The organism is Streptomyces sp. NPDC050145 (assembly GCF_044460245.1).
In the GTDB taxonomy this organism is placed as follows: Bacteria; Actinomycetota; Actinomycetes; order Streptomycetales; family Streptomycetaceae; genus Streptomyces.
Map to the genome: position 1 here is coordinate 1 of NZ_JBITJS010000022.1, position 111,008 is coordinate 111,008.

Consider the following 111,008-nt stretch of genomic DNA (forward strand, 5'->3'; position numbering starts at 1 on the left):
GTTCCCCGCGCCCCTGAAATGCAGACCCTTCGGGTCGCATTTCCCCGATGAGGCGCAGCCTCATCAGGGGCGCGGGGAACTGCGCGACCAGCCACGACGAGTGCCGCACCCGGCGACGAACCCCCAACCCGTAACGGCGTAGACCCGCGGAGCGACCCGCCCCGCTAACGTGGGTCAGATGAGCCCGAACGCGCAGACCCCGGCGACCACCAGTCCCCGCTCCCTCGCGGAGGCGCTGCGCGCCGGGACGGACGAGGACCTGGCCCGCCTGCTGCGCGCCCGCCCCGACCTCCTCGGCCCGGTGCCGAACGACCTGACCCAGCTCGCGACCCGCGCAGGGACCCGCGCCTCCGTCATCCGCGCCCTGGACCGTCTCGACCGCTTCACGCAGCAGGTCGCCCAGGCCCTGGCGATCGCCCCGGACCCGGCCCCGTACACCGCCCTGCACGCCCTCCTCCCCGGCGACGACGCCTCCGCCGCGCTGCCCGGCGCCTTGGCGACCCTGCGCGAACAGGCCCTGGTGTGGGGCGGCGACGACCAGCTCCGTCTGGTCCGCACCGCCCGCGAACTGCTCGCGCCGAGCGCCCAGCACCCCTCCCCGACCGGCCTCGGCCCGACCGTCGCGGAGGCCACCTCGGGCATGTCGCCGACCCGCTTGCAGGAGATCGTGGCGACGGCCGGTCTGCCGTCCACCCACGACCCGGTGTCGGCGGTCGCGGCGCTGACGGAGCTGTTCACGGCGCAGGACCGGATGGGCGCCCTGCTGGACGAGGCCCCGGCCGAGTCCGTCGACGTACTGAACCGGCTGGTGTGGGGCCCGCCGTACGGGCAGGTCACGGCACGACCGGCCGCGCATCTGCGCTGGCTGCTGGACCGGGGGCTGCTGCTGCCGACGAGCCCCGGCACGGTCGTGCTGCCGCGCGAGGCGGCGCTGCACCTGCGCGGCGGCCGGGCGCACCGGGTCCTCGAGCCGCTGCCGCCTGAGGTCGCGGCGAAGGCGACGCACCGTCCACAGGTTGTGGACGCGACGGCGGCCGCCGAGGCGTACACGGCGCTCGCGACGGTCGAGGAGCTGCTGAAGGACTGGGACGAGGGCGGCCCGGCGGTGCTGCGCGCGGGCGGCCTGAGCGTGCGGGACCTCAAGCGCACGGCGGCGGCGCTGGACACGTCGGAGCAGACCACCGCGTTCTGGGTCGAACTGGCCTACGCGGCGGGCCTGGTGGCGTCCGACGGCGAGGCCGACGAGCGGTACGCGGCGACGCCCGCGCTGGACGAGTGGCTGGAGCTGCCGCCGGCGGAGCGCTGGGTGCCGCTCGCGGCGGCCTGGCTGACGGCGACCCGTACGGCGGGCCTGGTCGGCGGCCGGGACGGCAAGGACCGCACGCTGTCGGCCCTGGGCCCGCACCTGGACCGTTCGGCGGCGCCGGAGGTCCGCCACCGCGTCCTGACCCTGCTCGCGGACCTGCCGCAGGGCGCGGCCCCCGACCCGGAGTCGGTCGTCGCCCGCCTCGCCTGGGAGCGCCCCTCCCCCGGCGCCCTGGAGCTGCGCGGCAACCTGGTCCGCTGGACCCTCGCCGAGGCCGAGCTCCTCGGCATCACCGGCCGCGGCGCCCTCTCGACCCATGCCCGCGCCCTGCTCACCCGCGAGCCGGCGGACGGCCCGGGCCACACCCCGCTCACCCCCGCCGAGGCCGCCGTCACCTCCGCGCGGGCCGGGAAGGTGCTCGCCCCGCTGCTGCCCGAGGCGCTCGACCACGTGCTGCTCCAGGCCGACCTGACGGCCGTCGCACCGGGACCGCTGGAGCGGCCGCTCGCCGACGCGCTGTCCGTGCTCGCGGACGTCGAGTCGAAGGGCGGGGCCACCGTGTACCGGTTCACGCCGGGGTCGGTGCGGCGGGCCCTCGACTCCGGGCGCACCGCCTCCGACCTGCACGACTTCCTCACCGCGCACTCCCGCACCCCGGTCCCGCAGCCGCTCGCGTACCTCATCGACGACGTGGCCCGGCGCCACGGCCACCTGCGGATCGGCGCGGCCAGCGCCTACGTGCGCTGCGACGACGACGCCATGCTCGGCGAGATCCTCGCCGACAAGCGGGCCGCGGGCCTGCGGCTGCGCCGCCTCGCCCCGACCGTGCTCGCCGCGCAGGCCGACCCGGGCACGCTCCTGGAGGGCCTGCGCGCCATGGGCTTCGCGCCCGCCGCCGAGACCCCCGAGGGCGATGTCCTGATCACCCGCGCGCACGCCCGCCGCACCCCGCCCCGCACCGCCCCCGAGCCCGTCCCGGACGGCCCGCCGCTGCCCGACGGCACGCTCCTGGACGCCGCGATCCGGGCCATCAGGGCGGGCGACCGCGCCGCGACCACCCCGCGCAGGACCGCCCCTGAGCGCCCCGCGGACGGCGAGCTGCCGCGCACCGGCGCCGCCGACACCCTGGCCACGATGCAGGCCGCGGTGATGACCGGCGAGGCCCTGTGGATCGGCTACGTGAACGCGGAGGGCGCCGCCAGCCAGCGCGTCATCGCCCCGATCCGGGTCGAGGGCGGCTTCGTGACCGCGTACGACCACACCGCCGACGAGGTCCGCACGTACCCCCTGCACCGGGTCACGGGCGTGGCCGAGCTTTCCGAGGAATGAGCCGGGTGCGGCACACTGGACGTTTGGCCACACCGGGCCACGCCCTTCCAGAAAGGTGCCGCGCGTGAACGGACCTCTCATCGTCCAGTCGGACAAGACGCTCCTGCTGGAGGTCGACCACGACCAGGCCGACGCCTGCCGTCGTGCGATCGCCCCGTTCGCCGAGCTGGAGCGGGCGCCCGAGCACATCCACACGTACCGGGTGACCCCGCTCGGGCTGTGGAACGCGCGGGCCGCCGGGCACGACGCGGAGCAGGTCGTCGACGCGCTCGTGCAGTTCAGCCGGTACCCGGTGCCGCACGCGCTGCTCGTCGACATCGCCGAGACGATGGACCGCTACGGGCGGCTGACGCTGAGCAAGCACCCGGCGCACGGGCTCGTGCTGTCCACCACCGACCGGCCGGTCCTGGAGGAGATCCTGCGCTCGAAGCGGGTCGCCCCGCTGGTCGGCGAGCGGATCGACCCGGACACGGTCGTCGTGCACCCCTCCGAGCGCGGCCAGATCAAGCAGACCCTGCTGAAGCTGGGCTGGCCGGCCGAGGACCTCGCCGGGTACGTGGACGGCGAGGCGCACCGCATCGATCTGGCCGAGGACGGCTGGGCGCTGCGCCCGTACCAGAAGCAGGCCGTGGAGGGTTTCTGGCACGGCGGCTCCGGTGTCGTCGTGCTGCCCTGTGGCGCCGGGAAGACGCTGGTCGGCGCGGGGGCGATGGCCGAGGCGAAGGCGACGACGCTGATCCTCGTGACGAACACGGTGTCGGCCCGCCAGTGGAAGCACGAGCTGGTGAAGCGGACCTCGCTGACCGAGGACGAGATCGGCGAGTACAGCGGCACGAAGAAGGAGATCCGGCCCGTCACGATCGCGACGTACCAGGTCCTGACGACGAAGCGGAAGGGTGTCTACCCGCACCTGGAGCTGTTCGACTCCCGCGACTGGGGTCTGATCGTCTACGACGAGGTGCACCTGCTGCCCGCGCCGGTCTTCAAGTTCACCGCCGACCTCCAGGCCCGCCGCCGGCTCGGCCTGACCGCGACGCTGGTGCGCGAGGACGGCAAGGAGGCGGACGTCTTCTCGCTGATCGGGCCGAAGCGCTTCGACGCGCCGTGGAAGGAGATCGAGGCGCAGGGCTACATCGCCCCGGCGGACTGCGTCGAGGTCCGGGTGAACCTGACGGACTCCGAGCGGCTCGCCTACGCGACGGCCGAGGCCGAGGAGAAGTACCGCTTCTGCGCGACGACCGCGACGAAGCGGAAGGTGACGGAAGCGCTGGTGAAGAAGTTCGAGGGTCAGCAGATCCTCGTCATCGGCCAGTACATCGACCAGCTCGACGAGCTGGGCGAGCACCTCGACGCGCCGGTCATCAAGGGCGAGACGTCGAACAAGGAGCGTGAGCGGCTCTTCGACGCGTTCCGCAACGGCGAGATCAACGTCCTTGTCGTGTCCAAGGTCGCGAACTTCTCGATCGACCTGCCGGAGGCCACGGTCGCGATCCAGGTGTCGGGCACGTTCGGCTCCCGCCAGGAGGAGGCGCAGCGCCTCGGCCGCGTCCTGCGCCCGAAGGCGGACGGCCACCAGGCGCACTTCTACTCGGTCGTCGCCCGCGACACCATCGACCAGGACTTCGCGGCCCACCGCCAGCGGTTCCTGGCGGAGCAGGGGTACGCGTACCGGATCGTCGACGCGGACGATCTCCTCACCGGGAAGTAGGGCACCCCGCGCTCCCGAGCGCGCCGCCCCTGGGGCGCACGAAGTGCGCCTTCAGGGGCGCGGGGAACTGCGCGACCAGCCACGACGCACCCGTCACCCGGCGACGAAATCGCAACCCGCAACGGCGGCACCCCCCGGGGCTCCGCCCCAGCCCCCGCTCCTCAATCGCCGGAGGGGCTTGAATGGGCAAAGCCCGGGGGACCATGGTCCCCCGGGCTCACTCGTCACCCGGTCAGAACCCCGGCTTGAAGCGGCGGAGGCGGAGGCTGTTGCCGACTACGAAGACCGAGGAGAAGGCCATGGCCGCTCCGGCGATCATCGGGTTGAGCAGGCCGGCCGCGGCGAGCGGGAGCGCCGCCACGTTGTAGGCGAAGGCCCAGAACAGGTTCGAGCGGATCGTGCCGAGGGTCTTGCGGGACAGCCGGATCGCGTCGGCCGCGGAGCGCAGGTCGCCGCGGACGAGGGTGAGGTCGCCGGCCTCGATGGCGGCGTCGGTGCCCGTGCCCATCGCGAGGCCGAGGTCGGCCTGGGCGAGCGCGGCCGCGTCGTTGACCCCGTCGCCGACCATGGCGACCGAACGGCCCTCGCCCTGGAGGCGCTTGACGACGTCGACCTTGTCCTGGGGCAGGACCTCGGCGATGACGTCCTCGGGGGCGATGCCGACCTCGGCGGCGACGGCGCGGGCCACCGCCTCGTTGTCCCCGGTGAGCAGGACCGGGCGCAGGCCCAGCTCGCGGAAGCGGCGGATCGCGTCGGCGCTGGTGTCCTTGACCGCGTCGGCGACCTCCAGGACGGCGCGGGCCTGTCCGTCCCAGGCGACCGCGATGGCCGTACGGCCTGCCGCCTCCGCCTCGGCCTTGGTGCGGGCCAGCTCGGCGGGCAGGTGGATCTCCCACTCGGCGAGCAGGGCCTCGCGGCCGACGAGGACGGCGTGGCCCTCGACGACGCCCTGGACGCCGAGGCCGGCGATGTTGGCGAAGTCCTCGGGGGTGGGGAGCTTGCCGACCCGCTCGGCGGCGCCGGCGGCGACGGCCTGGGCGATGGGGTGCTCGGAGGAGTGCTCCAGGGCGCCGGCGAGGCGCAGCACGTCGTCCTCGGTGACGCCGTCGGCGGTGTGCGTGGCGAGCAGGGTCATCTTGCCGGTGGTGACGGTGCCGGTCTTGTCCAGGACGATCGTGTCGACCTTGCGGGTGGTCTCCAGGACCTCGGGGCCCTTGATCAGGATGCCGAGCTGGGCGCCGCGGCCGGTGCCGACCATGAGGGCGGTCGGGGTGGCGAGCCCGAGGGCGCAGGGGCAGGCGATGATCAGTACGGCGACCGCTGCCGTGAACGCGGCGGTCCAGCCCGAGCCGTTGCCCAGCCAGAAGCCGAGGGTGGCGACGGCGAGGGCGATGACGACGGGGACGAAGACGGCGGAGATCTTGTCGGCGAGGCGCTGGGCGGCGGCCTTGCCGTTCTGCGCGTCCTCGACGAGCTTGGCCATGCGGGAGAGCTGGGTGTCGGCGCCGACCCGGGTGGCCTCGACGACGAGGCGGCCGCCCGCGTTGAGCGTGGCGCCGGTGACGGGGTCGCCGGTCGCGACCTCGACGGGCACGGACTCGCCGGTGAGCATGGAGGCGTCGACGGCGGAGGAGCCCTCCACGACGATGCCGTCGGTGGCGATCTTCTCGCCGGGCCGGACGAGGAAGCGCTGACCGACCTTCAGTTCACTGACGGGGATGGTCTGTTCGTGGCCGCCGTCGTGGAGGACGGTGACGTCCTTGGCGCCCAGTTCGAGCAGGGCCTTGAGCGCGGCGCCGGCCTTCCTCTTGGAGCGGGCCTCGAAGTAGCGCCCGGCGAGGATGAACGCGGTGACGCCGGCGGCGGCCTCCAGGTAGATGTTCCCGGCGCCGTCGCTGCGGGCGATGGTCAGCTCGAAGGGGTGGGTCATGCCGGGCTCGCCGGCGGTGCCGAAGAACAGCGCCCACAGGGACCAGACGAACGCGGCGGAGGTGCCGACCGAGATCAGCGTGTCCATCGTCGCGGCGCCGTGCCGGGCGTTGGTGAAGGCCGCCTTGTGGAAGGGCCAGGCGGCGTACGTGACGACGGGCGCGGCCAGGGTCAGCGAGAGCCACTGCCAGTACTCGAACTGGAGGGCCGGGACCATCGCCATCGCGATGACCGGCAGGGCCAGGGCGACGGCCGTGATCAGGCGCTGGCGCAGCGGCCGCAGCTCGTCGGCCTCGGCCGCGGGGGCGCCCGCGCCGTCCTGGGCGGCGGACGGCGGGGTGGGCTCCTGCGCGGTGTATCCGGTGGCCTCGACGGTGGCGATGAGGTCGGCGACCTCGATCCCGTCGGCGAAGCTGACCTTCGCCTTCTCGGTGGCGTAGTTGACGGTCGCCTCGACGCCGTCCATCCGGTTCAGCTTCTTCTCGATACGGGCGGCGCACGACGCGCAGGTCATGCCGCCGATGGCGAGTTCCACCTGGTCGGTCGGGGCGACGGTGTGCGCCGACATGGTGCCTCCTCGGTGACGGTGTCCCGGGCATCCGGGCCGGTACCCGGGTCGGGTACCCCTCGTTGAGATCCATTTATACCCCTGGGGGGTATCGAGTGCAAGGCCCGACCCGGCTTGACTTAATACCCCCCAGGGGTATCTTCGTAGCAATAGGTCTCACCAGAGCCCGAGCAGCCACGGATCCAGGAGTCGTCATGCGCACCGGACTGAAGATCACGGCCTTCGCGGCCGCCGTCGCCGCCACGTTCGGCACCGCGTACGGGGTGGGCAGCGGGGTCGGCCCCGTGACCGCCGGCGAGAAGCCGGCCGCGCACGACGCGGAGCACGCGGGCGACTCGGAAAAGACGGAGAAGACAGAGAAGTCGGAGAAGGAGGGAGCCGGTCACGGGGGCCACTCCGAAGGAGTGGCGGAACCGGCGGCCGCGGCCGCCGAGGTGCCCGGCGGCCTCCAGGTCTCCGAGCGCGGGTACACGCTCGACCTGGCGAAGGACCGGCTGCCCGCGAAGACCGGCGAGATCCGCTTCACCATCCGCAAGGACGCCACCGGCAAGCCCGTGACCTCGTACAAGAAGGAGCACGGCAAGGAGCTGCACCTCATCGTCGCCTCGCGGGACCTCACCGGGTACCGGCACCTGCATCCGGTCCGGGCGGCGGACGGCACGTGGTCGACGCCGGTGTCGCTGCCGAAGTCCGGGGACTACCGGGTCTTCGCGGACTTCACCCCGGCCGGCGAGAAGGAGGGGCTCACGCTCGGATCGGGCCTCGGGGTCGCGGGGACGTACAAGCCGGCGAAGCTGCCGGAGCACGCGGCGACCGCGCGCGTGGCGGGCGGCTACGAGGTCCGGCTCGAGGGCGAGCTGAAGCCCGGGGCGGAGAGCGAACTGACCCTGAACGTGTACCGGAACGGCAAGCCCGTCACGGACCTGGAGCCGTACCTCGGGGCGTACGGGCATCTGGTCGCGCTGCGCTCGGGCGACCTGGCCTATCTCCACGTTCACCCGCACGACGGCAAGCCCGGTCCCGGCGTGACGTTCACCGCGAGCGTGCCCAGCACCGGCACGTACCGGCTCTTCCTGGACTTCAAGCACGACGGGGAGGTCAGGACGGCTGCGTTCACCGTGCATGCGGCGTAGGCTGGTCCGCAATATTGGACTAGACCTGTCGGGAGCCGGCCTCATGAGCAAGCGTGCAGTCCTGGAGGTGATCGCCCTCGACGCCGAGGACGCGGTCGCGGCGCAGGCCGGGGGTGCGGACCGGCTGGAACTGGTCACCGACATGGCGGCGGACGGACTCACGCCTTCCGTCGACACCTTCCGCTCCGTCCGCGCCTCCGTGGACATCCCGCTGCGCGTGATGCTGCGCCTCGCCGACGGGTTCGCGGCGGGGGACGTCTCCGAGCTCGTACGGGTGGCGGGGGCGCTGCGCTCGGCCGGGGCGGACGAGTTCGTGCTCGGCTTCCTGGACGCGCGCGGCGAGCCGGACCTCGCGGCGGTCGAGCGGGTCGTCGGGGCGCTGGACGGATGCCGGTGGACGTTCCACCGGGCGATCGACCGGGCCGCGGACCGGGGGGCGCTGCGGCGGGCGGTCTCCGGGCTGCCCGGGCTCGACACGTTCCTCACCGCGGGTGCGGCCGAGGGGGTCGACGCGGGGTACGACGTGCTCGTGGCCGAGGCGGGGCGGGCGGGTGCCGGCGAGCCCGGATACGAGCCGATGATCCTGGTCGGCGGTGGGCTCCGCCTGGAGCACGTCCCGGGTCTGCTCGACGCGGGGATCTCCGGGTTCCACATCGGCGGTGCGGCGAGGCCCTCCGGGTGGACCGGGCCCGTCTCCCCTCGGTCCGTCGAAGAGTGGCGCTCAGCCCTGGACGGCCAGGCGCCGTAGCTCCGCCTCTTCATTGCCGGGTGCCGGCCGGTGGGGCTTCTCGCGCAGTTCCCCGCGCCCCTGATGAGGCTGCGCCTCATCGGGGAAATGCGACCCGAAGGGTCTGCATTTCAGGGGCGCGGGGAACTGCGCGACCAGCCACGACGGCGGGAGAGCCGAAAACCAGCCCCTGGGAGGGGTCAGGCTCGGGGCGCCGATGGGTGGGCCCCGGGATAAACGGTTAGACCCAGCGGACGCGTTGCCGTAAGGTGCCGCGTCTGCCCGCCTCCGCACCCGCACGACCCGGAGCGCCGCCGACCGGACGGTAACCGGTCGGCTCCGTGATCACCCGTACCCCGGAGCCGGAGGCCCTGCCCGTGACCCCGCACAACCCCCTGGACCGCGAGCGCAGCCACCTGCACGCGTCCCGCTCCGCCCTGCGCGCCATGCGCGAGGACGCACAGGCGCTCGACATCCGCGACGTCACCGCGAACTGGGTCAACGCGGCGGTCCTCCAGCGTCAGATCGACGACCGCATCAAGGCCCTGGCCGACCTCGCCGACACCCCCCTCTTCTTCGGCCGGCTCGACTACCTCCACGCCCCGGGCGCCGAGCAGGCGGAGGGCGCGGAGGGCGAGCAGTTCTACATCGGCCGCCGGCACGTCCACGACGCCGACGGCGACCCGATGGTCATCGACTGGCGCGCCCCCGTCTCCCAGCCGTTCTACCGGGCCTCCAAGAAGGACCCGATGGACGTGGCGCTGCGCCGCCGGTTCGGTTACACGGGCGGCGACCTCACCGCGTACGAGGACGAGCACCTGTCCGACCCGGCGGAGGCGGCGCAGACCAGCAAGCTGCTCCAGCAGGAGATCGAGCGCCCGCGCGTGGGCCCGATGCGCGACATCGTGGCGACGATCCAGCCCGAGCAGGACGAGATCGTCCGCAGCGGCCTGTCCGGTTCGGTGTGTGTGCAGGGCGGCCCCGGCACCGGAAAGACGGCCGTCGGCCTGCACCGCGTCGCGTACCTCCTCTACGCGCACCGCGACCGCCTGGCCCGCACCGGCACCCTGGTCATCGGCCCGAACCGATCCTTCCTGCACTACATCGAGCAGGTCCTGCCCGCGCTCGGCGAGCTGGAGGTGCACCAGGCGACGGTCGACGACCTGGTCACCGCGCGCGGGGTCGAGATCCGCGGCACGGACGAGGCGCCCGCCGCGATCGTGAAGGGCGACGCCCGCATGGCCGAGGTGCTGCGCCGGGCGCTGCGCGCGCACATCACGCTGCCCACGGAGGGCGCGGTCGTGGTGCGGGGCTCGCGCCGCTGGCGGGTGGCCCAGCACGAACTGGAAGAGATCGTGCGGGAGTTGACCTCTCGCGACATGCGGTACGGGGCGGCCCGCGAGGCCCTCCCGCAGCGCATCGCGCACGCCGTCCTGGTCCAGATGGAGCGGGCCGGCGAGGCCCCGGACGACCGGGTGCAGAACGCGGTCGCGCGCAACACCGCGGTGAAGGCCGTCGTCAAGGACGTCTGGCCCGCGGTCGACCCGGCGAAGCTGGTGCTGCGGCTGCTGTCCGACGCGGAGTTCCTGGCGGAGCACGCGGCGGGACTCCTCGACGAGGACGAGCAGAAGGCCGTGCTGTGGGTGAAGCCGGCGCGGAGCGTGAAGTCGGCGAAGTGGTCACCGGCGGACGCGGTGCTCATCGACGAGGCCGCGGATCTGATCGAGCGCACGCACTCGCTGGGCCATGTCGTCCTCGACGAGGCGCAGGACCTGTCGCCGATGCAGTACCGGGCGGTGGGGCGGCGCGCGACGACGGGTTCGGTGACGGTGCTCGGGGACCTGGCGCAGGGCACGACGCCCTGGGCGACGGCGAGTTGGCCGGAGGCCCTGGGGCATCTGGGCAAGCCGGAGGCGGTGATCGAGGAGCTGACGGCCGGTTTCCGCGTCCCCACCGACGTCATCACCTACGCCTCCCGGCTCCTCCCCCACATCGCGCCGGGGCTCGCTCCGGTGGCGTCGGTGCGGGAGAACCCGGGTGCGTTCGCGGTGCGCGAGGCGTCCGGCGTCGACGACGTGGTCGCCGCCTGCCGCGAGGCCCTGCGCGAGGAGGGCTCGATCGGCCTGATCGCGGCGGACCCCCGCTGCGCGTCCCTGGCCGAGGCCCTCACCGCGGCGGGCCTCCCGTACCTCTCCCCCGGCGAGGAGACCACGGCCGACGCCCGCCTCACCCTCGTCCCCGCCTCCCTCGCGAAGGGCCTCGAGTACGACTACGTGGTCCTGGACGACCCGGCGGCGATCATCGACGCGGAACCGGACGAACGGACCGGTCTGCGCCGCCTCTACGTCACCCTGACCCGAGCCGTCTCCGGTCTCCGCGTCCTCCACACGGCACCGCTCCCGGAACAGCTGGAAGACTGAGGCGCGTGATCATCTCCTCGTCGGCAGCCGCCGGAATCGCCCTGGTCGAACTGGGCATGGCGCTCACGCCGGGCCCGAACATGATGTACCTGGTGTCCCGGAGCATCGGCCAGGGCCGCACCGCCGGGCTCGTCTCGCTGGTCGGCACCGCGGTGGGCTTCGTCGTCTACATGGTGCTGGCCAACGTGGGGCTCGCGGTCGTCTTCGTCGCCGTCCCCTGGCTGTACATCGGCTTCAAGGCGGCCGGCGCCGCCTATCTCGCCTACCTGGCCTGGCAGACGCTCCGGCCGGGCGGGCACGGGCTGTTCGAGCAGCGGGAGCTTCCGCGCGACTCGTACGGGAAGCTGATGCGGACGGGCCTGATCACCAACCTGCTCAACCCGAAGGTCGCGATCCTGTACCTGGCGCTGATCCCGCAGTTCATCGAGCCGTCCCGGGGCCACACCACGGCCCAGGGTTTCGCGCTCGGCCTCGTCCAGATCGCGGTCGGCGTCACCGTGAACGCCCTGATCATCCTCGCGGCGGGCTCCGTGGCCGCCCTCCTCAAGCGCCGCCCGTCCTGGTCCACCTGGCAACGCCGCGTCACGGGCACGCTCTTGGCAACGGTCTCACTGGCACTGGCCCGAGAGGTCCCTGCCCGAGCCTGACCCGGGGGCGGAGAGCTCCGCCGGAGGGGCTGGTTTTCGGCTATCCCGCCGCGGGGGCTGGTCGCGCCCCGCGGCGCAGCCGCTGATGTCACAGCCCCGCGCCCCTGATGAGGCTGCGCCTCATCGGGGAGATGCCACCCGAAGGGTGTGCATCTCAGGGGCGCGGGGAACTGCGCGAGAAGCCCCACCGGGCCGCACCCGGCAACGAAGAGGCGGAGCTACGGCGCGAGGCCCAGGGCAGGTTCTGCCCCGGACCTCGCGCCGCAGACCCGGCCGCACTCAAACGCCGGCCTTCTCCCCGGCCACCGGCTCCGCGGGGAAGGCCGCGGCCGACTCCCCCCGCATCACCAGCAGCGTCACCAGGCCCGCGAGCCCGGCAATGGCACCCGCCCCCACGAACGCCGCACTGAACCCGTCCGTCAGCGCCGGAAGATCGCCCAGCCGACCCGCACCCTGCGACGTGGCGAGAGCGGTCAGCGCGGCCAGGCCCAGCGCCGAGCCCACCTGGTACGTCGTGTTGACGATGCCGGACGCGAGCCCGGCCTGCTCCTGCGGGGCGCCGGACATGGCCGCCATCATCGCGGGGATGTACGCGAGGGACATGCCGAGCGCCGCGACCAGCGAGGCCGGGAGCACGTCGACCAGGAACGACCCCGTGGGCCCGACCGCCGACAGCCAGAACAGTCCGGCGGCCAGCACGAGCAGCCCGCCCCCGATCAACGGCTTCGCCCCGAACCGCCCGAGCAGCCGCGCCGTCACCGCCGTCATGAACACCATCAGCAGCCCGGTCATGGGCAGCAGCGCCGCGCCGGACGCGAACGCCCCGTACCCGAGCACCTGCTGGAGGTAGAGGTTGAGGAAGTACCACATCGGGATCCAGGCCGCGCCGAGCAGCGCCATCGCCAGGTTCGAGGACCCGAGGCGCGGGATCCGCCACACGCTCAGCGGCATCAGCGGCGCCTTCACGACCCGCTGCACGACGAAGAACAGCGCCAACAGCACGGCGGAGCCGATGAGTTGGAGCACGGTACCGGTGGAGGCCCAGCCGGCCTCCGGGGCCCGTACGACGGCGTAGACGGCCAGCGCGAGACCCGCCGTGACGAACGCGGCCCCGAGCACGTCCACCGCACCGCGGCGCGGAGCGACCGCCGGCAGCAGGCCCGTCGCAGCGAGGGTGGCGAGGCCGATCGGCACGTAGATGACGAAGACCCAGGGCCAGCTCAGCCACTCGGTGAAGACGCCGCCGAGGAAGACGCCCGCGGTGCCGCCGGCCGGTGCCGCGGCGCCGTAGAGGGCCATGGCCTTGCCGAGTTCCTTCGGGTTGTGCCCGAACAGCATCATCAGGAGCGTCATGGAGGCGGGCGCGATGAGCGCGCCGCCGACCCCCTGCACCGCACGCCCGGCGATCTCGACCCACGCGGTCTGCGCGGCCGCGGCGACGACGGATCCGGCGATCAGGACGCTCCAGCCGGCGACGAACACCTTGCGGGCGCCGAGCAGGTCGGACAGCCGGCCGCCGAGCAGCAGCAGTCCGCCGAAGGCGATGACGTACGCGTTGAAGACCCACTGCAGGTCGCCCTGCGAGAACCCGAGGTCCTTCCGCATCTCGGGGAGCGCGACCCCGATGATCGAGGTGTCCATGATGACCATGAACTGCGCGGTGGCGAGCACGAGCAGCGCCCACCAGCGCCGTGGATTGACGCCTTCCATGACTGTTCCCTCCCAGACCTACTTGCCGACCTACCTGCCGACCTACCGGCCATTGATACCCCCATGGGGTATCGGACGCCGAGGAACGTAACATACCCCCTGGGGGTACACAAGCAACAGGGTTTAAGGTCGCCTCATGACGGACGACGACGTGAAGCACGACCTGATCCCGCGGTGGCGACGGGCGCTCCTGACGGCGCTCGGCACGGACGACTGCGTCATCGACCCCGACCGGTACGGACTCGACCTGCTGAAGCGCTGGTCGGAGCCGCAGCGCCGGTACCACACCACCGCCCACCTGAAGGCCGTCCTCGACCACCTCGACGCGCTGGCGGACCACGCGGCGGACCCCGAACTGGTGCGTCTCGCCGCCTGGTTCCACGACGCCGTGTACCTGCCGGACCGCTCCACCAACGAGGAACGGTCGGCCCGCCTGGCCGAACGCGCCCTCACCGAGGTCGGCCTGACCGACCCCCAGGTCGAGGAGGTCGCCCGCCTGGTCCGCCTCACCGTCACCCACGACCCCGCCGACGGCGACACGAACGGCGAGGCCCTGTGCGACGCCGACCTCGCGATCCTGGCCGCCCCGCCGGAGGCCTACGCGGCGTACACCCGGGCCGTGCGCGAGGAGTACGGCTTCGTGCCCGACGAGGCGTTCCGCGCGGGCCGCGCCGCCGTGCTGCGCCAGCTCCTGGACCTGCCCCGACTGTTCCGCACCCCGCACGGCAAGGCCGCCTGGGAGGCACCGGCCCGCGAGAACCTCGGCACCGAACTGGCCCTGCTCACGCCCTGACCCGCCGAAATTCGATTGCCCGCGCCCACCGGCACCCACATGCTCACCGCATGGAACCGCACTACATCAACTCCCGCCGGATCACCCTGCACGAGATCTCCCGCGAGTCCGCGACCGACCTCAACTCCGGTGACGGCGACGGAGGTTTCCGCTGGCTGGGCGGCGGGCCCGGCGACGGCACCCGCGGCGGCTCCGGCATCACGGTGCGCGCCTGGGAGCAGGACGCGTACACGCCGGGCTGGGGCACGTACGTCATGGTGCGCGCCTCCGACGGGTGCGCGATCGGCGGCATCGGCTTCCACAGCGCGCCCGACGACGACGGCCATGTGGAGATCGGCTACGACCTGGTCGCCGAGGCCCGCGGGCAGGGCTACGCGACCGAGGCGGTGGAGGTACTGACCTTCTGGGCGCTCGGCCGAGGCGGCATGCGCACGGTCGTCGCCCACACGGATCCGGACAACACGGCGTCCCAGCGGGTCCTGGAGCGCGCCGGGTTCAGCCGCACCGAGTCCGCGCCGGACCGGGACGAGTTCCGCTTCGTCCGCCACCGCGCCTGAGCCGGCCTGGTCCAAAAAAACCCTAGGCCGGGCGGCCCTTCGGGCGGCGCAGACCCGCGTCCGTGAGCCGGCGCACCAGCTCCTTCGAGCCGATCTCGACGGCCCCCGCGCGCACCGCGTCCTCGTACCGGTGCGAGGGGATGTCGTAGTGGTCGCGCTCGAAGGCGCGCAGCGGCGCCCCGATCCCCTCGGCGAACCGGTGCAGTTCGTCGAAGGACACATCGCTGACCAGGTGCGACCACATCCGGCCGTGGCCCGGCCAGTTCGGGGGGTCTATGTAGACCGTCATCCGCCGGCCACCGTGCCGAGCGCCCCGAGGCGGGCCACGACGACACCGGCCTCCGCGCACACCCAGTGCGGGTCCTCGCCCAGCTCCGGCTCTATGTCGAGCGCGTGCGGCCCCTCGTGACCCGAGCCGGGACCGCACACCATGCACAGCGGCCAGCGCCCGTGCCGCTCCAGCAGGCCGTCCTTCACGTCCTGCGCGACCAGACCCGTGACGTACGCGACGCCCTCCGGCCACTGCTCGACCCACCAGCGGCGCGAGGTGATCGAGTCCTCGACCAGCGAGACCACGTCGGCGTCGGCGACGCCGATCGCCTTGAGGTCGGCGAGCACGAGCGCGCGGGCCGCGTGCAGGGCCTGCTCCAAGGGGCTGATGGTGTCCATGCCCTCAATTGTGCGCCCGGGCCGAAGGGCCCTTGACCGCGAAGCCTTCCGAAAATATCTTTCAAAACGTGAGCAATGACGTGAAGGAAAGTTTCGCAAACGACGCGCCGCCGGCGCCCGCGGCCCTCGCGGCCAAGGTGCGCACCCTGGCGCCGTCGATGACCCGGTCCATGCAGCGGGTCGCCGAGGCCGTCGCCGGTGACCCGGCCGGCTGCGCGGCCCTCACCGTCACCGGCCTCGCCGAGCTCACCGGCACGAGCGAGGCGACGGTCGTCCGCACCGCCCGCATCCTCGGCTACCCGGGCTACCGCGACCTGCGCCTCGCCCTCGCCGGACTCGCCGCCCAGCAGCAGTCCGGCCGCGCCCCCGCCGTCACCGCCGACATCGCCGTCGACGACCCGATCGCCGACGTCGTCGCCAAGCTCGCCTACGACGAGCAGCAGACCCTCGCCGACACCGCCGCCGGGCTCGACACCGGGCAGCTCGGCGCCGCCGTGCACGCGCTGGCCGGCGCCCGCCGCGTCGACGTCTACGGGGTCGGCGCCTCCGGCCTCGTCGCCCAGGACCTCGCCCAGAAGCTGCTGCGCATCGGGCACATCGCCCACGCGCACAGCGACCCGCACCTCGCGATCACCAACGCGGTGACGCTCCGCTCGGGGGACGTGGCCGTGTCCATCACGCACTCCGGCGCGACCGGCGACGTCATCGAGCCGCTGCGGGTCGCCTTCGAGCACGGGGCCACGACCATCGCGATCACCGGGCGCCCCGACGGGCCCGTCTCGCAGTACGCCGACCACATCCTCACCACCTCCATAGCGCGCGAGAGCGAGCTGCGGCCCGCCGCGATGTCCTCCCGGACCAGCCAGCTGCTCGTCGTGGACTGCCTGTTCGTGGGCGTCGCGCAACGCACGTACGAGACGGCCGCGCCGGCCCTGTCGGCGTCCTACGAGGCCCTGGCCCACCGCCACGCTCCGCGGCGCCGGTCATGAGAGCCCGGACTCTCTGAAGGCATGCGCCGCGAGCCCAGTCTTCCCCCTGAGACGGCGCACGCAGTGCGCATCTCAGGGGCGCGGGGAACTGCGCGACCAGCCACGACGAGACCCGCACCCGGCGACGAATCCGCACCAGGCAGACGCAAACCGCCCCTCACAGAAAGCCCCGGCCCCCGATGACCACCCCGTACCAGGACCTCCGCGCCCAACTCGACACGCTCACGACGGAGGCGTTCCGCCCGGAACTCGCCGAGATCGACCAGCTCCCCACCCAGAAGATCGCCGAGCTGATGAACGCGGAGGACGCCTCCGTCCCCACCGCCGTGGCGGACCGGCTCCCCCAGATCTCCGCCGCGATCGACGGCATCGCCGCCCGCATGGCGAAGGGCGGCCGCCTGATCTACGCCGGCGCCGGCACCGCGGGCCGCCTGGGCGTCCTGGACGCCTCGGAGTGCCCGCCCACCTTCAACACCTGGGACGGACAGGTCGTCGGCCTGATCGCGGGCGGCCCCGCCGCGATGGTGACGGCCGTCGAGGGCGCCGAGGACTCCAAGGAGCTGGCCGCCGCCGACCTGGACGCCCTGGACCTCACCGAGCACGACGTCGTCGTCGGCATCTCCGCCTCGGGCCGCACCCCGTACGCGATCGGCGCCGTCGAGCACGCCCGCTCCCGCTACGGCGCCCTCACCGTCGGCCTGTCCTGCAACGCGGGCAGCGCGCTGGCCGCCGCCGCGGACCACGGCATCGAGGTCGTCGTCGGCCCCGAGCTGCTCACCGGCTCGACCCGGCTGAAGTCGGGCACGGCGCAGAAGCTCGTCCTCAACATGCTGTCCACGATCACGATGATCCGGCTCGGCAAGACGTACGGAAACCTGATGGTCGACGTCCGCGCGTCGAACGAGAAGCTGCGGGCCCGCTCCCGCCGCATCGTCTCCCTGGCCACCGGCGCCGACGACGCGGTCATCGAGGCCGCGCTCGCCGCGACCGACGGCGAGGTCAAGAACGCGATCCTCGTCGTCCTCGGCGAGGTCGACGGCCCCACCGCCGCCCGCCTCCTCACCGAGTCGGACGGCCACCTGCGCGGCGCCCTCGCCGCCGCCGCGGGCCTCACCCCGTAACACCCCGCACGAAGAACCACCCCCCGCACAGCAAGGCAGCACGCACCATGGCCGAGAACAAGAACCGCGACGTGGCGTCCGCGATCCTGCCGCTCGTCGGCGGCGCCGCGAACGTCACCTCCGTGGCCCACTGCATGACCCGGCTCCGGCTGGGTCTCGCGGACCGCTCCCTGGTCCGGGACGAGGAACTGAAGGCACTGCCCGACGTGATGGGCGTGGTCGAGGACGACACGTACCAGATCGTCCTCGGCCCGGGGAAGGTCTCCCGGGTCACCCCCGAGTTCGAGGAACTCGTCCAGGAGGGCCGGGCGGCCGCTCCGGAGCCGCACCCCGTCACCGCCGACGAACTGGCGTCCCAGGGCGCCGAGTTGAGGGCGGCCCACAAGGCAAAGAACGCGACCCCGTTCAAGCTCTTCCTGCGCCGGATCGCCAACATCTTCGTCCCCCTGATCCCGGCCCTGATCGGCTGCGGCATCATCGCCGGCCTCAACGGCCTGCTGATCAACCTGGAGTGGCTGCCCGGCATCACCCCGGCGCTCGCCGCCATCGCCTCCGGCTTCATGGCCCTCATCGCCGTGTTCGTCGGCTACAACACGGCGAAGGAGTTCGGCGGCACCCCCATCCTCGGCGGCGCCGTCGCCGCGATCATCGTCTTCCCGGGCGTCGCGAACATCGAGGCGTTCGGGCAGAAGCTGAGCCCCGGCCAGGGCGGCGTCCTCGGCGCGCTCGGCGCCGCCGTCCTCGCCGTGTACGTCGAGAAGTGGTGCCGCAAGTGGGTCCCGGAGGCGGTCGACGTCCTCGTCACCCCGACCGTCACGGTCCTCGTCTCCGGCCTCGTCACGATCTTCGGCCTGATGTACGTCGCCGGTGAGATCTCCACCGGCATCGGCACGGCGGCCAACTGGCTCCTGGACAACACCGGCGCGTTCGCGGGCCTCGTCCTCGGCGGCCTGTTCCTCCCCCTGGTCATGCTCGGCCTGCACCAGGCCCTCATCCCCATCCACACCACCCTCATCGAGCAGCAGGGCTACACGGTCCTGCTCCCGATCCTCGCCATGGCGGGCGCCGGCCAGGTCGGCTGCGCCCTCGCCGTCTTCAAGCGCCTGAAGAAGAACAAGTCGATCCGTACGACCATCAAGTCGGCCCTCCCCGCGGGCTTCCTGGGCGTCGGCGAGCCCCTCATCTACGGCGTCTCGCTCCCCCTGGGCCGCCCGTTCATCACCGCGTGCGTGGGCGGCGCGGCGGGCGGCGCCTTCGTCGGCCTGTTCTCGATGCTCGGCGACAAGGTCGGCTCGACCGCCATCGGCCCGTCCGGCTGGGCCCTCTTCCCACTCCTCGACGGCAACAAGGGCCTCGGCACGACCGCCGCGATCTACGGCGGCGGCCTCCTCGTCGGCTACTTCGTCGGATTCCTGGCCACGTATTTCTTCGGCTTCAGCAAGCAGATGCTGCTCGACCTGAACGCGGACGTCGACGCGGGCGAGTCGGCGGCGGCCCGAGCCGAGGAGGGCCCGTCGACCCCGAACCCGGACCCGGACCCCACGAAGGAACCGGCCCAGGTCTGACCCGGCCGCGACGCACACGACAGTGAGCATGGCCGAACTGCCGTCCTGGTGGAGCCCTGACCCCTAGTAGTACACGCCGGGCAGATACACGTCCGGCTTCGCGAACCCGGGCCCCGGCTCCACGATCCCGGCCGCCGCGGCCTGCTCGTTCGACATCAGCACGGTGTCGTCCACCGGCGGGACGGGCCCGGCGGCACTCGCCGCCCCGGCCGCCCCCAGCACCCCGGCGGCCCCCACCAGGGACACCACCACACCCCGCACAACCTTGCCCACGCGCTCATTCATCGTCATGCCCCGCTCAACGAGGGGGCGGGGCGGGAGGTCACGTATCGCCCCGGCTGCGAGACGGGCCGCGCGGGCGCATCCTGGCCACATGGCTGAGAGCACGTTTTCGAAGATCGCGTGGACCGAGTTCCGCCCCGACCAGCGGCGCCTGGCCGCCGGCGCCGCACTGACCGGCCTCGGCATGCTCACCGCCGCGGCGGGCATCGGCGTACTCGTCTACGAACTGGCCCGCGCGGGCCGCACCTGGACCGGAGGCTGGGAGGTACCGCCCACCGAGATGGCCTCCCGAGCCTTCCACCACGCCCAGGCAGCAGCCCAGAGCGCCGCCCAGGCCGGCCGAACCACCTGGCAGACCTACGAAGAATCCAACAGCACCCCTTGACCCCAGGGCGCGACCAGCGGGCCCCTGGGGGCGCACGAAGTGTGCCCTTCAGGGGCGCGGGGCTGTACCCGATCAGCGACTCCGTCGCGGGGCGCGACCAACAAGCCCCTGGGGCGCACGAAGTGTGCCACCCAGGGGCGCGGGGAACTGCGCGACCAGCCACGACGGAGCCGCACCCGGCGACGAATCCGCACGAGGCAGACGCGACCCGCCCGGGCCCGCAGAGGCACCCCGGACACGCCCGTGGGCGGTACCCCCCGAAGGGAGTACCGCCCACAGATCAGACTGACCTGAGCCCAGAAGACCGGCTCAGAAGTCCATGTCACCGCCCGGCATGCCACCCGGAGCAGCCGCAGAGGCCTTCTCCGGCTTGTCGGCGATGACGGCCTCGGTGGTGAGGAACAGCGCGGCGATGGACGCGGCGTTCTGCAGGGCAGAGCGCGTGACCTTCGCCGGGTCGAGGATGCCCTCGGCGATCATGTCGACGTACTCACCCGTCGCGGCGTTGAGGCCGTGACCGATGGGAAGGTTGCGCACCTTCTCCACGACGACGCCACCCTCGAGACCACCGTTGACGGCGATCTGCTTGAGCGGGGCCTCGAGCGCGAGCTTCACGGCGTTGGCGCCGGTCGCCTCGTCACCGTCGAGCTCGAGCTTCTCGAAGACCGCGGAGGCCTGGAGGAGGGCCACGCCACCACCGGCGACGATGCCCTCTTCGACGGCCGCCTTCGCGTTGCGAACGGCGTCCTCGATGCGGTGCTTGCGCTCCTTGAGCTCGACCTCGGTGGCCGCGCCCGCCTTGATGACGGCGACGCCGCCGGCGAGCTTGGCGAGGCGCTCCTGGAGCTTCTCGCGGTCGTAGTCCGAGTCGCTGTTCTCGATCTCGGCACGGATCTGGTTGACGCGACCCTGGACCTGGTCGCTGTCACCGGCGCCGTCGACGATCGTCGTCTCGTCCTTGGTGATGACGACCTTGCGGGCGCGGCCGAGCAGGTCGAGACCGGCGTTCTCCAGCTTGAGGCCGACCTCCTCGGAGATGACGGTGCCGCCCGTGAGGATGGCGATGTCACCGAGCATGGCCTTGCGGCGGTCGCCGAAGCCCGGGGCCTTGACGGCGACGGACTTGAAGGTGCCACGGATCTTGTTGACGACCAGGGTCGACAGGGCCTCGCCCTCGACGTCCTCGGCGATGATCAGCAGCGGCTTGCCGGACTGCATGACCTTCTCGAGCAGCGGAAGGAGGTCCTTCACGTTGCCGATCTTCGAGTTGACGATCAGGATGTACGGGTCGTCGAGCGACGACTCCATGCGCTCCATGTCGGTGGCGAAGTACGCCGAGATGTAGCCCTTGTCGAAGCGCATACCCTCGGTGAGCTCGAGCTCCAGACCGAAGGTCTGGGACTCCTCGACGGTGATGACGCCTTCCTTGCCGACCTTGTCCATGGCCTCGGCGATGAGCTCGCCGATCTGGGTGTCGGCGGCGGAGATGGAGGCCGTGGAAGCGATCTGCTCCTTGGTCTCGACATCCTTGGCCTGCTCGAGCAGGGCGGCGGAGACGGCCTCGACGGCCTTCTCGATGCCACGCTTGAGGGCCATCGGGTTGGCACCGGCGGCCACGTTGCGAAGGCCTTCGCGAACGAGGGCCTGGGCCAGGACGGTCGCGGTCGTCGTGCCGTCACCGGCGACGTCGTCCGTCTTCTTCGCGACCTCCTTGACCAGCTCGGCGCCGATCTTCTCGTACGGGTCCTCGAGCTCGATCTCCTTGGCGATGGACACACCATCGTTGGTGATCGTGGGGGCGCCCCACTTCTTCTCGAGGACGACGTTGCGACCCTTGGGGCCCAGGGTCACCTTGACGGCGTCGGCGAGCTGGTTCATGCCGCGCTCGAGGCCGCGCCGTGCCTCCTCGTCGAACGCGATGATCTTGGCCATGTGAAGTGGTCCTCCCGGACGGGGTGGAAAAGCAAGCAAACGGACCGTGCCGGCGCCCGCGACGGACGGCTTGCGCACCTTGTGGTTCCTTGCCCCACCCGGCGTGCGAGCCTCACTGGCCCGATCCAAGTTCTGTCACTCTCACTCGGAGAGTGCTAAGCCCAATGATTAGCACTCGCCCCATGCGAGTGCAAGCGGCTACCACAGATCCGCACCCCCGCGCGCCACCCGGTCCCGCCCCCGACCCCGCTCCCGGTCCCGCACCGCTCCGGCCTCCGGGCAGCACGAAGGGCCCGCACCCCCGATCGGGGACACGGACCCTCGTGTCGTACGAAGCTTGCGGTCAGACGCGCGCGCTTCAGCCGGCGGCAAGCCGAACCATGTCGGCCTGCGGCCCCTTCTGGCCCTGCGAGATCTCGAACTCGACCCGCTGACCCTCTTCAAGGGTGCGGTATCCGTCCATCTGGATGGCGCTGTAGTGGACGAAAACATCCGCACCACCGTCGACCGCGATGAAGCCGTACCCCTTCTCCGCGTTGAACCACTTGACGGTGCCCTGAGCCATGCCTAACTCCCCTATTACTGGCCCTTGCGCGAGTCCGCACTTCGCGGACCCGGGTCAGACCTCACGCCCCAAAGGGTTGGGGGTGTGCGCCGGAACGCGTCGACCGCGGCCGAATGTATCTGCCCAACTGCCCTCTGCAACAGGTCAATCGGACGACAATTCTGAGCGCCCGCGATCGGGGAAACCGGGCCAACTCACCGGATCCCAGGGCAAGTCGGGTCGAATAAATGCCATAAAAGGCCCGAATGGGCGGGGCGCTTTGGCTGCTTCTCATCGGGATTCGCTCAAGAACTCATATGCGTCCGTCATGCACCACGGACGGGAGCGGAGCAGCTTCCCCAACTGTACCCCGCTCAACCATGCAGAATTGCCCCCTCCGCTTCTCTGGCGGAGGGGGCAATTCTGGTAACTCTGGGTAAGTCAGGGAAATCCCGGACGGTCGAGGCGATCAGCCGCCGTCGATCAGCCGCCGGCGACGGCGGGAATGATCGAGACGCCGGCGCCGTCCGGCGTCACGGTCTCCAGGCCCTGCTCGAAACGGACGTCGTCGTCGTTCACGTACACGTTCACGAAGCGGCGCAGCTTGCCCTGGTCGTCGAGCACGCGGGCGGCGATGCCCGTGTGGTTCTTCTCCAGGTCGGCGATGACGTCGGCGAGGGTCGCGCCCTCGGCCGGCACCTCGGCCTGCCCGCCGGTGTAGGTACGGAGGATGGTGGGGATCCGGACGTTGACGCTCATGGGTTCACCTCGGCTGTTCTTCGGTAAAGGGGGGCGGGGAACTACTCGGGGGAACTACTCGGCGAGCCCGGCGGACCGGAACGCCTCGAGGGACGGCCGGATCGTCGCGGTGGCCTGCGAGGACTCCGCGACGGCGTCGAGGGTCTTCAGCCCGTCACCCGTGTTCAGCACCACCGTGGTGAGCGACGGGTCGATGAGGCCCGCCTCGATGAGCTTCTTGGTGACACCGAGCGTCACACCGCCGGCCGTCTCCGCGAAGATGCCCTCGGTCCGCGCCAGCAGCTTGATCGCGTCGACGACCTGCTCGTCGTTCACATCCTCCACGGCGCCACCGGTGCGGCGCGCGATGTCGAGGACGTACGGCCCGTCGGCCGGGTTGCCGATGGCGAGCGACTTCGCGATCGTGTTCGGCTTCTGCGGGCGGACGACGTCGTGGCCGCCCTTGTAGGCGACGGAGACCGGCGAGCAGCCCTCGGCCTGGGCGCCGAAGAGCTTGTACGGCTTGTCCTCGACGAGGCCGAGCTTGATGAGCTCCTGCAGACCCTTGTCGATCTTCGTGAACTGCGAACCGGACGCGATCGGGATGACCAGCTGGTCCGGCAGCTGCCAGCCCAGCTGCTCGCAGATCTCGTAGGCGAGCGTCTTGGAACCCTCGCCGTAGTACGGGCGCAGGTTGACGTTGACGAAGCCCCAGCCCTCGCCCAGCGGGTCGCCGATGAGCTCGGAGCAGAAGCGGTTCACATCGTCGTAGTTGCCCTCGATGGCGACGAGGTCACCGCCGTAGACACCGGCCATGACGACCTTGCCCTGCTCCAGGTCGTGCGGGATGAACACGCAGGAGCGGAAGCCGGCGCGGGCGGCGGCGGCGCCGACGGCACCCGCCAGGTTGCCCGTGGAGGAGCAGGAGAGGGTGGTGAAGCCGAAGGCGCGGGCGGCCTCGATGGCCTGGGCGACGACACGGTCCTTGAAGGAGTGCGTCGGGTTCCCGGAGTCGTCCTTGACGAACAGCCTGCCCTGCTCGACGCCGAGTTCACGGGCCAGGTTGTCGGCCTTGACCAGGTGGGTCCAGCCCGGGTTCAGGTTCGGCTTCTCGGCGACGTCGGCCGGGACGGGCAGCAGCGGCGCGTAGCGCCAGATGTTCGCGGGGCCGGCCTCGATCTGCTTGCGGAGCGCCTCGGGGTCGCCGACGGGAAGGTCGTACGCGACCTCCAGAGGCCCGAAACACTCGACGCACGCGAAGATCGGGCCGAGCTCGAACTTGGCGCCGCACTCGCGGCAGGAGAGGCCCGACGCGGGACCGAGGTCCACGGTCTTCTCGGAGGGGGTGGTTCCGGTGGCGACAGTCTGTACAGCCATGAGAGGCGAGGCCCTTTCTCCTCATCTTCCTCACGACGCATCTCGCCGTGAGACGGATTTGGCACCTTCCCTAGCCGGGAGCCTCGCGATGGACAGTTGCGGTGTCCTACGAGACCGGCTGGAGGGTTGCCGGGGCTTCAACGGGCCGTATCCCTCTGCCCCTCTGGATGAGCGGTATTCGATTGTTGAGCGCGGCTCGCGGCGACCCCGGCATGCGGTGGTCCCTGGCCTTGTTCAAGACTGTAACCGACGGCCTGGACGCTTGAGATAGTCGTCCGAACCGCGAGATGGATCACAAATCGTCCCGCACCACCACGCGGAGTGAGGAGCAGCCGACCGTGCTGGAAGAGGTAGAGCGCTGGCTGAACGAGCGCTCCTGGTCCGTGGCGGACCGGCCGCCGCACCAGCTGATCGCCGCGAAGCGCGCGTCGGGGCAGACCGTGAGTGTCGTGCTGCCGGCGCTCGACGAGGAGGCGACGGTCGGCCAGATCGTGTCCGTGATCCGACGCGAGCTGATGACGGAGGCGGTGCCGCTGGTCGACGAGCTGGTGGTCGTGGACTCCGGGTCCACGGACCGGACCTCCGAGGTCGCGGCGGCGGCCGGCGCGCGGGTCGTGCACCGGGACGCGATCCTGCCGCGACTCCCGGCCCGGCCCGGCAAGGGCGAGGTGCTGTGGCGCTCACTCCTCGTGACCTCCGGCGACATCGTCTGCTTCGTCGACGCGGACCTCAAGGAGTTCTCCGCGGACTTCGTGTCCGGGATCGTCGGACCGCTGCTCACCGACCCGGACGTGCAGTTCGTGAAGGCGATGTACGACCGGCCGCTCGGTGACGCCGCGGGACAGGGCGGGCGGGTGACCGAGCTGGTGGCGCGGCCGCTGCTGAACCTGCACTGGCCGCGGCTGGCCGGTTTCGTGCAGCCGCTCGGCGGCGAGTACGCGGCCCGCAGGTCCCTGCTCGAGCAGCTGCCGTTCCCGGTCGGGTACGGGGTCGAGCTGGGGCTGCTCGTGGACGCGCTGCACACGGTGGGCCTGGACGCGCTCGCCCAGGTCGACGTGGGGGTCAGGAAGCACCGGCACCAGGACGGGCAGGCGCTCGGCCGGATGGCGGCGGCGATCTACCGCACGGCGCAGCTGCGGCTCGCGCGCGGGCATCTGGTGCGGCCGGTGCTGACCCAGTTCGAGCGGGGCGAGAAGGGTTTCGAGCCGCGCACGCACGACGTGGACACGGAGGAGCGGCCGCCGATGGCGGAGATCGACGAGTACCGCGAGCGCCGGGTGGCGTGAGCGCGGGTGGCCTGAACGTCGGGTGGCGTGAGCGTCGTTACGTTTGAGGCTTTCCGGGGCGGGCTAGCGTGCCCGTATGGCTTCCACTCCTGGTGCTGCTGAGGTTCTTGTCGCGTCCAACCGGGGCCCGGTCTCGTACGCCGTCGGGGACGACGGCACGGTCACGGCCCGGCGGGGCGGGGGCGGGCTCGTGTCCGCGCTCAGCTCCGTCGACGACAAGCTGTGGGTGTGCGCGGCGCTCGGCGACGGGGACCGGGAGGCGGTGCGGCGCGGGATCACCGAGCCGGGTGTGCGGATGCTGGACATCGACCCGGAGGTGCACGCGGCGGCGTACAACGGGATCGCGAACTCGGTGCTGTGGTTCGTGCACCACATGCTGTACCAGACCCCGTTGGAGCCGTCGTTCGGACCGGAGTTCCGGCGGCAGTGGGCGGCGTACGAGGAGTACAACCGGGCGTTCGCACAGGCCCTCGCGGACGGGGCGGCGCCGGGGGCGACCGTCGTGGTCCAGGACTACCACCTGGCCCTGGTGCCCGGGATGCTCCGCGAACTCCGCGGCGACCTGCGCATCGGGCACTTCTCGCACACGCCGTGGGCGCCCGTCGACTGGTTCCGGATGCTGCCGGACGACATCGCGGAGCAGCTCCTGCGCGGGATGCTCGGCGCGGACCGGCTGGGCTTTCTGACCCGGCGCTGGGCGGACGCGTTCACGGAGTGCTGTACGCGGATCGTGGGCGGGCCCGGCGGTACGGAGATCGGGGTGCACGGGCTCGGGGCCGACGCGGAGTTCCTGCGGGAGCGGGCGCACCGGGCGGACGTCGAGGAGCGGCTCGCGGCGCTGCGGGAGCAGGTCGGCGCGGGGCGCAAGGTCGTGGTGCGGGTGGACCGCACGGAACTGTCCAAGAACATCGTGCGGGGGCTGCGGGCCTTCGAGCTGCTCCTTGAGACGCGGCCGGAGTGGCGGGAGCGGGTCGTGCATCTCGCGTTCGCGTATCCGTCGCGGCAGGACCTGGAGGTGTACCAGGAGTACACGGCGGAGGTCTCGTGGGTCGCGGCGTCGATCAACTCCCGTTTCGGTACGGAGGGCTGGACGCCGGTCGTGCTCCATGTGAAGGACGACTTCGCGCGCTCCCTGGCGGCGTACCGGCTGGCGGACGTCGCCCTCGTGAACCCGATCCGGGACGGGATGAACCTGGTCGCGAAGGAGGTGCCGATCGTCTCCGACGGGGGCGGGTGTGTGCTCGTGCTGTCGCGGGAGGCGGGGGCGTACGAGGAGCTCGGGGACGCCGCGATCGGGGTGAACCCGTTCGATGTGAGCGGGACCGCTGTCGCGTTGGGGGCGGCGCTGGACATGCCGGACGCGGAGCGGGTCGAGCGGGGCGAGCGGTTGGTGGCGGCGGGTTCTGCGTTGCCGCCCGCCCGGTGGTTCCTGGACCAATTGGATGCGCTGCGCTCCCGCTGAGCGCGGGGCGGGCTCTCGCCGTAGGGGGCTGGCGATCGTCGCCGGGGACCGGCCGGTGGGGCTTCTCGCGCAGTTCCCCGCGCCCCTGAAGGGCACACTTCGTGCGCCCCCAGGGGCCCGGGCTGCCCCCCCTAAAGGGCGCCCAGTTCCCTGGCCAGGGATTTCAGGAGGGCGGCCACTCCGGGTGGGCCGGGGACCGTCAGGTCGGCTCGGTCGGCCAGGTCGGGGACTTCTTCGCTGGCGCTGCAGACGAGGAGGCCCGGGGTGCCGTCGGCGCGGAGTTTTTCGACGGCGGCGTACGCGGGGAGGTCGCCGAGGTCGTCGCCGGCGTAGAGGACCGATTCGGCGCCCACCTCGCGCACGTACTCCGTGAGCGCGACCCCCTTGTCGACACCCGGCGGACGGAGTTCTAGGACGAGGCGGCCGGGTTCGACGACGAGGCCGTGGCGGGCGGCGAGGGCGGCGAGCGGGGCGCGGAGGGCGTCGAAGGCGGCCTGGGGGTCGGGGGCGCGGCGCGTGTGGACGGCGACGGCGCGGCCCTTCTCCTCGACGTACGTGTCGTGCCACAGGCCGGCCGATTCGAGTACCCCGGGCAGTTCGGAGCGCACCCCGGCGACTCCGGGATGCGGCGCGGGCGCGTGCACGGTGCCGGTGACGGCGTCCCAGCGCTCGGCGCCGTAGTGGCCGAGGACGACGAGGTGTTCGAGCCCGGGCACTCCGGCGAAGCCGCCGTGGCGGACGGCGACGCCGGCGGGGCGTCCGGTGATGACGGCGACGGAGGCGACGAGGGGCGCGAGGGCGGCGAGCGCGGGGACGGCGTCGGGGTGGGCGCGGGCCTGCTCGGGGTCGGGGACGATCGGGGCGAGGGTTCCGTCGAAGTCGAGGGCGATCACGCTCCGCTCGGGGCGGGCGAGAAGCGCGGCCAGGCCTGCACGGCCGGCGGCAGTCCGTGGGGCGTCCATAGGGGCGACCTTAGAGCCGTACGCCCGAGTACCGCACCCCGGCGATTTCCGGCCGCCGCATCCGGCTACCGCTCCGCGCGCCGCGACTCCCGTACCCGGCGCAGCCGGTTCACCGTCACCGGGGCGTACGCCAGCGCCCGCTCGTCGTCGATGAGGGCGTTGAGGAGCTGGTAGTAGCGCACGGGGGCGAGGTCGAGCTCCTCGCGGATGGCCCGCTCCTTGGCCCCCGGCGACGCCCAGCTCCGCCCCTCGAACGCGAGCAGCGCCTTCTCCCGCTCCCCGAGTACGAGTATGTCGTCCATGCCCGCCACGCTACTCGGCGGATTCGGCGGCCGCCGCCTCGTTCTGGATCCGGCCGAGGACGGACGCGGGGCTGCCGTTCGGGCCTACGGTGGCGCCGATCTGCTTCTTGATCTCGGCGCTGATCACGGGCCAGGACGTCTTGTTCGCCGGGTAGTACGTGGCCTCGGCGAGCTCGTCGATGAAGGGGCTGAGGGCCTTGTCCTGCGGGGCGTCGCGCATCGCGTCGGAGGCGGAGGCGGTGACGGGCGCGACGGTGTACTCGCGGGAGAAGTCGAGGACGTTCTTCTCGCTGTAGACGTAGTCGAGGAACGCGCCGACGGCCTTGGCGTGGCCGCCTTCCTTGAAGGCCATCATCCAGTCGGTGACGCCCATGCGGCTCTTGGGGGTGCCGTCGGGGCCGGGGACGGCGACGTCTCCGTAGTCGACGCCCTTGGCCTTGGCCATGTTCATCAGGGTGGGGTGCCCGGAGAGCATGCCGACCTCGCCGTTGGCGAAGGCCTTGAAGGCGGGGGTGCGGTTGAGTCGCGCGGGGGCGGTGGGGCCGGTGAGTCCGGCGCCGACGAGGTCGTTCTTGAGCCAGTCCAGGGCGCGGACGTTCTGCGGGGTGTCGAGGGAGTACGAGCCGACGTTGTCGGTGTAGCCGCCGCCGTTGGAGAGCATCCAGATGAGGGTCTCGGCCTGGGCCTCCTCGCCGCCGAGCGGCAGCGCGAAGGGGTAGGTGACGCCCTCGGCCTTGAGGGCGCGGGCGTCGGAGACCAGCTGGGACCAGGTCTTCGGGGGCTCGATGTCGGCCTGGGCGAAGAGGTCCTTGTTGTAGAAGAGGCGGCGCGTGGAGGCGGCGAACGGCATGCCGTACTGGGTGCCGCCGACCTCGCCGGCCCGGCTCATCTCGCCGAGGAAGTCGGCCTGGACGGGCACGGAGAGCAGCTGGGACACGGGGTAGAGCTGTCCGGCGGCCGCGTAGTCGGCGTAGGCGCCGACCTGGGCCATGTCGGGCGGGTCCCCGGCGTCGACCATCGCCTTGACCTTGGCGTCGACGTCTTCCCAGGAGTAGACCTCCACGTCGACGGTGACGTCGGGGTGGTCCTTCTCGTACGCGTCGGTCAGCGCGTCCCAGTACTTCTGCGAGGTGTTGTCCTCGGAGTCGCCGTAGTCGGCGGCGACGAGCCTCAGGGTCACGTCACCGGAACCTCCGGCTCCGCACCCCGTGAGCAGCGACGACGTGGCCACCACGGCCAGTGCGGCCGCCGTGGTCAGGGCTGTCCTCCCCTTGCGCACTGCCGGTCCCCCACCCTGGTCGGTCGGCCCCGGGTCTCTCCCACGGCCCTCGGACAGAAGGTCTACACCACAGGCGGGCCCGATCGGAAACGCGCGTTCGGGCGTCGGCCACACGGCCGTACGAGAGTAAGCCCGGAAGCGGAGTTCACGATTCCTCAAGTTGTGGTTCTTTCATGGTTGTTGCGGGGACCGTGCCCCCTTATCGTGATCGCGCTCGTGGACGATCTTGAACCGCCGCCGAGTGGTCGCCCTAGTGGACTAGACCTCTTATGGGTGGACGCGCGACACTGTCCCCCGTGAGACATGTCATCGCCCTGGACGTGGGCGGCACCGGAATGAAGGCCGCCCTGGTCGGGGCGGACGGCACGCTCCTGCACCAGGCGCGCCGGGCTACGGAGCGCGAGCGCGGCGCGGACGCGGTCGTCGAGACGATCCTCGGCTTCGCCGCCGAACTGCGCGCGTACGGCGAGGAGCACTTCGGCGAGAGCGCGGTCGCCGCCGGCGTCGCGGTGCCCGGCGTCGTCGACGAGCGGCACGGCATCGCACTGTTCGCCGCGAACCTCGGCTGGCGGGACGTGCCCATGCGGACCCTGCTGAGCGAGCGGCTCGGCGGCATCCCGGTCGCTCTCGGCCACGACGTGCGCACCGGCGGACTCGGCGAGGGCCGGCTCGGCGCGGGCCGCGACGCCGACCGCTTCCTGTTCATGCCGCTCGGCACCGGCATCGCGGGCGCCATCGGCATCGACGGCCGGATCGAGCCCGGCGCGCACGGCTCGGCGGGCGAGATCGGCCATGTCGTCGTGCGGCCGGGCGGAGTGCCCTGCGGCTGCGGCCAGCGCGGCTGCCTGGAGCGCTACGCCTCCGCGTCGGCCGTCACCCTGGCCTGGCGGGAGGCGAGCGGCGACCCGGAGGCCACCGCCGCGGACTGCGCCCGGGCCGTCGACGCCGGGAACCCGCTCGCCGCGAAGGTCTGGCAGGACGCCGTGGACGCCCTCGCCGACGGACTGATCCTCGCTCTCACTCTGCTGGACCCGCGCACCCTGATCATCGGTGGCGGTCTGGCCGAGGCCGGGGAAACCTTGTTCACACCCCTGCGGGCCGCGGTCGCCGAACGCGTCACCTTCCAGTCGCCCCCCACGATCGTCCCGGCCGTCCTCGGGGACACCGCCGGATGCCTGGGCGCGGGACTCCTCGCCTGGGACCTGCTCGCCACCACCGAGCACCCCGAGAGAGCCGAAGCCGACAGCACGGACAACACGGAGGTAACCGCCTGATGGCCACAGCAAAGGTGCTCGCCGGTGCCCGGGTGGTACTGCCCACCGGGACCGTCACCGACGGACGCGTCGTCGTCGACGGCACACGGACCGCCGGGGTCACCCCGGACGGCGCCGAGACCCTCGACCTGTCCGGCCACTGGGTGGTCCCCGGCTTCGTCGACATGCACAACCACGGCGGCGGCGGCGCCTCCTTCACCTCCGGCACCGTCGACGAGGTCCTCAAGGGCGTGCACACGCACCGCCTGCACGGCACCACGACCGTCGTCGCCTCCCTGGTGACCGGCGAGGTCGACTTCCTGACCCGGCGCGCCGGGATCCTCTCCGAGCTGGCCGAGCAGGGCGAGATCGCGGGCATCCACTTCGAGGGCCCGTTCATCTCCCCGTGCCGCAAGGGCGCCCACGACGAGACGCTGCTGCGCGACCCGGACCCGGCCGAGGTGCGCAAGCTGATCGACGCCGCGCGCGGCCAGGCCCGTATGGTCACGCTCGCCACCGAGCTGCCCGGCGGCATCGACTCCGTGCGCCTGCTCGCCGAGCACGGGGTGATCGCGGCGATCGGCCACACCGACGCCACGTACGAGCAGACGGTCGAGGCGATCGACGCGGGCGCCACCGTCGCCACCCACCTCTACAACGCGATGCCGGGCCTCGGACACCGCGCGCCCGGGCCGATCGCCGCGCTCCTGGAGGACGAGCGGATCACCGTCGAGCTCATCAACGACGGCACGCATCTGCACCCGGCCGCCCTGGAGCTGGCGTTCCATCACAAGGGCGGCGAGAAGGTCGCGTTCATCACCGACGCGATGGACGCGGCGGGCTTCGGCGACGGGCGCTACATGCTCGGCCCGCTGGAGGTCGAGGTGAAGGACAGCGTGGCGCGCCTGGTGGAGGGCAACTCGATCGCAGGCTCGACGCTGACCCTGGACCGCGCGTTCAAGCGGGCCGCGACCATCGACCGGATCCCGGTCGAGGACGTCGTCCGCGCGATCTCCGCCAATCCGGCGCAACTGCTCGGCGTGTACGACCGGGTGGGATCCCTGGAGCCCGGCAAGGACGCCGACCTCGTGGTCCTGGACGAGGCCTTCGATCTCAAGGGCGTGATGCGCAAGGGCGCATGGCTGGTCGAGCCCGAACTGGCCTGACATCGTTGTTGGTTGCACCGGCCCTCACCACGAGGGCTGGGCCAACGGCCGCCTCTTTGGCATGATCGGCCCCCGTTACCGAAAGTACGCACGGTGCCGGGCCGGCCCGTGCGCGTATCCGACGGGGGGTGAGGGCCGATGATCCTCACGGTCACGCTGAACACCGCACTCGACATCACGTACCGGGTCAAGGCGCTGCGCCCGCACGCCTCGCACCGCGTCACGGAGGTCACCGAACGGCCCGGCGGCAAGGGGCTCAACGTGGCCCGGGTGCTCGCCGCGCTCGGCCACGAGACCACCGTGACCGGCTTCGCCGGCGGCCCGACGGGCGCGCAGGTGCGGGACGGGCTGCGCGGCGCGGAACGGGTGCGGGACGCACTGGTGCCGGTCGCGGGGTCGACCCGCCGCACGATCGCCGTCGTCGACGCCACGACCGGCGACACGACGCAGCTCAACGAGCCGGGACCGCTGATCACCCCGGCCGAGTGGGCCGCCTTCCAGGAGTCCTACGAGCGGCTGCTGCGCTCCGCGTCCGCGGTCGCCCTGTGCGGAAGCCTCCCGCCGGGCGTCCCGGTCGGCGCCTACGCCACCCTCGTACGGGCCGCGCGCGCCGTGTCCGTGCCCGTGCTGCTCGACACCAGCGGGGAGCCGCTGCGCCGCGGCATCGCGGCCCGCCCCGACATCGTGAAGCCGAACGCGGACGAGCTGGCCGAGCTGACGGGCTCGCACGAGCCGCTCGGCGCGATGAAGGACGCCCGCAGGCGCGGCGCCCACAGCGTCGTCGCCTCACTGGGCGCGAAGGGCCTGGTCGCCCTCACCCCCGAGGGCGAGTGGCGCGCCCCGGCCCCCGACCGCCTGTCCGGCAACCCGACGGGCGCCGGCGACTCGGCCGTCGCGGGCCTGCTCAGCGCCTGGGTGGAGAAGCTGCCCTGGCCGGAACGGCTGGCCCGCGCCGTCGCCCTGTCGGCGGCGACGGTGGTGGCACCGGTGGCCGGCGAGTTCGACCGCGCGACCTACGAGGACCTGCTCGCGAAGGTCGCGGTGCGCGAGCGCGCCGAACAGGCCGGGTGACCTGCGGGAACGAAAGACCCTAGCCGCGGGTCAGCCAGAGCCGGTCGAAGTTGGCGTTGCACTGGTTGCCCTCGGCGCAGGAGATCGTGATCGCGTTCGTCCCCTTGGTGAGCTGGACGATGGCCCACGTGTTCGTCCAGCCCTTCGCCCAGTCGCCTTCCTTGGCGTGGGCGAAATTCGTCATGTTCAGCGGGCGCGTCTGCTTCGTCCCGTTCACATCGATCGTCGCGTCGGAGTCCTTGCCCGGGACGCCGTAGTCGACGTGCAGCTTGTACTGGCCGTCCTTCGGGATGCCGCTGACCGTCCAGGTCAGGGCGGCGCCGGGCTGGCTGAAGCCCGCGACGTACTGGCCGCCCGCGGCCTTCGCACCCGGCACCTCGGCGGAGATGGAGGTGCCGCCGGCCAGCGTCAGCTTCTTGGCGTCGGTCTTGGGCAGGGGGCCCGGCTTGGCCGGCTGCTTCGACGGCTCCTGGCTCGGCTCGACCGACTGCGCCGGACCGTTCGACGGCCGGCCGCCCGCGTCACCGCCCTTGTCGTCGGTGTCCTTGCCGAGCATGGCCACGCCGATGCCGATGACGACGGCGGCCACGACGGCGACCGCGCCGATCAGCAGCGCCTTCGTGTTCGGACCACCGGAGCCGCGGCCGCCGGAGCCGCGCCCGTGCGAGGCCGCCTGGGGCGGGCCGGGCTGCGACGGGGCACCGGGCATCGTCTCGGGCGCCTGGTAGTGCGCGTTCGGCTGGCCGTACGCGGCGGTCTGCTGGCCGTACGCGGCGGTCTGCTGCTGCTGCGGGACCTGCTGCCCGTACTGGCGCTCGCCGACCGGGCGGACCTGGTTGTACGAGGTGCGGGGGGTGCGGGAGTTCGGGTAGCCGTAGCCACCGCCCCCGCCGTCCGGCGGGGTCGCCCCGGCCGCCTGACCGTCGGCGTACAGATAGCCGAACGGGTCGTCGCCCTCGGGCGTGGTGCTCGCGCCGTTGTTGCCGGGCGCCATCCCTGATCACTCCCTACACGTGTGCTTACCGGGGGAGCGTACCCGGTATGGGTCACCCCAAGGAGTGGCCTTGGCCTCACCGGGACCGGTGGAGGCGGGGCACCCCAGGTCAGCCCGCCCGCCTGTGCTGTTTGGCACGTGATCTTTTCTCCACGTACATCCGCTGGTCCGCGGACTGGAGCACTTCCTCGGCCGTCATCCCGCAGTGGGCCCAGCCGATGCCGAAGCTGGCGCCGACGCGCACGGCACGGCCGTCCACCCGGATCGGGGGAATGATCGCGTTGCGCAGGCGGACCGCGAGGTCCTCGGCGTCGGCGCGGCACAGCCCGTCGGCGAGCACCACGAACTCGTCGCCGCCGAGCCGGGCGACCGTGTCGCCGTCGCGGACACCGCTGGTCAGCCGCCGGGCGACCTCGATGAGAACGGCGTCGCCCGCGTTGTGCCCGAAGCGGTCGTTGATCGACTTGAAGCCGTCGAGGTCGCAGAAGAGGACGGCGAGACCCTTGGTGCCGTCGTCGACGCCCTCGCCGTCGGGGGCCACGACGTGCACGTGGTGGTCGAAGCCGTCGTAGCCCTCGTACAGGCCGGAGGTGTGCGGGACGATCGCGCCGAAGTCGAAGCCGTGCCCGTTCGAGTCGACGGCCGTGTGGGCGCTCTGGTCCCCGTACGCCGCGTCGAGCGAGTCGACGGCGCTGGGCCGGCCGTCCTGCGGGCGGATGCACAGCCGCGCGGAGAGGCGGGCGCGCAGCTCCGCCGAGTTGGGCAGGCCGGTCAGCGAGTCGTGCGAGGCGCGGTGGGCGAGGTGCAGCTCGCGGCGCTTGCGCTCCTCGATGTCCTCGACGTGGGTGAGCAGGAAGCGCGGCCCGTCGGCGGCGTCGGCCACCACCGAGTTGCGCAGCGAGACCCACAGGTAGGTGCCGTCGCGGCGGGCGAGGCGCAGCTCGGCGCGGCCGCCCTCGGCGGAGGTGCGCAGCAGGGTGCCGATGTCCTCGGGGTGCACGAGGTCGGAGAAGGAGTAGCGGCGCATCGCGGAGGCGGGGCGGCCGAGGAGGCGGCACAGCGCGTCGTTCGTGCGCAGGATCCGGCCGTGCTGGTCGCCGCCCATCTCGGCGATGGCCATCCCGGAGGGCGCGTACTCGAAGGCCTGGCGGAAGCTTTCCTCGCTGGCGCGCAGGGCCTGCTGCTCGCGCTCCAGGCGGACCAGGGCGCGCTGCATGTTGGCCCGCAGCCGGGCGTTGCTGATCGCGATGGCGGCCTGGAAGGCGTACATCTGGAGGGCCTCGCGGCCCCAGGCGCCGGGCCGCCGGCCGTTGCGCGGGCGGTCCACGGAGATGACGCCGAGCAGCTCGCCGCCGGCGGCGCCCGTCGCGAACATGGGGGCGAAGAGACGGTCCGCGGGGTGCCACTCGTCCTCGAAGCGGGGCGGCGGGCCGTCGGTGAACCACTGCGGGACGTCGTCCTCGTCGAGGATCCAGCCCTCGGTGTGCGAGATGAAGCGGAGCTCGCCCCAGGCCTCGCCCATCGCGAGCCTGCGGTCCCAGGAGGTGCGGGAGCCGACGCGGCCGGTGATCAGGGCCTCGGCGGTGGGGTTGCCGGAGAAGGCGGCGACGACCAGGTCCCCGTCACCGCGGACGAGGTTCACACAGGCCAGCTCGTAGCCGAGTCCGGTGACGACACCGTCGGCGACGGTCTGCAGGGTGTCGGCCAGGCTGCGAGCGGTGTTCATGTCCGCCATCACCTGGTGCAGCTGACGCAGGGTCGCAAGACGGACGTAGGGCTCCGACTCGGTCTCCATGCTCAGCTCTCCCCGAGACCTCGACAGCACTCCAGAATTCTCATCGGCTCTGTTCGCACGTGCAGCAGCACGTTCATTTCGCAGTGTCGACCGCCACTGAATCACAGCGAGCAGCTCACCCGGTACACAGGGTCAACAAAAAGGGCGCCCTGTGACTCAAGTCACAGGTGATCGACGTGGGTTGGACGATTGAACGGAGGATCTGGTTCCGCCGGAGGCCCTCCGGTTCCGCTGCGGCAGCCCTCCGGTTCCGCCGGGAGACCTAGGTCCTGGCTCGGACCCGGGTCCGATGCGGGGTGCCGTGCCGGGCGATTAGCGTCGTACGGGTGTTGAAGACTCCCCCTGCCGCACCCGTACCGCCCGCCCCCCGCGTCCCGGCCGTCCCCGCCGGGCATCCTGAAGGCGTGAGCCACGACGAGTTCCGCGCCGCCCTGTCCCGCCTGGCCGCGGGTGTCGTCCTGCTGACCGCGACCGAGCCCGATCTCGACCCCGACGATCCGGGGGCCCCGACCGGCGAGTACGCGGGCATGACCGCGACGGCCTTCATGTCCGTCTCGCTCGACCCGCCGCTCGTCCTCGTCTCGCTGCGCAACGACTCGCGGATGGACGACCTCCTCGACGAGCAGCCCCTGTGGGGGGTGTCCGTCCTCGCGGAGTCGCAGAGCCACATCGCGGGCCGGTTCGCCATGAAGGGGCGCCTCAGCGACCGGCTCCTCTTCGAGGACATCCCGTATGTGAAGGGGGAGCGGACGGGGGCGCCGCTCGTGGGCGGGGCGCTGGCGACGCTCGAGTGCCGTACGGAGCGGCGGGTGGTCGCGGGGGATCACACGCTGGTCATCGGCCGCGTCCTGAGCGCGGCGCTCCCCAGCGTCGAGGGCGGCCCGCTCATGTATTTCCGGGGCCGCTACCGCCATCTGGGGTGACCGGGTCCCGCCTTCTCGTGTGCGGGGTGCCCTTGTCGGGCGGCTGCGGGCTTCGTCGTGGCTGGTCGCGCAGTTCCCCGCGCCCCTGAGATGCACACCCTTCGGGTGGCATCTCCCCGATGAGGCGCAGCCTCATCAGGGGCGCGGGGAACTGCGCGAGAAGCCCCACCGGCCCGCGGCCCGCGACGAACCCGAACCCGGCACACGCCGACGGGTCACCAGTCCCGAGCGGAGCGGCCTCTCTTGGTCTCGGCACGAGCCTTCTTCTCCCGCAGGCGGCGCTCGTTGATGCCGCGCGGAATCTTCGTGGGCCGGCGCGGCTTCGGCGGGGGCGCGGTGGCCTCGGAGAGCAGCGCGGCCAGCCGAACCGCGGCCGTCTCCCTGTTCCGCCACTGGGAGCGGTGCTCGGAGGACCGGACGGAGACGACCCCGTCCACCAGCCGGGAGGCGAGCCGCTCGAGGGCCCGCTCCTTCCAGACCGGCGGCAGCGCCTTCGTGGCGGCCAGGTCGAACTTCAGCTCCACCTGCGAGTCGCTGGTGTTCACATGCTGTCCGCCCGGCCCGGACGACCTGGAGAAACGCCAGACGAGCTCGGCCTCCGGAAGGACGACCGAGCCGCGGATGGGATAAGGACCGGACATGCGTCCATGGTCGCGTGCGCGTACGGGTGCCGTCACCCGGTTTTCCCCGGTAAAGAAAGTAAAGAGACCTGGAACCCTCGGGTACCCCGGTTGCGTTCATAGGGGTACGAGTAGCTTCGGCTACGTACGCACGCGCACACGCGCAACTTAACGAGGGAAGGACTCCCACAATGGCAGTAAGCCTGTCCAAGGGTGGCAACGTCTCGCTCACCAAGGAGGCTCCGGGCCTGACCGCCGTCACCGTGGGCCTCGGCTGGGACGTCCGCACCACCACCGGCACCGACTTCGACCTCGACGCCTCGGCGATCGCCGTGAACCCGCAGGGCAAGGTCTACTCGGACGGCCACTTCGTCTTCTTCAACAACAAGCAGACGCCGGACCAGTCCATCGTCCACACGGGTGACAACCGCACGGGCGAGGGCGCCGGCGACGACGAGGCCATCGCGGTGAACCTGGCGGCGCTGCCCGCCGACGTCGACAAGATCGTGTTCCCGGTCTCGATCTACGACGCCGAGAACCGCTCGCAGAACTTCGGCCAGGTGCGCAACGCGTACATCCGCATCCTGAACCAGGCCGGTGGCGCCGAGATCGCGCGCTACGACCTCTCGGAGGACGCGGCCACCGAGACCGCCATGGTCTTCGGCGAGCTGTACCGCAACGGGGCGGAGTGGAAGTTCCGCGCCGTCGGCCAGGGCTACGCCTCGGGCCTCGTCGGCATCGCCCAGGACTTCGGCGTCAACGTCTGACCGGTCCGACCCGACGTACCTCGCTCCGCCGGGCGCGGAGCATCACCGGGCCCCCGGCACACGCGTACTCGTACATGCGTGCCGGGGGCCCGGCGCGTGTCCGGCCCCGGAGCCCGGAAGACGGTCACAGTCCCGTGCGGTCGCGGCGCAGCGGCTTCGAGGCGAGTCCCGCCAGCGCCGTGCAGGCGAGGAGCGCGGCGCACCCGGTGAGGGCGAGGCCGGCGCCCGCGAGTTCGGCGAAGGCGCCGAGCACGGCGTTCATGAGGAGCAGCGCCAGGCTCTGGACGAGGACGAGGACGGCCTGCACGCGGGAGAGATGGCTCTCCGGCGCCGTCGCGAGGACCAGCGGCGCGATGTGCGCCGCGAAGATCCCGCTGCCCGCGCCGACGGCGAACCCCGCACCGACGGCGGCCGGCGCCCCCGGCGCGAGCGCGAGGCCCAGCACACCGGCGGCGGCCGGCAGCAGCGCCGCCGCCGACAGCAGCCCGGGCGGCCCGAGCGGCCCCCGCTTCACGACGACCAGGGTGCTCGCCACCATGCCGACGCCCTGCGCCCCGATCACGAGCCCGGCGGCGGCCGCGCCCCAGCCCCGTTCGCGTACGAGAAGCGGGACGAGCAGCGCCATGACCGGCAGCAGGAAGCCCGCGGCGGCGCCGGTGAGGCACAGCCCGGGCCGCAGCACGGGGTGCGCGAACGCGACCCGTACGCCCTCCCCCGCCTGCCGGAGGATGCCGCCCGGCGCGGCCGTCCCGGGCGTCGCCGGGCTCCGTGGCCGTACGACGGTGAGGACGAGCAGCGCGCACGCGAAGGTGACCGCGTTCACGAGCGCCGCGCCCACGAGGCCGGCGAGCCCGACGAGGACGCCGCCGAGCGGGCCGCCGCCCATGGCGATCAGCTGCCCGCCCGCCTGTCGCAGTGACAGGGCGCGCGGCAGTTGCGCGTCGTCGGCGACGAGCCGGCGCGGCATGGATCCGGAGGCCGGCAGGTAGAAGGCGTCGACGACCCCGAGGGCGACGCCGGTCGCGACGAGCAGCCAGGGCGGCGTCCCGAGCCGGTACGCGACAGCGGCCAGGACCAGCGTGCCGACGAGCATCGCCGCGTCGCCCGCGATCAGCACCCGGCGCGCGCTGACCCGGTCGCCGACCGCGCCGCCGACCAGGAGGAGCAGGACGCGGGGCAGGGTGATCGCGCTCAGCGCCAGGCCGGCGACGGTGCCGCCGTGCGCGGCGGCGGCCCAGCCGAGGGCGAAGGAGAAGACGGCGTTGCCGAGGAGCGAGACGAGGATGCCGCCGAGCCAGAGGAGGTAGGCGCGGGGCAGGCCGGCCGGGGACCGCGGACGTACACCCCGGTCGGTGGTCTCAGTCCTCAAGGCGGACGGGCATGAGCAGCGAGAAGGTGCCCTCGTCGTCGGGGCGGCGGATCGTGACCGGCGCGGTGGGGGCGGCGAGTTCGAGGACCAGCCGGTCCCGGCCCCCGGCGGCCAGCGCGTCCAGGAGGTACGCCCGGTTGACCGCGACGCACTCCGCGTCGCTCTCCCCCTCGGGGCACAGGTTCACGGCGCCGTCGTCCGCCACCCGGAGCACGCTGAGCTCGTGCTCCCCGGTCTCGTCGAACCGTACGGGGCCGTCCTCCAGGGACTTGCGGAAGGCGGCGACGTCGACGAGCGCACGGCGTCCGCCGCCCGGCGGGAGTAGCCGCCGGTAGTCGGGGAAGTCGTGCTCGACGGCCCGCCCGGCCGTCTGCCGGTCCCCCGCCTCCAGCGACACCCGCCCGTCCTCGACGGCGAGCCGCACCGGGGCGTCGCCGACGGACAGGGCGCGCATCGCGTCCGCGAGCGCGGCGGGCACGACGACCTGCGTCCGGCCCCCTTCGTGCCCGGTGACGGCCACCCGCGCGACGGCCATCCGGTACCGGTCGGTGGCGACGGCGCGCAGCCCGTCGCCCTCGATGTCGAACAGCACGCCTCCCAGCACGGGCAGTTCGCGATCGGCGCTCACGGCGAACCGGACGGCGTCGAGGGCGTCCGCCAACCCCCGCGCGGCCAGGGTCACTTGCGTGCCTGCGCTGCCGATGGCCGTCGTCGTGGTCGTGTCCATGGAGTTCTCCCTCGATGCGAGCAGTGATCGGAGTGCGGAGAACTCCTCGCGCGCCCGGGACAGCCCCTGTTCGAGCCGGCGCAGATGCGCGTCGAGCAGGTGCCGTACGAGATCGGAGTCGGCGCCCGACCAGCCGGCCGTGACCAGCCGGATGTCGGCCAGCGGCATCCCGGCCCGGCGCAGCCTGGCGAGCAGCCGGGCCTCGTCGAGCTGCCCGTCCGTGTACCAGCGGTACCCGCTCACCGGGTCCACCCAGGCCGGGACGAGCACGCCCGCGCGGTCGTAGAACCGCAGGGCGCTCACCCCGAGCCCGCTCTCCCGGGCCACCTCACCAATGCTGCGCATGTCGCTCTCCACACCGGGGACTCTGGGCCCTGCACAAGGTCGAGGGTCAACCCGGGCCCGGCTCCTGTCTCACCGCCCTTCCTAACCCGTCAGCGCCAGCCGCACCGCGAGGCCCGCGATGAGGGCGGTCGACGCGCACGCGGTCACCAGCCGGCCGCGGGGGCCGGTGAGGCCGCGGCCGAGGAGGGCGCCGCCGCCCGCGAGCAGGAGTTGCCAGCTGGCGGAGGCGGTGAACGCGGCGATCGCGAACAGGGCGCGCTGCCCGCTCCCGGTGACGGTGTCCGTGTCGCCCAGGACGAGGGCGGTGAAGTAGACGACGGTCATGGGGTTGAGGAGCGTGATGCCGAGGAGGCCGAGGTAGGCGCGGGCGGGCGCGATGCCGGTGGGCCCGTCCCGGCCGGGGTCGCCGCGCCGCCGGAGCGCCGTCACCGCCGTGTGCGCGGCGAGGACGAGGAGGACGAGGACGGAGCCCCAGCGCAGCGGGGTGCGGATGCCTTCGACAAGCGGGGTGAGGGCCGCGCCCCCGCCGACCGCCGCGACGGCGTAGATCCCGTCGGCGGTGGCGACCCCGAGGGCCGCGCAGGCGCCCGTCCGCAGATCGGTGCGGGCGGTGAGCGACACGAGGTAGGCCGACACGGCGCCGACCGGTACGGCGATCCCGTACCCGGCGAGCAGCCCCGCGACCAGCGCCCCGCTCACGCGACGGGCGGAATCGGCCTCCGACCCGGGCGCGCCTGCTGCTGTCGCCGCGAGGTGGTCGCGGCGGGCAGGGGGCGCGGGGTGTACGTGGAAGTGGTCACGCGGGCATGGTGGGGCCCGGCGCGGGGCCGGCGCAACGGGTTTACGGCCGGGGGTCCGACGGGCCCGCGAAACCGTGCCACCCGCCCGCTCGAACGCCCCCTCCCCGCCCCTCCGCGGGGTCGTGGCGGGGCTCCGGGGTCCGGGTTCGGGGGCGGTTGTGGGCGTGCCGTCGCGCGCCGCCCACCGACTCCTCCACGCCTTCCGCGAAAAGGCGCTGACCTGGTCTTTCGCTCTGCCCGACCGTAGTCTCGGCGGACGGTGACCGACGGCGGGGAGGGCCATGTGAACGCGGTGGAACAGGCAGGCGGGGCAGGTCGGTCGGGCCGGGACGTGCGGACGGTCGACGACGTTCTGGCGCTCCTGGACGGGCTGTTCGCGGGGGCGGACGGCGGGCGACCGACCACCGGGGACGGCGCGGGGTTCTGGGAGCACTTCTACGCCGACCGGTCGAAGCCGGTGCCGTTCTTCGTGCCGAAGCCGGACGAGAACCTGGCCGGTCATCTCGATCGGGGTCTGATCGCGCCGGGCCGCGCGCTGGATCTCGGCTGCGGTCCGGGGCGCAACGCGCTCTTCCTCGCGTCCCGGGGCTTCGAGGTGGACGCGGTCGATCTGTCTCCGGTGGCGCTGGACTGGGCGCGGGAGCGGGACCGGGAGGCCGGGGCCGGGGTGCGGTTCGTGTGCGGGGACGCGTTCGGGGACGCCGGCGCGGAGCTCGTCGGGCCGTACGACCTGATCGTGGACTCGGGGTGCCTGCACCATCTGCCGCCGCACCGCCGCATCAGCTATCTCGCCCTGCTCGACCGGGTGCTGGCTCCGGGCGGGCACCTCGCGCTGACCTGTTTCGCGTCCGGCGCGATGGGCTCGGAGCTGTCCGACGCGGACCTGTACCGCGCCCGCGACCTCCAGGGCGGGCTCGCCTTCACTCCGGACGCGCTGCGCGGGATCTTCGCGGACCTGACCGAGGTCGAGCTGCGCCGGATGCGGGACGAGCCGCCCGAGTCTGCGCTGTTCGGCGAGGCGTTCCTGTGGACGGCCCTGTTCCGCCGACCGGCTCCGGCGCCCGCGTCTACCCTCGACCCGTGCTGATCGAATCGCTCGACCCCGGCCCCGAACACGCCCTGCCCGGTGAGCTGCTCACCGAGATCGCGGAACTGTACGCGTCCAACCGGGAGTTCTTCGCGCTCAGCGGGGACTTCCCGGATCCGGACGCGATCACGACGGAGCAGGTCGCGGCGGCCCTCGCCGACGATCTGTCCCGGCCCGGCGCCGAGGCGTTCCTCGCCCGGTCCGGCGGCCGGGTCGTGGCGCTGGCCCTGACGATGGCCCACCACCCCGACCCGGCCGACCCCGACCCCTGGCTGGGCCTGCTCCTGGTCGACGCGCGCGAGCACCGCTCGGGGCACGGCCGCGCCGCGGCCCGGGCGGTCGAGGACCACTTCCGTACGGCCGGCCGTGCGGCCCTGCGCCTGGCCGTCCTGGAGAACAACCCGAAGGCGCAGGCGTTCTGGACGTCCCTCGGCTACGAGGAGATCGACCGGCGCAAGGACCGCGACCTGGGCCGCGACTGCCGGGTCATGCGCAGACCGCTCTGAGCGCGAGCCCGGATCGACGCGTGCTCAGACCAGCGAGCCGGTCACCGGGTTGTGGGTGTGGGACTCGATGTCACGCGCGGCGTGTTCGGACAGCTTCCCGGTGAGATCCGACAGGGCCCGGGCCGCCGCGAGCTCGTCGCCGATCACGGGGTCGTTCTGGTCCGCCGGATTGCAGCGGGCGACGCCGTGTCCCACCATCCGCTCCCCACCCTTGCCGATCAGGACGGCGTCGGCGGTGACCTTGCTGCCCTCTTCGGTGATGTCGATCTGGGCGTTCCACGTGGTCTTGGTCGTCATGACAGACCTCCTGTGGTCGATCGAAGCGCACACGACGGCTCACTTTCCACGGTCCCACCACCGGGGGCCGTCCGCATCTCAGTCCCCGCATCTCAGCCCCCGCGCCTGCGCTCCGGGCGCACGAGCGTGAGCCGGCGCCGCTCGCGGTCGATCGCGCCGACGACGACCGTCATCGCGTCCCCGGCCCGTACGACGGGCTCGTCCTCGCGCACCAGCCCCTCCACCCCGTCGGCGACCTCGACGAACACCCCGAACGGGACCACCTTCGTCACCCGGCCCCGCAGGCGTTCGCCCACCGCGACGCGGTCGGCGAAGGCCTGGAACGGGTCGGGCAGCATCGCCCGCAGCGACATCCTGGCTTCCAGGTTCCACGTGTCGAACCCGAGGAACTCACCCGTGACCCGCTCCCCGACCCGTACGACGTCGGAGAGCTCCTCGAATCTCCGCCAGGACAGTTCGGGCATGGTGACGAACCCGACGCCGGGGTAGAGGGGGTGCGCGGGGCCCCGGTCCAGCGCCACGAACACGCCGAACCGTTCGACCGCCGCGACGGTCCCGCCGAGCGACTCCCCCTGCCGCAGCCCCTCCAGGAACGCCCACAGCTCGGGGTGCTCGGCCTCCCCGTTCCTCAAAGAGTCCCTCGAAGAGTTCCTCGACGAGTTCCTCGAAGAGCCCGCTCCAGCAGGGGCAGCAGTCGGTCCCAGTGCTGCTTCAGGCCCGCCTCGCTGAAGGCATCCGTGTCGCGCATCGTGAAGCCGTGTTCCGTGTCCGGGTAGATCTCGGACGTGTGGTCCAGGCCCGCCGCGGCGAGGGCCGCGTTGAGGTCCTTCAGGGCCTCGGGGGTGAGGTCGCTCGCGGCGTGGCCGAAGTGGATCGGGGCGGTGATCGTGGCCAGCGGGGCGGTGCCGTCGGCGGCGACCGGGGCGTGGAACGCGGCCAGGGCGGCCACCCGCTCCGGGAACGCCACCGCGGCGCGGACCGCGAGCAGCCCGCCGAAGCAGTAGCCGGCGATCCCGACCGGGCCCGCGCTCACCTCGGGGCGCGCGCCGAGGAAGTGGAGATACGCCTCGGCGTCGGCCCGTACGCGCTCCGCGTCGAGCTCCGCGATGAGGGGCATCACCTGGCCCATGACCTGCGGCCGCTCCGCCGCCCCGATGTGCTCGGGGAGTTCGATCACCGGGGTGGGGCCGTGCCGGTAGAACACGTTCGGCACGAGCACGTAGTAGCCGTGGCTCGCCAACTCCGCGGCCATTTCGCGTAGTACGGGCCGGATGCCCAGTCCGTCCGGGTACATCAGGATCCCGGGGTGCGGGCCGCCCGCGGCGGGGAACGCGGCGAACGCGTCCGCCGTGCCGTCGGCGGTGGGGATGTTCAGTGTCCTGGTCTCGACGTTTTCAGTGGTTTCGGCGTTTTGGGCGGGCATGTGCTGTGTCGCTCCTCGCATCGTCATCGGTCCAACTGCCGTACGCGTGATGAACGCTGCGAAGGAGGCGCCCGTGCGGCGCTCAGGGGAGCGCCGGGTCACCGATCCGTGTGTGGCCGAAGGCCGTCCCGGTCGTCATGCCGCCCGAGCGTAGTGGATCAACAGGCCGCTTCCCCAGCGGTTTTCCGCCCCAACTTCCGTGCCGCACAAGACTGTTCCTGCGCGCGCGTGCCGCCGATTACCGGACATTGAGCCAGTCCAATCGGACATGAACTGGCAAAATCTTGATGGCGTTCTGTCAAACACGAGTCGACTGGTGTCACTCTCTCACCGCTACCCCCCACGCACCCTTCCCCACCGGGTACTTGAAGGAGTTCGAGTGACTCACCGCTCCACCGCTCCCCGCGTCGCCGCCCTCGTCGCCTCTGCCGCGATGGTCGTCATCGGCGTGCAGGCCGGCACCACGGCCAACGCCGCCGACCGTACGGCGGGCGCCACCGCGCTCACCCTCAGCACGTCCCAGCGGGCCACCGCCCTGAAGGACGCGCAGGCCGACGCGAGCTCCACCGCTCGTGACCTGAAGCTGCCGGCCGGCGAGAAGCTCGTCGCCCGTGACGTCGTCAAGGACGCGAACGGCACCACGCACACCCGTTACGAGCGCACCTACGACGGTCTGCCCGTCCTGGGTGGCGACCTCGTCGTCCACACGGCGAAGAACGGTGACCTGAAGGGCTCCACCAAGGCCCGCAAGGGCTCGATAGCCGTGGCGTCGACGGACGCCGGCCTCAGCACCAAGTCGGCCAAGAAGGCCGCCGTCGCCGCCGGCAGCTCCATCAAGGGCGCGGCCGCGGACTCCACCCGCAAGGTCGTCTGGGCCGGCAACCCCGCCAAGGCCCCCGTCCTCGCGTACGAGAGCGTCGTCACCGGCAAGCAGAAGGATGGCACGCCGAGCGAGCTGCACGTCGTCACCGACGCCGCCACCGGCAAGAAGCTCTTCTCGTACCAGGCCATCGAGACCGGCACGGGCGTCAGCGAGTACAGCGGCACCGTCACTCTCGGCACCACGGCCGCCTCCGGCGGCTACGACCTGCTCGACGGCGCGCGCGGCGGCCACAAGACGTACGACCTCAACGGTGGTTCGTCCGGCACCGGCACCCTCTTCCACGACGCGGACGACAACTGGGGCGACGGCACTCCCGCCAACCGCCAGACCGCCGCTGTCGACGCCGCCTACGGCGCGGCCGAGACCTGGGACTTCTACAAGTCGGCCTTCGGCCGCAACGGCATCGCCGGTGACGGCAAGGCCGCGTACTCCCGCGTCCACTACGGCAACGCGTACGTCAACGCGTTCTGGGACGACAGCTGCTTCTGCATGACGTACGGCGACGGTACGAACAACACGCACCCGCTGACCTCGCTGGACGTGGCCGGCCACGAGATGAGCCACGGCCTCACCGCCGCCACGGCGAAGCTCAACTACAGCCGCGAGTCGGGCGGTCTGAACGAGGCCACCTCGGACATCCTCGGCACCGGCGTGGAGTTCTACTCCAACACCGCCGCCGACCCGGGTGACTACCTCATCGGCGAGAAGATCGACATCCGCGGCAACGGCACCCCGCTGCGCTACATGGACAAGCCCAGCAAGGACGGCTCCAGCGCCGACTACTGGAACAAGCGGGTCGGCAGCCTCGACGTGCACTACTCGTCCGGCGTCGCCAACCACTTCTTCTACCTGCTGAGCGAGGGCAGCGGCGCGAAGACCGTCAACGGCGTGTCCTACAACTCGCCCACGTACGACAACTCCACGCTCGCCGGCATCGGCCGGGACAAGGCCCTGCAGATCTGGTACAAGGCCCTGTCGACGTACATGACGTCCACGACCAACTACGCGGGCGCCCGCACGGCCACCCTCCAGGCGGCCTCCGACCTGTACGGGGCGAGCAGCCCCGAGCGGGCCGCGGTCGCCGCGACCTGGGCCGCTGTGAACGTCAACTAAGTGCGCAGCACCGCGAGTTGATCTGCGGTCAGGGGTTCTGCGGCTTTCCGGAGCCGTAGAGCCAGTCCTCCCAGACCCCGGCAAGGGCCTTCTCCTTGCCGGGGTTGCGCCGTTCCACGTACCGCGTGAAATCGGCCGTGTCCGCGTTGCCGTACCGGTGGTCGGCGGGCCAGGACCTGAGGAGGGCGAAGAAGGCGCGGTCGCCGATCACGCCGCGGACCTGGTGCAGGACCATCGCGCCCCGGTCGTAGACGGGCGGGTCCGATATGTGCGCGGCGTCCGGCGGGTGCGCGGGCGGGAAGGCCCAGATGGGGTCCGAGGCCGGGGTGGACCAGCGGTCGTCGAAGGTCTCCTGGACGGTGTCGCCGCCGTCGTGCTCCTCCCACAGCCACTCCCCGTACGTGGCGAAGCCCTCGTTGAGCCACATGTCGCGCCAGGTCTTCGGGGTGACGCTGTCGCCGTACCACTGGTGGGCGAGCTCGTGGACGAGGGTGCCGACGCTGGGGGTGCCGGGGAAGACGGGCCGGTTCTGGGTCTCCAGGGCGTAGCCCGAGTCCCCGTCCCGGTCGATGATCGCGCCGGTGGAGCCGAAGGGGTAGCGGCCGAACGTCCTCGTCTCCCAGTCCACTATCTCCGGGAGCCGCGCGAGGACCTTCCCGCTCGCGTCCGCCTCCGTCGGGTCGACGGCCGTGTACACGGGTATCCCGTCCGGGGTGCGGCTCTCCCGCGTGGTGAAGCGGCCGACGGCGAGCGTGGTGACATAGCCGGCCATGGGCTGGGCCACATGCCAGGACCAGGTGGTGCGGCGGCCGTCCGCCGTGTCCTTGCGGCCGCGCAGTTCCCCGTTCGATATCGCCTGCACGCTCTTCGGGACGGTGACCGTGATGTCGTACGTCGCCTTGTCGGACGGGTGGTGGTTGCCGGGGTACCAGGCCATGGACCCGGTGGGTTCGCCGAGCCCGAGGGCGCCGTCGGCGGTGCGCAGCCAGCCCTCCTGCGAGCCGTCCGGGTCGGTGATGGTGACGGGCTCGCCGTCGTAGCGGACGGTGGTGCGGAAGGTGCGGCCCTCGCGCAGCTCGTCTCGCGGCCGGATCGTCAGCTCGGTGCCGGTGCGGCTGGCCACGGCCCGCTCGCCGTCGACGGTGGCGCCGCGCACGGTCATGCCGTCGAGGTCGAGGTCGAAGGCGCTCAGGTTCTTGGCGGCCCGCGCGGTGATGACGGCGGTGCCGGTCAGCCGGTGCGTGGCCGGGTCGTAGTCGAGGTCGAGGGCGTAGTGCCGGACGTCGTAGCCGCCGTTGCCGGCCTTCGGGAAGTAGGGGTCGCGCAGTCCGGAACCGCCGGGCGTGCCGTGCACGCCGCCGCAGCCGACCGTCGCGGCCAGCGCCAGGAGGATCACGGGGAGGCGGGGGGTGCGCACCCCGTGATCCTATGGCGCGGGCGAGGGAACCGCCCGGTCAGAGGACCGCGATGCCCAGGGGGCGGGCACCGGCGGCCAGTCGGTGGGTGTCGCCGCTGTCGAGGTCGACGACGGTGATGCCGTTCCAGTAGCCGTCGCGGGTGAAGCCCCCGGTGACGTACGCGGTCTTCCCGTCCTTCGACACCGCGACGTCCTCGTGCGGGCCCTTCAGCGGGATCACCTTCTCCTTGCCGTCCTTGCTCCGGACGGTCAGCGACGGGCCCTCGTCCTGCGCCGGGTCGATCGGCCCGGTGCCGACGGCGAGGAGCGTGCCGTCGGGGGTGATCGTGACGCCGTGCTGGTGCGTGTCGGCCGTCATCCTCTCGATGACCGACTTGCCGGTCTTCGGGTCGAGCACGACGAGGCGCTCGCCCTCGAACGGGAACAGCAGCTTGCCGTCGGCCCGCACGGCCGCGTAGTGCGGCTTCAGCCAGGAGCCGAGCCCGCCCTCGGTGCCGTAGGGGGCGACCTCGATGCGGCGGGTGTCGTGGGTGCGGGCGTCGACGACGGTGACGTCGAACGAGTCGTGGTCCGTCGCGTACACCTCGCGGCCGTCGCGGGACACGTCCACGTCGAACGGGCGCCGGCCGACGCCGGTGGTCGCGGTGACCTCGCGGGACTTCGTGTCGATGGTCTCCACGGTGCCGTTGCCGCCGGGCACGTTGACGCCGACGTAGACGTGCTCGCCGTCGGGCGCGATCGCGATGCCCATGCCGCCGCCGCGGTACTCACCACTGGTGACGGGCCCGAGGTCATCGGTTTCGTACGCGATCAGGTCCAGGCGCTCGCGCTTGTCGGTGTCGACGACGGCGACGCCCTCGGCGGTGGCGACCCAGGCACGGCCGTCCTCACCGACGACGAGCCCGTACGGGTACGCGCCGACCTTCACGGAGTCCACCGGTCCCTTCTCGGGGTCGACGAACGTGACGGTGTCGGCGCCGAAGTCGGCGACCAGGAGCGTCCCGTCGGGCGTCCTGCCGGTCGGTTCGGGGCCGGGGCTGCGCACGGGGGACGAGGAGGCGGGCGCCGGGGCCTCGGCCGCCGACGACGCGCCGTCCGCTCCGTCGGCGGCGGTCGAGCAGCCGGCGAGCAGGGCGGCGGAGGCCAGGGCGAGGGCCGCGGTACGGGACAGCCGGGCGCGGCGGGTCAGGGTGCGGTTGGTCAGGGTGGGGCGGGTCGGGGTGCGGCGGGTCATCGCACGGCCCTCAGCAGACCCGCGATCTCGGTGAAGCCGCGGCGTTCGGCGTGCTCAAGGGCGGTGACCCCGTCGGCGTCGGCCAGCCCGGGCGCGGCACCGGCGGTGACGAGAAGCTCGACGATCTCCTGGTGGGCGCGGCCGCCGTCGCCGAGGATCACGGCTTCGAGCAGCGCCGTCCAGCCGAGCCGGTTGACGTGGTCGACGTCGATGTCGGTCTCGCGCAGCAGCGCGCGGACGTAGTCGACGTGGCCGCGTTCGGCGGCGGGGATCAGGGAGATGCCGCCGAAGCGGTTGGTGAGCTTCAGGTCGGGGCGGGCCGGGAGCAGGGCGCGCATCATGGCGACGCTGCCGGTGACGCCGGTGACCAGCCACGGACTGTCCTCGCGGTCGTCCTTCGCGTCCGGATCGGCGCCCGCGGCGACGAGCGCCAGCGCGGCCTCGACCCGGTCGTTCAGCGCGGCGAGCAGCAGCGGCGTGCGCCGGTGGGCGTCGCGGGCCTCGGTCTGGGCGCCGTCGGCGAGGGCGGCCCGTACGGCGTCGGCGTCACCGAGGGCGGCGGCGTCGAGCAGGGCACGGCTGTGGGGATTCATGGCGGCTCTCCGGGTGGCGGTCGATCGGGTCCTGGACATCCCGGCCGCGGTCACCGTGGCGAGGTGGATCCGGGACGCGTGCAGCCGGGTGACGGCGACCTTGACGGCCAGGGGCAGGGACACAGCGACGATCCTTTCTCGGTGGTGCGGGGCGCGTGACGCGGGGGGACCCGTCCGGGCAGCTGAACGGTCCGTCTGCGAACCGCCCGGCCCGGGACAGGCGGGGCCGGGCGGTCGGCGGACGGCTCCGGCGGCGCCAGGACTGGGGTGTACCTGGCGCCGCCGGAGGTTCAGGGGGTGGGTCAGCCGTTCAGGGCGGCGACACCGGCCTGGGCGAACTTCTCGTCCAGGTCGCCGGACGGGGCGCCGGCCACACCGATGCCCGCGATCGGGGCGTTCTTGGCGGTGACGGGGGCGCCGCCGGCCAGGAACAGGGTGCCCGGGATGTCCTTCAGGGTCGGGGCGTTCGTGAGGCGCTTGGCCAGCTCGGAGGTCGGGGCGTTCCAGGAGACCGAGGTGAACGCCTTCTTCTCGGCGGCCTCGTAGGACTGCGGGCCGGCACCGTCGCCGCGCAGGGTCAGGATGGTGTTGCCGTCACGGTCCACGACGGCCACGGAGACGCGCTGGCCCTCCTTCTCGGCGGCGTCGAGCGCGGCCTGGGCGGCCTTCGACGCGGCGTCGATGGTGAGGTGCGTGGTCGTGGTGGTGGTGTTGCCCTTGACGTTCGCGGCGGCGACGGCCGGGGCGGCGGCCTGGGCGGAGTCGGCGGCGCTCGCCGAGTAGGCGCCGAAGCCGCCGAGGGCGATCGCGGCAGCGAGGGAGGTGCCGGTGATGACACGGGCGCGCTTCGAGACCTTCTTGACGTGCTTCATGAGGATCAATCTCCAAGGGATGTGAAGGGTGGCTGGACACCGGCTGTCCGGTGCGTGGTCGAGGAGGCTCGGCCCACCCGGTGGTTTCCGGTTCCTGCCGTCCCGCTCTGGTATCCATCCTGGGTCCGGAACCCGCCCTCACCCGTCGGCGTTCCGGCTGGTCGCGGCGGCCCGAGCGGCCGACCCGGGGGTCATCCGAACGGTTGACCCCGGCAGCGCCGAAGCAGGTCAGAATGGGGATGTTTGCCCATTTCACGCGGGGCGGTGCGCACGCGCCGCCCGCGCCGTGCAAGGAGAGGAGGTGCGCCCATGACGGACGCCGACCGGCGGGACCCTGCCCGCACCGGACGCCATGCCCGTCCGGCGGACGAGCCGGCCCCCGGCCCGCTGACCGAGCACGACCCGGACGGACGCTGGCTCGAGATCCTCATGAGCGTCGCGTTCTTCGTCCTGCTCGGCTCGTCCATGATCCGGTTCGTGCAGCGGCACGGCGAAGAGGTCAAGGCCCCCTACGTCATCACCCTGGCCACGATCCTCGCCGTCCTCTACATCGTGGGCCCGCGCCGCGGCACCGTGCCGAACCTGCCGCCCGGGACGCCCGTCCCCTGGCCCCGGCCGCGCCGCCTCGCCTGGCTCGTCATCGTGATCGTCGTCTGGGCCGTCCTCGTCGACGTCGCCCCCAGCTTCGCGTGGGTGGCCGTGCCGCTCTTCTACGCGATCCTGCGCACGCTGCCGACGGTCGCCGCGTACGTCCTGGTCGGGCTGCTCACCGTCGTCGTGATCTTCTCCCAGCTGCAGCTGGCCGGGCGCTTCGACCAGGACCTCGTGATCGGGCCCGCCGCCGTCGCCGCGTTCGCCACGGCGATCTTCACGCAGATGCAGCGGCAGGCCGCGCGGCAGCGGGCGCTCATCGACGACCTGATCCGCACCCGGCGCGAACTGGCCGCCTCCGAGCGGCGCGAGGGCACCCTCGCCGAACGGCAGCGGCTGTCCATGGAGATCCACGACACCCTCGCGCAGGGCCTGTCCAGCCAGCAGATGCTGCTGCAGGCCGCCGAGCGGGTCTGGGACACCGACGGCGCCAAGGCCCGCGTCCACGTCCACACCGCGACCTCCATCGCCGAGCACAACCTCACGGAGGCCCGCCGCTTCGTGCACGACCTCGCCCCGGCGGACCTGGCCGACGGGCTGGAGGCGGGACTGCACGCGGTCGCCGCGCGTGCCTCCGGCGAGCGGCTCTCCGTCCGGGTCCACATCGACGACGGGGGGCGTACGCCCCGGCTGCCGGACCGGGTCCAGTCCGCGCTGCTCCGCATCGCGCAGGGGGCGCTCGCCAACGTGCGTGAACACTCCGGGGCCACGGAGGCCGCCGTGACCCTGACCCTCCTCGACGACCAGGTCGTCCTGGACGTCGTCGACAACGGCGCCGGGTTCGACCCGTCGACCCTCCCCGACGCCTCCACCGGGGTCCGCGGCCACGGGGTTCCCGCGATCCGTGCCCGTGTGCGCCAGCTCGGCGGCACGCTGAGCCTCGAATCCGCCCCGGGCGAGGGCACGGTCCTGACCGCCGTGATCCCTCTGTCCCCCCGAGCCTGACCCCTCCCAGGGGCTCCGCCCCGGCCCCCGCTCCTCAATCGCCGGAGGGGCTGGTTTTCGGCTCTCCCGCCGTCGTGGCTGGTCGCGCAGTTCCCCGCGCCCCTGAGATGCACACCCTTCGGGTGGCATCTCCCCGATGAGGCGCAGCCTCATCAGGGGCGCGGGGCTGTATCCATGTGCGGCTCCGCCGCGTGGGCGCGAGCAGCCCCACCGGCCCGCGCCCGGCGACGAAAGCGCCACCCCCAACGGCGATGGCCCCGCACCAGTTCGACCCGCACAATGAACACCGCAGCCCACCCGAGGAGACCCGCGCAATCATGACGCCGCCCGTGAAGATCCTGCTCTGCGACGACCACGTAGTGGTCCGCGCCGGCCTCCTCGCCCTCCTGGACAGCGCCCCCGACATCGAGGTCGTCGGAGAGGCCGGCACCGGTGAGGAGGCCGTCGCCCTGGCCGCCAAGCTCACCCCGGACGTCGTCCTGATGGACCTCCAGCTCGGCGAGGGCATCGACGGCGTCGAGACGACCCGCCGCCTCACCGCGACCCCGGGCGGCGGCCCGAACGTCCTGGTCCTCACCACGTACGACACGGACGCCGACATCACCCGCGCCATCGAGGCCGGCGCCACCGGCTACCTGCTCAAGGCGGAACGCCCCGAGGAACTGTTCTCCGCGATCCACGCCGCCGCCCAGGGCCGCACCACCCTCTCCGCCCCGGTCGCCTCCCGCGTCATGGCCAACATGCGCAAGCCCCGCCCCACCCTCACCGACCGCGAGCGCGACATCCTCGCCCAGCTCGCGCACGGCCTGGGCAACCGGGAGATCGCCAAGGCCCTGTTCATCAGCGAGGCCACAGTCAAGACCCACCTGGGCCGGATCTACGACAAGCTCGGCGTCGACACCCGCGCGGGCGCCGTAGCCGTGGCCAAGGAACAGCGCCTCCTCCCCTGAACCGCCGCACCCACGCAGAGCCCCGCCCGGGCACCGGCACAGAGCTCGCCCGAGCACCCGCCCGGGCACACCCACAACCGCCCCCACAGCCGCCCCGCCACGCGGAGCGGCACCGCGCACGCACGTGACACCATCACGTACGTGCTCGACATCGGATACGCCCTCTCCCGCCGCTTCCCGGACCCCCCGCAGACGGACTACCGCCGCGCGGACGTCCACGCGCTGCGCCACGACCTGTTCAGCGGCGACGTGTACCTGGCCGACACGAAGGCCGACCGGGAGCTGTCCACAGCCTGGGGATGGGTGCCGGTGCTCGACTTCGCGTGGGCCCTGTGCGACATCACCGAGCAGCTGGACCGCGACCCGCGCGGCAGCCGCAGCGCCACCCCCCAGTACGCGGAGCTGGACTTCACCGAGTCCACCGACCGCATGCTGTTCGAGCGCCGCTTCGGCTGGGTCGACATCGAGGCCGACTGGATGCCGGGCGACGAACCGCCGCTGACCTTCGCGCACTCCGAACTGCGCCGCGAGGCCCGCGACTTCCTCCACGACCTGCTCGCCGACCTGACCGACATGCACGAGGACCTCGCGGACAACCCGGCGATCTGGGACCTCCAGGCCCGCTTCCCCCGCATGAAGTGACCTCGGCGCCGGCCCCCTAGGGCCTGCTCACCCCTCCACCCGCACCCCCAGCGCCGCCGCGAACACCGGCGCCAGATCCAGCAGCTGCGCGGTCGAGATCACGGCCCCGCCCAGCCGGTCCACCCCGCGCGCGATCTCCAGCCGCGCGGCCTCCCGCAGGTCCACGTCCACCAGCGTCGCCGCCGACAGATCCGCCCCCGTCACCACGCACCCGGGAAACTCCACCCGCTCCAGCCGCGCCGCCCCGAAGTCCGGCTCCACCAGCACACAGCCCTCGAACACGACGTCCTTGAGCCGCGCCTTCCGCAGGTTCAGATAGTCGATCTTCCCGCCGCGGATCAGCACCCGCTCCAGGACCGCCCCGTGCAGCTGCGTCCCGCCGAGCCGCGCGTCCACCACCTCCACGTCCCGCAGCGTCGCCCCCGCCAGATCCGTGCCCACGCCTCTGACCCCGCTCAGCGACGAGTCCAGGACCCGCGCCCGGCCCAGGTCCGTACCGTCCAGCGCGCACTCCTCGATCGCGCAGTCCATGAACCGCGCCCCGATCCCCTCCTGCCCCGACAGGTCCACGCCCCGCAGCTCCACCCCGTCGTAGTCCCCGTCCGGCTCCAGGAACTCCCCCTCCGGCCACGGCTCCAACGGAGGCAGCCGCAGCTCGGGCCGCCGCGCCCGCCGCACCTTCGCCGCCCCGGTCCTGCCCCTGCTCCCGCCACCACTCCTGTCGACCATGCCCCCATGCTGCCCTCCCCCACTGACAACGCCGAGCAACCCCTGACGACCAGCGCCGATCCGCGCCCGCCCCGGCCGATGTCACATCCGGGGGCGCCCCAGCCGTCGTATCCGCGAAAGCCACCCCAGCGCCCACGGACGCGCCACGGAACGCGCACGAAGGCAGGAGCACCGCATGGCCCGCAGGACGACCCCCGATCTCACCGTCGTCGGCGGCGGCTTCGCCGGTCTGACCGCCGCGATCACCGCCGCCGAGGCCGGCGCCCGCGTCACCCTCCACGAGGCCCACCACACCCTCGGCGGCCGCGCCCGCACCGCCGACGCCGCCTATCGAACCCACGACGGCCCCCACGCCCTCTACAACGGCGGCCCCCACTGGACCTGGCTGAAGCACCGCGACCTGCTCGGCGCCGTCGCCGCCGTACCGGCCCTCGAAAGCGCCCGGCTGCGCTTCCACCGCGGCGGCGTCCTGCGCCGCACCCCGCCCGCCGCCCTGCTCCGCCTGCTGCGACACCGGGCCGAACGGGTGCCCGTGGACGAGGACTTCACCACCTGGGCGAGCCGGTTCGTCGGCCCCGACGGCGCCCGCGCCGCCGCCCACTACACGGCCGTCGCCCTGTTCCACCACGACCCCGGCTCCCTCTCCGCCCGCTTCGTCCAGGAACGCCTGCGCCGCACCGCCAAGCTCCCACCCGAGGCGCACTATCCGGTCGGCGGCTGGTCCGCCGTCATCGACCGCATGGCCGCCCGCGCCTGGAACCTCGGCGTCCGCGTCGAGACCCTCAGCCGCCTCGACACCCTCCCCACCGACACCCCCGTCGTCGTCGCCACCTCCCTGGACGCCGCCCGCCGCCTCCTGCGCGACGACACCCTCGTCTGGGACAGCGGCCGCACCACCCTCATCGACCTCGCACTGCGACGACGGCGCGGCGACGCCTTCGCCGTGTCCGGCATCGACTTCCCGGCCTGGATCGAACGGTTCACCGCACAGGACCCCTCCCTCGCCCCGCACGGCGAGAGCCTCCTCCAAGGCCAGGTGCCGATCGCCCCCGACGAGTCCAAGGCGGACGGCTCCGCCCGCGCCGAGGACCTCCTCGACCTCGCCTTCCCCGGCTGGCGCGACCGCACCGTGTCGCGCCGCGACGCCGTCGCCAAGAACCGCACCGGCGCCCTCGACCGCCCCGGCACCACCTGGCGCGACCGCCCCTCCATCGACCGCGGCGACGGCGTCTACCTCGCCGGAGACATGGTCGCCGCCCCCGGAGTCCTGTCCGAGGTCTCCTTCACCAGCGCCATCGAAGCCACCACCCTCGCCCTGCGCTCCGCCCTCCGCGCCCCCGGCCTCGACCTCAGAACCGCCTGAGACCAAGACCCGACGGCAACAGCACCCACCCAGCGCTCCACCGACCGCAACGACAACAGCACCCACCCCACGCCACGATCACCGCTCCCCCGCCCTTGACCTCAAGTCCGCTTGAGGTCGAAGACTGGCGGCGTCGGCGACCCGGCCGACGACCAGCACCCGCTGGCGACCACCACCCGCTGGGGAGCCCCCATGCACGCCGTACGCCTGCACGCCTTCGGCCCCGCCGAGAACCTCACCTACGAGAAGGCACCCGACCCCGCACCCGGCCCCGGCCAGGTCCGCATCGCCGTCGAGGCCGCCGGAGTCCACCTCCTCGACACCGCCCTGCGCGCGGGCCACCAAGGCCCCCTGCCCGCACTCCCCGAACTGCCCACGATCCCCGGCCGCGAAGTCGCCGGCACCGTCGACGCCCTCGGCCCCGGCACCGACCCCACCTGGCTCGGCCGCCGCGTCGTCACCCACCTCGGCATGGTCCTGGGGGTCCCCCCAGGCTCTTCAAGCTCTGGGGGAGGCTACGCCGAACTCGCCGTCACCGACACCGAACGCCTCCACACCCTCCCCGACACCCTCGACGCCGCCCAGGCCGTCGCCCTCATCGGCACCGGCCGCACCACCGCCGGCATCCTCAACTTCACCAAGATCACCCCCGACACCGTCGCCCTGATCCCCGCCGCAGCCGGCGGCATCGGCACCCTCCTCGTCCAGTACGTGAAACACGCCGGCGGCACCGTCATCGCCCTCGCCGGCAGCCCCGCCAAAACCGCACAGGCCACCGCCAACGGCGCCGACCTCGCCCTCGACTACACCACCCCCGACTGGGCCGACACCGCCCGCGCCTTCCTCACCGCCCGCGGACAGCACGCCACCCTCCTCCTCGACGGCGTCGGCGGCACCACCACCGACACCGCCCTCGACCTCCTCGGCCCCGGCGGCCACCACCTCATCTTCGGCTGGTCCGCCCAGGGCATCGGCGCCGACACCGGCCCCCACCTCCTCGACCCCGCCGAACAGACCCGCCGCGGCATCACCCAGGAACAGGTCCTCGGCCCCCCGCTCCTCGCCCGCGCCGGCGGCCCCGACCCCCTGCGCACCCTCGAACTCCGCGCCCTCGACCTCGCCGCCCGCGGCATCTTCCGCCCGGCACTCCACCGCTTCCCCCTCGCCGAAGCAGCCGCCGCCCACCACGCCCTCGAAACCCGCGCCACCACCGGCAAGGTCGTCCTCGAACCCTGACCCCCGCGCCTCAGCCCCCGAGCGCACCCAACGCCTCGTCCGTCAACCGGAACACCGACCACTCGTCCTGCGGCCGCGCCCCGAGCGCCCGATAGAAATCGACAGCCGGCGTGTTCCAGTCCAGCACCGACCACTCCAGCCGCTCGTACCCCCGCTCCACACAGATCCGCGCCAACTCCGTCAGCAGCGCCTTCCCGTAACCACCGCCCCGCGCCCCCGGCCGCACATACAGATCCTCCAGATAGATCCCGTGCACCCCACGCCACGTCGAAAAGTTCAGGAACCACAACGCGAACCCGACCACTTCACCGGTCTCGTCATCCTCGGCGACATGCGCGAACGCCGCCGGCCGCACCCCGAACAACGCCTCCCGCAACTGCCCCTCGGAAGCCCGCACCTCCTCCAACGCCTTCTCGTACTCGGCCAGTTCACGCACCATCGCGTGAATAGCGGGAACGTCAGCAGCATCGGCAACACGAATCATCCCCGCAGGCTAACGCCCCGCCGGAAACGTCAATCCCGCCCCAACCCCCCGACACATGCCTGAATCAGACATGCCCCCACACCCCACCCACCTCTGGCCCCGCGCCAGAACCTACGTAAGGCAAGCCCCCGGCACCTACATCTGGCTCGCCGCCCTCTTCGTCACCACCGTCGCCCTCCACCACATGACCCCCGCCTTCGAAACCACCTTCCTGCGCCAACGCTCGACCAACCTCCACGAGCTCTCCCAGAACCCCGTCCGCGTCCTCGTGGCCTCCGCCTTCTGGATCGACGGCAGCAGCTGGTGGCCCTACGCCGCCCTCTACACCCTCCTCCACGCCCCCACCGAACACCGCCTCGGAACCCCCCGCTGGCTCGCCGTCGTCGCCGCCTCCCACATCCTCGCCACCCTCATCAGCGAAGGCGCCCTCCTCTGGGCCATCCGCCACGGCCACGCCCCCACCTCCGCCGTCAACACCCTCGACGTAGGCGTCAGTTACGCCCTCGCCGGCGTCGCCGCCGTCCTCACCCACCTCATCCCCTCCCCCTGGCGCTACGCCTACCTCGCCGCCGTCCTCACCGTCTACGGACTCCCCCTCCTCACCGGAACCGGCCGCACCTTCACCGACCTCGGCCACGCCACCGCCGTCCTCATCGGCCTCAGCTGCCGCCCCCTCACCCGCGCCCCCACACCCACCCCGCTCACCCCCTGCCGCAAACCCCCACCCCCGCAGTAACGTCCACCGCCATGAGCAGCACGCACCGCAGCGCCACCACCACCGTCAACGGCGGCATCTCCTACTGGTACGCCGACGACGGCCTCCCCGACACCCGCGAACCCCTCCCCGCAGACGCCACCGCAGACGTCGTCATCGTCGGCGGCGGCTACACCGGCCTGTGGACGGCCTACTACCTCAAGAAGGCCGCCCCCTTCCTCCGCATCACCGTCCTCGAGCAGAAGTTCTGCGGCTACGGCGCCTCCGGCCGCAACGGCGGCTGGCTCTACAACGGCGTCGCCGGCCGCGACCGCTACGCCAAACTCCACGGCCACGACGCCGCCGTCCGCCTCCAGCAGGCCATGAACGACACCGTCACCGAGGTCATCGACGTAGCCAAGGCCGAGGACATCGACGCCGACATCCACCACGGAGGCGTCCTCGAAGTCGCCTACACCCCCGCCCAACTCGCCCGCCTCAAGGCCTTCCACACCACCGAGGTCTCCTACGGCGAGAAGGAACGCACCCTGCACGGCGCCCGCGAGACCGCCGAACGCATCCGCGTCGCCGGCGCCGTCGGCTCCACCTGGACCCCCCACGGCGCCCGCCTCCACCCCGTCAAACTCGTCAAGGGCCTCGCCCGCGCCGCCGAAGCCCTCGGCGTCACCATCCACGAGTCGACCCCCGTCACCGAGATCAAGCCCAAGCACGCCATCACCCCGTACGGCACCGTGCGCGCCCCCTACATCCTCCGCTGCACCGAAGGCTTCACCGCCTCCCTCGCCGGCCAGCGCCGCACCTGGCTCCCCATGAACTCCTCCATGATCGCCACCGAGCCCCTCACCCCCGCCCAATGGGAATCCATCGGCTGGGAGGGCCGCGAGACCCTCGGCGACATGGCCCACGCCTACATGTACGCCCAGCGCACCGCCGACGACCGCATCGCCCTCGGCGGCCGCGGCGTCCCCTACCGCTTCGGCTCCCGCACCGACAACGACGGCCGCACCCAACCCCACACCGTCGAGGCCCTGTACGACATCCTCACCCGCTTCTTCCCCCAGCTCACCGGCCTCGGCATCGCCCACGCCTGGTCCGGCGTCCTCGGCGTCCCCCGCGACTGGTGCGCCTCGGTCAGCCTCGACCGCTCCACCGGCCTCGGCTGGGCCGGCGGCTACGTGGGCTCCGGCGTAGCCACGGCGAACCTCGCCGCCCGCACCCTGCGCGACCTCGTCCAGCAGGACTCCGGCCAGTCCGGCCCCACCGACCTCACGGCCCTCCCCTGGACCAACCACAAGGTCCGCAAGTGGGAGCCCGAACCCTTCCGCTGGCTCGGCGTCCACGGCATGTACGCCACGTACCACGCAGCCGACCGCCGCGAACTGACCGGCCACAGCGCCGACTCCTCCCGCCTGGCCAAGACCGCCGACAAGCTCGCCGGCCGCGGCTGACCGGCCGCGACAACGGGACGTTGTCGCGCCCCCACCCGAGTTGTTGGCCTCCCCGTGGCCCCGAGTACTTCACTCGGGGCCATGACCACAGAAGCCACCCCCCGAACCGTCGTCACCCGCTACATCGAGGCGGTAGCCACCGGCGATCTCCCCACGATCAGGTCCTCCTTCTCGGAAGACGCGACCTGGACCTACCCCGGCACCGACCTCCCCCTCTCCGGCACCTGGCGCGGCCGCGACACGATCCTCAACGACTTCCTCGGCAAGGCCACCGCCTCCCTCTTCACCCCCGGCACCACCCCCACCATCACCCTGACGAACGTCCTGGCGGACGGCCCCACGGTGATAGCCGAATGGCGAGCCCAGGCCGAAGCCGCAACCGGCGCCCGCTACGACAACCACTGCCTGGGCATCTTCACCGTCCACGCCGGCAAGATCACCAAGGTCCGCGAATACACCGACACCCGCCACGCGGCACAGGCCCTGTTCGGCCTGTGAACACGAAAAACCCCAGGTCAGAACTGGTCTGACCTGGGGTTCAAAGAGCCGCCTGTCGGAATCGAACCGACGACCTAGGCATTACAAGGGCCTCGCTGCTTCCAACTGAGCTAAGGCGGCATCGCGCGCTACCAAGCCGCACACGGAGGCGGCACCACTGTACACAGCCTCAGGCATCACAGCCAGGCACTTCCTCTGCATAACTTTCCAGACGATGCGTAACCATCCACTCGCCCATTCGTTGACCAGACGAACACGCTATTCCGACTATCGGACAGCAGGGGTGGGCTCGATGGGGGAAGCGGTGGAGGAACCGAGGGCCGTACGCGGCGAGGCAGCCGCGCGCATCAAGCGCGACGCCCTCGGCATCGGAGACCGCCGCAAGCACCATGCCCGCAAGGCGAAGCCCCTCCAGAGCCACGCATTGGCGCCGGAGGCCCGGCACCGTGTGTACCGCTACCGCTGCTACCCGACCGCCGAACAAGCGGCGCAGTTGGCGAAGACGTTCGGTGCGTGCCGTTGGGTCTACAACGAGGGTCTGGCTCTGCGAGAGAAGGCGTGGCGGGAGTACCGGGTGTCGGTGGGCTTCGCCGAGACGTGCCGAGCCTTGACCGGGTGGCGGCAAGCGGCAGAGACCTCATGGTTGCGTGACGTGTCATCGACGGTGTTGCAGCAGCCGTTGCGGCATCTGCAGGCGGCGTTCCAGGGGTTCTTCAAGGGCTCGACGAAGTACCCGAAGCGGAAGAAGAAGGGCCGCTCACCCGACTCTGCGACCTACATGCGGACGGGTTTCAGTTGGCGGGAGGATCCGGAGCAGCCGGGGACCGGCGCGGTGAAGCTGGCGATGCAGAATGCGCCGTTGGACGTTCGGTGGTCGCGGCCGATGCCGGCCGGAGTGACGCCTGTGCGGCTCACGATGTCGCGGGACCGGGCGGGGCGCTTCTTCGTGTCGTTCCTGGTCGAGGAGGTGATCCGGCCCCTGCCTGCAGTGTTCGTCGAGTCTTCGCAGGAGCCCCAGGCGGTGGGGCTGGATCTGGGTCTGGCGTCCTTGGTGACGTTCGATGACGGCAGCAAGGTGGATCACCCGCGTCTGTTGCGGCGATACGGGGCGCGGTTGAAGCGTTTGCAGCAGGAGCTGCACCGGAAGACGCTGGGGTCGCGAAACAGGGAGAAGGTCCGTCAGAAGATCGCGCGGCTCTACGCGCTGATCGGTGATGTACGCAGGGACATGCTGGACCAGCTCACCACCCGCCTCGTGCGCGAGAACCAAGTGCTCGTGGTGGAGGATCTGTCCGTCGCGTCCCTGATGGCTGCGGGCAAAGGAACGGGCCGGAAGCGGAAGGCCCGGCTGAACGAGTCGATCGGCGATGCGTCGTGGGGCGAGTTGCTCCGCATGCTCACGTACAAGTGTGAGTGGTACGGGCGGACGCTGGTGGTCGTGGATCGGTACTTCCCGTCGACACGGCGGTGCTCCGCGTGCCATGTCGTAGGACCGAAGCTCGATGTGTCAGTGCGCGAGTGGACCTGTGCGGAGTGCGGCGTGCGGCATGACAGGGATGCGAATGCGGCGGTGAACCTTCGCGACGAGGGGATGCGCCTGTACTGGCAGACCCAGATGTCGTTGCCTCCTGGAAGCAAGACCCCGGCCTTGATCAAGGCCTCTGACATGTCGGAGAGGGTTCGACTGGTCGCGTAGTCGCGGCCACGGCACGTACGGACCGATGGGCCATCGGCCGGAATGCCTGTGGAGTCTGCGTGAGACCGTGCGGCGCGGCGGGGAAGCCCGTTGCCCGTCGGCTGCGGACGGTGAAGCAGGAAGCCTCAGGGCGAGATCAAAAGGCAAGTGCTCTTCCTCTCCCAGCGGCACAGGTCAAAAGAGCGATGCTTGGCCCGTTCAAAAATTCCGGCGAATCCCACAGGCCCCGACCTGCTGACATACCCGCCCCCCGCCGGGTACGGTCCCAGCAGTTCACTCGTGTGGACTACACCACTCACCACCTTCCACTACGGATCGTCCGGCACGTTCCTGCCGGTGAAGGGGGCTTCACAGCCATGGCTTCTGTCACGTTCGACAAGGCGACCCGCGTCTACCCGGGTTCCACCAAGCCCGCCGTCGACGGCCTGGACATCGAGATCGAGGACGGCGAGTTCCTCGTCCTCGTCGGTCCGTCCGGCTGCGGCAAGTCGACCTCCCTGCGCATGCTCGCGGGTCTCGAGGACGTCAACGGCGGTGCGATCCGCATCGGCGACCGCGACGTCACGCACCTGCCGCCCAAGGACCGGGACATCGCCATGGTGTTCCAGAACTACGCGCTGTACCCGCACATGAGCGTCGCCGACAACATGGGCTTCGCCCTGAAGATCGCCGGTGTGAACAAGGCGGAGATCCGGCAGAAGGTCGAGGAGGCCGCGAAGATTCTCGACCTGACCGAGTACCTGGACCGCAAGCCGAAGGCGCTGTCCGGTGGTCAGCGTCAGCGTGTGGCGATGGGTCGCGCCATCGTGCGTGAGCCGCAGGTGTTCCTCATGGACGAGCCGCTGTCGAACCTCGACGCCAAGCTCCGTGTCAGCACGCGTACGCAGATCGCCTCGCTGCAGCGTCGTCTGGGCATCACGACCGTGTACGTCACGCACGACCAGGTCGAGGCCATGACCATGGGCGACCGCGTGGCCGTGCTCAAGGACGGTCTGCTCCAGCAGGTCGACTCGCCGCGCAACATGTACGACAAGCCGGCGAACCTGTTCGTCGCCGGCTTCATCGGCTCCCCGGCGATGAACCTGGTCGAGGTGCCGATCACCGACGGCGGCGTGAAGTTCGGCAACTCGGTCGTGCCGGTGAACCGCGACGCGCTGAAGGCCGCGTCCGACAAGGGCGACCGCACGGTCACGGTCGGCGTCCGCCCCGAGCACTTCGACGTCGTGGAGCACGGCGGCGGCGAGGCCTCGAAGTCCCTGACGAAGGACTCCAGCGACGCCCCGGCCGGTCTCGCGGTGTCCGTGAACGTGGTCGAGGAGCTCGGCGCCGACGGTTACGTCTACGGCACCGCGCGCGTCGGCGGCGAGGACAAGGACCTGGTCGTCCGCGTCAACGGCCGCCGGGTGCCGGAGAAGGGCGCCGAGCTGCACGTCGTTCCGCGTCCGGGCGAGACCCACGTGTTCTCGACGTCCACGGGCGAGCGTCTCTCCGACTGACCCGGAGCGACAGCGAAGAACGATTCGCGAAGGCCCCCGCGCTTCAGTGCGGGGGCCTTCGTTGTCGACAAATACCCCGGCAAATAGGACTTTTGGGCCAGCCGCGTCAACGCCCAAACAAAGAAACCCCGTTGCCTGTCCCTCGGTCGAGTGACTAAATGTCGCCAAATCATCACCGACCGCTACGCTCACTCGCGTGACGCACTCCGCTAACTACACCCAGAGGTCGCGCCGAGCCCGGGGCCAGGGTCCCGCCCGCCGCGCCGCCCGCACGCTCGCCTTCGTCCTGCCGGTGATGCTGGTGCTCTCCGGGACCCTCGCGGTCACCCGGGTCAACTGGTCGGGAGGTTCGCAGGATTCCATCCTGACAGCCTCCTCGCAGGACGTCTCGGCGCGCGCCAAGTCCCGCGCGCCCCAGGACATCCTGCGCGACCGCCTGCTCGAGGAACTCCAGGAGGAGAACCCGAGCGTCGCCCTCACGCATCTCCAGCAGGAGATCGACCGGCGGCCGTCGTTGGCGAAGCACTGCATGACGATCGCCAAGGCCCTCGGCCGCGCCGCCGTGCACGCGTACGGCCCGGCCCGCGCGCAGTCCTACGCCCGCCCGGTCTGCGACACGTCCTTCGCCTCCGGGGTCGCCGGCTTCCGAGGCTGACCCCCAAGTGGTCCGAGGGGCTCCGAGTCCCCTCCCTGCCCGACGGGCCGTGCGCGGCTAGGGTTCCGGTCATGACGACCGTCGAACCGGCCGCGCACGGCCCGCACGCGTTCCCGCACCACCGTCCGACGCAGGCCGTGGTCCTGGCGGGCGGCCAGGGCTCGCGCCTGCGCCCCTACACCGACGACCGGCCCAAGCCGATGGTGGAGATCCCGGGCACGGGCATGCCGATCATCGGGCACCAGCTGGCCTGGCTGGCCGCCGAGGGCGTCACCGACGCCGTGGTCTCCTGCGGCCATCTCGCCGAGGTCCTCCAGGACTGGCTGCGCGAGACCGAGCTGCCGCTGCGGGTCACGACGGCCGTCGAGAAGGAGCCGCTGGGGCGCGGCGGCGGCCTCAAGTACGCGGCGGGCCATCTGCCGCACCCCGACCGCCCGTGGTACGCGACGAACGGCGACATCTGGACCCGGTTCTCGCTGCGCGAGATGGCGGACTTCCACGCCGAGCGCGAGGCCACGGCGACGCTGGCGCTGGCCCGGCCGCGCATCCCGTGGGGGGCGGTGGAGACCGACGCGTTCGGCCACATCACGGACTTCGTCGAGGCGCCGCCGTCGCCGTATCTGATCAACGCGGGCGTGTACGTGTTCTCCGCCGAGTTCGCGTCGCTGCTGCCGGACCTCGGTGACCACGAGCGGACCACGTTCCCGCGGCTCGCCCGCGCGAAGCGCCTCGCCGGGTTCCCGCTGCCGCAGGGCGCGTACTGGCGGGCCATCGACACCGCGAAGGACCTCACGGAGGCCGCGAAGGAGCTTGCCGCGCAGGCCCGTTGAGCGGTCCTCGCACACCGGCTCGTACGACGACGGGGCCCCGCACACCTGGTGTGCGGGGCCCCGTCGTCATGGGGGTCGTGCAGGGCGTCAGCCGCCGAGGAGGCCGCCCACCAGACCCGGTTTGTCGGCGCCGCCGTCGGAGCCGCCCGAGGTGGTGCCGCCGTCGGAGGTGCCGCCGGTCGTGCCGCCGGAGGTGGGGCCGCTGGTGGTGCCGGCGCTGGTGGCCGGCTGCTGCGGCGTCGTCTGCTGCGGCGGGGCCTGCCCGGCCGTCGCGCCCTGCGTCTGGGCGGGCGTCGTGGTGCCGCTGGTCGCGCCGGCCGTCTCGCGGGCGCTCGGCGCGCCGGTCGGGCTCGACGTGGTGCCCTGCGTCGGCGAGTTGGCCGCGGACGGGGTCTGCGACTGGCGCTTCTCCTTGCGGTGTCCGGGCTCGGAGGGGAGCGGGGAGCCGGGCAGTTCGTTGCGCGGGGTGTCGCCGGGGCCGGGGGCCGTGACGCGGTCGGAGTCACGGACGGCGGCGCCGAGCAGCGAGCCGATGAGGAGCGTGCCGCCGATGACGAGGGTGGCGACGACCGTGCCGCGGCGCAGGACGTAGCGGCGGAGTTCGCCGAGTGCCGCGCGGGGGCCGAGCCGGCGCCAGGCGCCGCTGGCGAGCCGTCCGTCGACGGAGTAGACGGGGGCTCCGGCGATGATGAGGGGGGACCAGGCGGCCAGGTAGATGATGTCCGGCGTGTCGTAGGCCGGGACGGTCTTCCAGCTGACGGTGACGAGGAGCGCGGCGGAGAGCAGCGCGCCGAACACGGCGGCGAGCCGCTGCCAGAGCCCGAGCACGGTCAGGACACCGACGATGACCTGCAGGAAGGCGATGGCGAGTCCGGCGCCGACGGGGTGCTGGAGGGCCCAGTCGCGCAGGGGTTCGGCGAGGGCCCACGGGTGCAGCGAGTTGAGCCACTTCACCATGGAGCCGCGTTCGCCGCCGTCGAAGTAGACGGGGTCGCAGAGCTTGCCCATGCCGGCGTAGATGGAGATGAAGCCGAGGAAGACGCGCAGCGGGAGCAGCACGACGCCCAGGTTCATGCGGCGGCCCGGGTAGTAGGCGTGCCGGACGGGGCCGTAGCGGCGGGCGGCGCGCTCGTGCTCGGGGTCGCCGTCGGAGCCCTCGAACTCCTCGTCCGCGTAGGCGACAGGGGCGAGTTCGCCGGTGTCCTCGAAGGCGCTGCCGGCCTGGCGCATCTGCGGCAGGATCCGGGTGCCGGGGGCGCCGGCCTGCTGCCCGATGACGGGCGTCTCCTGCGTCGGCTCGTCCCGGTACAGGTCGAGGTCGTCGGCGAGGTCGCGGGCGATGTCGACCCGCGGGATGACCTGGGTGGATCCGCCGTCGTCGACGGGGTCGCCGACACGGCGGGCGCCCTGCAGGAGTCCGCCGGTGTCGAGGCCTCCGCCGCCGCTCATGACGACACGGCGGCGCCGGGCACCGGGGGTGCCCGCGGCCGTGATGACGGGGACGCGCGGGCCCAGGGCGCTCACGTGCCGTGCGATGCGCGGGAGTTGCGTCTGTTGCCCCCGGGGGAGCTGCACGCGGAAGCTCGCGTGATTGACGATGACCTGCGCCGGGTCGCACGGCACCTTCACCATGCTCAGCGCGGGGCCGTCGTCGAATCCCGACGAGCGATCCCCCGAGGGAGTGCGGGGCGTTCTGGTGTCCACACTCATCTAACCGAGTGATGTGTGTTTAGGACACTGCCTCATGCCCACCGAAATGTCCGGACCCCGTCAAGCCCGGACAGGCCCTGGTCAGCCCGGGTCGAACCTGGGCTGACCTCGTGCTCAGCCGCGTCGGCGGGCCGCCTCGTAGAGCACGACACCGGCGGCGACACCGGCGTTCAGCGACTCGGCGCCGCCCGGCATCGGGATCCGTACGCGGTAGTCGCAGGTCTCGCCGACGAGGCGGGACAGGCCCTTGCCCTCGCTGCCGACGACGATGACGACGGGGCCCTCGAGCGCGGCCAGGTCACCGACGGTGTGCTCGCCGTCGGCCGCGAGGCCCACGATCGCGATCCCGGCCTTCTTGTACTGCTCCAGGGCGCGGGTCAGGTTCGTGGCGCGGGCCACCGGCGTGCGCGCGGCGGTACCGGCGGACGTCTTCCACGCGCCGGCGGTCATGCCGGCGGCGCGGCGCTCGGGCACGAGGACGCCGTGGCCGCCGAACGCGGAGACGGAGCGGACGACGGCGCCCAGATTGCGCGGGTCGGTCACGCCGTCGAGGGCGACGATCAGCGGGTCCTTGCCCTCGTCGTAGGCGGCGGCGACGAGGTCCTCGGGGTGCGCGTACTCGTAGGGCGGGACCTGGAGGACGAGGCCCTGGTGGTTGAGCCCGTTGGTCATGCGGTCGAGCTCGGGGCGGGGGGCCTCCATGAGGTGGATGCCGCCGCGGTCGCCGGCGAGCTGCAGAGCCTCGCGCACGCGCTCGTCGTTGTCGATGAACTGCTGCACGTACAGCGTCACCGCGGGCACGCCCTCGCGCAGCGCCTCGACGACAGGGTTGCGGCCGACGACCATCTCGGAGGTCGCCTTGCCGCGGGGGCCGCCGGTGCGGCTGGTGGGGCGGCCCTGGGCGCGCTTGGCCTGGGCGTTCGCGATGCGGTTCTTCTTGTGCTTCTTGCGCATCTCGGCGGGCGGGGTCGGGCCCTTGCCCTCGAGGCCCTTGCGCCGCTGGCCGCCACTGCCGACCTGCGCGCCCTTCTTGCCGGACATGCGGCGGTTGTTGTTGGCGGCCATGACCTACCTGTCTCTTACGTCTGTCTGTGGATGTGTACGTCTATGCAGTGTGCCGCCCGATCGCCCGGGCGGCACATTCGCCTGGTCCTCAGCGGGTGCCGAGGGTCCAGCGGGGTCCGTTCGGGCTGTCCTCGATGACGAGCCCGGACTGGCCGAGCTGGTCGCGGATCGCGTCGGCGGTCGCCCAGTCCTTACGGGCCCGCGCCGACTCCCGCTGGTCGAGGACGAGGCGTACGAGGGTGTCGACGACGCCGTGCAGATCCTCGCTCCGCTCACCCTCCCCCGCCCAGTGCGCGTCCAGCGGGTCCAGGCCCAGGACGCCGAGCATGGCCCGCACCTCCGCCAGGCGGGCGACGGCGGCTTCCTTGTCGTCGGCGGCCAGCGCACTGTTGCCCTGACGCACCGCCGTGTGCACGACGGCGAGCGCGCCGGGCACGCCCAGGTCGTCGTCCATCGCCTCGGCGAACGCCGGCGGCACCTCGTCCGCCGGAGCCACCGTCCCGCCCGCGAGCTCGGTCACCCGCTGGACGAAGCCCTCGATCCGCGCGAACGCGGACTCCGCCTCGCGCAGGGCCTCCTCGCTGTACTCGATCGTCGACCGGTAGTGCGGGGTGCCCAGGTAGTAGCGCAGCACGATCGGCCGCCAGTGCTTGACCATCTCACCGACGAGCACGCTGTTGCCCAGCGACTTCGACATCTTCTCGCCCGACATGGTGACCCACGAGTTGTGGACCCAGTACTTCGCGAACTCGTCACCGAAGGCCTTGGCCTGCGCGATCTCGTTCTCGTGGTGCGGGAAGATCAGGTCGATGCCGCCGCCGTGGATGTCGAACGCGGAGCCCAGGTACTTGTGGGCCATCGCCGAGCACTCCAGGTGCCAGCCCGGACGGCCACGGCCCCACGGCGTCTCCCAGTCCGGCTCGCCCGGCTTGGTCGCCTTCCACATCGCGAAGTCGCGGGGGTCGCGCTTGCCGGAGATGCCGTCCTCGGCGGGCTGACGCATCTCGTCCAGGTCCTGGTTCGACAGCTCCAGATAACCGGGGAAGGACCGCACGTCGAAGTAGACGCTGCCGTCGGCCTCGTAGGCGTGACCGCGCTCGATCAACCCCCGCATCATCTCGATCATCTCCGGCACATGGCCGGTGGCGCGGGGCTCGTAGGTGGGCGGCAGGCAGCCGAGCGCGTCATAGGCGTCGTTGAACGCCCGCTCGTTCTCGTAGCCGATCGACCACCACGGCCGGTTCTGCTCCGCCGCCTTCTGGATGATCTTGTCGTCGATGTCCGTCACGTTCCGCACGAACGTCACGTCGTAGCCGCGGTACGTGAACCAGCGGCGCATGATGTCGAAATTCAGGCCCGAGCGGATGTGCCCGATATGGGGTGCGGCCTGCACGGTAGCGCCACACAGGTAGATCGAGACACAGCCCGGAATGAGCGGGGTGAAATCGCGGATCTGCCGGGCGCTGGTGTCGTACAGGCGAATCGTCACCCCTCCAGGGTAGTGGCCCGGCACCCATGCCAGGTCCCTCCGGGGGTGGGCGGGTGCCGCTCCCGTCTGCCGGGGCGGTTGTCGCGCGGCTGCGGGCCGGTGGGGCTTCTCGCGCCCCGCGGCGGAGCCGCTGATGTCACAGCCCCGCGCCCCTGAAATGCAGACCCTTCGGGTCGCATTTCCCCGATGAAGGCTGCGCGGAGCGCATGCCTTCAGGGGCGCGGGGAACTGCGCGACCAGCCCCCACCGGGCCACAGCCCGCGACGAGCGCGTGTCACCCCTTCGGGGAACGGACCACCAGCGCCGTTGCCACGGCCATCAGGCCTTCGTCGCGGCCCGGGAAACCGAGACCGTCCGTGGTCGCGCCGGAGACAGAGACAGGGGCCCCCGCCGCACCGGAGAGGATCGACTCCGCCTCGGCGCGCCGTTTGCCGATCTTGGGCCGGGGCCCGACGACCTGCACCGCGACATTGCCGATGACGAACCCCGCGTCCCGCACGATCCGCGCGGCCTCCGTGAGGAGGGTGAGGCCGGACGCCCCGGCCCACTCGGGCCGCGACGTACCGAAGTGCTGCCCCAGGTCGCCGAGCCCGGCGGCGGAGAACAGCGCGTTGCACGCCGCGTGGGCGACGACGTCCGCGTCGGAGTGCCCGGCGAGTCCGGGTCCCTCCCCCTCCCACTTCAGGCCGGCGCACCACAGCTCGCGGCCCTCTTCGAAGGCGTGGATGTCGGTGCCGATGCCGACCTGCGGCAGGACCACAGGGAACTCAGAACCCATCGTTGGCCCTCCTGCGGGCGAGTACGGCCTCGGCGAGGACGAGGTCCAGCGGCCGGGTCACCTTGAACGCCTCCTCGTGTCCGGGCACGAGGACGACCTGCGCGCCGAGCTTCTCGACCATGCTCGCGTCGTCGGTGACGTCGTCGGTGACGGTCTCGTGGGCGCGGACGAGGGTGGCGTGGTCGAAGCCCTGCGGGGTCTGCACGGCGCGCAGCCGGGCGCGCGCGGGCGTGGCGACGACGGGCTCGGGCGAGCCGTCGGTGGAGGGCACGACCTCCTTGACCGTGTCGGCGAGGGGCAGGGCCGGCACGACGGCCGGGGCGCCGTCCCGTACGGCCTCGATGACCGCGTCGACGGTGTCGACGGGGACGAGCGGGCGGGCGGCGTCGTGCACGAGCACGATGTCGATGCCGTCCGGCAGCGCGTCGAGGCCGAGCTTCACGGACTCCTGGCGGGTGTCGCCGCCGGGCACGACGAGGAAGTCGGTGCGCTCGGGAAGGGCGTGGTCGGCGAGGAGGCTCTTCACCTCGGCCGCGCCCTCGGGCGGTGCGACGACCACGACGAGGGTGACGGCGCGGGAGGCGGCCATGGCGCGGACGGCGTGGATGAGCATCGGGGTGCCGTTGAGCGCGCGGAGCGCCTTGGGGGCGCCGGGGCCGAGGCGGACGCCCCGGCCGGCGGCCGGGATCACGGCCGCGGTACGTGCGCCACCGGTGACGGGACGCGTTTCGTCAGACATCGCTTCCGTTCAGGTTTGTACGCTCGGGGGTGGTGGGTATGGCCACATCGTGCCGGGCGCGACGCCTTGACCGGACCCTTCCGTGACACTGGTCGAGCCAGCTGCCCGGGCCCGGCACGCCAGTACGCCGAGGTCGGCGGTGTGGGGATGCGGGGGTGTTTCGGGTACGAAACATGCCGCAGCGCCCGGCGACACCATCAGGGTCATCGGGCACCACGGCATGTTTTCGCTACGCGGCTACGGCGCGCGTCAGGACGCCAGGACCTCGTCGAGCAGGGCCTCGGCCTTGTCCTCGTTCGTGTTCTCCGCGAGCGCGAGCTCGCTCACCAGGATCTGGCGAGCCTTGGCGAGCATGCGCTTCTCGCCCGCGGACAGACCGCGCTCACGCTCCCGACGCCACAGGTCACGCACAACCTCCGCGACCTTAATGACATCGCCGGAGGCGAGCTTCTCCAGGTTTGCCTTGTAACGGCGCGACCAGTTCGTGGGCTCCTCGGCGTACGGCGCGCGCAGCACCTCGAAGACCCGGTCGAGACCGTCCTGACCGACCACATCACGCACGCCGACGAACTCCGCATTGTCCGCTGGCACACGTACCGTCAGGTCGCCCTGGGCGACCTTCAGCACCAAGTAGGTCTTGTCCACGCCTTTGATCTGACGAGTTTCGATAGCCTCGATCAGCGCGGCCCCGTGATGGGGATAGACCACGGTGTCGCCAACCTTGAACGTCATGTGACAGGTACCCCTTCCGTGGCTATCCAGGGTAACACGGAAACTGCGGGTTCTGAATGGCGTTTTCGCAGGTCAGGGCATATCTCGGGGCTTGACAACCACAACCGGAACGTGCTGCGGAGGGGTCCGGGAGGGCGGTATTCGCAGGTGGGAGCCGCTGTCCGGTGGAGCCGAAACATGGCCGTCACAGGCCTCCGAACAGGTCGCCCATGTGTCGTACGTCCCATTTTGCACGCTTCGAAGCACCACACTTCCGCTACTCCGTTCGCGGGCCATGAGTCCGTTCGAGTCGAATCCGGAATTGATCACCGTGATTCTCCGAGGCGGGTGATCGTTTTTCCTGACCGGCGCGCATTCCTTACCGGAAATCCGCGCGGGCCTCTGGACTGCGGATATGCGAATGATGAACGGGGGATGTCCTGATGCCGGCAGATGCCATTGGTGACAGTGCGGCGCGTGGGGAACACGGGGTGTTCCACCGGCGCCGGGAGGGGTCCGGGGCGGCCTAGGGGCGGGTCGGGTGCGGCGGGCGCCGGGCGGCTCGGTAACCTAAGGCCGCTGACAGACCCTTAGGGCGGCTTTACCTCCCTGTCTCACCCGAGGCACGGAGCCGCCCGCACCACCCCGTCCGCCCCCGTTCAAGGAGTTGCCGCCGCCGTGAGCAGCAGCCTTCGACGCGGCGCCCTCGCCGCCGCCGCCATCGCGTTCTCGATCGCCTCGCTCGCCGCGTGCGGTGCCGGCAACAACGCCCAGACGCTTCAGGTCAAGCCCGACAACGCAGCGGTGACGGTCGGTGACATCAAGGTCCAGAACGCGACCGTCGTCACGCAGCCGGACCTGAAGTCGCAGGGCCCGGCCGTGGTCACCGCCACGCTGTTCAACAACGGCACCAAGGCGCAGACCCTCGACGCGATCACCGTCGACGGTGTCGGCAAGACCGCGAAGCTGACCGGCGCCAAGGGCGGCTCGAAGATCACCGTCCCGGCCGGCGGTTCCGTCGTCCTCGGCGGCGAGGGCAACGCCACCGCCGAGCTGCCCAACAGCCGCACCGCGGTCCTGGACGGCAACGCGCAGGCCGTCACCTTCCGCTTCAGCGGCGCCGGTGACGTGAAGCTGAAGGCGTTCGTGGTGCCGGCCGAGTCCTACTTCGAGAAGTGGGGCCCGAGCGAGATCCCGGCGACGCCGTCCGCGCCCGCCTCCTCCCCGGCCGGCAAGCAGTCGCAGTCGCCCTCCGGTGAGGCCACCGCGCCGTCCCAGTCGGCGTCCGGCTCCCCCGCGGGCTCGGAGAGCCCGGCCGCCGGTCACTGAGCAGGGCTGCACAAACGTCTAGGGCGGGAACCTTGGTTATCGGTTCCCGCCCTTGGCGGTTCTGAGCCTACGGCTCGAACTTTTGGCGCGCCCCTCAAGGGGCTTCCTGCTTCACCGCGCCGCGCCCCGACTTCTCGGGGTCTTACCAGCGCTCCACAAGCGTTTCACCTCTCCGTCCACCCGACGGCGAGGAACACTCAGCGTAGCCTCTTCAGGACTCAGGGTTCAAACTTGTAGCCCAGGCCGCGCACCGTGACCAGGTACCGGGGCGCGCCCGGGTCGGGCTCGATCTTGGCGCGCAGGCGCTTCACGTGGACGTCCAGGGTCTTGGTGTCGCCGACGTAGTCCGCGCCCCAGACCCGGTCGATGAGCTGCATACGGGTCAGCACGCGGCCCGCGTTGCGCAGCAGCATCTCCAGGAGGTCGAACTCCTTGAGCGGGAGGTCGACCTTGGACCCGGAGACGGTGACGACGTGCCGGTCCACGTCCATGCGGACGGGTCCGGCCTCCAGGGCCTGCGGAGCGACCTCCTCCGGCTCCCCGCGGCGGCGCAGGACGGCCCGGATGCGGGCCACCAGTTCGCGCGAGGAGAAGGGCTTGGTCACGTAGTCGTCGGCTCCTATCTCCAGGCCGACGACCTTGTCGATCTCGCTGTCCTTGGCGGTCACCATGATGACCGGCACGTTCGAGCGGCCGCGCAGCTGACGGCAGACCTCGGTGCCGGGCAGGCCCGGCAGCATCAGGTCGAGCAGCACGAGGTCGGCGCCGTTGCGCTCGAACTCGTCCAGGCCGTCGGGCCCGGTGGCCGCGATGGCGACCTCGAAGCCCTCCTTGCGGAGCATGTAGGACAGGGCGTCGGAGAAGGACTCCTCGTCCTCTACGACGAGCACTCGGGTCACGGAAGGACCTCCGGGGCAGGGGTGGATGCGTATGCGGTGGTGCTGTCGGGCCCGTGTGCGTCGTCTTCGTCGCGTACGTTTCCGGGGCCTGAGGCGGTGGTCTTGCGGGGACCGGGGGAGCCGGCCGCGGCCTCGGGGAGCCGCAGCGTGAAGGTGGAGCCCTGTCCCTCGGAGCTCCACACGGTGACCTCCCCGCCGTGCGAGGCGGCCACGTGCTTGACGATGGCGAGGCCGAGGCCGGTGCCGCCGGTGGCGCGGGAGCGGGCGGGGTCGACGCGGTAGAAGCGCTCGAAGACGCGCTCCTTGTCCTTGTCGGAGATGCCGATGCCCTGGTCGGTGACGGCGAGCTCGATGAGGTCTCCGCCGGGTGCGGTGACCCGGCGGGCGGCTATCCCGACGCGGGTGCGGGCGGGCGAGTAGTTGACCGCGTTCTCGACGAGGTTGCCGAGGGCTGCGGCGAGCTGGCCGCGGTTGCCCCACACGTTGAGGTCGGCGGTGCCGCCGGCGGCCATGGTGATCTGCTTGCTGGCCGCCTGCTGGCGGCAGCGGTCCATGGCCTCGGCGACGAGTTCGTCGACGCGGACCGGCTCGGCGTCCTCCAGCGGGTCGTCGTTCTGCACCCGGGAGAGGTCGATGAGTTCCTGGACGAGGTTGGTGAGGCGGGTGGCCTCGATCTGCATGCGGCCGGCGAAGCGCTCGACGGCCTCGGGGTCGTCGGAGGCGTCCATGACGGCCTCCGAGAGGAGGGAGAGGGCGCCGACCGGGGTCTTCAGCTCGTGGCTCACGTTGGCGACGAAGTCGCGGCGTACGGCCTCGATGCGCCGGGCCTCGGTGAGGTCCTCGACGAGGAGGAGCACGAGGCGGGAGCCGAGCGGGGCCACGCGGGCGGACACGGCGAGGGCGTCGCCCCGGCCGGTGCCGCGGCGCGGGAGGTCCAGCTCGACCTGGCGTATCTCTCCGTCGCGGCGGGTGTCGCGGGCCATCTGCAGCATCGGTTCGACGGCGAGCTTGCCGCCGCGTACGAGGCCGAGGGCGTAGGCGGCGGAGCTGGCCTTGACCACGCTGTCCGCCTCGTCGAGGACGACGGCGGAGGAGCGGAGCACGGACAGGACCGTGTCGACGCCGGGCGGAAGGACCGGGTCCGTGTGCAGGGAGGTGCGGGTGGGGCGTTTCTGGTCGCGTTCGCTCCAGCGAAACGCCAGCATGGCGATGACACCGGTGCACACCCCGGCGATCGCTGCCGCTGCGGCGACCGCCGCGTTCACGTCCATGTCTTCAGGTTATGCGCGGTCAGCGGGTGTCCCACAGCCGTCCGGGTGGCAGCTCGAACACTCGTCGCCCAGAGTTCACCTTGGGTACGGGGCTGATTCACTTGTGGTGCCGGATCCCGACGCGTACTGGGCCGAACGTGGGAGCGTGGGGCTGCCCCGGCCCCACGGACAGATGAGAGGGACGTTCGTATGCGTGACGCGTACCACGAGGAACTTGACTCGATCGGCGAGGGCCTGGTCGAGATGGCCCGCCTTGTCGGGTCGGCGATCGGGCGCGCCACCACGGCCATGCTCGACGCCGACCTCAAGCTCGCCGAGACCGTGATCGCCGCCGACCAGAAGGTGGACGATCTGCAGCACGAGCTGGAGGCGCGGGCCATAGCGCTGCTCGCCCGCCAGCAGCCGGTGGCGACGGATCTGCGGATCGTCGTGACGTCGCTGCGGATGAGCGCGGACCTGGAGCGCAGCGGCGACCTGGCCCAGCACGTGGCGAAGCTGACCCGGCTGCGGTTCCCGGACCGTGCCGTTCCGCACGACCTGCACGCGACGATCCTGGAGATGGGGCAGCTGGCGCAGCGCCTGATGGCGAAGGCGGCCGAGGTCATCATCACCAAGGACGTCGATCTGGCGATGCAGCTGGAGCAGGACGACGACGAGATGGACCTGCTGCACCGCACGCTCTTCCAGCACCTGATGGACGAGAAGTGGAAGCACGGCATCGAGACGGCCGTGGACGTGACGCTGCTCGGCCGCTACTACGAGCGGTTCGCGGACCACGCGGTGTCGGTGGCCAAGCGGGTCGTGTACCTGGTGACGGGCGAGCACGCGGACGAGCTGCAGCAGGCGGAGTCGTCGGTGGACGGCGCCTGACCGAGCGCACCGAGGACGAGGGTGAGGGCCCGCACGCACGGCGTGCGGGCCCTCACCTTTCTCGTACGCGGTGCTTCCGCGGTGGTGCGGGGCGGGTCAGCCGCTGCAGCCGCCGCACTGGCAGGGCGCGCCCGACTGGCAGCCGCAGCCGCAGCCCGAGCCGCAGCCGCAGGCGCCGAGCAGCACGAGCTCGGGTACGGGGCGGATCGTTTCGACGGACGCTTCGGGGGTCTGGTCGGGCCTGGGGGACTCGGCAGCCATCGGTTTCCCTCCTCGGTGGCCTCCGCGTTGGAGTACCTCTCCCATTGCATGCCCCGCCCGGGCGGCGCATCAACGGCGCACATGGGCGCGGAGGTCCGGCCGCCGCACTCCCCGCGCGGAAACCCCCTCCTCAGTTGTCGGGGGCATGCCTTACGCTGCCGTCCAGCGGCCGCGCCCCGGTTCTCCGGACGTCGCGCGGCGCTCTCATCTCCCGGCCATCCACCGGGCTTTCATCGTGGGGGTACACGACTGTGCGCACGCGCAGCATCTCTGCCGCGACAGCTGTCGCGGTGCTTTTCGGTTCAGCGGCGCTGGGCCTCGGCGCCGCCGGTTCCGCCTCGGCCGCCACGGCGGCCGTGACCTCGCCCGGCGGTTTCGTCGTGGACGCCGCCCTGGGGCGGGTCTTCGCCGGTGACCACACGGGCGGCAGGATCGTCGCCGCGGACTTCTCGGGCGCGCTCGTCGACGCGGTGGCGGGCGTCGGCGACGTCAGCGACCTGGCCGTCTCCGACGACGGGGCGACGCTGTACGCGGCGCTGCGCGACGACCACGAGATCGTGGCGCTGGACGCGGCCACGCTCGACGTCGTCAAGCGCTGGGCGATCCCGACGGACACCGGTCCGACGCATGTCGCGTTCAGCGCCGGCAAGGTCTGGTTCACGTACGGGGATCAGTGGGACGGGGACCTCGGCTCGGTCGACCCGGCGGTGGATCCGGCGAGCGGCGCCGATCCGGTGGCGATGACGCTGTTCCCCACCGAGGGGACCTCCATCGGCATCTGGGGCCAGGGTCTGCTCGACACGGACCCGTCGCAGCCGGGCGTCCTCGCGGTCGGTGAGACCGGCATCTCCACGGACTCCATGGCGGTGCTCGACGTGTCGGGCGAGAAGCCGTCGGCGGTCGCCTACTACGGCGGCGACTACCGGCTCAACAGCGGCATCGGTGACATCGACCTGGTGCCCGGCGGCCGTGAGGTGCTGGTCAACGGTTCGGTGCGGGACGCGTACGAGGGCGGGCAGTTCAGCGAGGCCGGCGCCTATCCGGGCGGGCAGCTCGCGGACGTCGCGCCGAACGGGCTGGTCGCGCAGGCCACCGGCACGAAGGTGGTCACGTACCGGCCGAACGCGAGCAAGGCCCTGCACACGTACTCCCTGAGCGCCGCGGCGGCCGCCCTGCGCTGGGCCCCCGATCTGTCCCGCGTGTTCGCGCTGGTCCCGAGCGGCAGCGGCTACGCCGTGAAGGCGCTCACCGACCCGGCGCTCAACAGCCCGACGCTCACGGTCAGCGCCCCGGCCACGGCGACCCGCGCCAAGGAGCTCACCGTCACCGGGAAGCTCTCCGCCTCCGAGCCGCTGCCGACCGGGGTGAAGCTCACCGTCACCCGCACCGACATCAGCTCGCCGAACGGCAAGGCGCTCGCCTCCGTCACGCCGAAGGCCGACGGCACGTACTCCTTCAAGGACACCCCGCCGGCCGGTGGCACGGTCACCTACAAGGTCGCGTACGCGGGCGACGCCGGGCACTCGGCGGTCAGCGCGAGCGACAAGGTGTCCGTCTCGCGCAGCGCCACGAGCCTGAGCCTCAACAACAGCGGCAAGGTGTACTCGTACGGCGCCGACGTGAAGTTCACGGCGCACCTCGGCACGACGTACCAGAACCGAAAGGTCGAGATCTGGGCCAATCCGTACGGCGGCGACAAGCCGAACAAGCTGATCGCGTCGGGGACGGTGAACTCCAGCGGGAACTTCTCCGCGACCGTCGACATGAAGCGCGACACCACCGTCTCGGCCGTCTTCGCGGGCGACGCGCGCTACGCGCCGAAGACCGTGAAGGTGAGCGCGTACGCGCGCGTGAGTGTGTCCACGTCCGTGACCAAGCACTACAAGCGGGCCACGATCGGCTCGCACTCCTACTACTGGTTCCACAAGAGCACGTCCCCGGTGGTCACGACGACGATGAGCTACTACAAGGGCCGTTCGCAGCGTCTCGACCTCGAGGTCTACTCGGGCGGCACCTGGTACAAGTCCGGCTCGCAGTACTTCGCGCTGGGCACCACGGGGAAGTCGACCGTGAGCCTGGGCGCGCCGGGGCAGTCCGGGATCAAGGCGCGGGTCCGTTCCGTGTACGTCAACGGGTCGTCCGGGGACGACGTGAACTCCACGACGTACAGCTCCTGGAAGTACCTGTACTTCTCCAACTGACGTACTGACGCGCCGCTTTGGGAGCGGGGTGGAGGGGAGCGGGGGCCCGGGGTGCCGGACCGTCGGCGCCGCCGACGCATTACGGTGACCGGGTGCCCGCCCCTCCCGCCTCCTCCGCGCCCTCCGCCTCCTCCGCCCTGCTGCTCTGCGCCGACCCGCTGCGCCCCACCGCCTCCGACCCGCACTTCGCGGCGCAGGCCGCGGCCGCTCGGGAGGCCGGGGCGGCGGTCGCGTTCCTCGACCACGACGCTCTGCTCGCGGGCCGGGCCGACGAGGCCGTACGGCGGGTCCCGCGCGATCTGGGTCCGGCCTGGTACCGGGGCTGGATGATCCCGGCGGCGGCCTACGCGGCCCTCGCGACGGCCCTGGCCGGCCGCGGCACCCGGCTCCTGACGACCCCGGCCATGTACCGCACCGCGCACGAACTCCCCGGCTGGTACGCCGCGTTCGCCGGCCTGACCCCGTCCAGCGCGTACGCCCCCTGCGCCCCGCACGAGCCCCCGGACCCCTCCGCGCTCGCCTCGCTCACCGCGGCGCTCCCCTCCGGCGCGGGGCTGGTCAAGGACTACGTGAAGTCCCGCAAGCACGAATGGGACGAGGCCTGCTTCCTCCCGGACCTCGCCGACACGGCGGCCGTGCACGGCGTGGTGAGCCGCTTCGTCGAGCTCCAGGGCGACGACCTGACGGGCGGCATCGTGCTCCGCGCCTTCGAACCGTTCGACCGCGCGGTGGGCGAGGCCCGCGTCTGGTGGCTGGACGGCGCGCCCGTCCTCACGACCCCGCACCCGGACACCCCGACCCTCCACCCCGCTCCCCCGCTGGACGCACTGCGCCCCCTGGTCGCCGCCCTCCCCTGCCGCTTCGTCACGACCGACCTGGCCCTCCGCGCCGACGACGGCACCTGGCGCCTGGTGGAACTGGGCGACGCCCAGGTCTCCGACCTCCCGCCCGACACGGCCCCGGCCCGCCTGCTCACCCCGCTCCTCCGCGTGGGCCCCGTATGACGGGGCGGACGCCTGTCACCGTGGAGCTGCTGCCCGGCCCGAGCGCGGCCCGGTCGGCGTCCGCGATCCTCTCCGTCTACGCCGAGGTCTTCGCGGAGCCCCCGTACGACGAGCCCGCCGACGCCCTCGCGGCAGCCGCCGCCCGCTTCCCCGCCCAGACCACCCGCCCCGGCTTCCTGGCCGCCCTGGCCACCACGTCCACCGGCGAACCGGTCGGCATGGCCTACGGCCACGCGGTCCCCCCGGACACCCCGTGGTGGGACGAACTGAACGAACCGGTCCCCGCGTCGATGCGCCACGAGGACGGCCGGCGCACCTTCGGCCTGATGGAACTGGCGGTCCGCGCCCCGTGGCGGGGCCAGGGCATCGCCCGCCACCTCCACGACACCCTGCTGACCGACCTCACGGCCGAACGTCTCCTCCTGAACGTCCACCGCTCCGCCACCGCGGCATCCGCGGCCTACCGCTCCTGGGGCTACCGCAAGATCGGCGACTCCGGCCCCTTCGGCCCGCGCGCGGACCGGTACGAGGTCATGCTCCTGGAGCGGCCTGGCTGACGACGGCCTCGGGCCGCAGCCGGAGTTCCTGCACCTGATAGCAGTCCGAGTAGAGGGTGGCGACGACTGCGCCGCACCCGCACACCAGGTTCGGACCCCACTCCCCGTCCATGCCGCAGCAGTAGCCGCGACGCAGCGCCAGGTCGGGGTGGGGCTCCAGGCCGAGGCCGTCGCCGGGGTGGAGCACCACGGAACCCTTCGGCCCCGACTCCACCAGCAGGCCGGAGGGTTCGTCCAGGACGTACGGCGGCCCCGAGGGCTCCGGGTCGATCGCGAACGTGCCCGGGGCCATCCGCACGATCGGGCTGTCGCAGTGCCCGTTCTCGTCCGTGGCCGAAGCCTCCGGCCGGTACCACTCCTCGTCGCGGTCGTGGTCCGGCAGCGGCCGCTCCGTCACCGCCGGTGTGACGCCGCGGCCGCAGCCACGGCAGTGGAAGACCGTCGTCACGGCGTCCCCTTCATGAAGGCCCCCTGAAACACGGGAAACCCCCGCCGGTGATCCGGCGGGGGCCCGCTTGCTTGTTGCCCTGGTTACTTCTTGCCCTGGTTCTTGACCGCTTCGATCGCGGCCGCGGCCGCGTCGGGGTCGAGGTAGGTGCCGCCCGGCTTCAGGGGCTTGAAGTCGGCGTCCAGCTCGTAGGAGAGGGGGATGCCGGTGGGGATGTTCAGGCCCGCGATGTCCGCGTCGGAGATGCCGTCGAGGTGCTTGACCAGGGCGCGCAGCGAGTTGCCGTGGGCCGCGACCAGAACCGTGTGGCCGTCCAGGAGGTCCGGGACGATGGCGTCGAACCAGTACGGGAGCATGCGGACGACGACGTCCTTGAGGCACTCCGTCTGCGGGCGCAGCTCCGGCGGGAGGGCCGCGTAGCGCGGGTCGTCGAACTGGGAGTACTTGTCGTCGCGGTCCAGGGCCGGCGGCGGGGTGTCGTACGAGCGGCGCCAGAGCATGAACTGCTCCTCGCCGAACTCGGCGAGGGTCTGCGCCTTGTCCTTGCCCTGGAGGGCGCCGTAGTGGCGCTCGTTCAGCCGCCACGAGCGGTGGACGGGGATCCAGTGGCGGTCCGCGGACTCCAGGGCCAGCTGGGCCGTGCGGATCGCGCGCTTCTGGAGGGAGGTGTGCAGTACGTCGGGGAGCAGGCCGGCGTCCTTGAGCAGCTCACCGCCGCGGACCGCCTCCTTCTCGCCCTTCTCGGTGAGGTTGACGTCCACCCAACCGGTGAACAGGTTCTTCGCGTTCCATTCGCTCTCGCCGTGGCGGAGGAGGATCAGCTTGTACGGTGCGTCGGCCATGGCCCCGAGCCTAATCGACCGCCATTCGAGCCGCCGATTGACGGTAGCCGTCAATTCGGTGGCCGCCTCACGGACCCCGGCCGTAAGTTACGGAGACCGATCTTGCCACTTACCCACACCCCGGGGGATGCACCCATGTCCGTCGCCGCGCTCAGACGTGCCGCAAGGGAGTCCGTGTCCGGACTGCCGAGGGAGTTCTGGTGGCTGTGGACCAGCACCCTGGTCAACCGACTCGGCGCTTTCGTCCTCACGTTCCTCGCCCTGTACCTGACGGCCCAGCGCGGTTTCTCCGCTTCGTACGCGGGTCTGGTCGCCTCCCTGATCGGGCTCGGCGGGGTCATCGCCACGGTGCTCGGCGGGGTGCTCGCGGACCGGCTCGGACGCCGCCCGACCCTGCTCACCGCGCAGCTCGCGACGGCCGCGACGGTCGCCGTCCTCGCCTTCGTGCGCGACCCGGTCGGGATCGCCGTCACGGGCTTCGCGCTGGGCCTCGCCTCGAACGCGTCGCGGCCCGCGATCCAGGCGATGATGGCCGACATCGTGCCCCCGCACGACCGGGTGCGGGCCTTCTCCCTCAACTACTGGGCGATCAACCTCGGGTTCGCGGTCTCCTCCGTGTACGCCGGTTTCCTCGTCGCGCAGAGCTACACGCTCGGTTTCCTCGTCGAGGCCGGCATGACGCTGGCCTGCGCGCTGGTCGTGTTCGTGAAGGTGAAGGAGTCGCGGCCCGAGCAGACCGTCCGCGCGGCCGGTGAGGCCGGGCCCGCGTCCGCGCCCGCTCCCGTCACGATGGGCACCGTGCTGCGCGACGGCCGCTTCATGCTGATGGTCGGCCTGTCCTTCCTCGTCGCCGTGATCTTCACGCAGAGCTCGGTGGGCCTGCCGATCGTGATGGGCGAGAACGGGTTCACCAGCTCGGACGTGGGCCTGGTCGCCGCCGTGAACGGGGTGGTGATCGTCGCCCTGCAGATCCCGCTGACCCGGTTCATCGAGCGCCGCGACCCGGGCCGCCTGCTCACTGTCTCCTCGCTCCTCATCGGCTACGGCTTCGCGCTGACCGCGTTCGCCGGCTCGCTGGCCGCGTACGCGCTGACCGTCGTCGTGTGGACGCTCGGCGAGATGGTGAACGCGCCGACGCAGTCGGGGCTCGTCGCCCGGCTCGCGCCCGCCGAGGGCCGCGGCCGCTACCAGGGCGTCTACTCGACGTCCTGGTCGGCCGCCGCGCTCGTCGCCCCGCTCGCGGGCGGCTGGGTCCTCGACTCGGCGGGGGCCGGCTGGCTGTGGGGCGGCTGCGCGGCCCTCGGCACGGTCACGGCGGCCGGGTACTGGGTGCTGATGCGCGGACTGCCCGGGCAGCTCCCGGACGAGCCCGCCGCGGACCCGGTGCCGGCGACTCCTGCTGTCGCGGCGCCCGCCGCGGAGAACGCCCCGGCCTGACCCGGCGCTTCGGGCGGTGGGCACGAGGCCGCACCAAGGCGGCGCGGGGGCTGAGGCATCGGGGAGATGCGACCCGAGGGGTCTGCATTTCAGGGGCGCGGGGCTGTTTCCGATTGCGGCTCCGCCGCGGGGCGCGACCAGCCCTCACCGGGCCGCAGCCGCGTAGAGGCGGGTACGGGACCGCACAGAGGGGTACGGGACCGTACATGCCCGAAGCACCGCGGACCGAAGCGACGAGAACGGACGAACCGCCCAGAACGCTCGTGGGCGGTATCGAGGTGGACGTCCCGAACAGCATTCCGGCGATCCGCGCGGCCCTCGACCCGGAGCGCCGCACGGAGTTCGACCGGGCGATCAACGCGGCGGGGGTCGACGAGATCCACGCCGTGATGCGGCACTGGATGCTGGAGGCCGTGCCGGACCCGGAGGCGGACGCGATCCTGGCCCGGCTCGCCCGCGACGAGGCGGAGAGGCGGGGGCCGGCTTGAGCCGTCGCCGCAGGCGCAGCCCCTGCCGCATCGCGTACGCCCCGCCCGCCGACGACACCCTCGCCAAGATGGCCGACGCGGACGCCTTCCGCGCTGAGATGGCCCGCACCCTCGCCCACGACCCGTACGGCCACGGTTCCTGCTCGGTCGCGGGGGAACGGGACCGGCGCGAGGCCACGATCGGCGGCGCGATAGTCCTCTACTACGTCTCCGGCTCCGTGCTCACGGTGACGGTGGTGCGGATGGTGGCGCTGGGGTGAGCGCGGCCATGGCTACGAGGAAGCGGCGGGCCGCTGTGTGAGGTGCGTGAACGCGTCCAGGTTCCGCGTGGGCTCGCCGCGCGAGACGCGCCACTCGTACTCCCGGCGGATCGCGCTCGCGAAGCCGAGTTCGAGCAGCGTGTTGAAGGGGCCGTCGGCGGCCTCCAGGACCGAGCCGAGGAGACGGTCGAGCTCGTCCGGGGTGACGGCGGCGAGCGGGAGCTTGCCGGTGAGGTAGATGTCGCCGAGCGGGTCGACCGCGTAACTCACGCCGTACAGGCGGAGGTTGCGCTCCAGGAGCCAGCGGTGGACGCCCGCCTCGTTCTCGTCCGGGTGGCGGATCACGAACGCGTTGAGGGACAGACTGTGGCGGCCCACGCGCAGCGAGAGCGTCGTGGAGAGCTTGCGGGTGCCGGGCAGTTTCACGACGTAGGAGCCCGGTTCGGGGCGCTCCCACTCCAGCTCGGCGTCCTTGAGCGTGGACTCGATGATCTGTGCCGGGTCCTGTGCCTGGTCCTGTGCAGCGTCGGGGTGCTCAGCCATGGAGCGAGAGTACGTGACGGCGGTGATCGTGCAGGGCCGCCGTGTAGACGTCGGCCGTGGCGGACGCCGAGGTGTCCCAGCCGAAGGAACGGGCGTGCCGGGCGGCGGCGTCGCCCATGCTGTCGACGAGGTGGGGGTGGTCGGCGAACTCGCGGAGCACGCGCGCGTAGCGGGCCGGTTCGTGGCCGTCGACCAGGAAGCCGGTGGTCCGGTCGCGGACGGCGACGGGCAGACCTCCGACGGAGGCGGCGAGGACGGGGGTGCCGGCCGCCTGCGCCTCGATGGCGACGAGCCCGAAGGACTCGCTGTAGGACGGCATGACGAGCAGGGAGGCGGCACGGAACCAGTCGGCGAGCTGGTCCTGGCCGACCGGCGGGTGGAAGCGCACGACGTCGGCGATGCCGAGCCGGGCGGCGAGCTTCTGCAGGGCGGCGGGCTTGGCGAGGCCGCTGCCGCTGGGGCCGCCGACCACGGGCACGAGGATCCGCGAGCGCAGTTCGGGCCGCTCGTCGAGCAGGACGGCGACGGCCTTGAGGAGGATGTCGGGCGCCTTGAGCGGCTGGATGCGGCCGGCGAACAGGGGTATGAGCGCGTCCTGCGGCAGGCCGAGGCGGGCGCGGGCGGCGGCGCGGCCGTCGCCGGGGGTGAACCGCTCCAGGTTCACGCCGGGGTGCACGACGGCGACCTTGCCGGGGTCGGCCTCGTAGTGCCGGACCAGCTCGTCGGCCTCCTCCGCGGTGTTCGCGATGAGGCGGTCGGCGGCGCGCACGATCTGGGTCTCGCCGATGACGCGGGCGGCCGGCTCGGGGGTGTCGCCGTCGGCGAGCGCCGCGTTCTTGACCTTCGCCATGGTGTGCATGGTGTGGACGAGCGGGACGCCCCAGCGCTCGGCGGCCAGCCAGCCGACGTGGCCGGAGAGCCAGTAGTGGGAGTGGACGAGGTCGTAGTGGCCGTGCCGGTGGCCGGCCCAGGCCTGCATCACGCCGTGCGTGAAGGCGCACAGCTGCGCGGGCAGCTCTTCCTTGGCGAGGCCCTCGTAGGGGCCCGCGTCGACGTGCCGCACGAGGACGCCCGGGGCGAGCTCGACCTCGGGCGGGAGCGCGCCCGTGGTGGCGCGGGTGAAGATCTCGACCTCGATGTTGATCGCGGCGAGCCGCTTGGCCAGCTCCACGATGTAGACGTTCATGCCGCCCGCGTCGCCCGTGCCGGGCTGGTGGAGCGGGGAGGTGTGCACGCTGAGCATGGCGACGCGCCGCGGCTTGCGCGGGGATCCGGGGAAGCGCAGGCGGCCCTGCGCCGCGCCGGAACGGCGGAACCTGGTCACGTACTGGCTCACGTGGCGGGCCCTCCTAGATCGGGCGTACTGCGGGCACGGCGCAAAGAGGGCGCGCGCCCTCTTTCAAGGGGGGCAACGCCGGATCCCCCGCCTCCCCTTCCCACTTTGCCCAATCATTACCGTACGAGACTCAACCCGACGCCTCCGCACCTCTCCCACCTGCGCGAACCCGGAACTCAGTCGCCGGGCCGCCCCGTGCAGCGCATACCCTCGTAGCCATGAGCCCGCGCACCCCCTCCCGCCCCGTGGGAACGGTGACGCGGGGCACCACGAACCCGAACCGGTTGCGCCGCATGGATCGCTGGATCGCGGCGACACACGGCGCCGCGCTGCGCCGCGCGGCCGACCCCGTGGCGGTCGACCTCGGCTACGGGGCGGCGCCCTGGACGGCCGTCGAACTGCTCGGCCGGCTGCGCGCGGCGGCCCCCCGCGCGCGCGTGGTGGGCATCGAGATCGAACCGGCGCGGGTCGCGGCCGCGAAGCCGTACGAGCGCGAGGGGCTCAGCTTCCGGCACGGCGGCTTCGAGCTGCCGCTCCCGTCGCCGCCGACGCTGATCCGGGCCGCGAACGTGCTCCGCCAGTACGACGAGGCGCAGGTCGCGGAGGTGTGGGCGCGGCTGTGCGGGCGGCTCGCGCCGGACGGGCTGCTCGTGGAGGGGACCTGTGACGAGATCGGGCGGCGGCACGTCTGGGTGGCGCTCGGGCCCGAGGGTCCGCGCACGGTGACGTTCGCGACCCGGCTCGGGTCCCTGGGCACCCCGTCCGACCTGGCCGAGCGGCTGCCGAAGGCGCTGATCCACCGCAATGTGCCGGGCGAGCCGGTGCACGCGTTCCTGCGGGACTTCGACCGGGCCTGGGCGGCGGCCGCGCCGTACGCCTCGTACGGGGCGCGCCAGCGGTGGATCCGGACGGTGCGGGATCTCGCGGCGGACTGGCCGGTGACGGACCGTCCGGGACGCTGGCGGCAGGGTGAAGTCACCGTGGCCTGGGAGGCCTTGGCGCCGCGGGAGCGCCCGTCGGGCTGAACGCGCCGGGTGGGGAACGATCTCGGCGGTCCGTTCGTCACAGCGTGCGGGGTCTGTCGGCACGTGCGGGGTGATCTGTCGGCACGTGCGGGGTCTGTCGCATTTGGCGCGCACGTGGCACCATCCCCGAAGCGCGCACATGTTACTGACGGTAAATCAGGTTTTGGCTACTGCGGGGGCGGGGCGGATGAGCAAGCGGAGCACGACCACGATGGCGGCGGTGGCGGTGGTGTGCGCCCTGACCGTGCTGACGGCGCCGGGCGCGGCCTACGCGGCGCCCGCTCCCCCGGCCTCCCCTTCACCCTCGGCCTCGGCCCCCGCGGCCGGTGGGGGTACGGACCTGGAGGCGGTCCGCAAGAAGCTCGACAAGCTGTACCACGACGCGGCGCTGGCCACCGACGAGTACAACGCGGCGGAGGAGAAGGCCGACGACCAGTCCGTCGCCATCGTGAAACTGGCCCAGAAGATCGCGGCGGGGCAGCGCAAGCTCGACCGCCTCAAGGGCCACGCGGGGGCGGCGGCCCGGGAGCAGTACCGCACGGGCGGCGTCCCGCGCGAGGCCCAGTTCCTGCTCTCCGGCGACCCGCAGCAGTTCCTCGACAACGCGGGGCGCGTCTACCAGGGCCAGCAGGCCACGAAGAACCTGATGTCCCAGCTGGCCAAGACGCAGGACGACCTCGCGGGGTACGCGAAGGACGCCTCCGCGAAGTGGAAGCAGCTGGAGGAGGGCCGCAAGAAGAAGGCCTCCGCGAAGAAGCGCATCGAGAAGCAGATCAAGGCCGCGCAGAAGATCGAGAGCACGCTCGAGAAGAAGGAGCGCGAGCGGCTGCGCAAGCTGGAGGAGGAGGCCGAGCAGAAGGCCCAGACGGCCTGGCTGTCCTCCGGCGTCCTCAAGGAGATCAACGGCCGGGCGACCAAGGCCGGCAAGGCGGCGGTGGAGTTCGCCACGGCCCAGATCGGCAAGCCGTACGTGTGGGGCGCGGAGGGGCCGAAGTCCTACGACTGCTCGGGGCTGACGTCCCAGGCGTGGGCCGCTGCGGGGCGGCCCATTCCCCGCACCTCCCAGGAGCAGTGGAAGCAGCTCAAGCACATCGACGTGAAGGACATGCGGCCCGGGGACCTGATCATCTACCACGACGACGCGAGCCATGTCGGCATGTACATCGGCGACGGGGCGATCGTGCACGCGCCGCGGCCCGGACGCTCGGTGACGCTTGCGGGGGCGGGGTCCATGGCGATACTCGGGGTGGTCCGGCCCGACGCGTAGGGGCTGCCGCCCGGACCGGGTCCTCTTCATCTGGGCCGTCCCCCTCGCCCCGCCCTCGCATGACCGTCGCCCCCGGGCACCCCGCCCGGGGGGCAGCGCTCCGGTGCCGGCGCCTCTCGCCTCCAGCCCCGGCGCCCCTCGCACCGCCAACCTCGGCCTCCCCGGCACCCCTCGCCTTCAGTCCGGCGTCACTCACTTCAGCCCGGCGCCCCTCACCCTCCGTCCGGGCCGTCTTACCTTCACCCCGGCGCCTCTCTATTGGCCCGCCCCCTGCTCCCACCCACCCGCCCCCTCCGGGGGCGCATCGGCCCGGCGCCCGGCCTCGGGCAGCACCCCGTCGCCGGGTGCGCGATTCATCGTGGCTCCGCTACAGCGCCGCCGCCGTAGGGGACGAGGATCGTCGCCGAGTGCTGCGCCGTCGTGGCCGGTCGCGCAGTTCCCCGCGCCCCTTACGGGGCGCATCTTCCCGGCACCACTCACCCCCGGCGGGGCTCCTCTCGCCTTTCGGGCGCCGGTAGCGCCATCGGGGCCGAGGATCGTCGCCGGGTGCCGCGCCGTCGTGGCTGGTCGCGCAGTTCCCCGCGCCCCTTACGGGGCGCATCTTCCCGGCACCTCTCACCCCCGGCGGGGGGCCTCTCGAATGGTCCGGCGCCCGGCCCCGGGCAACACCTCGGCACCGGAAGCGGCGCCGCCGCAGGGGCCGAGGATCGTCCCCGGGCACCGCGCCGTCGTGGCTGGTCGCGCCGTTCCCCGCGCCCCTTACGGGGCGCGTCCCGCTGGGGGCGGTCGGGAGGCGTCACGGCCCTGGAGGCGCACGGAGTGTGCTCTTCAGGGGCGCGGGGAACTGCGCGAGCGACCACGACGACGCGGCACTCGGCGACCGTCGTCAGCCCCTACGGCGGTGGCCTCGTAGGCGTGGGCGGCCCGGCGCCCGACCGGAGGGTGAGGGTAGGCGTGATGGAGCGCACGTGATGCAGGGCACTCGGGGAGGGGCGGTTGCGGTGGGGTGGGGTGATGTTCGTCATCCCCCACAGAGGCCCGGAGGGCCGGAACGTGCCCAATTCCGTTACCCCTTGCGGCATATGACACTGGCCGTTTGCGGCTCACCATTCCGCTGAGCCGCCGGGTACCGCTAAGGTCCCCGTCTGGTGGGCCGAGGACCTTCGTCCCACCGCGCCCTCGGGGGGAGGGAAGGAAACCGAAGCGATGCCCGTACCCGTACCGCGGCAGAGAGCGATCCCGGCCGCGGAAGGTGGTCAGGCTCAAGCTGCGCCTACGACACCGTCCGCGGATCCGACCGCGCCGACGACCGCCCACGACAACATCAGCAGCACCACGAAAAACAGCACAGGCACGACCGTCCACGCCCCGGCCGCACCCGGCCCCGCCCCGGGCCTGACGCTGCTGGTCATCGAGGACGACCCGGCCGGCTCCCTGAGCATCCCCGAGATGCCGGACGCCGCCGGCAAGCCGGTCCGCGTCCGCACCGCCCGCAACCTCACCGAGGCCGAGCGGCTGCTCACCGACGACGTGAACTGCATCGTGCTCGACCTCGCGCTGCCCGACACCCGTACGGCCCGCCAGGACGAGGACGCCGACGAGCTGGAGACCCTCCGGCACGTGCTGCGCCTCGCCCCGCGCCAGGCCGTCCTGGCCCTGACCGACTCCGGCGACGCCGAGCGCGGCGCCGAGGCGGTGCGCGTCGGCGCCCAGGACTACCTGTTCCGCGACGAGCTGGACGCCCGCCTCCTGGGCCGCGCCGTGCGCTACGCCGTCGAGCGCAAGCGCGCCGACGTGGCCCAGCGCAAGCTCACCGAGTCCCGCCTGCGTGCCCAGGAGAACGCCCGCCTGGAGCGCGGCCTGCTGCCGACCCCGCTGCTCGACGGCTCCCCGCTGCGGTTCGCCGCGCGCTACCGCCCCGGCCGCTCCCGCGCCCTGCTCGGCGGCGACTTCTACGACGTCGTCCGCACCCCCGACGGCACGGTCCACGCCATGATCGGCGACGTCTGCGGCCACGGCCCCGACGAGGCCGCGCTCGGCGTCGAGCTGCGGATCGCCTGGCGCGCGCTGACCTTCGCCGGACTGTGCGGCGACGAGCTCCTCTCCACGCTCCAGCAGGTCCTGGAGCACGAGCGGGAGAACGACGAGATCTTCGCGACCCTGTGCACGGTGGACATCGCGCCGGACGGACGCCGCGCGGGCCTGTGCCTGGCCGGCCACCCCTCGCCGCTGATCTCCAGCCCGGGCCGCGAGGCGACGCTGCTCCCGTACGAGAACAGCGGACCGGCCCTGGGTCTGCTGCCGCGCGCCCGCTGGCCGCGCATGCAGGTCGAGCTGGGCCCGTCGTGGAGCCTGATGCTCTACACGGACGGCCTGATCGAGGGCCGGATCGGTGACGGCAACCGCCGTCTCGGCCAGGAGGGCATGGTCGACCTGATCCGCCGCAGCCGCGCCGCGGGCCTCCAGGGCGAGGAACTCCTCGACTCGGCGGTGAACGAGGTCCGCGACCTCAACGGCGGCGAACTGACCGACGACGTGGCGGTACTCCTGCTGGACCGATGACACCTCTGCCACCCCGGTGACGGACAAGGGCGCGCCGATCCGGCGCGCCCGTCGTCGTCCTCACCGCCGCCCGAAGGCGTCAGGTCATCGCCGCCCGTTGTACGGCCCGTACGGGCCGTCGCTGCTGGAGCCGCCACCGCGCCGCCAGCCACCGCCACCGCCACCGCCGCCACCGACCTGCTTCAGGGCCGGGCGCACGTCGACGAAGAAGACGATCGACGCCACGAGGCCCGCGAGCTGCAGGAACAGCATCGGCACCAGCAGGTTCACCACGACCGCGATGCCCAGGATGATCAGCCAGAACGGCTTCGTCTGCTTGCTCGCGGCGCGGTACGCGTCCTCCCGGGCCACCGCGGCCAGCACGAAGGCGACGACCGCGAGCACGAGCATGGCGGTGTAGAGCAGCCACACCACGTTGCCGAAAGCCGACATCAGCACAACGCTCACCCACCCAGTTCTCCGAGACGACCCGTACGCGGGTCACCGTACCCGTAACAACGGGCCGGGCACCCCGAAGGTGCCCGGCCCGTCGGCGTACCCGTCACGCGGCGCCGCTCACTCGGCGGGCGGCGTCGCCTTCTTCGCGGCCGGCTTCCTCGCGGGAGCCTTCTTCGCCGCGGGCGCCTTCTTGGCGGCGGCCGGAGCCTTCTTGGCGGCCGGCGCGTCCTTCTCGGCGGCCGGCGCGGCGGCCTGACCGGGAACGGTCTCGGGCTCGGCGTCCGGCTCGACGGCCACGGCGATCTCGTTGATCTCCTCGGCGGCCTCGCCGCGCCACGCCTTCACGGTCTCCTCGCCGTGCTCGGCGACCTTCTCGTACGTCTCGCGCGCCTTGACGGCGGCCTCGGCGGCGTAGCCGACACCGCGCAGCGCGTACTCCTGAGCGGTCTCGCCGAGCTTCTTCAGGTCGGTGTCGAGCACGGCCACGAACTCGCCGACCTTGGCGGTCAGCACGGCCTGCGCCTCCTTGGCGCGCGCCGTGGCCTTCTCCTGCACGTCCTTGGGGTCGGTGCCGCGCACGGCCTCGAAGCGGGCGGGCGCCTCGGCGCGCAGCTGCTCGACGAGGCCCGGCACCTTCTTGGCCTGCTGGAACGCCAGCTCGGCGGTGCCGGCGGCGAAGTACAGCGGGGTCGGGTCGCTGAAGGTCTTGCGGAGGTCGTCCTTGATGGCCATGGGGTGGTCCTCCCGGATCACATCAAATCAACTGCTGCTTGAGGGCTCGGCATCGCCGCCGTCAGCGCCGTCGGTGCCGTCGTCGCGGGTCCCGTCGTCCGATCCGTCCCCGTCCCGCGGTGAACGCTCCGCTCGCGCGGCCGCGTTCTCCTTCCGGAACGACTCGTAGATCTGCAGCAGGACCTGCTTCTGACGCTCGTCGAGCGAGGGGTCGGCGAGGATCACCGCACGCGTCTCCACCTCGTCCCGCTCCCGCTCCGCGTCGAGGATGCCGGCGCGGACGTACAGCGTCTCGGCGGAGATCCGCAGCGCCTTGGCGACCTGCTGGAGCACCTCCGCGCTCGGCTTGCGCAGCCCGCGCTCGATCTGGCTCAGATACGGATTGGACACCCCGGCGGCATCGGCGAGCTGCCGCAGGGACAGCTGCGCGGTGCGCCGCTGTTCGCGCAGGTACTCGCCGAGGCTTCCGACGTTGAGCGATGCCATGGTTCGATACTGCCCATCCGCGCTAACAATTGCAAGCAGCCGCTTGCAAAAGTGTTCCATGTCATCACCGGCCCGCGACTCCGGCCTCCGGCTCCGGCCTCCGTCCTACACTCCGGCCATGCCGATCCAGCGCCGACCCGCGGGCCCCGTCGAGGAGCAGTTGTCGATCATCGGCACCCTGCTCGCCCTGCCGTTCCCGGAACGCGAGACCAGGACCGAGGCGCCGCGCGGCTGGGGCGGGCCCGGGTTCCACATCGCCGTGCTCCGGCAGAGCCGGGACTTCTGGGACCCGCCCGGTCCGGAGGCGTTCACAGAGGCCGAGGAGGAGCTGGAGGCCGCCCTCAAAGAACTGGTCACGGCACTGACCGGACGCCTGGGCGAACCCGGCACGGTCGACCTGTTCCCCTACCTCGGCATCTACGACGACACCGGCAACGCTGACGAACCCGCGGAGCCCCTCGACCTCGCCCCCGACCTCGACGCCGTGCCCGAGCCCCTGGCCTCCCTGCGCAATCTCGCCGGCAGCCTGCACGTGTGGCCCGTCCCGTCCGCCGGCCGCTGGCTCGGGGTGACCGTCGGGCAGGCCGACCGTGAGTTCCCCTACGAACTCCTCGCCGCCGTGGGCGAGGCGGCCACGCTCCCGCGGGGCGCCGCCCGGGTCACGCCCGCTCCCGGCTCACGGCCGTCTCCCGCTCCAGCCGCCCCAGCTTCTCCGGGTTCCGCACCGCGTACAGCCCGGTGATCAGACCGTCGTCGAGACGCAGCGCGACGACCGCGTCGAGCAGTCCGTCGCGGTGGACCGCCAGGGCCGGGTGGCCGTTGACGCGGACCGGTTCGAGGCGGGCCGTCGCGATCCGGAGCAGCACCGGGAGGACAGCCTCCGTACCGACGACGGGCCGCAGCGCCGCGCGGACGACCCCGCCGCCGTCGGTCAGCAGCACGACGTCCGGCGCGATCAGATCGAGCAGTTCCCGCAGGTCACCGGTCTCGACGGCCCGCTGGAACGCCCGCAGCGCCTCCCGCGACTCGGCCGGCGAGACCGTGCCGCGCGGGCGCCGGGCCGCGACATGGGCGCGGGCCCGGTGGGCGATCTGGCGCACGGCCGCCGGGGTCTTCTCGACGGCCTCGGCGATCTCCCCGTACTCCAGGCCGAACACCTCGCGCAGCACGAACACCGCCCGCTCGGTCGGCCCGAGCGTCTCCAGGACCAGCAGCATCGCCATCGAGACGCTGTCCGCGAGCTCCACGTCCTCGGCGACGTCGGGCGTGGTGAGCAGCGGCTCGGGGAGCCACGGTCCCACGTAGGACTCCTTGCGGCGGCGGAGTGTGCGCAGGCGGGTCAGGGCCTGGCGCGTGGTGACGCGGACCAGGAACGCCCGCCGGTCCCGCACGGTGTCGAGGTCGACGCCGGACCAGCGCAGCCAGACCTCCTGGAGGACGTCCTCCGCGTCGGCCGCCGAGCCGAGCATCTCGTAGGCGACGGTGAACAGCAGGTTCCGGTGGGCGACGAACGCCTCGGTGGCCGGGTCGGTGGTCTCGGCGTCGTCCATGGCGTCTCCCTCGTCGGTCACTCACTCGCTTCCCTGATGTCACGCACAGGACGCCGCCCGAGGCCCGTACGTGACAGAAGGCCGCAGTGACCCACGCCACATCTGCGACCTGTCACAGGCCCACCGCGCCCGGCATCTCCATGGCGACCCCACGCCAACGGAACGGACCGAGAGGAACCACCACCATGGAGACCACGCCCCGCATCAACCTGATGGCCACCCGCGTCGGCGCCGAGTTCGGCAAGCGCTTCTACCGGACCGGCGCCGCGCTCACGGGCCTGCCGCCCGCCCTGTCGCAGCTGGTCGAGCTGCGCGCCAGCCAGATCAACGGCTGCGGCTGGTGCGTCGACGTGCACAGCAAGGAGGCCGCGGCGGCCGGCGAGAGCGCGGTGCGGCTCGCGCTGGTCGCGGCCTGGCGCGAGTCGGCCGTGTTCACCGAGGCCGAGCGGGCGGCGCTCGCCCTCGCCGAGGAGGGCACGCGGCTGGCGGACGCCGCGCAGGGCGTCAGCGACGCGACCTGGGCCGCCGTGCGCGAGCACTACGACGAGGAGCAGACGGCCGCGCTCGTCTGCCTGGTCTCGATGATCAACGCCGCGAACCGGATGGGCGTGATCACCAGGATGCGCGGCGGCTCGTACACGCCGGGCGTCTTCGCCGCGCTGGAGAGCTGAGGCCACGTAGAGACCCTGGATCACGTAGAGACCCTGGATCAGGAATCGAGAAGCCTCCGTGCCCGTCGGCGACTAGCGTCGGCGGGGACGGGGCCGCGGTGCCGAGGCCCCACCGACGGATGGAGCCACGATGAGCAGCCGAGCCGGCCGGCAGGACGTGCCGCACGCCGCCGACACCCACGACCTGATCCGGGTGCACGGCGCGCGCGAGAACAATCTCAAGAACGTCAGCATCGAGCTCCCCAAGCGGCGGCTCACGGTCTTCACCGGCGTCTCCGGCTCGGGCAAGAGCTCCCTGGTGTTCGACACGATCGCGGCCGAGTCGCAGCGGCTGATCAACGAGACGTACAGCGCGTTCGTGCAGGGCTTCATGCCGAACCTGGGCCGCCCGGACGTCGACGTGCTCGACGGGCTGACCACGGCGATCAGCGTCGACCAGCAGCGTATGGGCGGCGACGTGCGCTCCACCGTCGGCACGGCCACCGACACGGGCGCGATGCTCCGGATCCTGTTCAGCCGGCTCGGCACCCCGCACATCGGCTCGCCGCAGGCCTTCTCCTTCAACGTCGCCTCGATCAGCGGCGCGGGCGCCGTCACCGTCGAGAAGGGCGGCCACAAGGTCAAGGAGCGCCGCGAGTTCAGCATCACGGGCGGCATGTGTCCGCGCTGCGAGGGCCGCGGCAGTGTCTCCGACATCGACCTGACCCAGCTCTACGACGACTCCAAGTCGCTCAACGAGGGCGCGCTGACCATCCCCGGCTACAGCATGGACGGCTGGTACGGGCGCATCTTCACCGGCTGCGGCTTCTTCGACCCGGACAAGCCGATCCGCAAGTACACCAAGCGCGAACTGAGCGACCTGCTGTACAAGGCCCCTACGAAGATCAAGGTCGAGGGCATCAACCTCACCTACGAGGGCCTGATCCCGAAGATCCAGAAGTCGATGCTCTCCAAGGACGTCGACTCGCTCCAGCCGCACATCCGCGCCTTCGTCGAGCGCGCCACGACGTTCGCCGTGTGCCCGGAGTGCGAGGGGACGCGGCTGAGCGAGGCGGCGCGCTCCTCGAAGATCGCGGGGATCAGCATCGCGGACGCGTGCGCGATGCAGATCAGCGACCTCGCCAAGTGGATCGGCGAGCAGTCCGAGCCCTCCGTGGCCCCGCTCCTCACCTCCCTGCGCCAGACCCTCGACTCCTTCGTCGAGATCGGCCTCGGCTACCTGTCCCTGGACCGCCCCTCCGGCACGCTGTCCGGCGGCGAGGCGCAGCGCGTGAAGATGATCCGCCACCTCGGCTCGTCCCTCACGGACGTCACGTACGTCTTCGACGAACCGACCGTCGGACTGCACCCGCACGACATCCAGCGCATGAACGACCTGCTGCTGCGCCTGCGCGACAAGGGCAACACGGTGCTCGTCGTGGAGCACAAGCCGGAGGTCATCGCGATCGCCGACCACGTCGTCGACCTGGGTCCCGGGGCCGGTTCCGGCGGCGGCACGATCTGCTACGAGGGAAGCGTCGAGGGCCTGCGCGCGAGCGACACGGTGACGGGCCGCCACCTGGACGACCGGGCCGGACTGAAGGAGTCGGTCCGTGAGCCGAACGGGAAGCTGGAGATCCGCGGCGCCTCGTCCCACAACCTCCAGGACGTGGACGTCGACATCCCGCTCGGTGTCCTCACCGTCGTCACGGGCGTGGCCGGGTCGGGCAAGAGCTCGCTCGTGCACGGTTCGATCCCGGCCGGCGAGGGCGTGATCTCCGTCGACCAGACCCCCATCCGCGGTTCGCGGCGCAGCAATCCGGCCACGTACACGGGGCTGCTCGACCCGATCCGCAAGGCGTTCGCCAAGGCCAACGGGGTCAAGCCGGCCCTGTTCAGCGCGAACTCGGAGGGCGCGTGCCCGGCGTGCAAGGGGGCCGGGGTCATCTACACCGAGCTGGCGATGATGGCGGACACCGCGACGGTGTGCGAGGAGTGCGAGGGGCGGCGGTTCCGGTCCGACGTGCTGGAGTACACGTTCGGGGGGCGGGACATCAGTGAGGTCCTGGCGATGCCGGTCGCCGAGGCGGAGGAGTTCTTCGCGGAGGGTGAGGCCCGTACGCCGGCCGCCCACAAGATCCTGACCCGGCTCGCGGACGTGGGCCTGGGCTACCTCACCCTCGGCCAGCCCCTCACCACGCTCTCCGGCGGCGAGCGGCAGCGGCTGAAGCTGGCCACGCACATGGCGGACAAGGGCGGTACGTACGTCCTGGACGAGCCGACCGCCGGACTGCACCTCGCGGACGTCGAACAACTCCTCGCCCTCCTGGACCGCCTCGTCGACTCGGGCAAGTCGGTGATCGTGGTGGAACACCACCAGGCGGTCATGGCCCACGCGGACTGGATCATCGACCTGGGCCCGGGCGCGGGCCACGACGGCGGCCGCGTCGTCTTCGAGGGAACGCCTTCCGAACTGGTGGCGTCCCGGGCGACGCTGACGGGGGATCATCTGGCGGCTTACGTGGGGGCGTGAGGCAGGAGGCTGCGGGGGCCCGTCCCTCAGAACGGCAGTTCCCGGCGGTGGACGACGTCCAGCCCTCAGAACGGCAGTTCCCGGCGATGGACGACGTCCAGCCCGGAAACGGCCCGGGTCAGGACCACGTACAGCCGCTCGAGCCCCCGCACCTCCGCCTCCACGATCGCCGCCGGCTCGACCACCACGACATGGTCGTACTCCAGCCCCTTGGCCACCCCGGCGCCGAGCACCGTCACCCGCTCCCCCAGATCCTCGGCCCCACCCGCCGGAACCCCCGCCCCGCGCAGCGCCTCCCGCACCTCGCCCACGTCCGACTCCGCGGAGATCACCCCCACCGACCCCTCCCGCCCCAACGCCCTCCGCACGGCTCCCACGACACCCGCCCCGAGATCCTCGGCCCGTTCCACCCGCACCACCCCGTCCGCCCGCAGCGACCGCGCCCCCGGCACCGCCACATCGATCCGCTCCCGCACCTTCTCCGCCAGTTCGAGCACGGCCCCCGGCACCCGGAACCCCACGGTCAGCGGCACCACCACCGCCTCCGGCTTCCCCAGATGCCGCAGCAGCTCGCCCCATTCGCGCGCGGCCCAGGGAGTGGTCCCCTGCGCGAGATCCCCCAGCACGGTCAGTGACCCGAACGCCGCCCGGCGGGCGATCACCCGCGCCTGCATGGGCGAGAGATCCTGCGCCTCGTCGACCACGATGTGCCCGAAACCCTCGGGCCGCTCGATCAACCCGGCGATCTCGTCCAGCAGCACCAGATCGGCGGCCGACCACCGCACGGACCGCCACGACCGCGCCGGCCGGCCCCACAGCAGCCCCCGCCGCTCCCCTTCCGACAGCAGGCCGTCCCCTGCCGCCCGCTCCAGCTCCCCCGCGTCGCTCAGCAACCCGTGCAGAACCTCCTCCGCCCGCACACGAGGCCACACCGCGTCCACGAACGCGCTCACGCACCGCGCCCGCTCCACCCGCCGTACCCACGTGGCCGACACGGCCCCGGCCCGCCGCTCGGCGAGCTCCCGCACGTACCGCACGACCCGGCTCCGTACCCGTTCGCGCCCCACCTCGTACGGCGGTTCCTCGGCCAGCACTCCTTCGACGACGGACACCAGCACCTCGACCGGTACCCGCCACCGGTACGACCCGTCGGGCACGGCGAGCGCCTCGCGCACCCCGTCCGCCGACACCCGCGCGTACAGCCCCCGCCGCAGCACCTCGGCCATCCGCACATCGTGCTTGAGCACCTCGGAGTCCGCCGCGTCCCGCCCCCGGGCCTCGCCCCGCCCCACCAGCTCCTCGACGGTGGACTGCCGCACGCCCGCCTCGCCCAGCGCCGGCAGCACGGCGGAGATGTACGAGAGGAAGGCCCGGTTGGGCCCGAGCACGAGCAGCCCCGAACGCTGCACCCGCTGCGGAAACGTGTAGAGCAGGTACGCGGCACGGTGCAGCCCCACCGCGGTCTTCCCCGTGCCGGGCGCCCCCTGCACACACAGGGAGACGGCCGCCTCCTCCCGTACGAGATCGTCCTGCTCGGGCTGGATGGTCGCGGCGATGTCCCGCATGGGCCCGACCCGGGGCCGCTCGATCTCCCCGGCCAGAATCCGACTGCCACTCACCTGCTGACCGGCGCCGAGCAGCTCGTCCTCGAACCCGCTCAAGTCACCGGATTCCCCCACACTCCCCGGCGCCCACCCGAACCGTCGCCGGGTATCCACACCCTGTGGATCCTTGCCGCTCGCCTGGTAGAAGGCGCGGGAGACGGGCGCCCGCCAGTCCACGACGAGCGGCGGCGCGGCCGCGTCCTCACTGATCCGCAGGCGCCCGACGTGGTAGCTCTGCCCCGCGTGCTCACCACCCGCGCGCCCGAAGTCGAGCCGCCCGAAGAACAGCGGGGCCCGCGGCAACTCCTTGAGCCCCTTGGCCTGACTCCGCAGCTCGTACCCGAGCACCTCGGCGTCGGCCCCGGAGGCGGAGGCGTTCTCCCCGATGACGACCTGCCGGTCGGCGCTCTCGATCATGGCGCCCAGAGCGACCCGGCACCGCTCGTGATACCGCCGCTCAACAACCAAGGGTTCGGAGGAGTCGAGAAAGTCCATCCCCCCACGCTAACGCAACCAAGTCAAAAACTTAACTCAGTTACATTTCTTGGCCGCTCGACGCCCTATGCCCCTATGCCCCTATGCCCCTATGCCCCTGCGCGCCCTACGCGCCCTGAACCGCCCCCACCCCCCACCCCACCCTCCAACTGCCGAAACCCCACCTCGGCAGCCCGCGCGGCACCTTCCGCCACCTCATCGGCCGACTCCCCGCCGACCACCCGCCGCACGTTCTCCTGCGCCAGAATCCGCTGCACGGTCACCACCTGCCCCGCCGCGAGCCGCGCCTCGACCCCGCCCCAGCCCTCCCCCACCAGCACCTCGGCAAGGGCCAGCTCGGACCGCTCCTGATACCCCGCGAGTCGCGCCACCAGCGCCGGCGTCCCGTACAGCAGCCGCAGATAGGCCAGCACAGCCGGATGATCACAGACCCCGGTCACCGGATCCCGCCGAGCGACCCCGTCCAGAAAATGCCGCCGCAAGGCCCCCACGACGGACTCCCCGTCCCCGCGCCCGGCCACGACGCGCGCGGCCTCGTCCTCATGGTCCGCGAACCGGTGAAGAACGAGATCCTCCTTGGACGCGAAGTACCGGAACACGGTCGGCTTGGACACCCCCGCCGCCTCGGCCACCTCGGCGACCGACACCTTCTCGTACCCCTTCTCGAGAAAAAGCCGCACCGCACTCTCGGACAACACCTCCCGAGTCCGCTGCTTCTTCCGCTCACGGAGGCCGGGGGTGGGGGCGGGTACGGGGGTGTCGCTGCTCATGGCTGGAGCGTATGCAACTCCGCCACACTCACACGGACGCGGGCGGAACCACGTTGGTCGAGTTGGGCCAGACCGGCACGCGCGCGGTGCTCCACCTGGCCTCGAAGAAGACCTTCCAACCGTGGATGGCCCGCCTGGCGTCGGCTCCGCCTTCTGCGACCGTCACCCTGGTGAGCTGCGTCCCGGCACCTGACGGATCGCGGTAAGAGTTCCCTTCCCAGGTCCTGGTGTTCTCCGGGTCGTAGAAGCCGTACAACGCGCACTCGTCATTGAGGATCACCAACTTCACATCGGGTACGCCGTCATACACGAGGTACTCGAACGTCACGCGTCGGCTGACGCGAATGTCCTCACTTACGTCCCGCACCGCACCCGCGAGTTCAGCAGACACCGACCTGCACTTGGGGAGGATCTCCTGCACGCGGAAGGCGGGATCATCGACAGAAGACCCTCCCTCTTGCCTGAGTCCCGGGATTAGCCTCGGCTGACTGAAGTCAGGCACGAGCACGCGGATCGTGACGTTCCCCTGCCCCTTCCTCAGCCCCGCGAGCCCTTCCTTGATCTCCTGCAGCAGGGTCTCTCCCGTGTACCCCAGTACACAGATCTCGGCTCTTCCCACACCGAAAGCCGCCACGACATCCACGCCGAAGTGGCGCATGGCCGCCGCTCCGGTCCTGCTCTCTCGCACCGCAACCGCTTCTGTGAGGGCTTTGACGGAGTCGTAGAGCAGAAAGGCCACCAAGCTGAGCAAGGCGCCACCGAAGTAGGTCTTGCCCTGGATGGCGTCCCCAACCGGCTTCACGAAACCCGCGACCAGCCCGAGCACCGAGACCGCCAAGAGGAGCACCCGGATGCCTCTCGGCTCCCATTTCCGCCACAACTCCCTTATGCCATCAGGACTTTGCGCCCGTCCACCGCCCCCGTTACGCATCATCGCTCCATGGTCACGAACGGGCCCGTAACTGACAAGAGCCGCGGCATCAAGCGGGCTTCAATGGTCGTTGACGCCCCAGGAGAGCCACCTCTGCAGGGCAACCCCGACCGAACGCGCGGACGGCACGTGACCCAACCCCATCGGTGCCGCCCCTCGCTCGAGCACCCAGTGCAACTTGCCTGCGGACACCTGGAGCAGAGCAGCACGCTTCACCACGTCCGTGACCTCCCGAAGTGTCAGTGCAGTCCTGATGACATCCGTGAACACGGACTGCGCACGCTTGAAGTCCAGGAGCAGAGGAAGGTCACGAGTCAATCCGGCAGCCCCGGCCATCCGCGCCGTGCGCATCACATCGCGCCAGAGGGAGACCACCCGTCTCTCCTGTTCCTTCGGATAACGCATGAGGTGCAGATGAGTCGCCAGGTCGTACAGCGGGTCTCCGAACATTGCCAACTCCCAGTCGATCGGCCAAAGCTGCCCGCGCCGATCGATGATCAAGTTCTCCCGGTGCAGGTCGGCGTGGAGCAGGTGAAACGGGCGCGACCGCAACCCCTCGACCCGGTCACGAAGGAACTTGAAGGCGACATCATGGACGCCGAGAGCCTGGAAGAGACTGCCGAACTCACCAAGATGCCCCTGGTAGACGTTCACTTCCATGAAATGCATGAGCCGCTCGAGGAAGCCCGCTGAATCACCTTCGTCCGTCCGGTCCTCCGGCGCGCAACGCCGTTCGACGGACACCATCTCTGGACGGACGGCGGCCAGGTCTGCGAACACCTGCATAATCTGCCGCTGGAAGCGTTCCGGGACCTGCGTGGCGGACCGGTACCTGGCCCCCAAGGTGACTCCCTCGACAAAACGCTGCAGAAGAACGCCTTCTACTTCGATGATCTCGGGGACCCGGGTGACATAGTCCTTCAAGGCACCGACAAGAGGTTCTTCTCGTACGAAGCATCGGCGGTCGAACCAGAAGAGCCCAGGCCGAGGCTCCCTGCACTTCCAGCGAACCCCCTCGGGATGCGTGGTCCGGCCGGCGAGCGAGACTACGTAAGTCTCGTGGTGGTACCCCCGAAGAGGCCCCTCGATCTCCGGCATGCCTCCGTTCAGGGCAGCGGCCTTGCGCCAGGCCTCCGAAGGAACTTCCAATGCCATCGCCGCTTCTTTCGCGCCAGTCCCGGCTCACGTGTCACGCCGTTGCTGGCGCACGCTACTCCGCCCCAACCGCCCCAAGGTGCCGAACCCCCCTCAGTTCGAGAGGCAAAGACTCTGAACGAGCTACATACCTGCGCAGACGTACGACGCGTTCGCGAAGAACGCGACGCGGCAAGGTCTCCGTTGACGACGCGAATACCTCAGACTGGCGACATGAGCGACGGGACACCGACGTACGACCATGATCTAGCCCGACTCCTACAGGAGGCCGACGGCGTGATCTTCGATTTCGACGGCCCGATCTGCGCGCTCTTCCCGGACGGCACCGCGCTGCATGCCGAGAAGATCAAGCAAGCGGTCCAGGACGGCCTGGGCCGGCTACCGCTCTCGATCACAGACCTGCGCGACTCGCACGCCATCCTCCAGGATCTCCGCCAGGACACCTCTGCCGCGGGCGGCATCGTGGCGCAACTGGTGACCGATGCAGAGTACGAGGCGGTTCGTACCGTCCACCCCACAGAGCACGTCCAGGAACTGGTGAGCCAGCTGGTTGCCCTGGGCAAAGCTCTGGCCGTCTCCAGCAACAACGCCCCAGGACCGATCCGCGAGTTCCTCGATCGTGAGGGCATGGGAGCCCCGTTCTCAGACCGGATCTATGGCCGTGACTCGGAGGCTCTTCAGCGGATGAAGCCTCATCCGGACAGTGTTCTCCGCGCCGTGGACGGTCTTGGGCTGGCCCCGGACCGCTGCCTGATGATCGGAGACAAGGTCTCCGACCTGGAGGCTGCCTTGGCAGCAGGAACCCTGTTCATCGGTTGCACGGATGACGAAAGCGAACGTGAACAGATGCTTAAGCTGGGGGCAGATGCAACAGTGGCGTGTCTGGCCCAACTGCTTGGCTCGCTCCCGTGTGCGGCCGAGTGACGAGGGACAGGACCCGTCGCAGGCCGGGAACGAGGGGGCGTTCCGCACCAAGCCCTCCGCGTATCGATCACAGCTGTTTTCCAGCCTCAACGGGCCAGGTGCGTCCAGACGGATTCGAACCACGCCTGCCAGGAATCGGTGAAGACTGACCCGCGCGACTCAGGGTTGTCGTCCCTCACGTAGTGGGTGAGCTTCGCCCCCACGCCCAGGATGTCCAGGGCTCGGACCGTCTCGTGCTCGCTCAACACGATCGGCCGCTCGATGACCTCGTAGGGGCCGTGCAACGCCTGGGTCCCGTTGATCAGGTACAGCTTGAAGGTCGGCGTCAGATCCACATGCCGGATCTCCATCGCAGCCGACTCGACCAGCTTCTCCACTTCCAGCTGGCGCAGCTCCCGACGCAGTGCGGAGCTGTGCTCGTGCGTGATCTCCAGCAGCCGCTGCTTCAGCCGCGGGGTCAACCTGCCGTTCTGATCCTCCAGTGCCACGGGGTACGGCAGGACGAGCGATTCGGTCGGCAACAGCATCCGGATGGCGATCCGGCTGGGCACAACCTCTCCGGACCGGATCCGCTCCGTCTGCGCCTTGATCTGCGTGGCCAGAGACTCCGACGTCAGTGTGCTGACATCCAGCACCACCTCGGGACCGGAGAACGCCTCGTCGAAGAACTCTCGCAGCGTCACGCTTCCCTCGACCGACGCCTTGGCCGTGTACGACTGCACCTGTTGCTCCCGGATGACACGCGTACCGCTGCCCTGCCGCGCCTCGATCCAGCCCTCTTCCTTCAGCGCGTCCAGTGCCCGCTGCACCGTGTCGCGGGACACCGAGAAATCGTCCGCCAGCCGACGCTGCGACGGTAGAAGGGAGCCGCGCGGGTAGACACCGCCGGCCATGCGCACACGCAGTTCCTCCACGACACGGAAGACTTCCCTGCCGCCGATGGCGCCACCCCTCTCAGCCGTCACATCGGGAACCTACCTCCGCCAGCCCAACAGAACACCAGATCCAGTCCGCTTCCTTACAGCACTGGCCTGTTGCTTAATGATCTGCCGGATCGGGGACACCCAATTCAAGTCCACTCAGCCCAATTGGACTGAGTGGTTGAGATGGATCGGGCGTGGGCCATGATTCGCGTACCGGAACTCTCCATCGCACTGCTTCGCTGTGCCTTCAGGCTGGCTGGCCGCATCAGCGTCTACGCATCAAGCTCGGCGCTTCGGTACGTGCTCCCAGAGTCCGTCGAACATCTTCTGCTCGCCCTGCACGAAGGCGGCCTCGACCGCCCCGTTCGCCCGGTCGAAGACGAACATCGGGGTGTCGAAACCCTCGACGTCACACAGCACGACGGAGCGCCCGCCCTCGAACTCTTCGACCTCACGCTCCATCAGCGCGGGGATGTAGTGCCCGATGAGCACCTCCCGACGGTTCAGGAGATACGCCTTCCGGCTGGGCGTGCCGACGGTGTATCGGATGTCGATCCGGGCGTCCACGCCGAAGCGGCGCAGGCCCGCCATCGAGTTCCTCAGAACCGTGCTCTGGGCCGTCCGCTGCGCCCGGGTCCTGGCCCGGACCGCGTCGTCCAGTTTCGCGTCCTGCCCCCAGCCGTCCGCCGGAGACGGATAGTCGAGGTCCTGCTCCAGGCTCGGCAGCAGCAGGCGCAGGCGGATCGACGCGGGGCGGTTCGAGCCGTCGTACACGACCCGCAGCGCCTCGCCCAGGGCCAGCATCAGGGTCTCGGCGGTCAGGCAGGCGACGTCGACCTGGACGTGCTCCTCCTCGAACGCGGCCTGGAGGCGCGGTACGAGGATGCTGCGGGCGGAGCGGGCGCCCGGGGCGGGGGTCTCGGAACCGGGGGCGACCTGGGGCGGGCTGCCCCGGCTCACATTCGTGAGCAGTCCGTCGGACTGGAGCCGGTGGAGGGCCTGACGGACCGCCCCGCGCTCCACCCCGAACTCCTTGGCCAGTGCGGCCTGCGTGGGCAGGCGGACTCCCGCCTTCAGGGCGCCGGTCCTGATCCGTTCGCGCAGCTCGTCGGCTATCTCTTCGGAGGTGACTCGGGGACCGGTGCCGCTCTTGTCGTTCATGCGCCACACTCCCGTCCTGCCAGTGCCAAGTTCCGTCAACTCTACGCCAGTTGGCTGCCAACTCCACCCGGCTTGTCGACGGATGAGAATCAGGGCAGGTCAGAGACGTGCCCCAAGAATCGTGAGGATGGGCTTAAGAGATCGGACCACGAAGGAAGCACCTGCCTCTTCCAGACGGACCGCCTCACGCTTATTGCGGGCGTATCCGAGAAAGGCAACACCTGCTGCCTCGGCGGCTTGGAGGTCCGTAGGGGTATCACCGATCATCACCGTGGCAACAGGATCGGCACCCATCGCATTCAGCGCGCGATGCAGGCAATGCGGATTCGGCTTGAGAAGTTCGAAATCTTGGGTGCGACCATAGATGTGGGGGTGGAAGCACGCAGCCAGGCCACGGCCTTCCACATAACGCGTGGCGGCTTCAGGCGAGTTGTTGGTGGTGATAGCCAACCGAGCACCGCACGCCACCCATGTTCGGATGAGCGGGTCCGCGTACGGGGTGGGCCATGCCGACGCTACGGCGCGCAGTTCCTCCCTCGTCAGTCGCTTCTCCATTTCCACGACCAAGTCACTCTCAGGCCTGTGCAGGCCCAAGGCGCGCAACCCGTTCTGCGGGTCCGCGTCCTCGCGTTCGGCCGACGTCAGCGCGCCGCCGAGTCCCTGGCGATCGAGCCACTCCACTTGCTCCCTGGCGATGTCTGGTGCTTTGCGGCCCGCGAACAGCCTGCAGATCGGCCCATCAAAATCGAAGAGCACGTATCGGGCTCTCCGTATCAGCTCGGTCAGACCGATCGGTATCCACTGTGATTCCATCTCGTCAGCCACATGAACAGTCTGCTTCGTCGAATGTGAAGTCACCAGGAAGGCGTCAGTGCATCCACGTGTCGGCTCGCTTCACCCCCACGGTTGCGCAACGTGTTCCCAGACCCGGTCGAACAGCAGCTGCTCCGAGTCCACCATCGCGTCGCCCCGGGCGCCGTGGCCCTTCTCGAAGGTCAGCATGGGCGTCTCCGCGCCCTCCACGTCACGCAGCATGACCGGCTCCTCGTACCCGTCGACGTCCCGCAGGAAGCTGCCCGGGATGTAGTGCCCGAACAGCGCCTCCCGCCGGTTCAGCAGGTACACCTTGCGGGTCGGGGTGCCGCGCAGGGCGCGGAACTCCAGGCTCACGTCGATGTCGAGCTCCTTGCGCATCCGCGCGAGGATGCCCGTCAGGATCGTGCGCTGGTTGGCGCTCTGCGCCTTGTTCCGCCGGTCCATGGCCTGGTCGAGCTTCTCGTCGTGCCCCCAGCCCTTCTCCGGCGCCGGATAGTCGAGCCGGTCGTCGACCCGGGGCAGCAGCACCCGCACCCGCACCGACTCGGGCCGCTCCGGCTGCGCGTACAGGGCGCCCATCAACTGGCCGAAGGCGAACATCATCGTCTCGGAGGTCAGAGTGACCACGTCCAGCTGCACATGCGGAGCCTCGAACGCCGCTTCGAGCCGGGGCCCGAGAATGCTGCGCGCGGACAGCGTCACGTCGCGAACCGGCGCCGTCCGCACGCCCTCCGCCACCTCCGGCGGGCTGCCTCGCCCGATCGAGGTGAGCAGGCCTTCCGCCTCCAGGCCCTTCAGCGCCTGACGGACCACCCCGCGCTGCACCCCGAACTCCCGGGCCAGCTCGGCCTGGGTCGGGAGCTTGGATCCCGGGGTCAGTTCCCCGGACGAGATCTGCGCGCGCAGCGCGTCGGCAATACCCGTCGCCGAGGGCCGGCCGATGTATGTCATGTGGGTTCCAGCGTCCATGTTTCACCCATGGTCGAGCTCTACCCCACCAGACCCGCTGATACGTCAGCCGAGCGCGCGTACCGCAGTCAGGACCGGTTCGAGATCCCCGACCAGGTGCCGGGCGCCCGCCTCCCGCAATGCCGCCGCCTTGGTCGCGTTGCGGGCGTAGCCGAGGAACGCCACTCCGGCGGCGCGAGCGGCCGCACAGTCACTCGCGGCATCGCCCAACATCAGCGCGGTGGAGGGATCCGCGCCCATCTCTTTCAATGCCCGCTGCAGCGACCACGGATCGGGCTTCAGGCGGTCCAGGTCGCTCGCCTCGCGCCCGTAGATGTGCGGCTCGAAGCAGTCGGACAGGCCGCGCTCGCGTACGTACCGCCGCGCCGCCTCCGCCGAGTTGTTCGTGGTGATCGCGAGGCGGACGCCCACCGCGCACCAGGTGCGGATCAGCGGGTCCGCGTAGGGGGTGGGCCAGGCGGTGGGGACCGCGCGGAGTTCCTGGGCGGTCAGGCTCTGTTCCAGGTCCATGACCAGGTCGGTCCGTGGCTTGTCGCGGGCGAGGCGGGCCAGCGTGCCGTGCGGGTCGCGCAGCTCCCGCTCCTCGTCCGTGAGCATCTCGCCGAGCCCCTGCGACTCCAGCCAGCGCTCCTGCAACTCGGCTATCCCGAGGGCCGGGCGGCCCGCGAACAGCCGGCAGATGGGCCCGTCGAAGTCGAAGAGCACGACACGCGTGCCCCTGAGCAGTCCGATCAGTTCGGGATCGATCATCTCCCGCTGCGATTGCGTCTCTTCAGCCACAGGAACAGTCTGCTGCGTCGTTTCTGAAGTCACTAGGTGAGTGTCAGGTCCGACGTGATGGTTTCCCAGAGGGCGGCGAACCACTTCTGGGACTCCTTCACGAAGGCGCGGTCGCGGTGGCCGGCGCGGTGTTCGAAGGAGAAGAGGAGGGCCTGGGTGCCGGTGGCGGCGTACATCTCGAGGGTCGTGCCGCTGTCGATCTCCTCCTCGCGGCGCGTGACCATGTAGTACGAGAGGAGGGCCTCCTCCTCGTTGAGCAGGTAGAGCTTGACCGGCGGAGTGAACGGCAGGGCGCGGAAGGTGACGTTCACGTCGATGCCGTGGGAGGAGCGCAGGGAGCGGAGGTTGTGGCGCAGGACCTGGCCCTGCGCGTTGCGCGTGGCGAGCCAGCGCCGGTGGACGGGGTCCTCGCCGTCGCCCTGGCCGGTGTCGGAGACCGGGACGGGGAAGGCCAGGTCGATGTCGCGGCTGGGCAGCAGGATGCGGACATCGATGGACTCGGGGCGCATCCGGCCCTCGTGGATCAGCCGGAGCGGCTCGCCGAGGGCCAGCATCAGGGTCTCGGAGGTCATGCAGACGGCGTCGATGCGGACCCGGGGCGCCTGGAAGGCCTCCACCAGGCGCGGGGAGAGCGCGACCATCGTGGGCTGCGGTTCCTCACCGGCCGGGGTGGAGGGGGCGATGCGGGGCGGGCTGCCCTTGCTGCGGTTGGCCAGGAGTCCGTCGGCCTCCAGGAGTTGGAGCGCCTGACGGACCGTGCCGCGCTCCACGTCGAACTGCCCGGCGAGCGTCGCCTGCGTCGGCAGCCGGTCGCCCGCCCTCAGGACGCCCGCCCTGATGCGCTCGCGCAGCTCGTCCGCGATCTCCTGCGCTCCGGGCCGTCTGCCGCCCCCGTTCAGGGCCGCCCCGGCGCCCGTACCCGCCGCGGCCTGCGTGCCTGCACTTCCAGCCATGTCCGCCACGCTCTCCTGAGTCACAACCAAACGCTACAACTTCCACGGATTTGGTGGGAGTTGTTGGAACCTTGTTTATCCACAGCGACCAAGCGGGGACAACCATGGTGCAGTTGGTTGCCAACTTGGCGCAAGGTGGCCGTGGCTGGCAGTTACCTGGACCAACCCTCCCGCACCACGTTCGTCGTACCCAAGGAGGTAAGAGCCATGCCCTTCCTGAGCCTCCTCTCCGCGGTGTTCGTGATCACCTTCGAGCAGCTCGTCCAGTGGCACTACGGCCCGGCCGGTATCGCGGGTCTGCTGCTCCTGACGATCGGCCTCAAGGCCCGGAACGCCACATGCAGCTCCATCGGGGCGGTCCTGCTCGCGATCATGGTCGCAGGTCCCGCTCTCCACTGAGCCTCAACTTCCCGCCATCTTTGGGGAGTTGACGTGAAGGTGGTTATGACTCGGAACACAGCGGAGATAAGTACCAATGAGTTGGTGACCAACTTGGCCGACATGGTCGGCCCGCCTCGCAGGTTGGCGTCAGTCACAGAGGTTGGTCCGTGTCACCGCCCGAAGGAGGTCAAGACCATGCCGCTCTTCGCCATCGTCGTCGCCGCGCTCGCCATCGGCTTCGAACAGCTCATCCAGTGGAAGTACGGGCCGATGGGCATCATCGCCTTCATCGCGCTCTCCGTCGGCCTCAAGGCCAAGAACACCGTGATCAGCGGCATCGGGGCGGTCGTCCTCGTCATGCTGCTGGCCCAGAGCGGCTGACCGGGCTCCCTTCCGGAGGGGAGCCGGGAGCCCGGTCGGTCTTCAACAGATCATCCAGTCGCCGGTTCACCGGTTCACCGGTTCGCCGGTTCGCCGGTTCGCCGGTTCGCCGGTTCGCCGGTTCGGCAGCAGGTACAGCGCAGCGGATCAGAACATGTCGGGGCACCACGGGCGCCGCGACGTACGCAGCAGGGCGTCGGCAACGGCGGCGGCGCCCGCCTCCTCCTCGACCACCCGGCCCAGGGCCGCGAGCCGCACCGCGGACGCCTCGCCCAGCCACAGCGCCCCCAACTCCGCGACCCCGAGCGTGAGCTGGGGTGCCGCGGCGCTCGGCGCGCACACCGCGCCGTCGGGCGCCGCCTCCAACGCGAACCGTCCCCCGGCGAGCCCCGCCTCGTCCCGCACCTCGAGAACCAGCTTCCCGCTCGTCCCGTACGACCGCGCCTCCAGGGCCGCTGCGACGTCCAGGATCCGCACCCACATCGAGTCCGCCTGCCGCACGATCCGGGCCGCCCGGGGGTCGGGCAGCAGGTCGGGCAGCAGATCGTCGGGGGCGCGCAGGCCGCTCCGCACGACCGTCACCCAGTCGATCGCGCAGACGTAGTGCCACAGCGCGCGCTCGGCGGCCGGTGTCGCCCCGAACAGGTCGAGCACCGTCGCCGTGCACACCGGCTGCACCGCGTCGCTGAACTTCCCCTCGATCCGGTACCGGAGCAGGCCCTCGACCTCGCCGCGCGCCGAGCGGTACAGGGCGAAGAACGGCTCGGTCCACGGTTCCTCGGGCGCCACCGCGAGGCCCGTGTCGCGCTCCCACCAGGACGGCTGACGGGAGACCATGCCGGCGACCCGGGTGCGGAGGCGGTCGTGCAGCTGCGGGCCCTCCTTGCGGTACTCCGCCGCGTCGACCAGTTCGATCGTGGCGCCGTCCTCGGGGGCCGACCAGCGCGGGTCCAGGCCGGTGCGGGGGACGTCGATCTCCCAGGTCGTCGCCGTGGTGGCGGGGCCGAAGCCGTAGCGGCCGTAGATGCGGTACTCGGCGGCGATCAGCGTCGCCGCGACGTCGCCGCGCTCCTTCGCCTCCGCGAGGTCGTCGGCCATCATGCGGGTGAGCAGGCCGCGGCGGCGGTGCGTGGGGCTGACCGTGACGTTCGTGATCGCGTCCGTGGGGACGGTTGCTCCGCCGGGGACGGTCAGGGTCTGGGCGAAGGAGCGGAACGTGGCGACGGCCCGGCCCGTGTCCGTGAACGCGCCGCGGACGCGGGAGAGGTCGAACTGGGCTCGGCGGCGGTCGACCGTTTCGTCGGAGACGGTGGGAGAGCGGACGAAGCCCGTGTTGAGCGCGCGGCTCCAGGTCCGGATTTCTTCCGGGGTGATCGGGCGGACGGTTTCGGCGGGGCCGGGGCGGGTCGTCATGGGGTCACGCTAGGTCGGGCCCGCGCCTGTGTCGCCCGGATTACGGCCGCCGCCGTAGCTCCGCCGGTCTCGTCGCCGAGTGCCGGCGGGTGGGGCTTCTCGCGCAGTTCCCCGCGCCCCTGAAATGCAGACGCTTCGCGTCGCATTTCCCAGATGGGTCACCGCCCCGATGGAGATCGCGCACGAAGTGCGCATCTCCAGGGGCGCGGGGAACTGCGCGACCAGCCCCCACCGGCCCGCAGCCCGCGGCGAGACCGCTCAGCCCCCCAACAGATCGGAAACCCGCGCCTCACCCTCGCGGTAGCGGCGCGCGATCTCGCCGCTGCAGTCGTCGGCGACCCGCTGCAGGACCTGCCGGCGCCGCGACACCTGCTGCTCGAACCGCACGAGCCGCCCCATCCCCGCATCCAGCTCCGCGTCCGTCCGCGCCCCGAGATCCGACAGCTCGACCTCCGCGAGCATCCCCTCGGCCAGTGACCGGAACTCCTCGCTGTGCGGCGTGCCCAGCGTGACGTGCCGGGCCGAGGAGCGCTGCCCCGTCGGCTGGTCCCGCAGGAT

At 71.7% G+C, this 111,008-nt stretch carries 107 protein-coding genes, 1 tRNA gene and 1 riboswitch (1 of these 109 running past the window's edge); of the genes, 51 read left to right on the forward strand and 57 right to left on the reverse strand.

Annotated elements, in window-relative coordinates; translation table 11 throughout:
• Positions 1-178: 178 nt before the first annotated feature.
• Positions 179-2,635: a helicase-associated domain-containing protein gene (locus ACIBTU_RS33680; RefSeq protein WP_399130479.1), complete on the forward strand. Its 2,457-nt coding sequence runs from the start codon at positions 179-181 to the stop codon at positions 2,633-2,635.
• A gap of 64 nt (positions 2,636-2,699) precedes the next feature.
• On the forward strand, positions 2,700-4,343 hold the full coding sequence (locus tag ACIBTU_RS33685; RefSeq protein ID WP_399130480.1) for a DNA repair helicase XPB: 1,644 nt from the start codon (positions 2,700-2,702) through the stop codon (positions 4,341-4,343).
• 232 nt (positions 4,344-4,575) lie between these two features.
• On the opposite strand, the gene ACIBTU_RS33690 is transcribed toward ACIBTU_RS33685, so the two are convergent.
• Positions 4,576-6,840, reverse strand: coding sequence for a heavy metal translocating P-type ATPase (locus ACIBTU_RS33690; RefSeq protein WP_399130481.1), 2,265 nt, complete (start codon positions 6,838-6,840; stop codon positions 4,576-4,578).
• Between the two features lie 194 nt (positions 6,841-7,034).
• Between ACIBTU_RS33690 and ACIBTU_RS33695 the strand changes: the two genes are divergently transcribed.
• The 4 genes from ACIBTU_RS33695 (at position 7,035) to ACIBTU_RS33710 (ending at position 11,767) form a co-directional block, all read left to right on the forward strand.
• Positions 7,035-7,973 (forward strand): hypothetical protein, encoded by a 939-nt coding sequence (locus tag ACIBTU_RS33695; protein WP_399130482.1) that lies wholly within the window; start codon positions 7,035-7,037, stop codon positions 7,971-7,973.
• Between the two features lie 43 nt (positions 7,974-8,016).
• Entirely contained in the window at positions 8,017-8,721 is a 705-nt protein-coding gene (locus ACIBTU_RS33700) for a copper homeostasis protein CutC (protein WP_399130483.1), read from the forward strand.
• Positions 8,722-9,146: 425 nt separating this feature from the next.
• Positions 9,147-11,120 (forward strand): HelD family protein, encoded by a 1,974-nt coding sequence (locus ACIBTU_RS33705; RefSeq protein ID WP_399130616.1) that lies wholly within the window; start codon positions 9,147-9,149, stop codon positions 11,118-11,120.
• Between the two features lie 8 nt (positions 11,121-11,128).
• A complete protein-coding gene (locus ACIBTU_RS33710; RefSeq protein ID WP_399130617.1) occupies positions 11,129-11,767 on the forward strand; it encodes a LysE family translocator in 639 nt (212 codons plus the stop codon).
• A gap of 279 nt (positions 11,768-12,046) precedes the next feature.
• On the opposite strand, the gene ACIBTU_RS33715 is transcribed toward ACIBTU_RS33710, so the two are convergent.
• Positions 12,047-13,477, reverse strand: coding sequence for an MFS transporter (locus tag ACIBTU_RS33715; protein ID WP_399130484.1), 1,431 nt, complete (start codon positions 13,475-13,477; stop codon positions 12,047-12,049).
• Positions 13,478-13,613: 136 nt separating this feature from the next.
• Here ACIBTU_RS33715 and ACIBTU_RS33720 point away from each other — a divergent pair, with 136 nt between their 5' ends.
• Positions 13,614-14,270 carry a hypothetical protein gene (locus tag ACIBTU_RS33720; RefSeq protein WP_399130485.1) on the forward strand — a complete coding sequence of 219 codons (657 nt, stop codon included), beginning with the start codon at positions 13,614-13,616 and terminating at the stop codon, positions 14,268-14,270.
• Positions 14,271-14,320: 50 nt separating this feature from the next.
• Positions 14,321-14,827, forward strand: a complete 507-nt coding sequence (locus ACIBTU_RS33725; protein ID WP_399130486.1) for a GNAT family N-acetyltransferase — start codon at positions 14,321-14,323, stop codon at positions 14,825-14,827.
• A gap of 22 nt (positions 14,828-14,849) precedes the next feature.
• Here the strand turns inward: ACIBTU_RS33725 and ACIBTU_RS33730 are convergent, their stop codons facing one another.
• Together ACIBTU_RS33730 and ACIBTU_RS33735 are read right to left on the reverse strand one after the other, a co-directional pair.
• Positions 14,850-15,116 carry a DUF4031 domain-containing protein gene (locus tag ACIBTU_RS33730; protein WP_399130487.1) on the reverse strand — a complete coding sequence of 89 codons (267 nt, stop codon included), beginning with the start codon at positions 15,114-15,116 and terminating at the stop codon, positions 14,850-14,852.
• Complete coding sequence (locus ACIBTU_RS33735) at positions 15,113-15,496, reverse strand: hypothetical protein (RefSeq protein WP_399130488.1); 384 nt, start codon at positions 15,494-15,496, stop codon at positions 15,113-15,115. Before ACIBTU_RS33735 ends, ACIBTU_RS33730 begins: the two co-directional genes overlap by 4 nt.
• Before the next feature lie 68 nt (positions 15,497-15,564).
• Here ACIBTU_RS33735 and ACIBTU_RS33740 point away from each other — a divergent pair, with 68 nt between their 5' ends.
• The 3 genes from ACIBTU_RS33740 (at position 15,565) to ACIBTU_RS33750 (ending at position 19,171) form a co-directional block, all read left to right on the forward strand.
• Positions 15,565-16,485, forward strand: coding sequence for a MurR/RpiR family transcriptional regulator (locus ACIBTU_RS33740; RefSeq protein WP_399130489.1), 921 nt, complete (start codon positions 15,565-15,567; stop codon positions 16,483-16,485).
• 179 nt (positions 16,486-16,664) lie between these two features.
• On the forward strand, positions 16,665-17,606 hold the full coding sequence (murQ, locus tag ACIBTU_RS33745; protein WP_399130490.1) for an N-acetylmuramic acid 6-phosphate etherase: 942 nt from the start codon (positions 16,665-16,667) through the stop codon (positions 17,604-17,606).
• 47 nt (positions 17,607-17,653) lie between these two features.
• Positions 17,654-19,171 (forward strand): PTS transporter subunit EIIC, encoded by a 1,518-nt coding sequence (locus tag ACIBTU_RS33750; RefSeq protein ID WP_399130491.1) that lies wholly within the window; start codon positions 17,654-17,656, stop codon positions 19,169-19,171.
• Positions 19,172-19,234: 63 nt separating this feature from the next.
• Here the strand turns inward: ACIBTU_RS33750 and ACIBTU_RS33755 are convergent, their stop codons facing one another.
• On the reverse strand, positions 19,235-19,462 hold the full coding sequence (locus tag ACIBTU_RS33755) for a hypothetical protein (RefSeq protein ID WP_399130492.1): 228 nt from the start codon (positions 19,460-19,462) through the stop codon (positions 19,235-19,237).
• 82 nt (positions 19,463-19,544) lie between these two features.
• On the opposite strand from ACIBTU_RS33755, the gene ACIBTU_RS33760 reads away from it, so the two are divergent.
• Positions 19,545-19,838 carry a hypothetical protein gene (locus ACIBTU_RS33760; protein WP_399130493.1) on the forward strand — a complete coding sequence of 98 codons (294 nt, stop codon included), beginning with the start codon at positions 19,545-19,547 and terminating at the stop codon, positions 19,836-19,838.
• Between the two features lie 309 nt (positions 19,839-20,147).
• Here the strand turns inward: ACIBTU_RS33760 and groL are convergent, their stop codons facing one another.
• The 4 genes from groL to thrC form a co-directional block, all read right to left on the reverse strand.
• The gene (groL, locus tag ACIBTU_RS33765) at positions 20,148-21,770 is read right to left on the reverse strand and encodes a chaperonin GroEL (RefSeq protein WP_399130494.1); all 1,623 of its coding nucleotides are present in this window, start codon (positions 21,768-21,770) and stop codon (positions 20,148-20,150) included.
• 358 nt (positions 21,771-22,128) lie between these two features.
• Positions 22,129-22,335 carry a cold-shock protein gene (locus tag ACIBTU_RS33770; protein WP_005486335.1) on the reverse strand — a complete coding sequence of 69 codons (207 nt, stop codon included), beginning with the start codon at positions 22,333-22,335 and terminating at the stop codon, positions 22,129-22,131.
• 462 nt (positions 22,336-22,797) lie between these two features.
• Complete coding sequence (locus ACIBTU_RS33775; RefSeq protein ID WP_399130495.1) at positions 22,798-23,073, reverse strand: MoaD/ThiS family protein; 276 nt, start codon at positions 23,071-23,073, stop codon at positions 22,798-22,800.
• A 54-nt stretch (positions 23,074-23,127) separates the two neighbouring features.
• Entirely contained in the window at positions 23,128-24,429 is a 1,302-nt protein-coding gene (thrC, locus tag ACIBTU_RS33780) for a threonine synthase (protein WP_399130496.1), read from the reverse strand.
• A gap of 18 nt (positions 24,430-24,447) precedes the next feature.
• Positions 24,448-24,603, reverse strand: a riboswitch (SAM riboswitch).
• Between the two features lie 164 nt (positions 24,604-24,767).
• On the opposite strand from thrC, the gene ACIBTU_RS33785 reads away from it, so the two are divergent.
• Positions 24,768-25,715 carry a glucosyl-3-phosphoglycerate synthase gene (locus tag ACIBTU_RS33785; RefSeq protein ID WP_399130497.1) on the forward strand — a complete coding sequence of 316 codons (948 nt, stop codon included), beginning with the start codon at positions 24,768-24,770 and terminating at the stop codon, positions 25,713-25,715.
• 76 nt (positions 25,716-25,791) lie between these two features.
• Positions 25,792-27,177, forward strand: coding sequence for a trehalose-6-phosphate synthase (locus ACIBTU_RS33790; protein ID WP_399130498.1), 1,386 nt, complete (start codon positions 25,792-25,794; stop codon positions 27,175-27,177).
• A 131-nt stretch (positions 27,178-27,308) separates the two neighbouring features.
• Here ACIBTU_RS33790 and otsB read toward each other — a convergent pair whose 3' ends face one another.
• The 3 genes from otsB to ACIBTU_RS33805 form a co-directional block, all read right to left on the reverse strand.
• Positions 27,309-28,139: a trehalose-phosphatase gene (otsB, locus tag ACIBTU_RS33795; protein WP_399130499.1), complete on the reverse strand. Its 831-nt coding sequence runs from the start codon at positions 28,137-28,139 to the stop codon at positions 27,309-27,311.
• Between the two features lie 65 nt (positions 28,140-28,204).
• Entirely contained in the window at positions 28,205-28,441 is a 237-nt protein-coding gene (locus ACIBTU_RS33800; protein WP_399130500.1) for a DUF3263 domain-containing protein, read from the reverse strand.
• 10 nt (positions 28,442-28,451) lie between these two features.
• Positions 28,452-29,681, reverse strand: a complete 1,230-nt coding sequence (locus ACIBTU_RS33805) for an ABC transporter substrate-binding protein (RefSeq protein WP_399130618.1) — start codon at positions 29,679-29,681, stop codon at positions 28,452-28,454.
• A 335-nt stretch (positions 29,682-30,016) separates the two neighbouring features.
• Between ACIBTU_RS33805 and ACIBTU_RS33810 the strand changes: the two genes are divergently transcribed.
• The 3 genes from ACIBTU_RS33810 to ACIBTU_RS33820 all read left to right on the forward strand — a co-directional run bounded on the left by ACIBTU_RS33810 (position 30,017) and on the right by ACIBTU_RS33820 (position 33,210).
• Entirely contained in the window at positions 30,017-30,994 is a 978-nt protein-coding gene (locus ACIBTU_RS33810; protein WP_399130501.1) for an ROK family protein, read from the forward strand.
• Entirely contained in the window at positions 30,994-32,139 is a 1,146-nt protein-coding gene (gene nagA / locus ACIBTU_RS33815; RefSeq protein WP_399130502.1) for an N-acetylglucosamine-6-phosphate deacetylase, read from the forward strand. The genes ACIBTU_RS33810 and nagA overlap by 1 nt, the downstream gene beginning before the upstream one ends.
• Positions 32,140-32,277: 138 nt before the next feature.
• Complete coding sequence (locus tag ACIBTU_RS33820) at positions 32,278-33,210, forward strand: 1-phosphofructokinase family hexose kinase (protein WP_399130503.1); 933 nt, start codon at positions 32,278-32,280, stop codon at positions 33,208-33,210.
• A 19-nt stretch (positions 33,211-33,229) separates the two neighbouring features.
• Here the strand turns inward: ACIBTU_RS33820 and ACIBTU_RS33825 are convergent, their stop codons facing one another.
• A complete protein-coding gene (locus ACIBTU_RS33825; protein ID WP_399130504.1) occupies positions 33,230-34,204 on the reverse strand; it encodes a carbohydrate-binding protein in 975 nt (324 codons plus the stop codon).
• A gap of 109 nt (positions 34,205-34,313) precedes the next feature.
• Complete coding sequence (gene cdgB, locus ACIBTU_RS33830) at positions 34,314-35,999, reverse strand: diguanylate cyclase CdgB (protein WP_399130505.1); 1,686 nt, start codon at positions 35,997-35,999, stop codon at positions 34,314-34,316.
• A 329-nt stretch (positions 36,000-36,328) separates the two neighbouring features.
• Here cdgB and ACIBTU_RS33835 point away from each other — a divergent pair, with 329 nt between their 5' ends.
• Positions 36,329-36,922 (forward strand): flavin reductase family protein, encoded by a 594-nt coding sequence (locus ACIBTU_RS33835; RefSeq protein WP_399130619.1) that lies wholly within the window; start codon positions 36,329-36,331, stop codon positions 36,920-36,922.
• Positions 36,923-37,137: 215 nt separating this feature from the next.
• Here ACIBTU_RS33835 and arfB read toward each other — a convergent pair whose 3' ends face one another.
• The gene (gene arfB, locus ACIBTU_RS33840) at positions 37,138-37,563 is read right to left on the reverse strand and encodes an alternative ribosome rescue aminoacyl-tRNA hydrolase ArfB (protein WP_399130506.1); all 426 of its coding nucleotides are present in this window, start codon (positions 37,561-37,563) and stop codon (positions 37,138-37,140) included.
• A 170-nt stretch (positions 37,564-37,733) separates the two neighbouring features.
• On the opposite strand from arfB, the gene ACIBTU_RS33845 reads away from it, so the two are divergent.
• The gene (locus ACIBTU_RS33845) at positions 37,734-38,309 is read left to right on the forward strand and encodes a TerD family protein (RefSeq protein WP_399130507.1); all 576 of its coding nucleotides are present in this window, start codon (positions 37,734-37,736) and stop codon (positions 38,307-38,309) included.
• Positions 38,310-38,433: 124 nt separating this feature from the next.
• Here ACIBTU_RS33845 and ACIBTU_RS33850 read toward each other — a convergent pair whose 3' ends face one another.
• From ACIBTU_RS33850 to ACIBTU_RS33860, 3 genes are all read right to left on the reverse strand, one after another.
• A complete protein-coding gene (locus ACIBTU_RS33850; protein WP_399130508.1) occupies positions 38,434-39,678 on the reverse strand; it encodes an MFS transporter in 1,245 nt (414 codons plus the stop codon).
• A complete protein-coding gene (locus tag ACIBTU_RS33855) occupies positions 39,668-40,750 on the reverse strand; it encodes a MerR family transcriptional regulator (protein WP_399130509.1) in 1,083 nt (360 codons plus the stop codon). Before ACIBTU_RS33855 ends, ACIBTU_RS33850 begins: the two co-directional genes overlap by 11 nt.
• Before the next feature lie 81 nt (positions 40,751-40,831).
• Positions 40,832-41,449 (reverse strand): LysE/ArgO family amino acid transporter, encoded by a 618-nt coding sequence (locus ACIBTU_RS33860; protein ID WP_399130510.1) that lies wholly within the window; start codon positions 41,447-41,449, stop codon positions 40,832-40,834.
• A 393-nt stretch (positions 41,450-41,842) separates the two neighbouring features.
• Between ACIBTU_RS33860 and ACIBTU_RS33865 the strand changes: the two genes are divergently transcribed.
• A complete protein-coding gene (locus ACIBTU_RS33865; RefSeq protein ID WP_399130620.1) occupies positions 41,843-42,637 on the forward strand; it encodes a class I SAM-dependent methyltransferase in 795 nt (264 codons plus the stop codon).
• A complete protein-coding gene (locus ACIBTU_RS33870) occupies positions 42,631-43,143 on the forward strand; it encodes a GNAT family N-acetyltransferase (protein WP_399130511.1) in 513 nt (170 codons plus the stop codon). The genes ACIBTU_RS33865 and ACIBTU_RS33870 overlap by 7 nt, the downstream gene beginning before the upstream one ends.
• 24 nt (positions 43,144-43,167) lie before the next feature.
• Here the strand turns inward: ACIBTU_RS33870 and ACIBTU_RS33875 are convergent, their stop codons facing one another.
• From ACIBTU_RS33875 to ACIBTU_RS33885, 3 genes are all read right to left on the reverse strand, one after another.
• Complete coding sequence (locus ACIBTU_RS33875) at positions 43,168-43,440, reverse strand: DUF1876 domain-containing protein (protein WP_399130512.1); 273 nt, start codon at positions 43,438-43,440, stop codon at positions 43,168-43,170.
• A 92-nt stretch (positions 43,441-43,532) separates the two neighbouring features.
• The gene (locus tag ACIBTU_RS33880) at positions 43,533-44,072 is read right to left on the reverse strand and encodes a S1 RNA-binding domain-containing protein (protein ID WP_399130513.1); all 540 of its coding nucleotides are present in this window, start codon (positions 44,070-44,072) and stop codon (positions 43,533-43,535) included.
• Complete coding sequence (locus tag ACIBTU_RS33885) at positions 44,069-44,863, reverse strand: dienelactone hydrolase family protein (RefSeq protein WP_399130514.1); 795 nt, start codon at positions 44,861-44,863, stop codon at positions 44,069-44,071. The genes ACIBTU_RS33880 and ACIBTU_RS33885 overlap by 4 nt, the downstream gene beginning before the upstream one ends.
• 433 nt (positions 44,864-45,296) lie before the next feature.
• On the opposite strand from ACIBTU_RS33885, the gene ACIBTU_RS33890 reads away from it, so the two are divergent.
• On the forward strand, positions 45,297-46,859 hold the full coding sequence (locus ACIBTU_RS33890) for a M4 family metallopeptidase (protein ID WP_399130621.1): 1,563 nt from the start codon (positions 45,297-45,299) through the stop codon (positions 46,857-46,859).
• A 28-nt stretch (positions 46,860-46,887) separates the two neighbouring features.
• On the opposite strand, the gene ACIBTU_RS33895 is transcribed toward ACIBTU_RS33890, so the two are convergent.
• The 4 genes from ACIBTU_RS33895 to ACIBTU_RS33910 form a co-directional block, all read right to left on the reverse strand.
• Positions 46,888-48,276, reverse strand: coding sequence for a M1 family metallopeptidase (locus ACIBTU_RS33895; protein WP_399130515.1), 1,389 nt, complete (start codon positions 48,274-48,276; stop codon positions 46,888-46,890).
• A 37-nt stretch (positions 48,277-48,313) separates the two neighbouring features.
• On the reverse strand, positions 48,314-49,510 hold the full coding sequence (locus ACIBTU_RS33900; RefSeq protein ID WP_399130516.1) for a YncE family protein: 1,197 nt from the start codon (positions 49,508-49,510) through the stop codon (positions 48,314-48,316).
• On the reverse strand, positions 49,507-50,103 hold the full coding sequence (locus ACIBTU_RS33905; protein ID WP_399130622.1) for an ankyrin repeat domain-containing protein: 597 nt from the start codon (positions 50,101-50,103) through the stop codon (positions 49,507-49,509). The genes ACIBTU_RS33900 and ACIBTU_RS33905 overlap by 4 nt, the downstream gene beginning before the upstream one ends.
• 302 nt (positions 50,104-50,405) lie before the next feature.
• Positions 50,406-50,975, reverse strand: coding sequence for a heme-binding protein (locus ACIBTU_RS33910; protein WP_399130517.1), 570 nt, complete (start codon positions 50,973-50,975; stop codon positions 50,406-50,408).
• 309 nt (positions 50,976-51,284) lie between these two features.
• Here ACIBTU_RS33910 and ACIBTU_RS33915 point away from each other — a divergent pair, with 309 nt between their 5' ends.
• The 3 genes from ACIBTU_RS33915 to ACIBTU_RS33925 all read left to right on the forward strand — a co-directional run bounded on the left by ACIBTU_RS33915 (position 51,285) and on the right by ACIBTU_RS33925 (position 54,163).
• Complete coding sequence (locus ACIBTU_RS33915) at positions 51,285-52,571, forward strand: sensor histidine kinase (RefSeq protein WP_399130518.1); 1,287 nt, start codon at positions 51,285-51,287, stop codon at positions 52,569-52,571.
• Positions 52,572-52,888: 317 nt separating this feature from the next.
• Positions 52,889-53,521 (forward strand): response regulator, encoded by a 633-nt coding sequence (locus tag ACIBTU_RS33920; protein WP_399130519.1) that lies wholly within the window; start codon positions 52,889-52,891, stop codon positions 53,519-53,521.
• A gap of 141 nt (positions 53,522-53,662) precedes the next feature.
• Positions 53,663-54,163: a hypothetical protein gene (locus ACIBTU_RS33925; protein ID WP_399130520.1), complete on the forward strand. Its 501-nt coding sequence runs from the start codon at positions 53,663-53,665 to the stop codon at positions 54,161-54,163.
• Positions 54,164-54,190: 27 nt separating this feature from the next.
• On the opposite strand, the gene ACIBTU_RS33930 is transcribed toward ACIBTU_RS33925, so the two are convergent.
• Positions 54,191-54,892, reverse strand: a complete 702-nt coding sequence (locus ACIBTU_RS33930) for a pentapeptide repeat-containing protein (protein ID WP_399130521.1) — start codon at positions 54,890-54,892, stop codon at positions 54,191-54,193.
• A gap of 175 nt (positions 54,893-55,067) precedes the next feature.
• Between ACIBTU_RS33930 and ACIBTU_RS33935 the strand changes: the two genes are divergently transcribed.
• Together ACIBTU_RS33935 and ACIBTU_RS33940 are read left to right on the forward strand one after the other, a co-directional pair.
• On the forward strand, positions 55,068-56,255 hold the full coding sequence (locus ACIBTU_RS33935) for an NAD(P)-binding protein (RefSeq protein WP_399130522.1): 1,188 nt from the start codon (positions 55,068-55,070) through the stop codon (positions 56,253-56,255).
• A gap of 192 nt (positions 56,256-56,447) precedes the next feature.
• Positions 56,448-57,491, forward strand: coding sequence for a zinc-binding dehydrogenase (locus tag ACIBTU_RS33940; protein WP_399130623.1), 1,044 nt, complete (start codon positions 56,448-56,450; stop codon positions 57,489-57,491).
• A gap of 10 nt (positions 57,492-57,501) precedes the next feature.
• Here the strand turns inward: ACIBTU_RS33940 and ACIBTU_RS33945 are convergent, their stop codons facing one another.
• Positions 57,502-57,975, reverse strand: coding sequence for a GNAT family N-acetyltransferase (locus ACIBTU_RS33945; protein ID WP_399130523.1), 474 nt, complete (start codon positions 57,973-57,975; stop codon positions 57,502-57,504).
• A gap of 55 nt (positions 57,976-58,030) precedes the next feature.
• Between ACIBTU_RS33945 and ACIBTU_RS33950 the strand changes: the two genes are divergently transcribed.
• The 3 genes from ACIBTU_RS33950 to ACIBTU_RS33960 all read left to right on the forward strand — a co-directional run bounded on the left by ACIBTU_RS33950 (position 58,031) and on the right by ACIBTU_RS33960 (position 60,636).
• The gene (locus ACIBTU_RS33950; RefSeq protein WP_399130524.1) at positions 58,031-58,711 is read left to right on the forward strand and encodes a rhomboid-like protein; all 681 of its coding nucleotides are present in this window, start codon (positions 58,031-58,033) and stop codon (positions 58,709-58,711) included.
• 11 nt (positions 58,712-58,722) lie between these two features.
• Positions 58,723-60,138, forward strand: coding sequence for an NAD(P)/FAD-dependent oxidoreductase (locus ACIBTU_RS33955; protein ID WP_399130525.1), 1,416 nt, complete (start codon positions 58,723-58,725; stop codon positions 60,136-60,138).
• A gap of 81 nt (positions 60,139-60,219) precedes the next feature.
• Positions 60,220-60,636: a nuclear transport factor 2 family protein gene (locus ACIBTU_RS33960; protein WP_399130526.1), complete on the forward strand. Its 417-nt coding sequence runs from the start codon at positions 60,220-60,222 to the stop codon at positions 60,634-60,636.
• Positions 60,637-60,682: 46 nt separating this feature from the next.
• On the opposite strand, the gene ACIBTU_RS33965 is transcribed toward ACIBTU_RS33960, so the two are convergent.
• Positions 60,683-60,756 (reverse strand) — tRNA-Thr (locus ACIBTU_RS33965).
• Positions 60,757-60,928: 172 nt separating this feature from the next.
• On the opposite strand from ACIBTU_RS33965, the gene ACIBTU_RS33970 reads away from it, so the two are divergent.
• The 4 genes from ACIBTU_RS33970 (at position 60,929) to ACIBTU_RS33985 (ending at position 65,313) form a co-directional block, all read left to right on the forward strand.
• Positions 60,929-62,332 carry an RNA-guided endonuclease InsQ/TnpB family protein gene (locus ACIBTU_RS33970; protein ID WP_399130527.1) on the forward strand — a complete coding sequence of 468 codons (1,404 nt, stop codon included), beginning with the start codon at positions 60,929-60,931 and terminating at the stop codon, positions 62,330-62,332.
• Positions 62,333-62,688: 356 nt separating this feature from the next.
• Positions 62,689-63,828: an ABC transporter ATP-binding protein gene (locus tag ACIBTU_RS33975; RefSeq protein WP_399130528.1), complete on the forward strand. Its 1,140-nt coding sequence runs from the start codon at positions 62,689-62,691 to the stop codon at positions 63,826-63,828.
• A 196-nt stretch (positions 63,829-64,024) separates the two neighbouring features.
• Complete coding sequence (locus ACIBTU_RS33980) at positions 64,025-64,483, forward strand: hypothetical protein (RefSeq protein WP_399130529.1); 459 nt, start codon at positions 64,025-64,027, stop codon at positions 64,481-64,483.
• A gap of 71 nt (positions 64,484-64,554) precedes the next feature.
• The gene (locus ACIBTU_RS33985) at positions 64,555-65,313 is read left to right on the forward strand and encodes an NDP-sugar synthase (RefSeq protein ID WP_399130530.1); all 759 of its coding nucleotides are present in this window, start codon (positions 64,555-64,557) and stop codon (positions 65,311-65,313) included.
• 87 nt (positions 65,314-65,400) lie between these two features.
• Here the strand turns inward: ACIBTU_RS33985 and ACIBTU_RS33990 are convergent, their stop codons facing one another.
• From ACIBTU_RS33990 to ACIBTU_RS34015, 6 genes are all read right to left on the reverse strand, one after another.
• Positions 65,401-67,017 carry a DoxX family protein gene (locus ACIBTU_RS33990; RefSeq protein ID WP_399130624.1) on the reverse strand — a complete coding sequence of 539 codons (1,617 nt, stop codon included), beginning with the start codon at positions 67,015-67,017 and terminating at the stop codon, positions 65,401-65,403.
• Between the two features lie 120 nt (positions 67,018-67,137).
• Complete coding sequence (gene rlmB, locus ACIBTU_RS33995; protein WP_399130531.1) at positions 67,138-68,088, reverse strand: 23S rRNA (guanosine(2251)-2'-O)-methyltransferase RlmB; 951 nt, start codon at positions 68,086-68,088, stop codon at positions 67,138-67,140.
• An 88-nt stretch (positions 68,089-68,176) separates the two neighbouring features.
• Complete coding sequence (gene cysS / locus ACIBTU_RS34000; protein WP_399130532.1) at positions 68,177-69,577, reverse strand: cysteine--tRNA ligase; 1,401 nt, start codon at positions 69,575-69,577, stop codon at positions 68,177-68,179.
• Between the two features lie 274 nt (positions 69,578-69,851).
• Complete coding sequence (gene ispF, locus ACIBTU_RS34005; protein WP_399130533.1) at positions 69,852-70,355, reverse strand: 2-C-methyl-D-erythritol 2,4-cyclodiphosphate synthase; 504 nt, start codon at positions 70,353-70,355, stop codon at positions 69,852-69,854.
• Positions 70,345-71,094 (reverse strand): 2-C-methyl-D-erythritol 4-phosphate cytidylyltransferase, encoded by a 750-nt coding sequence (gene ispD / locus ACIBTU_RS34010; RefSeq protein WP_399130534.1) that lies wholly within the window; start codon positions 71,092-71,094, stop codon positions 70,345-70,347. Before ispD ends, ispF begins: the two co-directional genes overlap by 11 nt.
• A gap of 249 nt (positions 71,095-71,343) precedes the next feature.
• Positions 71,344-71,826: a CarD family transcriptional regulator gene (locus ACIBTU_RS34015; protein WP_003953493.1), complete on the reverse strand. Its 483-nt coding sequence runs from the start codon at positions 71,824-71,826 to the stop codon at positions 71,344-71,346.
• Positions 71,827-72,483: 657 nt separating this feature from the next.
• On the opposite strand from ACIBTU_RS34015, the gene ACIBTU_RS34020 reads away from it, so the two are divergent.
• Complete coding sequence (locus ACIBTU_RS34020; RefSeq protein WP_399130535.1) at positions 72,484-73,134, forward strand: DUF461 domain-containing protein; 651 nt, start codon at positions 72,484-72,486, stop codon at positions 73,132-73,134.
• A gap of 218 nt (positions 73,135-73,352) precedes the next feature.
• Here ACIBTU_RS34020 and ACIBTU_RS34025 read toward each other — a convergent pair whose 3' ends face one another.
• Both ACIBTU_RS34025 and ACIBTU_RS34030 read right to left on the reverse strand, forming a co-directional pair.
• Positions 73,353-74,033: a response regulator transcription factor gene (locus tag ACIBTU_RS34025; protein WP_018527980.1), complete on the reverse strand. Its 681-nt coding sequence runs from the start codon at positions 74,031-74,033 to the stop codon at positions 73,353-73,355.
• Entirely contained in the window at positions 74,030-75,304 is a 1,275-nt protein-coding gene (locus ACIBTU_RS34030) for a sensor histidine kinase (RefSeq protein WP_399130536.1), read from the reverse strand. Before ACIBTU_RS34030 ends, ACIBTU_RS34025 begins: the two co-directional genes overlap by 4 nt.
• A gap of 189 nt (positions 75,305-75,493) precedes the next feature.
• On the opposite strand from ACIBTU_RS34030, the gene phoU reads away from it, so the two are divergent.
• Positions 75,494-76,174 (forward strand): phosphate signaling complex protein PhoU, encoded by a 681-nt coding sequence (gene phoU, locus ACIBTU_RS34035; protein WP_399130537.1) that lies wholly within the window; start codon positions 75,494-75,496, stop codon positions 76,172-76,174.
• A gap of 96 nt (positions 76,175-76,270) precedes the next feature.
• Here the strand turns inward: phoU and ACIBTU_RS34040 are convergent, their stop codons facing one another.
• A complete protein-coding gene (locus ACIBTU_RS34040) occupies positions 76,271-76,435 on the reverse strand; it encodes a hypothetical protein (protein WP_399130538.1) in 165 nt (54 codons plus the stop codon).
• 290 nt (positions 76,436-76,725) lie between these two features.
• On the opposite strand from ACIBTU_RS34040, the gene ACIBTU_RS34045 reads away from it, so the two are divergent.
• The 3 genes from ACIBTU_RS34045 to ACIBTU_RS34055 all read left to right on the forward strand — a co-directional run bounded on the left by ACIBTU_RS34045 (position 76,726) and on the right by ACIBTU_RS34055 (position 80,197).
• A complete protein-coding gene (locus ACIBTU_RS34045; protein WP_399130539.1) occupies positions 76,726-78,636 on the forward strand; it encodes an Ig-like domain repeat protein in 1,911 nt (636 codons plus the stop codon).
• Between the two features lie 92 nt (positions 78,637-78,728).
• Positions 78,729-79,640 carry an ATP-grasp domain-containing protein gene (locus ACIBTU_RS34050; protein WP_399130540.1) on the forward strand — a complete coding sequence of 304 codons (912 nt, stop codon included), beginning with the start codon at positions 78,729-78,731 and terminating at the stop codon, positions 79,638-79,640.
• A complete protein-coding gene (locus ACIBTU_RS34055) occupies positions 79,637-80,197 on the forward strand; it encodes a GNAT family N-acetyltransferase (protein ID WP_399130541.1) in 561 nt (186 codons plus the stop codon). The genes ACIBTU_RS34050 and ACIBTU_RS34055 overlap by 4 nt, the downstream gene beginning before the upstream one ends.
• Here ACIBTU_RS34055 and ACIBTU_RS34060 read toward each other — a convergent pair.
• Both ACIBTU_RS34060 and ACIBTU_RS34065 read right to left on the reverse strand, forming a co-directional pair.
• A complete protein-coding gene (locus ACIBTU_RS34060; RefSeq protein WP_399130542.1) occupies positions 80,172-80,645 on the reverse strand; it encodes a hypothetical protein in 474 nt (157 codons plus the stop codon). The genes ACIBTU_RS34055 and ACIBTU_RS34060 overlap by 26 nt on opposite strands.
• 83 nt (positions 80,646-80,728) lie before the next feature.
• Complete coding sequence (locus tag ACIBTU_RS34065; RefSeq protein ID WP_399130543.1) at positions 80,729-81,487, reverse strand: phosphoglyceromutase; 759 nt, start codon at positions 81,485-81,487, stop codon at positions 80,729-80,731.
• Positions 81,488-81,622: 135 nt separating this feature from the next.
• On the opposite strand from ACIBTU_RS34065, the gene ACIBTU_RS34070 reads away from it, so the two are divergent.
• The 3 genes from ACIBTU_RS34070 (at position 81,623) to ACIBTU_RS34080 (ending at position 83,672) form a co-directional block, all read left to right on the forward strand.
• On the forward strand, positions 81,623-82,924 hold the full coding sequence (locus tag ACIBTU_RS34070; RefSeq protein WP_399130544.1) for an MDR family MFS transporter: 1,302 nt from the start codon (positions 81,623-81,625) through the stop codon (positions 82,922-82,924).
• A gap of 206 nt (positions 82,925-83,130) precedes the next feature.
• Positions 83,131-83,412, forward strand: coding sequence for a hypothetical protein (locus ACIBTU_RS34075; RefSeq protein ID WP_399130545.1), 282 nt, complete (start codon positions 83,131-83,133; stop codon positions 83,410-83,412).
• A 68-nt stretch (positions 83,413-83,480) separates the two neighbouring features.
• Positions 83,481-83,672 carry a hypothetical protein gene (locus ACIBTU_RS34080; protein WP_399130626.1) on the forward strand — a complete coding sequence of 64 codons (192 nt, stop codon included), beginning with the start codon at positions 83,481-83,483 and terminating at the stop codon, positions 83,670-83,672.
• Between the two features lie 12 nt (positions 83,673-83,684).
• Here the strand turns inward: ACIBTU_RS34080 and ACIBTU_RS34085 are convergent, their stop codons facing one another.
• Both ACIBTU_RS34085 and mshA read right to left on the reverse strand, forming a co-directional pair.
• The gene (locus tag ACIBTU_RS34085; RefSeq protein WP_399130546.1) at positions 83,685-84,215 is read right to left on the reverse strand and encodes a YbjN domain-containing protein; all 531 of its coding nucleotides are present in this window, start codon (positions 84,213-84,215) and stop codon (positions 83,685-83,687) included.
• Positions 84,208-85,551 (reverse strand): D-inositol-3-phosphate glycosyltransferase, encoded by a 1,344-nt coding sequence (gene mshA, locus ACIBTU_RS34090; protein WP_399130547.1) that lies wholly within the window; start codon positions 85,549-85,551, stop codon positions 84,208-84,210. The genes ACIBTU_RS34085 and mshA overlap by 8 nt, the downstream gene beginning before the upstream one ends.
• Before the next feature lie 218 nt (positions 85,552-85,769).
• Here mshA and ACIBTU_RS34095 point away from each other — a divergent pair, with 218 nt between their 5' ends.
• The 3 genes from ACIBTU_RS34095 to ACIBTU_RS34105 all read left to right on the forward strand — a co-directional run bounded on the left by ACIBTU_RS34095 (position 85,770) and on the right by ACIBTU_RS34105 (position 90,405).
• On the forward strand, positions 85,770-86,576 hold the full coding sequence (locus ACIBTU_RS34095; protein WP_399130548.1) for a class I SAM-dependent methyltransferase: 807 nt from the start codon (positions 85,770-85,772) through the stop codon (positions 86,574-86,576).
• 187 nt (positions 86,577-86,763) lie between these two features.
• Complete coding sequence (locus tag ACIBTU_RS34100; protein WP_399130549.1) at positions 86,764-87,843, forward strand: C40 family peptidase; 1,080 nt, start codon at positions 86,764-86,766, stop codon at positions 87,841-87,843.
• Positions 87,844-89,049: 1,206 nt separating this feature from the next.
• The gene (locus tag ACIBTU_RS34105) at positions 89,050-90,405 is read left to right on the forward strand and encodes a PP2C family protein-serine/threonine phosphatase (RefSeq protein ID WP_399130550.1); all 1,356 of its coding nucleotides are present in this window, start codon (positions 89,050-89,052) and stop codon (positions 90,403-90,405) included.
• 84 nt (positions 90,406-90,489) lie between these two features.
• Here ACIBTU_RS34105 and ACIBTU_RS34110 read toward each other — a convergent pair whose 3' ends face one another.
• The 3 genes from ACIBTU_RS34110 to ACIBTU_RS34120 all read right to left on the reverse strand — a co-directional run bounded on the left by ACIBTU_RS34110 (position 90,490) and on the right by ACIBTU_RS34120 (position 92,061).
• On the reverse strand, positions 90,490-90,843 hold the full coding sequence (locus tag ACIBTU_RS34110; protein WP_399130627.1) for a DUF2516 family protein: 354 nt from the start codon (positions 90,841-90,843) through the stop codon (positions 90,490-90,492).
• Positions 90,844-90,960: 117 nt separating this feature from the next.
• Positions 90,961-91,575, reverse strand: a complete 615-nt coding sequence (locus ACIBTU_RS34115; protein ID WP_399130551.1) for a hypothetical protein — start codon at positions 91,573-91,575, stop codon at positions 90,961-90,963.
• A gap of 27 nt (positions 91,576-91,602) precedes the next feature.
• On the reverse strand, positions 91,603-92,061 hold the full coding sequence (locus ACIBTU_RS34120) for a helix-turn-helix domain-containing protein (RefSeq protein ID WP_399130552.1): 459 nt from the start codon (positions 92,059-92,061) through the stop codon (positions 91,603-91,605).
• A gap of 118 nt (positions 92,062-92,179) precedes the next feature.
• Here ACIBTU_RS34120 and ACIBTU_RS34125 point away from each other — a divergent pair, with 118 nt between their 5' ends.
• Positions 92,180-92,803 carry a hypothetical protein gene (locus ACIBTU_RS34125; protein WP_399130553.1) on the forward strand — a complete coding sequence of 208 codons (624 nt, stop codon included), beginning with the start codon at positions 92,180-92,182 and terminating at the stop codon, positions 92,801-92,803.
• Here the strand turns inward: ACIBTU_RS34125 and ACIBTU_RS34130 are convergent.
• Positions 92,721-93,611, reverse strand: a complete 891-nt coding sequence (locus ACIBTU_RS34130) for an RNA polymerase sigma-70 factor (RefSeq protein ID WP_399130628.1) — start codon at positions 93,609-93,611, stop codon at positions 92,721-92,723. The two genes, ACIBTU_RS34125 and ACIBTU_RS34130, sit on opposite strands and share 83 nt — an antisense overlap.
• A 185-nt stretch (positions 93,612-93,796) precedes the next feature.
• Between ACIBTU_RS34130 and ACIBTU_RS34135 the strand changes: the two genes are divergently transcribed.
• Both ACIBTU_RS34135 and ACIBTU_RS34140 read left to right on the forward strand, forming a co-directional pair.
• Positions 93,797-94,282, forward strand: a complete 486-nt coding sequence (locus ACIBTU_RS34135) for a carboxymuconolactone decarboxylase family protein (RefSeq protein ID WP_399130554.1) — start codon at positions 93,797-93,799, stop codon at positions 94,280-94,282.
• 130 nt (positions 94,283-94,412) lie between these two features.
• Complete coding sequence (locus ACIBTU_RS34140; protein ID WP_399130555.1) at positions 94,413-96,794, forward strand: ATP-binding cassette domain-containing protein; 2,382 nt, start codon at positions 94,413-94,415, stop codon at positions 96,792-96,794.
• Positions 96,795-96,859: 65 nt separating this feature from the next.
• On the opposite strand, the gene ACIBTU_RS34145 is transcribed toward ACIBTU_RS34140, so the two are convergent.
• From ACIBTU_RS34145 to ACIBTU_RS34160, 4 genes are all read right to left on the reverse strand, one after another.
• Positions 96,860-98,893: a HelD family protein gene (locus ACIBTU_RS34145; RefSeq protein ID WP_399130556.1), complete on the reverse strand. Its 2,034-nt coding sequence runs from the start codon at positions 98,891-98,893 to the stop codon at positions 96,860-96,862.
• 89 nt (positions 98,894-98,982) lie between these two features.
• Positions 98,983-99,663 carry a TetR/AcrR family transcriptional regulator gene (locus tag ACIBTU_RS34150; RefSeq protein ID WP_399130557.1) on the reverse strand — a complete coding sequence of 227 codons (681 nt, stop codon included), beginning with the start codon at positions 99,661-99,663 and terminating at the stop codon, positions 98,983-98,985.
• 28 nt (positions 99,664-99,691) lie between these two features.
• The gene (locus ACIBTU_RS34155; protein WP_399130558.1) at positions 99,692-100,597 is read right to left on the reverse strand and encodes a hypothetical protein; all 906 of its coding nucleotides are present in this window, start codon (positions 100,595-100,597) and stop codon (positions 99,692-99,694) included.
• Between the two features lie 57 nt (positions 100,598-100,654).
• Complete coding sequence (locus ACIBTU_RS34160; protein WP_399130559.1) at positions 100,655-101,518, reverse strand: phosphotransferase; 864 nt, start codon at positions 101,516-101,518, stop codon at positions 100,655-100,657.
• Positions 101,519-101,962: 444 nt separating this feature from the next.
• On the opposite strand from ACIBTU_RS34160, the gene ACIBTU_RS34165 reads away from it, so the two are divergent.
• Positions 101,963-102,673: an HAD family hydrolase gene (locus ACIBTU_RS34165; RefSeq protein WP_399130560.1), complete on the forward strand. Its 711-nt coding sequence runs from the start codon at positions 101,963-101,965 to the stop codon at positions 102,671-102,673.
• 86 nt (positions 102,674-102,759) lie between these two features.
• Here the strand turns inward: ACIBTU_RS34165 and ACIBTU_RS34170 are convergent, their stop codons facing one another.
• The 6 genes from ACIBTU_RS34170 to ACIBTU_RS34195 all read right to left on the reverse strand — a co-directional run bounded on the left by ACIBTU_RS34170 (position 102,760) and on the right by ACIBTU_RS34195 (position 108,275).
• The gene (locus ACIBTU_RS34170) at positions 102,760-103,638 is read right to left on the reverse strand and encodes a GntR family transcriptional regulator (protein ID WP_399130561.1); all 879 of its coding nucleotides are present in this window, start codon (positions 103,636-103,638) and stop codon (positions 102,760-102,762) included.
• 237 nt (positions 103,639-103,875) lie between these two features.
• Complete coding sequence (locus tag ACIBTU_RS34175) at positions 103,876-104,757, reverse strand: GntR family transcriptional regulator (RefSeq protein WP_399130562.1); 882 nt, start codon at positions 104,755-104,757, stop codon at positions 103,876-103,878.
• 99 nt (positions 104,758-104,856) lie between these two features.
• On the reverse strand, positions 104,857-105,570 hold the full coding sequence (locus ACIBTU_RS34180) for an HAD family hydrolase (protein WP_399130629.1): 714 nt from the start codon (positions 105,568-105,570) through the stop codon (positions 104,857-104,859).
• 81 nt (positions 105,571-105,651) lie between these two features.
• Entirely contained in the window at positions 105,652-106,524 is an 873-nt protein-coding gene (locus tag ACIBTU_RS34185) for a winged helix-turn-helix domain-containing protein (RefSeq protein ID WP_399130563.1), read from the reverse strand.
• A 63-nt stretch (positions 106,525-106,587) separates the two neighbouring features.
• On the reverse strand, positions 106,588-107,406 hold the full coding sequence (locus ACIBTU_RS34190) for an HAD family hydrolase (RefSeq protein WP_399130564.1): 819 nt from the start codon (positions 107,404-107,406) through the stop codon (positions 106,588-106,590).
• Positions 107,355-108,275: a winged helix-turn-helix domain-containing protein gene (locus ACIBTU_RS34195; protein WP_399130565.1), complete on the reverse strand. Its 921-nt coding sequence runs from the start codon at positions 108,273-108,275 to the stop codon at positions 107,355-107,357. Before ACIBTU_RS34195 ends, ACIBTU_RS34190 begins: the two co-directional genes overlap by 52 nt.
• A 207-nt stretch (positions 108,276-108,482) precedes the next feature.
• Between ACIBTU_RS34195 and ACIBTU_RS34200 the strand changes: the two genes are divergently transcribed.
• Both ACIBTU_RS34200 and ACIBTU_RS34205 read left to right on the forward strand, forming a co-directional pair.
• Positions 108,483-108,674: a hypothetical protein gene (locus ACIBTU_RS34200; RefSeq protein WP_399130566.1), complete on the forward strand. Its 192-nt coding sequence runs from the start codon at positions 108,483-108,485 to the stop codon at positions 108,672-108,674.
• A 177-nt stretch (positions 108,675-108,851) separates the two neighbouring features.
• The gene (locus ACIBTU_RS34205; protein WP_188337721.1) at positions 108,852-109,037 is read left to right on the forward strand and encodes a hypothetical protein; all 186 of its coding nucleotides are present in this window, start codon (positions 108,852-108,854) and stop codon (positions 109,035-109,037) included.
• A 147-nt stretch (positions 109,038-109,184) separates the two neighbouring features.
• Here the strand turns inward: ACIBTU_RS34205 and ACIBTU_RS34210 are convergent, their stop codons facing one another.
• Together ACIBTU_RS34210 and ACIBTU_RS34215 are read right to left on the reverse strand one after the other, a co-directional pair.
• Complete coding sequence (locus ACIBTU_RS34210) at positions 109,185-110,450, reverse strand: GNAT family N-acetyltransferase (RefSeq protein ID WP_399130567.1); 1,266 nt, start codon at positions 110,448-110,450, stop codon at positions 109,185-109,187.
• Between the two features lie 258 nt (positions 110,451-110,708).
• Positions 110,709-111,008, reverse strand: the 3' portion of a protein-coding gene (locus ACIBTU_RS34215; protein WP_399130568.1) for an ABC transporter substrate-binding protein. It continues 267 nt past the right edge of the window; only the last 300 of its 567 coding nucleotides appear in the window; the start codon falls outside the window, past its right edge; the stop codon is at positions 110,709-110,711.

Bases quoted from the DNA above. Each gene is read 5' to 3' on its own strand.
- ACIBTU_RS33680 (WP_399130479.1), top strand. From the start codon at position 179: ATGAGCCCGAACGCGCAGACCCCGGCGACCACCAGTCCCCGCTCCCTC.
- ACIBTU_RS33690 (WP_399130481.1), bottom strand. From the start codon at position 6,840: ATGTCGGCGCACACCGTCGCCCCGACCGACCAGGTGGAACTCGCCATC.
- ACIBTU_RS33695 (WP_399130482.1), top strand. From the start codon at position 7,035: ATGCGCACCGGACTGAAGATCACGGCCTTCGCGGCCGCCGTCGCCGCC.
- ACIBTU_RS33700 (WP_399130483.1), top strand. From the start codon at position 8,017: ATGAGCAAGCGTGCAGTCCTGGAGGTGATCGCCCTCGACGCCGAGGAC.
- ACIBTU_RS33705 (WP_399130616.1), top strand. From the start codon at position 9,147: ATGCGCGAGGACGCACAGGCGCTCGACATCCGCGACGTCACCGCGAAC.
- ACIBTU_RS33715 (WP_399130484.1), bottom strand. From the start codon at position 13,477: ATGGAAGGCGTCAATCCACGGCGCTGGTGGGCGCTGCTCGTGCTCGCC.
- ACIBTU_RS33720 (WP_399130485.1), top strand. From the start codon at position 13,614: ATGACGGACGACGACGTGAAGCACGACCTGATCCCGCGGTGGCGACGG.
- ACIBTU_RS33725 (WP_399130486.1), top strand. From the start codon at position 14,321: ATGGAACCGCACTACATCAACTCCCGCCGGATCACCCTGCACGAGATC.
- ACIBTU_RS33730 (WP_399130487.1), bottom strand. From the start codon at position 15,116: ATGACGGTCTACATAGACCCCCCGAACTGGCCGGGCCACGGCCGGATG.
- ACIBTU_RS33735 (WP_399130488.1), bottom strand. From the start codon at position 15,496: ATGGACACCATCAGCCCCTTGGAGCAGGCCCTGCACGCGGCCCGCGCG.
- murQ (WP_399130490.1), top strand. From the start codon at position 16,665: ATGACCACCCCGTACCAGGACCTCCGCGCCCAACTCGACACGCTCACG.
- ACIBTU_RS33750 (WP_399130491.1), top strand. From the start codon at position 17,654: ATGGCCGAGAACAAGAACCGCGACGTGGCGTCCGCGATCCTGCCGCTC.
- ACIBTU_RS33755 (WP_399130492.1), bottom strand. From the start codon at position 19,462: ATGACGATGAATGAGCGCGTGGGCAAGGTTGTGCGGGGTGTGGTGGTG.
- ACIBTU_RS33760 (WP_399130493.1), top strand. From the start codon at position 19,545: ATGGCTGAGAGCACGTTTTCGAAGATCGCGTGGACCGAGTTCCGCCCC.
- groL (WP_399130494.1), bottom strand. From the start codon at position 21,770: ATGGCCAAGATCATCGCGTTCGACGAGGAGGCACGGCGCGGCCTCGAG.
- ACIBTU_RS33770 (WP_005486335.1), bottom strand. From the start codon at position 22,335: ATGGCTCAGGGCACCGTCAAGTGGTTCAACGCGGAGAAGGGGTACGGC.
- ACIBTU_RS33775 (WP_399130495.1), bottom strand. From the start codon at position 23,073: ATGAGCGTCAACGTCCGGATCCCCACCATCCTCCGTACCTACACCGGC.
- thrC (WP_399130496.1), bottom strand. From the start codon at position 24,429: ATGGCTGTACAGACTGTCGCCACCGGAACCACCCCCTCCGAGAAGACC.
- ACIBTU_RS33790 (WP_399130498.1), top strand. From the start codon at position 25,792: ATGGCTTCCACTCCTGGTGCTGCTGAGGTTCTTGTCGCGTCCAACCGG.
- otsB (WP_399130499.1), bottom strand. From the start codon at position 28,139: ATGGACGCCCCACGGACTGCCGCCGGCCGTGCAGGCCTGGCCGCGCTT.
- ACIBTU_RS33800 (WP_399130500.1), bottom strand. From the start codon at position 28,441: ATGGACGACATACTCGTACTCGGGGAGCGGGAGAAGGCGCTGCTCGCG.
- nagA (WP_399130502.1), top strand. From the start codon at position 30,994: ATGGCCACAGCAAAGGTGCTCGCCGGTGCCCGGGTGGTACTGCCCACC.
- ACIBTU_RS33820 (WP_399130503.1), top strand. From the start codon at position 32,278: ATGATCCTCACGGTCACGCTGAACACCGCACTCGACATCACGTACCGG.
- ACIBTU_RS33825 (WP_399130504.1), bottom strand. From the start codon at position 34,204: ATGGCGCCCGGCAACAACGGCGCGAGCACCACGCCCGAGGGCGACGAC.
- cdgB (WP_399130505.1), bottom strand. From the start codon at position 35,999: ATGGAGACCGAGTCGGAGCCCTACGTCCGTCTTGCGACCCTGCGTCAG.
- arfB (WP_399130506.1), bottom strand. From the start codon at position 37,563: ATGTCCGGTCCTTATCCCATCCGCGGCTCGGTCGTCCTTCCGGAGGCC.
- ACIBTU_RS33845 (WP_399130507.1), top strand. From the start codon at position 37,734: ATGGCAGTAAGCCTGTCCAAGGGTGGCAACGTCTCGCTCACCAAGGAG.
- ACIBTU_RS33855 (WP_399130509.1), bottom strand. From the start codon at position 40,750: ATGCGCAGCATTGGTGAGGTGGCCCGGGAGAGCGGGCTCGGGGTGAGC.
- ACIBTU_RS33875 (WP_399130512.1), bottom strand. From the start codon at position 43,440: ATGACGACCAAGACCACGTGGAACGCCCAGATCGACATCACCGAAGAG.
- ACIBTU_RS33885 (WP_399130514.1), bottom strand. From the start codon at position 44,863: ATGCCCGCCCAAAACGCCGAAACCACTGAAAACGTCGAGACCAGGACA.
- ACIBTU_RS33890 (WP_399130621.1), top strand. From the start codon at position 45,297: ATGGTCGTCATCGGCGTGCAGGCCGGCACCACGGCCAACGCCGCCGAC.
- ACIBTU_RS33900 (WP_399130516.1), bottom strand. From the start codon at position 49,510: ATGACCCGCCGCACCCCGACCCGCCCCACCCTGACCAACCGCACCCTG.
- ACIBTU_RS33905 (WP_399130622.1), bottom strand. From the start codon at position 50,103: ATGAATCCCCACAGCCGTGCCCTGCTCGACGCCGCCGCCCTCGGTGAC.
- ACIBTU_RS33910 (WP_399130517.1), bottom strand. From the start codon at position 50,975: ATGAAGCACGTCAAGAAGGTCTCGAAGCGCGCCCGTGTCATCACCGGC.
- ACIBTU_RS33915 (WP_399130518.1), top strand. From the start codon at position 51,285: ATGACGGACGCCGACCGGCGGGACCCTGCCCGCACCGGACGCCATGCC.
- ACIBTU_RS33920 (WP_399130519.1), top strand. From the start codon at position 52,889: ATGACGCCGCCCGTGAAGATCCTGCTCTGCGACGACCACGTAGTGGTC.
- ACIBTU_RS33930 (WP_399130521.1), bottom strand. From the start codon at position 54,892: ATGGTCGACAGGAGTGGTGGCGGGAGCAGGGGCAGGACCGGGGCGGCG.
- ACIBTU_RS33935 (WP_399130522.1), top strand. From the start codon at position 55,068: ATGGCCCGCAGGACGACCCCCGATCTCACCGTCGTCGGCGGCGGCTTC.
- ACIBTU_RS33940 (WP_399130623.1), top strand. From the start codon at position 56,448: ATGCACGCCGTACGCCTGCACGCCTTCGGCCCCGCCGAGAACCTCACC.
- ACIBTU_RS33945 (WP_399130523.1), bottom strand. From the start codon at position 57,975: ATGATTCGTGTTGCCGATGCTGCTGACGTTCCCGCTATTCACGCGATG.
- ACIBTU_RS33950 (WP_399130524.1), top strand. From the start codon at position 58,031: ATGCCTGAATCAGACATGCCCCCACACCCCACCCACCTCTGGCCCCGC.
- ACIBTU_RS33955 (WP_399130525.1), top strand. From the start codon at position 58,723: ATGAGCAGCACGCACCGCAGCGCCACCACCACCGTCAACGGCGGCATC.
- ACIBTU_RS33960 (WP_399130526.1), top strand. From the start codon at position 60,220: ATGACCACAGAAGCCACCCCCCGAACCGTCGTCACCCGCTACATCGAG.
- ACIBTU_RS33970 (WP_399130527.1), top strand. From the start codon at position 60,929: ATGGGGGAAGCGGTGGAGGAACCGAGGGCCGTACGCGGCGAGGCAGCC.
- ACIBTU_RS33975 (WP_399130528.1), top strand. From the start codon at position 62,689: ATGGCTTCTGTCACGTTCGACAAGGCGACCCGCGTCTACCCGGGTTCC.
- ACIBTU_RS33985 (WP_399130530.1), top strand. From the start codon at position 64,555: ATGACGACCGTCGAACCGGCCGCGCACGGCCCGCACGCGTTCCCGCAC.
- rlmB (WP_399130531.1), bottom strand. From the start codon at position 68,088: ATGGCCGCCAACAACAACCGCCGCATGTCCGGCAAGAAGGGCGCGCAG.
- ispF (WP_399130533.1), bottom strand. From the start codon at position 70,355: ATGGGTTCTGAGTTCCCTGTGGTCCTGCCGCAGGTCGGCATCGGCACC.
- ispD (WP_399130534.1), bottom strand. From the start codon at position 71,094: ATGTCTGACGAAACGCGTCCCGTCACCGGTGGCGCACGTACCGCGGCC.
- ACIBTU_RS34015 (WP_003953493.1), bottom strand. From the start codon at position 71,826: ATGACGTTCAAGGTTGGCGACACCGTGGTCTATCCCCATCACGGGGCC.
- ACIBTU_RS34030 (WP_399130536.1), bottom strand. From the start codon at position 75,304: ATGGACGTGAACGCGGCGGTCGCCGCAGCGGCAGCGATCGCCGGGGTG.
- phoU (WP_399130537.1), top strand. From the start codon at position 75,494: ATGCGTGACGCGTACCACGAGGAACTTGACTCGATCGGCGAGGGCCTG.
- ACIBTU_RS34040 (WP_399130538.1), bottom strand. From the start codon at position 76,435: ATGGCTGCCGAGTCCCCCAGGCCCGACCAGACCCCCGAAGCGTCCGTC.
- ACIBTU_RS34055 (WP_399130541.1), top strand. From the start codon at position 79,637: ATGACGGGGCGGACGCCTGTCACCGTGGAGCTGCTGCCCGGCCCGAGC.
- ACIBTU_RS34065 (WP_399130543.1), bottom strand. From the start codon at position 81,487: ATGGCCGACGCACCGTACAAGCTGATCCTCCTCCGCCACGGCGAGAGC.
- ACIBTU_RS34070 (WP_399130544.1), top strand. From the start codon at position 81,623: ATGTCCGTCGCCGCGCTCAGACGTGCCGCAAGGGAGTCCGTGTCCGGA.
- ACIBTU_RS34075 (WP_399130545.1), top strand. From the start codon at position 83,131: ATGCCCGAAGCACCGCGGACCGAAGCGACGAGAACGGACGAACCGCCC.
- ACIBTU_RS34080 (WP_399130626.1), top strand. From the start codon at position 83,481: ATGGCCGACGCGGACGCCTTCCGCGCTGAGATGGCCCGCACCCTCGCC.
- ACIBTU_RS34085 (WP_399130546.1), bottom strand. From the start codon at position 84,215: ATGGCTGAGCACCCCGACGCTGCACAGGACCAGGCACAGGACCCGGCA.
- ACIBTU_RS34095 (WP_399130548.1), top strand. From the start codon at position 85,770: ATGAGCCCGCGCACCCCCTCCCGCCCCGTGGGAACGGTGACGCGGGGC.
- ACIBTU_RS34100 (WP_399130549.1), top strand. From the start codon at position 86,764: ATGAGCAAGCGGAGCACGACCACGATGGCGGCGGTGGCGGTGGTGTGC.
- ACIBTU_RS34105 (WP_399130550.1), top strand. From the start codon at position 89,050: ATGCCCGTACCCGTACCGCGGCAGAGAGCGATCCCGGCCGCGGAAGGT.
- ACIBTU_RS34115 (WP_399130551.1), bottom strand. From the start codon at position 91,575: ATGGCCATCAAGGACGACCTCCGCAAGACCTTCAGCGACCCGACCCCG.
- ACIBTU_RS34120 (WP_399130552.1), bottom strand. From the start codon at position 92,061: ATGGCATCGCTCAACGTCGGAAGCCTCGGCGAGTACCTGCGCGAACAG.
- ACIBTU_RS34125 (WP_399130553.1), top strand. From the start codon at position 92,180: ATGCCGATCCAGCGCCGACCCGCGGGCCCCGTCGAGGAGCAGTTGTCG.
- ACIBTU_RS34130 (WP_399130628.1), bottom strand. From the start codon at position 93,611: ATGGACGACGCCGAGACCACCGACCCGGCCACCGAGGCGTTCGTCGCC.
- ACIBTU_RS34135 (WP_399130554.1), top strand. From the start codon at position 93,797: ATGGAGACCACGCCCCGCATCAACCTGATGGCCACCCGCGTCGGCGCC.
- ACIBTU_RS34140 (WP_399130555.1), top strand. From the start codon at position 94,413: ATGAGCAGCCGAGCCGGCCGGCAGGACGTGCCGCACGCCGCCGACACC.
- ACIBTU_RS34145 (WP_399130556.1), bottom strand. From the start codon at position 98,893: ATGGACTTTCTCGACTCCTCCGAACCCTTGGTTGTTGAGCGGCGGTAT.
- ACIBTU_RS34150 (WP_399130557.1), bottom strand. From the start codon at position 99,663: ATGAGCAGCGACACCCCCGTACCCGCCCCCACCCCCGGCCTCCGTGAG.
- ACIBTU_RS34155 (WP_399130558.1), bottom strand. From the start codon at position 100,597: ATGATGCGTAACGGGGGCGGTGGACGGGCGCAAAGTCCTGATGGCATA.
- ACIBTU_RS34165 (WP_399130560.1), top strand. From the start codon at position 101,963: ATGAGCGACGGGACACCGACGTACGACCATGATCTAGCCCGACTCCTA.
- ACIBTU_RS34175 (WP_399130562.1), bottom strand. From the start codon at position 104,757: ATGAACGACAAGAGCGGCACCGGTCCCCGAGTCACCTCCGAAGAGATA.
- ACIBTU_RS34180 (WP_399130629.1), bottom strand. From the start codon at position 105,570: ATGGAATCACAGTGGATACCGATCGGTCTGACCGAGCTGATACGGAGA.
- ACIBTU_RS34185 (WP_399130563.1), bottom strand. From the start codon at position 106,524: ATGACATACATCGGCCGGCCCTCGGCGACGGGTATTGCCGACGCGCTG.
- ACIBTU_RS34195 (WP_399130565.1), bottom strand. From the start codon at position 108,275: ATGGCTGGAAGTGCAGGCACGCAGGCCGCGGCGGGTACGGGCGCCGGG.
- ACIBTU_RS34200 (WP_399130566.1), top strand. From the start codon at position 108,483: ATGCCCTTCCTGAGCCTCCTCTCCGCGGTGTTCGTGATCACCTTCGAG.
- ACIBTU_RS34205 (WP_188337721.1), top strand. From the start codon at position 108,852: ATGCCGCTCTTCGCCATCGTCGTCGCCGCGCTCGCCATCGGCTTCGAA.
- ACIBTU_RS34210 (WP_399130567.1), bottom strand. From the start codon at position 110,450: ATGACGACCCGCCCCGGCCCCGCCGAAACCGTCCGCCCGATCACCCCG.